Source organism: Rathayibacter sp. AY1B7, from assembly GCF_002932735.1.
In the GTDB taxonomy this organism is placed as follows: domain Bacteria; phylum Actinomycetota; class Actinomycetes; order Actinomycetales; family Microbacteriaceae; genus Rathayibacter.
The window spans coordinates 1-94,262 of sequence record NZ_PSWK01000015.1; the positions used below are offsets into that span (position 1 = coordinate 1).

A 94,262-nucleotide genomic window follows, 5' to 3' on the forward strand; every position below is an offset into this window, starting at 1 on the left:
CGACTCCGAGGCGCCGACCGGCCCCGAGGGCGGGGGGCGGCGGGACCGGCCGGGAGAGGACGATCGAACCCGGCCGCTCGACGTTGCCGCGCTCGCCCGCACTGCCGACGTTGGCCAGCACGACGGCGAAGTAGGGCAGGACCACGGCGCCGATGGCGAAGAACAGCAGCCACCAGCCGTGGGCGAAGAGCAGGCAGATGACGCAGAGCATCCTGATGCCCATGGCGATCGAGTACTTGATCGCGCGGGAGCGCCGCTCGGCGCTCGGCGACGGCGGTAGGGAGGTGAGTGTCTCGCGTGGTTTCACAGCTCTGCAAGCCTACGTCGCGGCGGGCGGGTGCAGGCCGGGAGGGCCTCATCCCGGAATCTGTTGCGCGACGCGCCTCTAGGATGTACGGGTCGCCCGGCGCCGCACGAGCGCCGGCAGGAGGGACACCATGACCACGCCGCGCACCGTCCTCGTCACCGGGGGCAACCGGGGGATCGGCTTCGCCATCGCCCAGGAGTTCGTGGCCGCCGGTCACCGGGTCGCCGTGACCGCGCGCTCGGGCTCCGGCCCGGAGGGCTCCCTCACCGTCGTCGCGGACGTGACCGACGCCGCCTCCATCGACGCCGCGTTCACGCAGGTCGAGGCCGAGCTGGGCCCGGTCGAGATCCTGGTGGCGAACGCGGGCATCACCCGCGACACCCTGCTGCTGCGCATGACGGAGGAGGACTTCACGTCCGTCGTCGACACGAACCTCACCGGGGCGTTCCGCGTCGTCAAGCGCGCATCGAAGGGGATGCTCAAGCAGCGCTTCGGCCGCGTCGTCCTCATCTCCAGCGTGGTCGGCCTCTACGGGTCGCCGGGCCAGATCAACTACTCCTCGTCTAAGGCCGCCCTCGTGGGCTTCGCCCGCTCGCTGACCCGCGAGCTCGGCGCCCGCAACATCACCGCCAATGTCGTCGCTCCCGGCTTCATCGAGACCGACATGACCGCGGAGCTCTCGCCGGAGCAGCAGGCGGAGTACCGGAAGAGCATCCCGCTCGCCCGCTACGGCACCGCTGCCGAGGTCGCGAAGGTCACGCGCTGGCTGGCCGGCGACGAGGCGGCGTACATCTCGGGTGCCGTGATCCCGGTCGACGGCGGCCTCGGGATGGGCCACTGACCGATAAGCCCTGGGCTTATATCCGACGGATATAAGCTCTAGGCTTATGCGATGACCTCCTCCGATGTCGTCGCCGTGCTCCTGGACCTGGTGACCTCCCGCTCCCTCGTCGACCGCGCGGGTGCTCAGCGCGAGATCGAGCGGGGCTTCGCCGAGGTGGAGGCCGCGGTCCCGGCGATCCAGCCCCTGCACCCGACGGTCGGCGACGAGTTCCAGGCGATCTACCCCTCCGTCCACGCCGCGCTCCGGGCGACGCTGCAGGCGCGCCTCTCGCTCCCGGCCGGCGTCGACTGCCGCGCGGGCATCGGCCTGGGCGAGGTGCGGGTGGTCGGGTCGGGGATCGCCGGGGACCTCGAGGACGGGTCCGGCTGGTGGCGCGCGCGCGAGGCCATCGATCGCGCCCACGCGCTCGAGGACGGTGCCGTGCCCACGGCCCGCGGATGGTTCGTCGCCGGGGACGCCGACGGGGACTCCGGCGAGGCGGCCGTCAACGCCTACCTCCTCTCCCGCGACGCCCTGGTCGGAGCGCTCAGCGCGCGCGATCGCCGGCTCGTGCTGGGGAGCCTGCGCGGAGCGTCGCAGAAGGAGCTGGGCGAGCAGGAGTCGATCTCGCAGCCCGCCGTCTCGCAGGCGCTGCGGCGCGCGGGAGCGGGCGCCCTCCTCGCCGGCGCGCGCCTGCTGGAGGAGACGTGCTGACGGCGCTGCTGCTCGCCGTGATCGGCCTCGGCGACCTCGCGCGCACGCACCTCCGCCGCCGTGCGGCCCTCCTCGCGATCCCCGTGCTCGCCGCCGCAGCCGTGACCGCAGCGCTCCTCGTCGGAGCCCCGCCGCTCGGTGCGGCGATCGTCGTCGTCCTGGCCGGAGCCTGGCTGCTGACGACCACGACCGTCGAGAACGCGCGGCCGCCCGGGGGTCTGCGTCCGGCCGTCGCCCTCGTCGCGGCGGTCCTGGTGCTGACCGCTGTCGACCGCGCCGTCGGCATCCCGACGGGGCCGCTCGCGCCGACCACCGTCGCGAGCACGCTCCCTCCGATCGAGCAGCTCGCTCTGGCGGTCGGAGCCGGGCTCTTCCTGCTGGAGAGCGGCAACGTGATCGTGCGGGCGGCACTGTTCCGCGAGCTCCCGCAGGCCGAGCCCGCGCCGCGCCCGCGCTGGAGCGAGCGGTTCGCGCGTCGGGAGCCGACCGACGCCCGCCTGCCGGACCTCCAGGGCGGGCGCACGATCGGACCGCTGGAGCGGCTGCTGATCGCCGGCCTCACGCTCGCCGGAGCGATCGGCCTCGCCGGTGCCGTGCTCGCGGCCAAGGGAATCGTGCGCTTCCCCGAGATCTCCCGCGACGGCGGCAGCGGCGAGAAGGCGGAGTACTTCCTGGTGGGCTCGCTCGTCAGCTGGGCGCTGGCGCTCGGCTGCGCCGGACTCGTCGCGATCGCGGGCCGCTGACCTCCCTGAGGCCGGGGGGAGGCGGGCCTCAGCCGCGGAGGCCGAGGACAGGCAGCAGCTGCGACAGGTCGAGGCCGCCGACGACGAGGTCGGCGCGCTCGCGCACCAGGGGCTTGGCGTTGAAGGCGACCGCGAGGGAGGCGACCGCCATCATCTCCAGGTCGTTCGCACCGTCGCCGACGGCGATCGTGCGCTGCGGCGGGACGCCCGAGACCGCCGCCCACTCGCGGAGCGCCTCCGCCTTGGCCGCGGCGTCGATGACCGCCCCGTCGACCGCTCCGGTCAGCAGGCCGTCCCCGCAGCAGAGGCGGTTGGCCCGGACGAAGTCGAGGCCGAGCGCACCGGCGACCGGGTCGAGGACCTCGTGGAACCCTCCGGACACCACACCGACGCGGCCGCCGGCGGCGTGGACGCCGGCCACGAGCTCGGCGGCGCCGGGCGTGACGCGGACGCCCGAGCTCACACCGGGGAGCACCGACTCCGGGACCCCGGCGAGAGTGGCGACCCGCTCGCGGAGGCTCTCGCCGAAGTCGAGCTCGCCGCGCATCGCCCGCTCCGTGACGGCGGCGACGCGTTCCTCGGAGCCGGCGTGCACCGCGAGGAGCTCGATCACCTCGTCCTGGAGGAGGGTGGAGTCCGCGTCGAGGACGACGAGGAAGCGGGCAGGCGTCGCAGGACGCTCACTCATGGGCCGGTCCGATCGGTCGGGTGGGCGCGCCGGGGCGCAGAGCTCGACCCGCGGGGGTGCTACGGGTGGACGACGACGCCCTTGCCGACGACGGTGATGCCCGACTCGGTGACGGTGAACCCGCGCTCGCGATCGCGGTCGTGGTCCACGCCGACTCGAGCACCGGGCTCGACGACGACGTCCTTGTCGAGGATAGCGCGGACGACCAGCGCGTCCGGGCCGATGCGGACCTTGTCGAAGACCACCGAGTCGGTGACCGTCGCGTTCGACTCGATGACCGTCCAGGGCCCGACGACGCTGCGCTCGATGTGCGCGCCCGAGATCACGGTGCCGAGCGAGACGACCGAGTCGACCGTCGATCCCATGTTGCCCTTGCCGTCGCGGACGATCTTGGCCGGAGGGGAGTTCAGCTGCGACGAGAAGATCGGCCACTGCTGGTTGTAGAGGTTGAAGACCGGTAGCGCCGAGATGAGGTCCTGGTGGGCCTCGAAGAAGGAGTCGATGGTGCCGACGTCCCGCCAGTAGTAGCGGTCGCGGTCGGTCGAGCCGGGGACGTCGTTGAGCTTGAGGTCGTAGACGCCGGCCTCGCCGCGCGCGACGAAGTCGGGGATGATGTCGCCGCCCATGTCGTGGTCCGACGTGGAGGACTCGCCGTCGCGGATGACCGCGTCGATCAGGGCGTCCGCGTCGAAGACGTAGTTGCCCATGGAGGCGAGGACCTCGTGCGGGGAGTCGGCCAGGCCGACGGCGTCCTTGGGCTTCTCGAGGAACTCGGAGATCATCGTCGGGACGATGCCGTCGCCCGCCTCGTCACCGGCGAGCTGGATGACGCCGAACTGGTCCGCGAGCTCGATCGGCTGGCGGATGGCCGCGACGGTCGCCTTCGCACCGGACGTGATGTGCGCGTCGATCATCTGCGAGAAGTCCATGCGGTAGACGTGGTCGGCGCCGACCACGACGACGATGTCGGGCTTCTCGTCGCGGATCAGGTTGAGGCTCTGCAGGATCGCGTCGGCCGAGCCGCTGAACCAGCGCTTGCCCAGGCGCTGCTGCGCGGGGACCGAGGCGACGTAGGAGTTCAGGAGCCCGGAAAGGCGCCAGGTCTGCGAGACGTGGCGGTCGAGCGAGTGCGACTTGTACTGCGTCAGCACGACGATCTGAGTGAGACCGGAGTTGATCAGGTTGGACAGCGCGAAGTCGATCAGCCGGTACTGCCCGCCGAACGGCACCGCGGGCTTGGCCCGGTCCGCCGTGAGGGGCATGAGGCGCTTTCCCTCGCCGCCGGCGAGGACGATGCCGAAGATCTTCTTTGACTGCATGGCACCACAGTAGGGGCTCGGGCTTCCCCGTGGACCCCGGCTGTCGCCGGGGGAGCGCCCTGTACTACGGTTCGGGGGTGCGAGTCGATCTGCTGACCAAGGAATACCCGCCCGAGGTGTACGGGGGAGCCGGTGTCCACGTGGCCGAGCTCACCAAGGCGCTGCGCAGCGACCTGGAGGTCGTGGTGCGCTGCTTCGGCGCGCCGCGCGAGGAGGAGGGCACGTTCGCGTACTCCGTCCCCGCGGAGCTCGCCGAGGCGAACGGCGCGCTGCAGACCCTCGGGGTCGACCTGCAGATCGCGCAGGACGCGGCGGGGGCCGACCTGGTCCACTCCCACACCTGGTACGCCAACGCCGCGGGGCGTCTCGCCCAGCTCCTGCACGGCATCCCGCACGTGGTCTCGGCGCACAGCCTCGAGCCGCTGCGTCCGTGGAAGGCCGAGCAGCTCGGCGGCGGCTACCGCGTCTCGAGCTGGATCGAGCGGGAGGCGTACGAGAACGCCGACGCCGTGATCGCGGTGTCCGGCGGCATGCGCGAGGACATCCTCCGCTCCTACCCGGCCCTGGACCCGGCGAAGGTCCACGTGGTCTACAACGGCATCGACCTCGACGCCTGGCACCCGGTCGAGGACGAGGCCGTCCTCGCCGAGCTGGGCATCGACCCCTCGCGCCCCTCCGTGGTCTTCGTCGGCCGCATCACCCGGCAGAAGGGCCTGCCCTACCTGCTCCGCGCCGCGGCGACCCTGCCTCCCGAGGTGCAGCTCGTGCTCTGCGCGGGCGCCCCCGACACCCCCGAGATCATGGCCGAGGTCACCTCCCTCGTCCGCAGCCTCCAGGAGGAGCGCACCGGCGTCGTCTGGATCGACCGGCACCTGCCGCGCCACCAGCTCTCCGCGGTCCTGACGAACGCGACCACGTTCGTCTGCCCCTCGATCTACGAGCCCCTCGGCATCGTCAACCTCGAGGCGATGGCCTGCGGTGCGGCGGTCGTCGGGACGGCGACCGGCGGCATCCCGGAGGTCGTCGACGACGGCGTGACCGGCCGTCTCGTCCCGATCGAGCAGGTCACCGACGGCACCGGTACCCCCGTGGACCCGGAGCGCTACGTCGCCGACCTGGCCGCCGCCCTCGCCGAGGTCGTCGCCGACCCGGAGACGGCGAAGCGGATGGGCGCCGCGGGCCGCGAGCGCGCGCAGAGCCACTTCAGCTGGACGCAGATCGCGCGGGACACCCGGGCGATCTACGACTCGCTCGTCTGAGCCTCCCGGCCGCCTCCTTTAGAATGGCTCCCATGCCCAGCGTTGTCTCGTTCGTCGATGTGTCCTTCGTCCGGAACGGCAAGCGGATCCTCGACCACGTGTCGTGGGACGTGGCCGAGGACGAGCGCTGGGTGATCCTCGGCCCCAACGGGGCGGGCAAGACCTCGATCCTGCAGATCGCCGCCGCGCAGAACTACCCCTCGACCGGTGCCGCGCACCTGCTCGAGGAGACCCTCGGCCGGGTCGACGTGTTCGAGCTGCGCCCGCGCATCGGCTACGCCTCGACCGCGATGGCGCGCCGCCTCCCGGCCGGCGAGAGCGTGCTCGACGTCGTGATGACCGCCGCCTACGCCGTCACCGGCCGCTGGAACGAGGGCTACGACGCGATCGACGAGCGCCGCGCCCGCCGCGTGCTGTCCGAGTGGAAGCTCGAGCACCTCGCCGAGCGCACCTTCGGGACGCTCTCGGACGGCGAGCAGAAGCGCGTCCAGATCGCCCGCGCGATCATGACCGACCCCGAGCTGCTCCTGCTCGACGAGCCGGCCGCGAGCCTCGACCTCGGCGCCCGCGAGGAGCTCGTCCAGCTGCTGGGCGGCTTCGCGAAGGACCCGGCGTCGCCCGCGATCGTGATGGTGACCCACCACGTCGAGGAGATCCCCGACGGCTTCACCCACGCCCTGCTCCTCCGCGACGGAGCGGTGGTGGCGGCGGGCCCGCTGGCCGAGTCCCTGACCGAGGCGACGCTCGCCGAGACCTTCGGGCTCGACATCGCTCTCACCCGCGAGAACGGGCGCTTCTCGGCCCGCGCCCGCGGCTGACCCCGGCTCCGGGGTCCGGGCGCGGCGCGACTTCTGCGCGCGCTGCCGGTCTGGTATTCTCGGTAGCTGGTTCGGGCCCGTTCGCGGTGCGCCCGCCCTCATCCACCCGTTCCCGTCGACGACAGGTGCGGTTCAGGACCATCGACGACAGGACACGACCATGAAGACCGACATCCACCCCGAGTACTCCGCGATCGTCTTCCGCGACCTCGCGTCCGGTGAGACCTTCCTCACCCGCTCGACCGCGAAGAGCAGCAAGACGATCGAGCTCGACGGCGTGACCTACCCCGTCATCGACGTCGAGATCTCCTCCGCCTCGCACCCGTTCTACACGGGCAAGCAGCGCATCATGGACTCGGCCGGCCGCGTCGAGAAGTTCAACAGCCGCTACAAGAACTTCGGCAAGTAGCACTCCTCGAAGGGCCCTCGACCGCACGGTCGGGGGCCCTTCGTCGTTCCCGCGTCGCGGTCCTCAGTAGCGGTAGAAGCCCTCTCCGGTGGCCGTTCCGAGGCGGCCGCGATCGAGGTACTCCGTCTTCAGGTGGGCGGCGAACGCCTGGGAGGCCTCGTCCGGGGCCGCGGCGGCGATGCTGTAGGCGGTCCGCAGACCGACGACGTCGAAGATCTGGAAGGGTCCGAGAGGGGCGCCGGTGCCGATCCTCCAGGTCTTGTCGATGGTCTCGTGGTCGGCGTAGCCGCCCATGAGCAGACCCGACGCGGCGTTGAGGAGCGGCACCAGCAGCGAGTTCAGGACGTAGCCGGCCTTCTCCTTCTGCAGCCTGATGGGCTCGAGGCCGCTGGAGACGGCGAACTCCACGACGGCGTCGACCACGGCGGGGTCCGTGTCCGCCGTTCCCATGATCTCGGCCGTGTTCTGCGCCCAGACGTGGTTGGCGTAGTGCAGCGCGAGGAACCGGTCGGGTCGGCCGGTCGAGGCCTTCAGGTCGCTGGGGAGCAGCGTGGACGAGTTGGTCGCGAAGACCGTGCGCTCGGGAGCGAGCGCACCCAGGCGGCCGTACAGCTCCTGCTTCAGGCCCAGGTCCTCGGGGACGGCCTCGATCACGAGGTCGGCGTCGGCGACCGCCTCCGCGAGGTCGGAGGTGAGGCGGAGGGAGTCGAGCGCCTCCTGCGGTCCGCCGGCGACGCCGCCGGGCACCGACTCGTAGACGCCCGCGAGACCGCGGAGCCGCTCGCGCGCCGACTCGAGGACGTCGTCGGAGAGGTCATAGACGGTGACGGCGAAGCCGTGGAAGGCCGACTGGAAGGCGATCTGGGAGCCGAGCACTCCGCTGCCGAGGACGGTGACCGTGCGGATGGTGGGCATGACTTCTCCTTGCGAGAGGGGGAGGGGGAACACGTGCTCACCCGATCCCACAGCGCCGCGGTCCGCGGAGCGAGGGCTTGCGCCGACGGGCGGGCCGTGGCCGTCGGGGAGCCGGCGCGGTAGCGTCCCGGCATGGTGTCCTTCGCCGACAAGCCGATCCTGCCGTTCACGACTCCTGAAGAGTGGGACGCCTACCTCCGCGGCGAGCCCGACCCGGACGGAGTCCGGCTGAAGCTGCGGAAGAAGGCCGCCGTCGATCCGGGGATCACCTACGCCGAGGCGCTCGACATCGCGCTCTGCCACGGCTGGATCGACGGTCAGGCGGGAGCCTTCGACGAGCAGTTCAAGCTCCAGGCCTTCACCCCGCGGCGTCGCGCGAGCCCGTGGTCCAAGGTCAACCGCGATCATGTCGCACGGCTGCTGGCGGAGGGTCGGATGCTGCCGGGCGGGCTGGCCGAGGTCGAGCGGGCACGTGCCGACGGGCGCTGGGACGCGGCCTACCGGCAGCGCGATGCGGAGGTGCCGGACGACTTCCAGCGGGCGCTCGACGCGGATCCGCAGGCGCTGGCCTTCTTCGCGACCGTCGGCGGGCAGAGGCGCTTCGCGTTCCTCTTCCGCCTCTCGCAGCTGAAGCGGGCGGCGACGCGGGAGCGGCGGATCGCGGAGTACGTGGCGCTCCTGCGCGAGGGGCGCACGCTGACTTGAGGGGTCAGTGGCGGACCGGCCAGCCCCCGTCGGCGACGAAGGACTCGTCGCGGACGCGGCGCATGTACTCCTGGAAGGACTCGGCCTGGGTGCGGCACCAGTCGACCTGGAGCGCGTGCAGGGCCTCCGCGCCGACTCCGAGCTCGTCGGCGAAGGCGCGGCCCAGCGCCTGGGCGACCCGACCCGCCGCGATCGCGTCCGCGCCCGCGTCGTGCGCCTCGGTGAGGGCGACGCCGTAGTGCTCGGCGGCGAGGGTCAGGGTGCGCTTGCCCTTGCGGTAGCGGTCCACCGCCTTGTCGATCACGAGCGGATCGACGACGGGGCTCGGGTCGAGCAGCACGGGCACGCCCCAGCGGCGCGCCTCGTGGGCGAGGAGCGAGAGGTCGTAGGGGGCGTTGTAGACGACGACCGGGATGCCGCGGGCGAGGAGCGAGCGCAGCGCCTCGGAGATCTCGGCCACGACCTCGCCGGCGGGGCGGCCGTGCGCGCGGGCGTGCCCGGTGCTGATCCCGTGGACGGCGGAGGCGCCCGCCGGGATCTCGACCCCGGGATCGGCGAGCCAGGTCGTGCCCTCGATCGGCTCGCCCGCCGCGTCGATCACGCCGACGTGCGCGGTGACGATGCGGCTCGTGCGGACGTCGATGCCGGTGGTCTCGAGGTCGAACACGGCCAGCAGGTCGAACCACCGCGCCCCCTCGGAGGGGACGAGCGCCCGCTCGGCGTCGTCGAACAGCATCGGCTCGGTCTGCGTCTCGGTCGTTCCGGTGGTGCTCACGCCGACAGCCTAAAGGGGGCCTCCGACATCGGCCGGAGGCCCCTCGGCGTGCTGCCGGGTCAGCGGGCCTCGTGCGCCTTGGCGACGTGGAGCCAGAAGAAGCCCTGCGTGCCGAGCGTCATCGTCAGCGTGCCGTCGTCCGAGAATCCGGGGAAGCGGCCGCCGCCGAACAGGTCGCTCAGCGTCGATCCGGGATTCTCCGGGTCGGTGATCGTGACCGAGACCGGGTTGTGGTTGAAGCTGAAGACGCAGAGCACCTCCTCGGGCTGGTCGCCCATCTCGGAGCCCGAGCCGGCGTAGTCCCGCACGAAGGCGAGCACCGACTCGTGGTCCGTCTCGAGGACGCGCATCGACCCCAGGCCGAACGCCGGGTGGCCGCGGCGCACGTGCAGGACGTTCCGCATCCAGTGCAGCAGGGAGCGGGACTGCGCCAGCTGCGCCTCCACGTTGACCTGGTTGTAGTGGTAGACGAGCGACTGGACGATCGGCTGCACGAGCTTGCCGGGGTCGGCGGCCGAGAAGCCGGCGTTGCGGTCGGGCGTCCACTGCATCGGCGTGCGCGACGCGTCGCGGTCGTTGAGCCAGATGTTGTCGCCCATGCCGATCTCGTCGCCGTAGTACAGGAACGGGCTGCCGGCGAGGGAGAAGAGCAGGGCGTTGATCAGCTCGAGCTCGGCGCGCGAGTTGTCCAGCAGCGGCGCGAGCCTGCGGCGGATGCCGATGTTCGAGCGCATCCGCGGGTCGTAGGCGTACCAGCCGTACATGGCCTGGCGGTACTCCTCGGACACCATCTCGAGCGTGAGCTCGTCGTGGTTGCGGAGGAACACGCCCCAGGCGGCGCCGCTGGGGATGTCGAACGTCTCGGAGAGCACCTTCTTCAGCTCGTTCGCCGTCTGCGCGCGGAGGGAGTAGAAGATGCGCGGCATGACCGGGAAGTCGAACGCCATGTGGCACTCGGGCTCCTCCTCCGTGCCGAAGAACGCGGCGACCTCTCGCGGCCACTGGTTCGCCTCGGCGATCAGGATGCGGCCGGGGTAGTCGCGGTCGACCATGGTGCGGAGGTTCTTGATGAACTCGTGGGTGGGCGGCTCGCCCTCTCCGTTGCCCTCGTCGGACTCGTAGAGGTAGGGGATCGCGTCGAGCCGGATGCCGTCGACGCCGAGGTCGAGCCAGAACTTGACCACGTCGTGGATCGCCTCGTGCACGGCGGGGTTCTCGAAGTTGAGGTCCGGCTGGTGCGAGAAGAAGCGGTGGAAGTAGAACTGGCGGCGCTCGGCGTCGAAGGCCCAGTTCGAGTCCTCGGTGTCGACGAAGATGATGCGGATGTCCGGCCACTTGTCGTCGGTGTCGTTCCAGACGTAGAAGTCGCCGTAGGGGCCCTCGGGGTCGGACCGGGACTGCTGGAACCACTCGTGCTGGTCGCTGGTGTGGTTGAGCGGGAAGTCCATCACGATGCGCATGTTGCGCTCGTGGGCCTTCCGGACGAGGTCGCGGAAGTCCTCCATCGTGCCGAACTCGGGGAGGATCGCCTTGAAGTCGGAGACGTCGTAGCCGCCGTCGCGCAGAGGCGACATGTAGAACGGCGGGAGCCAGAGGGCGTCGATCCCGAGCCACTGCAGGTAGTCGAGCTTGGAGGCGAGCCCGTTGATGTCGCCGGCGCCGTCGCCGTTGGAGTCGTAGTACGACCGGATCATCACCTCGTAGAACACCGCCCGGCGGTACCACTGGGGGTCGAGGGCGAGTCCGGGGAGTTGGATCGGCGACGTGAAGCTCACGGTGCTCCTTCTGCTGCTGCCTGAGCGGATGACCGTCTCGCGAGACGGGTGGGCGGTGCGCCGTGTTGCGAGCGCGTGATCATGCTCCCGGCTCGGATCGAGGCCACGCAAGGCGTTGCGGCCAGATCTTCGACGGGCTTTCCCTACGATAAGGAACGCGATGACCACTCCCTCCCCCTACGCCTCCGATCTCGGCCGTGTCCCCGTCCGCGAGGCCGCGGTGGACGTCGCCGGATCCCGCACCGCCTACTGGACCTACGGCGCTCCGGACGCCTCGACCGTCCTCGTGCTGGTGCACGGGTTCCGCGGCGAGCACCACGGCCTCGAGCCCGTCATCGCCCGTCTGCTCGCCGGGGGAGCGGACGTGCGGGTCGTCGCTCCCGACCTGCCCGGCTTCGGCGCCTCGACCCCGATGACGCGCCTTCCGCACGACGTGGACGGCTACGCCTCCTGGCTCGGCTCCTTCCTCGACACGCTGGGGCTCCGCGGCGAGGCGGCCGTCCTCGGCCACTCCTTCGGCTCGATCGTCGCGGCCGCGGCCGTCGCCGACGGACTGCCCGCTCCGCTCCTGGTGCTGGTCAACCCGATCGGCGCGCCCGCCCTGCAGGGTCCCCGCGGAGTCCTGACCAGGCTCGCCGTCCTCTACTACCGGCTCGGCGCGCTCCTGCCGGGGCCCCTCGGACGCCGCCTGCTCAGCGACCCGCTGATCGTGCGGGTGATGAGCCTGGCGATGGTGAAGACGAAGGAGCCGGCGCTGCGACGCTTCGTGCACGACCAGCACGACCGCTACTTCAGCGCCTTCGCCTCCCGCGACACGGTCCTCGAGGCGTTCCGCGCCTCCGTCTCGCACGACGTCGGCGAGTACGCCTCCCGGATCCGGGTGCCGACGCAGCTGATCGCCGCGGCGCAGGACGACATCACTCCGCTCCCGGCGCAGTACCGCCTGCTCGAGAGGCTGCCGCACGCCCGCCTGCACGTCATCGACGGAGTCGGCCACCTGATCCACTACGAGACGCCGGACGAGGCCGCCGCCGTGCTGCGGACGGCCCTCGAGGAGGGGATCGACCGATGAGGATCGTCGTCGACTGCCGGTACACCCGGCTCGAGCGGCACGACGGGATCAGCCGCTACACCGCGGAGCTCGTCCGCGAGCTCGCGAAGCTGCACGACGTGACCATGCTGATCAGCGACCGCCGCCAGCTCGCGATGCTCCCGTCGCTCCCGTGGGAGCGCGTGACCGGGCCGACCAGCCCGTTCGAGCCGTTCGTCGCGCTGCTGGTGAACCGGCTGCGGCCCGACGTGGTCTTCTCGCCGATGCAGACCATGGGCTCGCTCGGCCGCCGCTACCGGCTCGTCCTGACCGTGCACGACCTCATCTACTACCGCCACCGCACCCCGCCGCGCGACCTGGCCGCTCCCGTGCGCGCGCTCTGGCGGCTCTACCACCTCGCCTGGTGGCCGCAGCGGAGGCTCCTCCAGCGCGCCGATGCGGTCGTCACCGTCTCGGAGACGACCCGCCACCTGATCCGCTCCCACCGCCTCACCACCCGGCCGGTGGTCGTCGTCCCGAACGCGGCGACCGAGCCCGACGAGGCGAGCGCGGCTCTGGCGGGATCGCTGCCCGACCGGTCTGCCGCGCGCTCGCTCGTCTACATGGGCTCGTTCATGCCCTACAAGAACGTCGAGACGCTCGCGCGCGCGATGCGGCTGCTGCCCGACTACGAGCTGCACCTGATGAGCCGGGCGAGCGACGAGACCGTCGAGACGCTCCGGGCCCTGGCGCCGACCGCGGAGCTGGTGTTCCACCAGGGGGCGCCGGACGCGGAGTACCGCGCGGTGCTCGCGCGGGCGACCGCTCTCGTGACGGCGAGCAGGGACGAGGGCTTCGGGATCCCGCTGGTCGAGGCGATGGCGCTCGGGACGCCGGTCGTGGTGAGCGACATCCCGATCTTCCGCGAGATCGCCCAGGACGCCGCCGTGTACGTCGACCCGTCGAGCGCGAAGGGCATCGCGGACGGTGTGCGGTCGCTCGAGGACGGCGCCGTGTGGCGGACGCACTCGGCACGGGCGACGGAGCGGGCCGCGGCCTTCTCCTGGCGCGACTCCGCCCGGGTGCTCTTCGGGCTCCTGCAGGACCTCGGCCGGCGCTGACGCGGTCCGGCGATCGGACCGCCTCCGGGAGGCGGGCCGTCAGGCTCCCGGGGCCGGGCTGAGCACGTCGTCGAGGTCGACGTCCGCCACGACCACGTCGCCGGAGTCGTCGACGCCGACGATGCGCAGTGCCCCGTCGACGATCGCGAAGTCGTGCCGGGAGCCGTTGCCGACCGAGACGCCGTGCACAGGGAGGTCCTCGCTGCTGAGCGCGCGGATCAGGCTGCCGATGACCGCACCGTGCGTGGCGACGACGACGGACGCGTCGGGGAAGCGCTCGGCCACCTCGAGCAGCGCGGCGGTCGCCCGCTCGACGACCTCGGCGCGGGTCTCGCAGCCGGGGATCGGCGCGCGCTCGATGCCTCCGGGGAAGCGCTCGGCGAGCTCGGGACCGGTCATCCCCTCCGCCTCGCCGTAGGCGCGCTCGGCCAGGCCCGGCACCGCCAGCGGCTCGACGAGTCCGAGACCGCGCGCGATGATCGCTCCGGTGTCGAAGGCGCGCTGCAGCGGACTGGCGACCACCGCGTCGAAGCGCCGGTCGGCGAGCAGCCGCGCCGCCGCCCGCGCCTGGGCGCGCCCGGTCGCGTTGAGCGGGATGTCGCTCCTGCCCTGGATGCGCCGGGCGGCGTTCCAGTCGGTCTGGCCGTGGCGGACGAGGGTGAGCTGGGTCACAGGGGCCTCTCGGGAGGTCGGGTGCGGAGCGGGCGGGAGCTCAGAGGGCGGCGGTGCGGCGCGCGGGCAGGCGCTCGGCGAGCTCGCGGAGCACCTCGCTGGTGCCTCCGTCGATCTTGATGCTTGCCCGCGAGTCGCCCTTGGTGGTGCCGCGGTTGACGATCACGATCGGCATCCGGGCGCGCCGGGCGATCTCGAGGAAGCGGATGCCGGAGTTGACCACGAGCGACGAGCCGGCGACGAGCAGGGCGTCGGCGCCCGCGACGATGGCGCGCGCCTCCTCGAACCGCTCGGTCGGGATGAACTCGCCGAAGAAGACGATGTCCGGCTTCAGGATCCCGCCGCAGACCGTGCACTCGGGGACGGTCATCGCCGAGACGTCGTGGACCTCGGCGTCGCCGTCGGGGTTGAGGGAGGAGACGTCGGGGTCGTCGAGCCAGGGGTTGAGCGCCTCGATCCGCTCGGCCACCGCGTCGCGGGCGAAGTACTGGCCGCAGGTCATGCAGCGCACACGGTCCGCCGAGCCGTGCAGATCCACGACGCGGCGCGAGCCGGCCCGGACGTGCAGGCCGTCGACGTTCTGGGTGACGACGCCCGTGAGCAGGCCGCGCTCCTCGAGCCGGGCCAGGGCCCGGTGGCCGTCGTTGGGGAGCGTGCTGGTGAAGCGGCGCCAGCCGAGCTGGCTGCCGGCCCAGTACCGGCGGCGGTAGTCGGGATCGGCGACGAACTGGGAGTAGGTCATCGGGCTGCGCACCGGTGCCCCGGCTCCGCGGTAGTCGGGGATGCCCGAGTCGGTGCTCATGCCCGCGCCGGTGACGGCGGCGATGCGGCGCCCGCTGAGGAGTTCGACGGCCTGCTCGACCGCGAGCGCCTCGGGGCCCTCGGCGACCGGTGTCGGACTCGACTCCATCCGCGCCTCCTTCGAGGGCCGTTCGAGCGGCCCCCGACGAGTTTAGTCCGCGCCGTGCCCTAGATTGCCGGGATGCCGATCGTGCACATCACCGACCTCGACCACCCGCTCCTCGCCGACTACCACCGCCTCACCGACGTGGCGCTGCGGCGGGTGCTGGAGCCGGAGGGCGGTCTGTACATCGCTGAGTCCGCCAAGGTGATCGAGCGGGCGCTCGACGCCGGGCACCGTCCCCGCTCGGTCCTGGTGCAGGAGAAGCGGCTGCCGGACGCGGCCGGGGTGCTCGAGCGTCATCCCGAGGTGCCGGTCTTCGTGGCGCCGGATCCGCTGATCGAGGAGCTGACCGGGTTCCACCTCCACCGCGGAGCGCTCGCCTCGATGCACCGTCCGCCGCTGCGGCCGATGGCCGAGCTGCTGGAGGGCGCGCGCCTCGTCGTGATCCTGGAGGACCTGGTCGACCACACGAACGTCGGCGCCGTCTTCCGCGCCGCGGCCGGCATGGGCGCGGACGCGGTGCTCGTGACGCCGCGCTGCGCGGACCCCCTGTACCGGCGCAGCGTCCGGGTGAGCATGGGCACGGTCCTGCAGGTGCCGTGGACGCGCACCCCCGAGTGGGCACCGGCTCGCCGCGCTCTGGAGGAGGCCGGGTTCTCGGTCGCCGCGCTGGCGCTCGCTCCGGACGCGGTGCCGCTCGACGAGTACGCGGCGGCTCGCCCCGAGCGCGTCGCGATCGTCCTGGGCGCCGAGGGGGACGGGCTCAGCCGCGCGGCGCTGGACGCCTCGGACACCGTCGTCACCATCCCGATGCTGCACGGCGTCGACTCGCTCAACGTGGCCTCGGCGAGCGCCGTCGCACTGTGGGCGCTGACCCGCGGGCGCTGACCGCCCGGCTCCGGCGCTCGGCGGCCCCGCGGTGACCTGCTGCTGACGCTCCCGCCGCTGGATCGGGGTCGGTGCCGCGCGTCACCCGCCGCGCCCGACGACGGGGCGGCGTCCGGGACGGGGGAGAGGCCCGCCCGTACGATGACGGGGTGACCTCCCCGACCCGATCCGACGACGCCCTCGACCTGTTCGGGGAGCCCGCCGCGCCGGAGCCGCGACCGCGTCGACGGCGCGGGGCGGTCGTCGCCGGTCTCGTCGCTGCGACCGTGCTGGTCGGTGGAGGCGGTGCCTACGCGACCAACGCGGCGACCGCGGAGCTGCCGACGGCGAGCGCCGTCGCGGTGGACCCCGTCTCGAGCACCGTCGACGCGCCCGCTCCGGCCTGGCCGGCCTACGGCTCCGGCGCCGTGGCGGCCGTGGGCATCGACGGGACGGAGGAGGACGGGCTGCTCGCCCGCTACGGCTCCACCGGAACCGTGCCGACGGGGAGCATCGCCAAGGTCGTCACCGCTCTCGTCGTCCTCGCGGCGAAGCCGATCGCAGAGGGGACGGACGGGGAGACCATCACCTTCACGAGCGCGGACGTGCAGTACTACAACGACACCCTGGCCGAGAACGGCTCGAACGCTCCGGTCACCGCGGGTCTGCAGCTGACCGAGCGGGAGGCGCTGACCGCCATGATGCTCCCGTCCGCGAACAACTACGCGAAGTCCCTCGCGATCTGGGCGTACGGCTCGGAGGACGCCTTCCTCGCCGCGGCGCGCGGCTGGCTGGACGGGCAGGGGCTCGAGCGGACCTCCCTCGCCGACACCAGCGGGCTCTCGCCGGCGACGGTCAGCACGACGGCCGAGATGGTGCGCCTGGGCGAGCTGCTGATCGCGGACCCGGTGCTCGCTCCGATCGTCGCGACGCCGACCGCGGTCATCCCGGGGGTCGGCGAGGTCGACAACACCAACTCGCTCCTCGGCCGCTCGGGAGTGGACGGTATCAAGACGGGGACGACCGACGAGGCGGGCTCGTGCCTGCTGTTCTCGCTCGACGCGACCGTCGAGGGCCGGCCGGTCACCCTCGTCGGCGTGGTGGTGGGCGCGCGCACGCACCCGCAGCTCGCCGCGGACGTGCTGACCCTCGTCCCGACCGTCGAGGCGGGCTTCCGGACCGTCCCGCTGACCGTCGAGGGCCAGGACTACGGCACCCTCACGAGCGCCTGGGGGGAGACGGCGACGGCCGAGACCGCGGAGGCGCGGTCCGTGCTGGTGTGGGGTGCGGTCTCGACGTCGACCACGGTCGCCCTCGATCCGCTCGAGACCGTCGCCGACGGCGAGCGCGTGGGGACCGCGACCGTCGACGTCAACGGCACCCCGTACGAGCTTCCCCTCGTCGCCGACGGGTCGATCGAGGACCCGGGCTTCGCCTGGCGCCTCGGCCACCCGGCCGAGCTGTTCGGCTGAGCGCGGGGCGAGCCGCCGCCTCCCGGGAGCGGATCAGGCCAGGGGATCCGCGGCCCGGTCGCCGACGATCCGCACGCCGGCGGTCGCGATGTCCTCGGCGACCTCCTCCGGCGTCGCGTTGCCCGGCACGACCGATCCCGGCTCCGAGGCCGTGGCATCGGTGCTCCAGCGCTCGGCGGAGGGCCGCTTGGCGGTGATGAAGTCGCCGGAGGACTGGTGGCGGACGCGGCGCAGCACCCACGGCACGAGGTACTCCCGCGCCCACTGGATGTCCTCCGTGCGGGCGGCACGCCACGTGCGGGCGTGCAGCGGCTCCGGGGCGAGGGGGCGCAGGTCGTTCTCGACGTTCAGCGACTCGAGGACCATGCGCGCGACCTCGTGGTGGCCGTGCGGGTTGAGGTGCAGGCGGTCCGGCGCCCACATCCGCACGTCCTGGATCTCCTGGAGGGACCACTGGTCGGCGACGATGCAGTCGTACCGCTTGGCCAGCGCCCGCAGGTTCTCGTTGTAGATCGCGACCTTCCCGCGGATCCGCCCGAACACGGGGGAGAAGCCCACGTCCACTCCGGTGAAGAGGACGACGGTCGCCCCGTCGGAGCGGAGCCGGGCGAGGCCCGACTCGAAGCGGGACGCGATGTCGTCGGGGTCGGTCCCCGGGCGGATGACGTCGTTCCCGCCCGCGGAGATGGTGATGAGGTCGGGGCGCAGCTCCAGGGCGGGCTCGACCTGCTCGTCGACGATCTGCTGCAGGAGGCGGCCGCGGACCGCCAGGTTGGCGTAGGCGAAGTCCTCGTTCTGGCTGCCCAGGACCTCCGCCACGCGGTCCGCCCAGCCGCGGTGCCCGCCGGGGCTGCCGGGCTCGGGATCGCCGATCCCCTCGGTGAAGGAGTCGCCCAGGGCGACGTAGCGGGACCACGGATGACGCTGCTCGACCATCCCTCCATCATGCTCCGCACCCGGCCGCCGGTGGCACGGCGCGACACGCCGTGCGCCTCCCGGCGGGCCGCGGAGACCGAGCCGCTGTCGGAGGCGTCGGCTAGATTCGGTCCACGTGAACAGTCCCTCGAGCTTCGGTCATCAGGTCGGCACCTCCGCCGCTGAGCACCTGTCCCCGTCGTTCCCGGGCAGGGCGCCGTGGGGTACCGCGAACAAGCTCCGCGCCTGGCAGGCGGAGGCGCTCGAGGCCTACTTCCAGCACGAGCCGCGCGACTTCCTGGCCGCCGCGACCCCGGGTGCGGGCAAGACCACCTTCGCGCTGCGGCTGGCCGCCGAGCTGCTGCACAACCGCACGGTCGACCGGATCACCGTGGTCGCGCCGACGGAGCACCTCAAGCGCCAGTGGGCCGAGGCCGCGCACCGCGTCGGCATCCGCCTGGACCCGACCTTCACCAACCGCATGGGCCGCCACGCCCGCCACTACCACGGCGTCGCCGTCACCTACGCGCAGGTCGCCGTCCGCGCCGAGCTCCACCGCGAGCTTACCCTGTCCGGGCGCACCCTCGTCATCCTCGACGAGGTGCACCACGCCGGCGACGCGCTCAGCTGGGGCGACGCGGTGCGCGAGGCCTTCGAGCCCGCGGTCCGCCGGCTCTCGCTGACCGGGACGCCGTTCCGCTCGGACACGGCGGCGATCCCGTTCGTCAGCTACCTGCCGGACGAGGAGGGCATCCGCACCTCGCTCACCGACTACGCCTACGGCTACGGCCGCGCGCTCGCGGACGGCGTCGTCCGGCCGGTGCTGTTCATGGTCTACGCCGGGCAGATGCGCTGGAAGTCGAAGGCCGGCGACGAGATGGAGGCGCGGCTCGGCGAGGGCAACACCAAGGACATCACCTCGCAGGCCTGGCGGACCGCGCTGGACCCGAAGGGCGACTGGATCCCCTCGGTCCTCCGCGCCGCCAACACCCGCCTCACCGAGGTGCGGCGCGCCGTGCCCGACGCCGGCGGCCTGGTCATCGCGACCGACCACTACACCGCGCGCGCCTACGCCGCGATGCTCCGCGAGATCAGCGGCGAGACCGTCACCGTCGTGCTCTCCGACGAGAAGGAGGCGAGCGACCGGATCGAGGAGTTCGCGAAGGACACCAGTCGCTGGATGGTCGCGGTCCGCATGGTCTCCGAGGGCGTCGACGTGCCGAGGCTCGCCGTCGGCGTCTACGCGACATCGGCGTCGACTCCGCTGTTCTTCGCCCAGGCGATCGGCCGCTTCGTGCGCGCGCGGCGCCGCGGCGAGACCGCCTCGGTGTTCCTCCCGAACGTGCCCGGCCTGCTCGCGCTGGCGGGCTCGATGGAGCTGCAGCGCGATCACGCCCTCGACCGCAGGACCTCCGACGACGAGGAGTACCCCGAGGCCGATCTGATGGCCGACGCCGAGCGCAGCGACAAGGCGTCCTCGGATCTCCTGGAGGAGGGCCGCTTCGAGTCGATCGGCTCGGCCGCCACCTTCGACCGCGTCGTCTACGAGGGCGCCGAGTTCGGGATGGAGGTCGAGGTCGAGAGCGAGGAGGAGCTCGACTTCATCGGCCTGCCGGGGCTCCTCGAGCCCGACCAGGTGCGGGAGCTGCTCCAGCACCGGCAGCAGCGGCAGGCCAAGCGCGCCGGCAGCCGCGCGGGGGCGGCGGCCCCGGCCGAGCCGGCGAGCGAGATCCCGGCGCCGCTCTACCGCACGCTCAAGGAGCAGCGCAGCCTGCTCAACTCCCTGGTCGGCCTGTGGGCGCGGGGGACGGGGGAGTCGCACGGCCAGGTGCACACCGAGCTGCGCCGGCTCTGCGGCGGACCCGCGGTGGCGCAGGCGAGCGTGACCCAGCTGCAGGCGCGGATCGACCTCCTGCGGCGCAGGCTCGGCTCGCACTGATCGCGGTGCGGCGCCCCGGTGAGTGGCGCCGCGCTCTCGACGACGGAGCCGATCGCTGCTCCCGCCCAGCCCGGCCGGCCCCTCCGCGTGGGCCGGACAGCCCCTCCGGCGCGTTCTAGCCGATGCACCCGGCGCGGCGCCAGCCCTCCCCGGCGGACCGGGCGCGACCGTACTGTTCGAGCGTGACCCACCGGAACGACCTGCCCGCTCACGCGCCCGCAGGACGAACCGGACGGCGGTTCCGGCCGCCGGTCGTGACCACCGGAGGAGGACCGCGCGATGAGCGCTGACCGTCAGGGGAATGCTCGAGACACGCTCGCTAAGCTGAGCAGTCGGTCCGTCGCGGAAGTGACGGACCATCACCCCCGACGTCGGGCATCCGCAGACCGCACATCGGCGTCTCCCGGACTGCCCGAGAACAATCCCCTGAGGAGTCTCGTGGAGACCTGGCCCGGAACCGCCTACCCGTTGGGCGCGACGTTCGACGGAAGCGGCACGAACTTCGCCCTGTTCAGCGAGATCGCCGAGCGCGTCGAGCTGTGCCTCTTCGAGGAGGACGGCACAGAGACGCGCGTCGAGATCCAGGAGTCGGACGCCTACGTCTGGCACTGCTACCTCCCGCAGGTCCAGCCGGGCCAGCGCTACGGCTTCCGCATCCACGGACCGTACGACCCCGATGCCGGCCACCGCTGCAACCCGAACAAGCTGCTGCTGGACCCCTACGCGAAGGCGATCTCGGGGGAGATCGACTGGGACCAGTCCCTCTTCTCGTACACCTTCGGCGACCCGGACTCGACGAACGACGAGGACTCGGCGCCGCACATGATGATGGGCGTCGTCATCAACCCCTTCTTCGACTGGGCCGGTGACCGCCGCCCGCGCACCTCCTACGACAGCACCGTGATCTACGAGGCGCACGTGAAGGGGCTCACCAAGACGCACCCCGACGTGCCGGAGGAGCTCCGCGGCACCTACGCCGGAGTCGCCCACCCCGCGGTGATCGACCACCTCAAGCACCTGGGCGTCTCGGCGATCGAGCTCATGCCCGTGCACCAGTTCGTGAACGACTCCACGCTGATGGACAAGGGCCTCTCGAACTACTGGGGCTACAACACGATCGGCTTCTTCGCACCGCAGAACACCTACTCCTCCACGGGCGACCAGGGCCAGCAGGTCCAGGAGTTCAAGAGCATGGTGAAGGCGCTCCACGCGGCCGGCATCGAAGTCATCCTCGACGTGGTCTACAACCACACGGCGGAGGGCAACCACCTCGGCCCCACCCTGTCGTTCCGCGGCATCGACAACGAGGCCTACTACCGCCTCGTCGACGACGACAAGCGCTACTACATGGACTACACCGGCACCGGGAACACCCTGAACGTGCGCCACCCGCACTCGCTCCAGCTCATCATGGACTCGCTGCGCTACTGGGTGACGGAGATGCGCGTCGACGGCTTCCGCTTCGACCTCGCCTCGGCGCTGGCACGCGAGTTCTACGACGTCGACCGGCTCTCCACCTTCTTCGAGCTCGTCCAGCAGGACCCGGTGGTCTCTCAGGTGAAGCTGATCGCCGAGCCGTGGGACGTCGGGCCCGGCGGCTACCAGGTGGGAAACTTCCCGCCCCAGTGGACGGAGTGGAACGGCAAGTACCGCGACACGGTCCGCGACTTCTGGCGCGGCGAGCCGTCGACGCTGGGGGAGTTCGCCTCGCGCCTCACCGGCTCGGCCGACCTGTACGCGCACTCGGGCCGCTACCCGGTCGCCTCGATCAACTTCGTCACGGCGCACGACGGCTTCACCCTCCGGGACCTGGTCTCGTACAACGAGAAGCACAACGACGCCAACGGCGAGGACGGCAACGACGGGGAGTCGCACAACCGCTCCTGGAACCACGGCGTGGAGGGGCCCACGGACGACCCGCGGGTGCTCGCGCTCCGAGCGCGCCAGCAGCGGAACTTCCTCGCGACGATGCTGATCTCCCAGGGCGTCCCGATGATCCTCCACGGCGACGAGCTGGGTCGGACCCAGAACGGCAACAACAACACCTACGCCCAGGACAGCGAGCTGACCTGGATCGACTGGGCCCACGCCGACCGGCCGCTGCTCGAGTTCACCGCGGCGCTCATCCGCCTGCGCGCCGAGCACCCGACCTTCCGCCGCATGCGCTTCTTCGACGGCCGCCCCGTCCTGCGCGGCGACGGCGAGCCCCTGCCCGACATCGTCTGGTTCACCGCTGCCGGCACCGAGATGTCCCCGTCCGACTGGGACTCCGGTCTCGGCCGATCGGTGGGCATCTACCTCAACGGCAACGGGATCCGCGAGCGCGACCAGCGCGGACGCCCCGTCACCGACGACAGCTTCCTCCTGTACTTCAACGCCGACGACGTCGACGTCGAGTTCGCGATCCCGAGCGACGAGTACGCGCTCGAGTGGAGCGTCCTCGTCGACACCGCCGGCGCCGAGGCGGACTCGATCCCGCGTCCGGCGGGGGCGATGCTCACCGTCCAGGCGAAGTCGCTCGTCATCCTCCAGGAGCACAGCACCCCCGAGCCCGAGGTCGACCACTCGGTCGCCGCCTCGCTCGCGTCCCTGGCCGCCACCTCGGCCATCCCGATCGTCTCCTCGACGGGACCCACCAGCCCCCACGCCGAGTCGACCGACTCCGCGACCGCACCCTCGACAGGAGCCTGACGTGCGTCTGCCCGCCTCCACCTACCGCCTCCAGATCCGGTCGGCGTTCGACCTCGACGACGCCGCCCGCGTCGCCGACTACGTGCGCGCGCTCGGAGCGGACTGGCTGTACTTCTCGCCGCTGCTGAAGGCCGAGCCCGGCTCGGACCACGGCTACGACGTGGTGGACCACACCGAGGTCGATCCCGACCGCGGTGGCGCGGCCGGCCTGGCGACCGCCTCGGCCGCGGCGCGGGCGGAGGGCCTCGGCGTCCTCATCGACATCGTCCCCAACCACATGGGCGTGGCGACCCCGAGCGAGAACTCGTGGTGGTGGGACCTGCTGAGGAACGGGAAGTCCTCCCGCTACGCCACCGCCTTCGACATCGACTGGGAGGCGGGGGGCGGGAAGCTGCGCGTGCCGATCCTCGGCGACGGTGCGAGCGAGGGAGACAGCGACAGCGAGCTCGACGCGCTCGAGGTCGTCGGCGACGAGCTGCACTACTACGAGAACCGCCTGCCGATCGCGCCCGGCACCGCTGAGCCCGGCGACTCCGGCCGCACGGTGCACGAGCGCCAGAGCTACGAGCTCGTGAACTGGCGCCGCGCCGACGCCGAGCTGAACTACCGCCGCTTCTTCGCGGTGAACACCCTCGCCGCCATCACGGTCGAGCGGCCCGAGGTGTTCGACGCCTCGCACGCCGAGATCGTCCGCTGGTTCACCGAGGGGCTCGCTGACGGCCTGCGCGTCGACCACCCGGACGGCCTGGCCGACCCGGGCGGATACCTCGACGACCTGGCCCGCGCGATCGGCGGCGCCCCGGTCTGGGTCGAGAAGATCCTCGAGGGCGACGAGGAGCTCCCGCCGCACTGGGCGACCGTCGGCACCACGGGCTACGACGCCCTGGCCGACGTCGACCGCATCCTGGTCGACCCCGACGCCCGCCCCGTGCTGGAGGGCCTCGACGCCGAGCTCACGGGGAAGGGCGCCCCGCTGCAGTGGGCCGACCTCATCCACGACACCAAGCGCGGCATCGCCGACGGCATCCTCCGCTCCGAGGTCCTGCGGCTGGCCCGCCTGATCCCCGGCATCGAGGGAGCGGACGACGCGCTGGCGGAGCTCCTGGCGACCTACCCGGTCTACCGCAGCTACCTCCCCTACGGAGCGGAGCACCTCGAGCACGCCCGCGTCGACGCCGTGCGCCGCCGTCCCGAGATCCGCGCGACCATCGACGAGGTCGCCGCGGCGCTCGGCGAGACCGGCACGCCGGTGTCCGTGCGCTTCCAGCAGACCTCCGGCATGGTGATGGCGAAGGGCGTCGAGGACACGGCGTTCTACCGCTTCAGCCGCCTCACCTCGCTGAACGAGGTCGGAGCGGACCCGGACGAGTTCGCGATCGACCTGGTCGAGTTCCACCGCCGCCAGGCCGTGCGCCAGGCCTCGTTCCCCGCCTCGCTCACCACGCTCTCGACCCACGACACGAAGCGCGGCGAGGACACCCGTGCCCGCATCACCGCACTGGCCGAGGACCCGGAGGCGTGGGCGGCGACGCTCCGCGAGCTCCACGCCCTCGTCGGCTTCGGCGACGGCCCGATCGAGCACCTGCTCTGGGAGGCCGTCGTGGGGACCTGGCCCGCGAGCCGCGAGCGCCTGCACGCCTACGCCGAGAAGGCGTCGCGCGAGGCCGACGACTCGACGCACTGGACCGCTCCTGACGAGCAGTTCGAGAAGCGGATGCACGCGGCGATCGACGCGGCGTTCGACGAGCCCGCCGTCCGCCGGCTGGTCGAGCAGACCGTCGAGCGGGTGTCGGCCGCCGGCTGGTCGAACGGCCTCGCCGCGAAGCTCGTGCAGATCACCGCCCCGGGCATCCCGGACGTCTACCAGGGCAGCGAGCTCTGGGAGACCTCCCTCGTCGACCCGGACAACCGCCGCGAGGTCGACTTCGGGCAGCGTCGAGCGCTGCTGGAGCGGATCGACGGCGGCTGGAAGCCCGCGATCGACGCCGAGGGAGCCGCGAAGCTCCTCGTCACCTCGCGCGCCCTCCGGCTCCGCCGCGACCGCCCCGAGCTGTTCACCCGCTACGCCGCCGTCCCCGCGATCGGGCCCGCCGCCGAGCACGCGATCGCCTTCGACCGCGGCGGCGCGCTGACCGTCGCGACCCGGCTCCCCGAGGGCCTCGCCGCTTCGGGCGGGTGGAACGGCACGGTCGTGGTCCTGCCCGGGCACCCGATGGAGGACGTCCTCACCGGCCGCACCTTCGCGGGAGGAGTGACTCCGGTCGCCGAGATCCTCGCCGACTACCCCGTGGCACTGCTCGCCCCGGTCTCCTGACCGGTTCCGCACCGCACCGCAGACCGATCCGACCCCTCCTGGAGACAGCAGTGATCAGCACGACTCCCTACCGCTACGCACTCCCGACGACCGGGCCCGAGCGGTTCGACGTCTGGGCCCCCGAGGCCTCGACGGTCGAGCTCCTCCTCGGCGACGACTCGTCGCTGACGATGACCCGCCACGGAGACGACGGATGGTGGCGGGCGCCCGCGTCGGCCCCGGCCACCGGCGAGGTCGACTACGGGTACCGGGTGGACGGCAGTGGTCCGCTGCCGGACCCCCGCTCGCGCCGCCAGCCGAAGGGCGTGCACGAGCTCTCGCGCACGTTCGACCCCTCGGCGCACGAGTGGGGCGACTCCGCCTGGACCGGGCGCGAGCTCGCCGGCGCCGTCATCTACGAGCTGCACCTCGGCACGTTCACACCCGAGGGCACCCTGGACGCGGCGGCGGAGCGCTTCGAGCACCTGCGCTCGATCGGCGTGGACTTCATCGAGTTGCTGCCGGTCAACGCGGTGAACGGAACGCACAACTGGGGCTACGACGGCGTCCTCTGGTACGCCGTGCACGAGCCGTACGGCGGACCCGAGGCGTACCAGCGCTTCGTGGACGCCGCCCACCGTGCCGGCCTCGGCGTGGTCCAGGACGTCGTCTACAACCACCTCGGCCCGAGCGGCAACTACCTGCCGGAGTTCGGCCCCTACCTCAAGAACGAGAAGGCCAACACCTGGGGCAGCTCGATCAACCTCGACGGCGAGGGTTCGGACACCGTCCGCGGGTACATCATCGACAACGCTCTGATGTGGCTGCGCGACTACCACGTCGACGCCCTGCGCCTGGACGCGGTGCACGCCCTCTCGGACGAGCGGGCCGTGCACGTGCTCGAGGAGATGGCGAGCGAGGTGGCCGTGCTGTCGGCCCACGTCGGGCGCCCTCTGACGCTGATCGCCGAGTCCGACCTCAACGACCCGACGCTGATCACTCCGCGGGAGGCGCACGGCTACGGGCTCGACGCGCAGTGGAGCGACGACTTCCACCACGCGGTCCACGTCGCGCTGACCGGGGAGACCACGGGCTACTACGAGGACTTCGCGCCGCTCGGCGCCCTCGCGAAGGTGCTGACGCGGGGCTTCTTCCACGACGGCACCCTCTCGACCTTCCGCGGCCGCCACCACGGCCGTCCGGTGGACACCGAGCACATGCCGACCTGGCGCCTGGTGGTCTGCAGCCAGAACCACGACCAGATCGGCAACCGGGCGGTCGGCGACCGTCTGACGGCGACCCTCGACGAGGGGCGCCTCGCGATCGCCGCGGCTCTGACGCTGCTGGGCCCTTTCACTCCCATGCTGTTCATGGGCGAGGAGTGGGCGGCGTCGACACCGTGGCAGTTCTTCACCTCGCACCCGGAGAAGGATCTGGGCGAGGCGACGGCGAAGGGCCGCATCGAGGAGTTCGCGAAGATGGGCTGGGACCCGGAGGTCGTGCCCGACCCGCAGGACCCGGAGACGTTCCTGCGCTCGCGGCTCGACTGGTCCGAGGTCGGGGAGGGGCGTCACGCCCGCACCCTCGAGGTGTACCGCGAGCTGGCGGCGATCCGCCGCCGCTACCCCGAGCTGACGGACCCGCGCTTCGGGTCGCTCCGCGTGGAGTTCGACGAGGAGGCCCGCTGGCTGACTCTCGGCCGCGGTCGGGTGACCGTCGCGATCAACGTCGGCGAGTCCGCCGCCCGCCTCGCCCTGCCGGAGGTGGCGGAGACGCTGCTCGGCGTCGGGGAGTACGCGGTGCAGCCCGGGGACACCGAGGTGGATCTCGGCAATTCCTCGCTGCTGGTGACGCTGAGCGCCTGAGCTCCGTGGCGGCCGGCTGTTCAGGTGGCCGGCCGCCGCTGTCCTGAACGGCCGCCTCGGGCCCGAGCGCTCAGAGCGTGACCGCGGCGTACTCCGTCGCGGTCACGACCCGCACTCCCTCGTCGTGGACGAGCAGGAGCGCGCGGAGGGGGATGGCCCGCTTGTGGCACGCCGCCGCCAGGTGACGGGCGAGGACCCGGTCGGTCTCGCCGAGGAAGGCGCGCCCGGGACGTTCCAGGGCGAAGGCGAGCGAGCCCACGTCCTGGTGCGCGACGGCCTTGGCGAGGGTGGCGACGATCCGCTCGGTCTTCTCCTCGTCGGGGTGCACGGGGAGCCCGTCCACCGGGTAGATGATCGGCAGCTGCACGCCGTCGCGGTCGAGGAAGATCGGCCACAGGGCCCGGCGGTAGGCCGGTCCGATCAGCGAGGAGACGCGCTCGCGCAGCTCGCGGTCGTTCAGGAGCGGCGCATCGAGGTGCGGAGCGGGAGCGGCGTGGTCGAGAGTGGTCATGGTGTCGCTTTCTCGTGGGCGAGCGGGCGGTGCCGCTGAGGGGTCATCGGAAGTTGCGGGAGGTGGTGCGAGCGCCGACCGTGAGGGTCTCGAACCTGTCGGCGAGGAGGTTCGTCACCCCCTCGTCGGAGCGCTCGAGGATCCCCCTGACCAGCAGGGCGGGTGCCTCGCGGGCCACGCGGCGGTAGCGGTTCCATACTCCGACGGAGCAGATCACGTTGAGGATCCCGTGCTCGTCCTCGAGGTTGAGGAAGGTCACTCCACCGGCTGTGGAGGGACGTTGGCGGTGGATCACGACCCCACCGACCTCGATCCGGGTCCCCGAGGGGATGCCGGGAAGATCGGCCGAGGAGCGGGCGCCGCGGCGAGCGAGCCCCTCGCGGAGGTGGCGCAGCGGATGGTCGTCGGGCGAGATGCCGGTGGCCCAGAAGTCGAAGACCACGCGCTCCTGAGGGGAGAGCATCGGCAGGAGCGGGGGCTGCACGACGACCGTGGAGCCGGCGAGGAACTCCTCGCGGTCGCCTGCGGCGGTGCCGGCCTCCCAGAGCGCCTGCCGACGCTGCAGACCGAGCGAGTCGAAGGCGCCCGCGGCGCCGAGGGCCTCCAGCTGAGCCGCGGTCGTGCCGACCCGACGCGAGAGGTCGGCCATGCTCGCGTAGGGTCCGCCGCGTTCGCGCTCGGCGACGATGTGCTCGGCGAGCGCGGTGCCGATGCCCTTCACCCCTGCCAGCCCGAGCCGGATCACGAAGCCGCTGTCGCGCCTGTGGTCGTCCGTGTGGAAGTGCTCGGTGCGGTCGAACAGTCCCGTGGGCGGCTGATCGGCGCGGAGGCAGTCGTCGCTCCCGTAGGCGGCGCCGCTCCTCCGGCGTGCGGGGGCGTCCTCCTTCGCCTCGAGCCCGGGAGGCGCCAGGGAGCGGTTGACGTCGGGCGAGACGACCTCCACTCCGTGACGCCGGGCATCGGCGACCAGGGTGTGCGGGGCGTAGAAGCCCATGGGCTGCGCCCTCAGCAGCGCGGCGGTGAACGCGGCGGGGTAGTGCAGGCGGAGCCAGGCGCTCGCGTAGACCAGCAGGGCGAAGCTGATCGCATGGCTCTCGGCGAAGCCGAAGTTCGCGAAGGCCTGGATCCGGAGGTAGATGTCGTCCGCGACCTCGCCCGTGATGCCGTTGCGGGCCATCCCCTGGTAGAGCCGCTCGCGGAGGGTCTCGATCTTCTCGGTCCCGCGCTTGGACCCCATCGCCCGGCGCAGCAGGTCGGCGTCCTCCGCGTTGCAGTCGCCGACGGCCACGGCCACCTGCATGAGCTGCTCCTGGAAGAGCGGCACGCCGAGGGTGCGCTTGAGCGGCGTCACGAGGAGGGGGTGCTGGTACGTCACCGGCTCCTCGCCGAGCTTGCGACGGATGTAGGGGTGGACCGCACCGCCCTGGATGGGGCCGGGGCGGATGAGCGCTACCTCGATCACCAGATCGTAGAAGCGGCGCGGCTGCAGCCGGGGGAGGGTGCCCATCTGCGCCCGGCTCTCGACCTGGAACACCCCGATCGAATCGGCGCGGCAGAGCTGGTCGTAGACGCCTTTCTCCTCCCGGGGAAGGGTGGAGAGGTCCCACTTCTCGCCGACGTGCTCGGCGACGAGGTCGAACGTGTACTGCAGGGCGGCGAGCATCCCGAGCCCGAGGAGGTCGAACTTGACCAGGCCCATCCAGGCGCAGTCGTCCTTGTCCCACTGCAGGACGGTGCGGTCCTCCATCCGGGCGGGCTCGATCGGGCAGACCTCGCCCACGGGCCGGTCTGTCAGCACCATGCCGCCGGAGTGGATGCCCAGGTGCCGGGGCGTGCCCAGCACCCGGGTGGTCAGGGCGACCACGTCCTCGGGGATGTCGTGGTCGGTGCTCTCGGTGACGGACCCCCACCGCTCGACCTGCTTCGACCAGCCGTCCTGCTGCCCGGCGCTGTATCCGAGGGCCTTGGCCATGTCGCGCACGGCGAACTTGGGCCGGTAGGTGATGACGTTGGCGACCTGGGCCGCGTTCAGACGTCCGTACTTCCGGTAGACGTACTGGATCACCTCCTCGCGTCGCTCCGAGTCGAAGTCGACGTCGATGTCGGGCTCCTCGTCGCGGATGCTGGAGAGGAACCGCTCGAACGGCAGGTCGTAGAAGATCGAGTCGACCGCCGTGATGCCCAGGACGTAGCAGACCGCCGAGTTGGCGGCCGAGCCGCGTCCCTGGCAGAGGATGCCGTTCCGCTTGGCGTAGTGGACGATGTCGTGGACGATCAGGAAGTAGCCCGGGAAGTCCTTCTGCTCGATCACCGCGAGCTCCTTCTCGAGGCGCGCGAGGACGTCGGCGTCGGCGCGGGGGTACTTGGCCGGCACGGCCTCGCGCACGAGCTCGCGCAGCCAGCTCATCGAGGTGTGCCCCTCGGGGACCTCCTGGCGCGGCAGCCGGGGCCGGACTCGGCCGAGCTCGAAGGCGATCTCGTCGGCGACGCGCACCGTGTTCTCCACGGAGCCGGGGTAGCGGCCGAAGCGCTCGGCCATCTCGGCGCCGGAGCGCAGGTGGGCGCCGCCCGCTGCGGGGAGCCAGCCGTCCATCTCGTCGAGGCTCCGGCGTGCTCTGACCGCGGCGAGGGCCGTCTGGAGGGGGCGCTCCTCCGGCCGGGCGTAGTGCACGTTCCCGGTGGCGACCGTCCGCAGCCGGAGCTTCTCGGCGATCGCCGCCAGCTGGTCGTTGGCGCGCGAGGCGAGGGGATCCCCATGGTCGTACAGCTCCACGAGGACGTTGGCGGGACCGAAGAGCCGGACGAGCTCGCAGACCTCCTGCTCGGCCGCGGCCACTCCTGCGGCGGCGAGCGCTTGACGGACCGCTCCCTTGCGGCAGCCCGTCAGCACGATCCAGTGGCCGTCGGCGGCGCGCGCGAGCTCCTCGAGGTCGTAGCTCGGCTTGCCCTTCTCGGCTCCGGCGAGCTGGGCGGTGGTGATCGCACGGGCGAGGCGGTGGTAGCCCTCCTCGCGGCGCGCGAGGACGAGCAGGTGGGTCCCCTCCGGATCGGCGACCCCGTTCTGAGGCGAGGTGAGCCCGATCGAGAGCTCGGCTCCGAAGGCCGTGCGGACGGCGTGCCCCTGCGCGGCCTCGGCCATCCTCACGATGCCGTAGAGGCCGTCGTGGTCGGTGAGCGCGAGAGTGTCGATGCCAAGCCGGACCGCCTCCTCGACCAGCTGCTCCGGCTTGCTCGCCCCGTCGAGGAAGCTGAAGTGGGAGTGGGCGTGCAGCTCAGCGTAGGGCACCGGATGAGCCGGCGGCCGGACGTCGTCCCCTGCCACGTAGGCGGGGCGCTTGTGCGACCAGGCCGGACTGTCGCCGCCGTCGCCCCGGACGACCGTGCCGTCGGCGCGCTTGCCGCTGGAGAGGCGGCGCTCGAACTCCGACCAGGGGATCGGCGGGTTGTTCCAGCCCATCGGGGCTCCTTCGGTGCTCGTTCGCGGTGGTGGAGGGATGCTCCGGTTCAGTCGTAGCGGGCCTCTGCTGCCCAGACCCCGTCGAGGCAGAGCAGCAGCCAGGCGACACCGGCGGCGTCGACCACCTGGAAGCGGTCGTAGCGGACGGCGGTGCTCGGATCCCACCAGCGCTCGTCGATCGGCCAGGGACCCGCCCATCCGGCGAGGGGCTCCAGGCGTGCCTGAGAGGTCCCGGGGGTGAAGTAGGCGGGCACGGAGCTGAGGGCGCCGCGCTCGTCGACGGCGACGGGTTCGCCCCTCGGTCCGCGGACCAGCACGGCCGCGGGCTCCGCGAAGACCGTCGGCGGGAGGGGCGGCGGCAGGGAGCCGGGCCAAGGCAGGGTCCTCGGCCGTGCGTCGCCCGGCTCCCGGTCGCCCCAGGGGATCAGGTGCTGGCGGTCGCGGAGGGATCGACCCCCTCCGATCGACGCGGTCATCACGGCCTCGTGCCCGAGCATGCTCTGCACCCGGCTCAGCCCGTGGTGGACGCGCTCCTCCGGAGCGGTGCCCCAGAGACCCTGCTCGTGGTTGCCGATCGCGTCGACCGCCTCGGGCTCGACGCACAGCCGCGAGATCGGAGCTCCGAGACCGCTGTCGATCTCCCCGTTGCCCTGCAGCTGCCAGCGGACCCGGTCGAGCACGTCGCCCGGGGTGAACCATCTCGGGTGCAGCCAGCTCCGGGAGGAGACCTCACCGCGCTCGCTGACGACCTCGATGCGGATGGCGGTCGCGACCAGCTGTGCGCGGGTGAGCCCGGCGACGAACTCCTCCGCGGGGACGCGGAAGGCGAAGGCGGCCTGGTCGATGCGGTCCAGAGGGGGCTCGAACTCCATCGCCCGGTCGAGACGCTCCGGCGGGAGCCGGGGCACCACCGTCTCCGACTCCGCACCGGCGGCGAGGAGGTGCGCGTGGGCGCCCTCCGGTCCGAACCGGGCGGCGACGTCCTCGCGAGGGAGGGCGGCGAAGGCGCCGAGGGTGCGGACGCCGAGTCTGCGCAGGAGCGCCACCAGGTCGTCCCCCCGGCGGGGAACACGGGCAGGGGCTGCGACGGACTCGGTCTCGAGGGCGTCGAGCGGGAGAGGAGCGAGGAAGCCTGCCGCTGCTCCTGGGGGCACGACGGCGACGGGGCGGCCGGAGTGCTTCGCGGCGAGCTCGGAGGCGAAGAGCCCGTCGGCGATCCCGATGCGGGCGTCGGGGAGACCCAGCTCGGCCAGCCGCTGCAGGATCGCCTCGGCCGCGCTCTGCTCGCTCCCGTAGTAGCGGCGCGGACCGCGGGCGCGGATCGCGCACAGACCGGGCCTGATCAGCTGGACGCCCGGGGTGATCTCCTCGAGCGCCTGGATGAGCGGCTCGAACGCCCGGTGGTCGAGCACCGGGTCGTACGGGAGGACGGCGAGACCCGTGCAACGGGACTGCGCCTCGCGCACGCGCATGCCCCGCCGGACCCCCTCCGCCCGGGCAGCGGGGGAGGAGGCGAAGACCAGGCTCTCCTCCGTGAGGGCCAGGGGGTGCTCGTCGCCGAGGCCGGCGTCGGCGGCGGCCGCGAGGAGGGGCCAGTCGGGGCACCAGACGAGGATCGTCCGCCGCAGCTCGGGTGCGCTCGCCATCTCAGACCGCCCGCTCGTGCAGGCGGCCGTGCTCGACCCGGGAGCCGAAGGCGCTCTCGACGCCGGGCATGCTCATCCGCACCGTGCGCACCCGGGTGCCGGCCCGGCCGACCACATCGACCATCGCCTCCCGGGAGCGCAGGTAGCCGTGGCCGTCGCCGAGCCCCTCCCAGCGGCTGCTGCGGATGCTGAGCCGCGCCTCGGCCTGGGGCCACTCGCCGAGGACCACGAGCGCGGCACCCCGCTGGCGCAGTCGTGCTCCCAGACGCGAGACGTCGGCCGAGGAGACGGAGGCGGGCGGACGCGTGAGCACGACGGTCAGCACATCGACCAGAGCGGCGGTGACGGTGAGCCAGTGCTCGGCCGGTGCGGGCACGAGCACCAGGCGCTCGAGGTCGATCCCCATGCCGGCCGCGGCCTCGGCTCCGAACTCCGGGACGCCCACCACGCCGCACCACGAGCCCTCGGCGGACGGGCCGGCGAGCAGCCCCATCGCCAGACTCATCGAGCCCTCCACCGAGTAGGCGGCACCCTGCTTGAGCGAGCCGCCCGGGAGCACGGAGGAGAAGGCCGGCAGGGTGGCGAGGCTCCTGGTCTCGAGGGTGGTCGCCTGCATGTCCCGGATGCGGGACTGCAGCTCCTTCACCGACGCGAGCTGCCGCAGAAGGGGCTCTGCGGCCTCGGCCGTCTCCGCGGAGACGAGGGATGAAAGGGGGCTCATCTGCCCATGTTCGAACATGTGTTCGAGTATGTCAATCGCCACCGACATCCACCGGCGAGCCGCTCGGACCCCTCCGTGACCGCCCGGCAAGGGGCACCGTGAAGGAGGTTCCAGACGTCCCGGGCAGTCTCGCATCCGCCTACGACATCCCCGTCCGGGGGCGTTCTCCACCGGGTCTCGGCGAGGAAGGGCCTCCTGCCGCGCCTCTACCATGGGAGCCATGTCCGACGCCCTGCCCGACCCCGCCGACTCCGACGCCACCGCCCCGGCCGCGCCGCGCAGAAGGACCCTCGTGGTCAAGATGGGGTCCAGCTCGGTCACCAAGCAGTCGGGTCCGGATCCCGTTCTCCTGGCCAGCGCGCTCGAGAGCGCCTTCGCCGCCCGCGCGCTGGGCTGGGACGTCGTGCTGGTCTCCTCCGGCGCCGTCTCCTCGGGCCGGGCGCTCTTCGCCCGCTCGCAGGAGGAGCCGATCAGCGCCCGCCTGGCGGCAGCGGTGGGCCAGACCGTCCTGATGGGCTTCTACCGCTCGGTGGCCGAGCTCTCGGGCGCCCTGGTCGCGCAGATCCTCATCGGCGAGTCCGACCTCGCCTCTCCCCGGCAGATGGCACACGTCGCCGAGGCGATCCGCCACGCCCTCGACGCCGGAGTCGTGCCCGTGGTCAACGGCAACGACACGATCGACTCCGCCGGCTCGGACAACGACGGCGTCGCCGGCGGATTGGCGATGCTCCTCGGCGCGGACCTGCTGCTGCTGCTCACCGACGTCCCCGGCGTCTTCGCCGGCAGCATCGCCGAGGGCGTGCACCTCGAGGAGCTGGGCATCTCGGAGCTGCGCCGCATCGGCGTGCAGAAGGGCGGCACCGGCCGAGGGGGCATCCGCTCCAAGCTGCGGGCCGCCGAGCTCGCCGCGCACAACGGCGTCTCGACCAGGATCGCCGGGGCGCGCACCCCCGAGGTCATCCTGGGCGCCCTGGGAGGGCCGGGCCCGGGCACCCTCGTCCGCGCCGTGCACGCGCATCCGCCCGTGGAGCAGCGCTGGATCTCCGGAGTGGCCACCGGCCGCGGCCGCGTCGAGATCAACCTCGAGGCCGAGCGGAGCATCGGAGCCGGCTCGAGCCTGTTCGCCTCGGGCATCAAGCGCGTCTCCGGCGAGTTCGGCGGCGGCGACGTGATCGAGGTGCGCGCCCTCAGCGGAGAGCTCCTCGCGCGCGGCGTCTCCCGCGTCTCCTCGCGTCTGCTGACCCTGGTCCGCGCACTCCGGGTCGACGAGATCGCTCGCGTCTTCGTGGCGGTCCTCGGGCATGCCGCCACGACGGCACCGTCGGCGAGTCCGGAGGGGGAGGAGAGGCCGCAGTTGACCCGCGCTCTGGAGTACGCGCGCACTCTCTCCTCCGAGCACGCGCGGGCCGTCGCGATGGAGATCGTCTCCCTCTTCCCCGCCGAGAGCATCTCGGCCCTGCTGGGACAGGGCGCGGGGGAGGGCGAGCTCGTCGAGCGCTACACCCGCCTCGTCCGCACCCTCGCCATCGTGGAGAACGAGAACCTGGCCGTCTTCCGCTCCTGACCGCCGGTGGCGCGCCACTTCTCAGTGCATTTCGCGCCTTCGCGTCATGATCGCCGTTCTCCGGTGTCTTCCTGGTGATGGCGCCGCTCCTGGGCGCCCCGACGGAACGGATCATCGATGAGCGTCCCCACTTCCACAGCCGGCCACTTCCGCGAGTCCGACATCACGCCCGAGAGCTTCGAGACCGAGAGGCTCGAGCGGCGGCTCGCCCTGCTCGAGGCCTCGATCGCCCAGGGGGAGCGGGCACTGCTGAGCCGGGTCGACCCGAGCAGCGGAGCTCCCCTCCCAGGCGCCTGCGGGGGGCACCGAGCCCAGCTGGTCAGCAACCTGACGACGGAGCGGGCCCTCGCCGACCGCATCCGGGAGATGCTCGCCGCTCGGAGCTGACGGGGTGCGTACGGCACCATGGGGCCATGGTCACCATCACCGTCGCCGGTCTCGCCCAGCACTTCCACCCCGCCGAGCGGGGCACCGTCCGCCTCGAGATCCGGCGCGAGTCGCGATCCCGGCCCCAGGCGCTCGCCGAGGTCACCGCCCTGCACGCGCGGGTCCGTGAGGAGGCGGCCGCCGAGCAGGCCTCCGGCGCCGCCACCTGGTGGTCCTCCGATCAGATCTCGGTCTCCTCGATCCGCCGGTACATCAAGGACTCGGACGTCACGCAGCTGTTCCATGTCGCGGCCGCCGGGGTCCGGGTGAAGTACCGGGACTTCGCGGCTCTCGGGCGCTGGGTCGGCTCGATCTCGGAGGTGCCGGGGATCCAGATCTCGGGGGTCGACTGGGACGTGACGGCGGCACGACGTGCGGGCATCGAGCGCGAGGTCCGCACCGCTGCCGTCCGCGACGCGCGCGAGCGGGCCGAGGCCTATGCGGCGGCCCTCGGCCTGACCGAGGTGCGGGTGCTGACCCTCTTCGAGCCGGGACTGCGGCCGCACACGCGCATCGAGGGCGGCTCGGCGATGATGAGCCGCGCCAAGGCGTTCTCCTCTCCTGAGGAGCCGTTGGCCCTCAAGCCGGAGGACATCGAGGTCACCGCCTCGGTCTCCGCCGACTTCGAGGCGCACTGACGCGAAGACGCGACCGGGCGACCGGTTCCGCTGCGGACGGAGAGCGCCTGCCTGCACCTGCGACCCGCTGATCGTCTGCATGGCGACCCCGAGAGTCGCCCCGAGGCGACCGACCATCGGCTCCACGACGACCCCTCTCCGCCCCGATCAGCGGGCACGCGACCACCATACGTGTATTGAGGACTCCACGGGAGCGCTGTCGCGGTTCGGCGACCGCCGTGCACACCCTCCGGGAATAGCGGGGGACCCCCGTGCGCTGAGGCAGGCATGGTCTCGCGCATCGGCTTCCTCTCCTTCGGCCACTACCAGTCCGTCCCCGGGTCTCAGACCCGCTCTGCTCGCGACGTCCTCCTCCAGACGATCGAGCTCGCGGAGGCGGCGGAGGAGATCGGCATCGACGGCGCCTACGTCCGCGTGCACCACTTCGCGCCGCAGCTCGCCTCGCCGTTCCCGCTGCTGGCGGCGATCGCCGCGCGCACCCGCCGCATCGAGATCGGCACCGGGGTCATCGACATGCGCTACGAGAACCCGCTCTACATGGCGGAGGAGGCGGCCGCCACCGACCTGATCTCCGACGGCCGGCTCGAGCTCGGGGTCAGCCGGGGATCGCCCGAGACCGCCCTGCGCGGGTCCGAGGCGTTCGGCTTCGTCCCCCCGGAGGGGATGACCGACGCCGACCTCGCCCGGCAGAAGGTGCGCATCCTCCGGGAGGCGCTCGCCGGAGCGCCGGTCGCGCAGTCGGATCCGGCGATGACGCGCCAGTCGCTCCCGCTCTCGATCGAGCCGCGCTCGCCCGGCCTCGAGGACCGGATCTGGTGGGGTGCCGGCAGCTTCGCGACCGCGCGCTGGGCGGCCGAGCAGGGCATGAACCTGCAGTCGTCGACCCTGCTCCTGGAGGAGGAGGGCGTGCCCTTCGACGAGCTGCAGGCCCGCCAGATCCGCGAGTACCGCGCCGCGTGGAGCGAGGCGGGCTGGGAGCGCACCCCGCGCGTCTCCGTCTCGCGCAGCGTCCTCCCGATCACGAGCGATCTCGACCGCCTGTACTTCGGCGGCCGCGGTGAGCAGGACCAGGTCGCCACCCTCGAGGGCGTCCGCGCCCGCTTCGGCCGCAGCTACACGAGCGAGCCGGACGCCGTCGCCGCCGAGCTCGCTGCGGACGCCGCCGTGCAGGAGGCGGACACGCTGCTGCTCACCGTTCCCAACCAGCTCGGGGTCGAGTACAACGCGCGGCTCCTGCGCACTGTCGTGGAATCGATCGCTCCGGCTCTCGGCTGGTCGCCGGCAGCAGTGGGCGTCTGACACCGAGGCTCGGTCCGTGCGGGAGGGCCCTGCGGTGCAGGAGCGCCCGTCCGCTGCAGAAGCGCCCGTCCGATGCAGCAGACGCCCCGCCTCTTCGGGAAAGAGCGGGGCGTCTGCTCTCTCCGCCCGCCGCATCCCTCCCACCGGCACGAGGAGGGAGGTGCCGGAAACGACGGAACCCCCCGCCTCTCCGAGGAGAGACGAGGGGTTCCGATCAGTGTGTCCGAGGGGGGACTTGAACCCCCACGCCCTATACGGGCACTAGCACCTCAAGCTAGCGCGTCTGCCATTTCCGCCACCCGGACGAGTGTTTCCTTCGACCTGCGTTTCCGCGGCCGAAGAAGACATTAGCACGGTTCCGGGGCCTCTCACGCCACCTCCCGGCCCACCGTCCTCCGCGCGCCGTCGAGCCCGCGCCGGTACCGTTGCCCGCATGTCCGACAGCATCGACAGCGCGCCCGTGACCGACAGCACCCTCGACGAGACGGCGCTCATCGCGCGCGATCTCATCCGATTCGACACCAGCAACTACGGCGACGGGAAGGCGGAGCCGGAGCGCCCGGCCGCGGAGTACGTCGCGGCGAAGCTGCGCGACCTCGGCCTCGAGCCCGAGCTGATCGACTCCGACCCGGGACGCACGAGCGTCGTGGCGCGGGTCGCCGGGGAGGACCGCGAGCGCGGCGCCCTCGTCGTCCACGGGCACCTCGACGTGGTGCCCGCCATCGCCGACAACTGGAGCGTCGACCCGTTCGGCGGCGAGATCAAGGACGGCATGCTCTGGGGCCGCGGCGCGGTCGACATGAAGAACATGGACGCGATGATCCTCGCCTCGCTCGGCGACATCCTCCGCGAGGGGAGGCGCCCCTCCCGCGACCTCGTCATCGCCTTCTTCGCCGACGAGGAGGCGGGCGGCGTGCGGGGATCGGGATTCCTGGCCCGTGAGCGGCCCGAGCTGTTCGCCGGAGCGACCGAGGCGATCAGCGAGGTCGGCGGCTACTCGATCGAGCTGGCCGGCAAGCGCGCCTACCTGGTGCAGACGGGCGAGAAGGCGCTGATGTGGCTGACCCTCCGCGCGCACGGCACGGCGGGGCACGGCTCGCAGATCAACTCCGAGAACGCCGTCACCCGGCTGGCGCAGGCGATCGCCCGCATCGGCAGCGAGGAGTGGCCCACGCGCCTCACCGACACCACGCGCGAGCTGCTCGACGAGGTCGCCCGCCTGCTCGGCCACGACCCCCAGCGCAGCACTCCGGAGGAGCTGGCACTCGCCACCGGCACCGCCTCGCGCTTCATCGCCGCGACGCTGCGCACCACCGCCAATCCGTCGATGCTGTCGGCAGGCTACAAGGCCAACGTCATCCCGGACACCGCGGACGCCACCATCGACGTGCGCGTCCTCCCCGGCGAGGAGGACGCGGTGCTCGAGCGCCTGAAGGTCCTCGCGGGCGAGCACGTCGAGATCCTCGTCCAGCACCGCGACATCGGACTCGAGGTGCCCTTCGCCGGCCCCCTCGTCGAGAGCATGGCCGCCTCGATCCGCCGGTTCGATCCGGGCGCCGAGGTCCTCCCGTACCTGCTCTCCGGAGGCACCGACAACAAGGCGCTCTCGACGCTCGGCATCACCGGATACGGGTTCGCGCCGCTCCAGCTGCCGTCGTCCCTGGACTTCCCGGCGCTGTTCCACGGGGTCGACGAGCGCGTTCCACTGGACGCACTAGTGTTTGGCAGGAAGGTCCTGACCGATCTCCTGCTGAGCTCCTGACGGCGCCGCGGACCGGGTCAGCACCGACCGATCCCGACCGACTGCTGGCCGACGACGCCCCAGCCCTCCTCGAAAGTGACGCATGGGCCTGCTCGACGCGCTGATCCTGGGACTCGTCCAGGGTCTGACCGAATTCCTCCCCATCTCCTCCAGCGCCCACCTCCGGATCGTCAGCGAGCTGCTGCCCGGTCTCGGCGGCCGCGACACCGGAGCCGCTTTCACCGCCATCACGCAGCTGGGCACCGAGACCGCCGTCATCATCTACTTCTGGCGCGACATCGTGCGGATCGTGTCGCACTGGGCGCGCTCCCTCGTCGGCCGGATCCCGCGCTCGGACCCGGACGCCCGCATGGGCTGGCTCATCATCCTGGGCAGCCTTCCGATCATCGTCCTCGGCCTCGTCTTCCAGGACGCGATCGAGACGACCCTCCGCTCCCTGTGGGTGGTGGCCACCACCCTCATCCTCTTCGGAATCCTGCTCGGCATCGCCGACGCGGTCGGCGCGAAGAAGCGCCGCCTGCGCGACCTGGGCGTCCGCGACGGCCTGATCTTCGGAGGTGCGCAGGCGCTCGCCCTGATCCCCGGCGTCTCGCGCTCGGGAGGCACCATCACCGCCGGCCTCTTCCTCGGCTACGAGCGCAAGGCTGCGGCGCGCTACTCCTTCCTCCTCGCGATCCCCGCGGTGTTCGGCAGCGGTCTCTACCAGCTGTACAAGAGCATCAGCGACCCGGTCGTGCTCCCGAACCAGGTCCAGGTCGGCGGGCTCGAGACCCTCGTGGCGACCATCGTCGCGTTCGTGGTCGGCTTCGTCGTGATCGCGTTCTTCATGAGCTACATCTCCCGCCGCAGCTTCCTCCCGTTCGTCGTGTACCGCATCGTCCTCGGCGTCGTCCTGATGGTCGCGCTCGCCACCGGCCTGATCGCCGCCTAGATGCGCGCCTGGACCGCCGCCGACGTCCCCGCCCTGCCCGGCCGGGGGAGCGCACCGCGCCTGCACGACACCGCGACCGCCGGCCCCGTCGAGCTCGACGCGCCCAGCGGAGTCGCGAGCCTCTACGTCTGCGGCATCACGCCCTACGACGCCACCCACCTCGGGCACGCGTCGACCTACCTCGCCTTCGACACGGTCCAGCGCGTCTGGCTCGACGCGGGCTACACGGTCGAGTACGCCCAGAACGTGACCGACGTCGACGACCCTCTGCTCGAGCGTGCGACGGCCACCGGCGTCGACTGGCGCGACCTCGCCGAGGAGCAGGTCGAGCTGTTCCGCGGCGACATGGCCGCCCTGCGCGTCCTGCCTCCGCAGCACTACGTCGGAGTCACCGAGACCGTGGATCCCATCGCGGAAGCGGTCGCCCGCCTGGAGCGCGACGGCGTCGCCTACCGCGTCGCTGCTCCGGACGCGGCGGAGGAGGGCGCGAGCGACCTCTACTACGACATCGCCGCGGCCGAGAGCGCCGTCTGGCACCTGGGCAGCGAGAGCCGGCTCGACGCGGAGTCGATGGCCCGCTTCTCGGCGCTGCGCGGGGGCGACCCGGAGCGCGCCGGCAAGCGCGACCCCCTCGATCCGCTGCTCTGGCGGGCCGAGCGCGCCGGCGAGCCCGCCTGGGACGCCGAGGTCGGCCGCGGCCGTCCGGGCTGGCACATCGAGTGCTCGGTGATCGCCCTCGACCGGCTCGGACCCGAGTTCACCCTGCAGGGCGGCGGGAGCGACCTGGTCTTCCCGCACCACGAGTTCAGCGCCGGCCACGCCGCTTCGCTGTCCGGCCGTCCTCTGGCCCGCGCCTACGCGCACGCCGGGATGGTCGCCTACCAGGGCGAGAAGATGAGCAAGTCGCTCGGGAACCTGGTGCTGGTCTCCCGTCTGCGGAGCGAGGGCACGGACCCGCGGGCGATCCGCCTCGCGCTCCTCGCGCACCACTACCGCTCCGACTGGGAGTGGCTGCCCGAGGACCTGCCGTCGGCCGAGGCGCGCCTGGCGCGCTGGGAGTCGGCCCTCGCCGCCGTCGGACCGCGCTCGGCGCTCGAGGTGCTGGCGCAGCTACGCGAGGCGCTGGCCGACGACCTCGGCACTCCGGCCGCCCTCGCCGTCGTCGACGCCGCACTGACCGAGGGCGTGGACGACCCGTCGCTCCTGCGCGACGCGGTCGACGCCCTGCTGGGGGTGCGCCCGGCCTGAACCCCGTCAGGCTCGAGTCCCGTAAGCCTCGAGTACCGGACGGCTCGAGTCCCGTCAGGGGCGAGTCCCGTCAGGGCGGCCGGGAGGGTCATCGGCCGGAGCGGTCCCGTGATCGACGACCGTCTCGGACGAGCGGGCGCCGGCGGAGGCTACGGCCGCCAGGGCTCCTCGCCGGAGCGGCCGTCGCCGCGGCGGCGCAGGTAGCGCTCGAACTCCTGGGCGATCGCCTCGCCGCTCGCCTCGGGCGAGTCGACGGTGTCGCGCGCCTGCTCGAGCTGGGCGATGTACGACGCCATCTCCTCGTCCTCGGCGGCGAGGGCGTCGATGCCGCGCTCCCACTCCTCCGCCTCCTCGACGAGGTCGCCGCGGGGGATCGCCAGGCCGACGACCTCCTCGAGCTTCTCGAGCAGCGCCAGCATCGCCTTGGGCGAGGGCGCGTTGTGCACGTAGTGCGGGACGGAGGCCCAGATCGAGACGGCGGGGATGCCGACCTTCTGCGCGGCCTCGCCGATCACGCTGAGGATGCCGACCGGCCCCTCGTAGCTGGAGCGCTCGAGCTCGAACGAGCTCCGCAGCTCCGCGTTCTCGCTCGAGGCGAAGATGGAGATCGGCCGGGTGTGCGGGACGTCGGCGAGCATCGCGCCGAGGAAGACGACGGCGGAGATGTCTATCGCGAGCATGGCGTCGACGACCTCGGCGGCGAAGCTCTTCCAGCTGCGCGAGGGCTCGGTTCCGATCATGAGGTACAGCGCGCTCTCGGCGTCGACCGAGGTGTCGGCCGGGCCGAAGATCTGGGTGCCGGGCCAGGCGAGGCTGCGGCGGCCGTCCTCGCCGATCGAGAGCATGGGGCGGGTGTACTGGAAGTCGTAGTACTGCTCGGCGTCGACGGCGAAGAGGGGCACGTACTCCCCGGCGTCCTTGACCAGCCGCAGCGCGCCGCTGGCGGCGTCCCCGGCGTCGTTCCAGCCCTCGAAGGCCACGACCAGGACGTTCCCCGTGATCACGTTCATAGGCAGGATCTCCGCGTTCGGCTCGATGTGCGGGGAGCGCACACCGCGCCTGTCCCTCCGTCCAGGATAGGACCGCCCCCGGCCGCGCCCGTCCCGTCCGGCGGGATCGGCCGCGCTGTTCGCTCTCGGCCCGCGGCCGGGGAGGGGCGCGGCCCTGCCGGTACCATGGTCGCTCGTGACTCCCGAGACCTCCGCCCGGCCGCTGTCCTCCGAGCCGCTCGGAGGAGCGTCCGCCCCCGCCGCCGTCCTCTGGGACATGGACGGGACGCTCGTCGACACCGAGCCGTACTGGATGGCGTCGGAGCACGCGCTCGTCTCCTCCTTCGGCGGAGTGTGGACCCACGAGGACGCGATGGGACTCGTCGGCTCGGGCCTGCCCGCCGCCGCCCGCATCCTGCAGGGCAAGGGCGTCGACCTCTCCGTCGACGCGATCATCGACCGGATGACCGACGAGGTCGTCGACCAGCTGGCCGTGAGCATCCCGTGGCGACCGGGCGCGCTCGAGCTGCTGCACGCGGTGTCCGAGGCGGGTGTGCCGCAGGCGCTGGTCACGATGTCGATCTCGCGGATGGCCGCGGCCGTCGTGGACCGGATCCCGTTCCCCGCCTTCGCCGCCGTCGTCAGCGGCGACATGGTCGAGCGCAGCAAGCCCCACCCCGAGGCGTACCTCCTCGCCGCGAGCACCCTCGGTGTCGACATCACCGCATGCGTCGCGATCGAGGACTCCCTCACGGGCCTCGGCGCGGCCGTCGCCTCCGGAGCCGCGGCGATCGGCGTCCCGCACCAGCTGGAGCTGGATCCCGCCGCCCCCTACGCCCTCTGGCCCACTCTCGCGGGCCGCACCGTCGCGGACCTCGCGACGGTGTCCTCCGAGCACCGCGGCTCCGGCCCGGCCACGACCGAGACGGAGGCCCGCCGATGACCGGTGAGGCACTGCAGCATTCCGGACCCTTCCGCGCGGGGGACCGCGTCCAGCTGACGGGACCCAAGGGGCGGATGAACACCATCACGCTCGTTCCCGGCAAGGTGTTCCACACGCACCGGGGCGGCATCGAACACGACACGGTGATCGGGCTGCCCGACGGCTCGGTGGTGACCAACACCGTCGGCGTCGAGCACCTCGCGCTGCGCCCTCTCCTCGCCGACTTCGTGATGTCGATGCCCCGCGGCGCGGCGATCGTGTACCCGAAGGACGCGGCCCAGATCCTCGCCCTCGCCGACGTCTTCCCCGGCGCCCGCGTGGTCGAGGCCGGTGTCGGCTCCGGCGCGCTCTCGCTCTGGCTGCTGCGGGCGGTGGGTCCGACCGGCCGGCTGTCGTCGTTCGAGCGGCGCGAGGAGTTCGCGGATGTCGCACGGGCGAACATCGAGACCTTCCTCGGCTACACGCCCGACAACTGGAGCGTCACCGTCGGCGACCTCGTCGAGGCGCTGCCCGGCACGGTCCCGTCCGGCGAGGCCGACCGCGTCGTGCTCGACATGCTCGCGCCCTGGGAGTGCCTCGACGTCGCCGCCGAGGCTCTCACGCCCGGGGGAGTGCTCCTCTGCTACGTGGCCACCGTCACGCAGCTCTCGCGGACGGCGGAGGCGATCCGCGCCTCGGGCCTGTTCACGAACCCGTCGTCGAACGAGACCATGGTCCGCAGCTGGCACGTCGAGGGCCTCGCGGTCCGGCCGGACCACCGGATGATCGGCCACACCGGCTTCCTCATCACCGCTCGCCGGCTCGCTCCGGACACCGTGCTCCCCGAGCTCAAGCGTCGCCCGTCGAAGACGGACTTTAGCGACGAGGACGTGGAGGCCTGGACCCCCGGCGCGCTCGGCGAGCGCGCCGTGAGCCCCAAGAGCCTGCGCAAGCGGGTCCGCGAGTCCGCCACCAGCGCCGAGCTCTCCCGGGCCCGCGGGTTCGGCGAGGAGACCGCGGAGCCCGACGACGAGGGCATCCTCTAAGCTGTTCCCGGCCTCCGGGCCGTCTCCACCCCGGGCGTCACCGCTCCCCTTCACTCGAATCGAGGACCCGTGCGCAGGACCACCGCGCTCATCGCCGGCATCGGCATCGTCGCCGCTCTCACCGGATGCACCGCGTCCTCCTCGCAGGCGGACTGCGACGCTCCGTTCTCCTCCGGCGACTCCTCGGCGGCGGTCAGCGCCACGGGCGACTTCGGAGCGAAGCCGGACGTCAGCGTCCCGACGCCGCTGAAGGCGGACGGCACGCAGGTCAGCACCCTCATCGAGGGCTCGGGCGCACCGCTCGAGAAGGGCCAGCTCGTCACCATCGACTACACCCTGGTCAACGGAGCGGACGGCACGGTCCTCGAGACCTCGCCCTACGACGGGTCGAGCACCGCCCGCTTCGGCGTCGGCGGAGCCGGGCTCGTCGGCCTGAACGAGGGCCTCCTCTGCACGCAGGTCGGCTCGCGCGTCGCCATCGCGATCGCCCCCGAGGACGGCTTCGGCCAGTCCTCGTCGCAGCTCGGCATCTCGGAGGACGACACGCTCGTGCTCGTCGCGGACGTCCGTGAGGCCTCGCTGGCCCGCGCGAACGGCGCCGCCCAGCCCGCGCCCGACGGCTTCCCGACGGTGACGCTCGGCGACGACGGACGCCCGGGGCTCGCGAAGCCCTCCGGTGACGCGCCGACCGACCTCCGCATCGCCCAGCTCAAGAAGGGCGACGGCGACGTCGTCGCCGAGGGCGACCAGGTCGTCGTGGCCTACACAGGCTGGCAGTGGAGCGACGGGAAGGTGTTCGACTCCAGCTGGGAGAAGGGCGCTCCCGCCGTCTTCACGGCCGCCGACGGCTCGACCACCCAGGGCGGAGTCATCGCCGGATTCGCCGACGCCCTCATCGGCCAGCCCGTCGGATCCCAGGTCATCGCGGTCATCCCGCCGGACCAGGGCTACGGCGACCAGGGCTCCCCTCAGGGCGGGATCCCCGGCGGCGCGACGCTGATCTTCGTCGCCGACATCCTCGGAAAGGTCTGACCGGGCCCGGCCCTAGACTGGAGGGCGTGCCTTCCGACGCCCCGTCCTCGAGCCGCGTCCCGGCCGAGGAGCGTCTGTTCAACCTCGTGCTCGCGCTCGTCGCCGCCGAGAACGGACTGACGAAGGCCGACGTCCTCTCCACGGTGCAGGGCTACCGGCAGCGGGTGGGCCGGGGCGACCGGACCTCGCTCGAGCGCCAGTTCGAGCGCGACAAGGACGACCTGCGCGAGCTGGGCATCCCGATCGAGACGGTCGACGCCCCGGGCGACCCGGGCAACACCCAGACCGTCCGGTACCGCATCGCGAAGCGCAGCTACGACCTCCCGGCCGACCTGACCTTCGACCCGGAGGAGCTCGCGCTGCTCCGCCTGGCCGGGGCGGTCTGGCGCGAGGGGACGCTCTCGGCGGAGTCGCGGCGCGCGCTGATCAAGCTGCGCTCGATCGGGGTCGAGTCCGTCGACCCCGTCATCGGCATCAGCCCCTCGATCCGGGTCCGCGAGGCCTCGTTCGAGCCGCTCAACGCTGCGCTCGACCGCGGCCAGGTCGTCCGCTTCCCCTATCTGAAGCCCGGCGGCGAGGAGCCGCGCGTGCGCACCGTGCAGCCCCGCGCCCTGGTGAACCACCAGGGGCGCTGGCACCTCCACGGCTGGGACGAGGGCGCCGAGGGCACGCGGACCTTCCTCCTGTCGCGGATCGTCGGGCCGGTCGCGTCCACCGGCCGCACCGCGCCTCTCGTGGAGGGGGACCACGCGGCGACCGCTCTCGCCCAGCTCGACGAGATCCTGCAGCGCAACAGCGCGCTCCTGCGCGTCGCCCCCGACTCCGACGCCGCCCTCCGTCTCGGCGGGCGTGCCGAGGCCGAGGGCGAGGGCCAGGGCCTGCTGCGCCTGCACTACACCGACCCGGACGTGCTCGCGGACGAGCTCGCCGGTCACGGTCCCGAGGTGCGGGTGCTCGAGCCGGAGGAGCTCCGCCGCCGCGTCCTCGACCGCCTCCGCCGCACCCTGGACGACCATGGAGGGGATCCCCGTGGCTAGACCCCGCTCCCTGCAGGCGCGCGACCGCCTGGCCGTCCTCCTCTCCCTCGTTCCCTACCTGCTCGACCGGGGCCGCGTCTCCGTCGCCGAGGTCGCCGCGCACTTCGAGATCCCGGAGGAGGAGGTGCGCCGCGCGGTGCGCCTCATCGCCGTCTCGGGCATCCCCGGCGAGACCGCGCAGTACCAGGCGAACGACCTCTTCGACATCGGCTGGGACGACTTCGAGGAGAACGACCACGTCGTCCTCACCCACCAGGTCGCGATCGACGACTCGCCGAGGTTCTCGGCGCGGGAGGCCGCCGCCCTCATCGCCGGCATGCAGTACCTCGCAGCGCTGCCCGAGAACCAGGGCAACGACCGGATCGCCTCGCTGATGGGGAAGCTCGCACGCGGCGCCTCCTCGGCCCCGAGCGCGGTCGCGGTCTCGCGCGGCACGGGCGCGGACAGCGCTGTGGCGCTCCTGCGGACAGCGATGGGCTCGGCGACGCAGGTCGCTTTCGACTACCGCAGCGCCCGCGGCGAGACCGAGTCACGGCTCGTCGACCCCTTCGTGCTCGAATCGGTCGATCGGGACTGGTACCTGCGCGGATGGGACCACCTCCGCGAGGGCGTCAGGACGTTCCGGGTCGACAGGATGCGCTCCCTCCGCGACACGGGGACGCCGATCGTCCGGCGCCGCAACGAGGTGACCCTCTCGGAACGGCTCTTCGAGGCCTCCGCCTCCGATTTCGTCGTGGACCTGCGCGTCGCCCCCAGCGCCGTCGTGCTGCTGGGCGACTACGCGGCCGACGCCGAGTTCCCCGATCCCGTGCCGGGGGAGGAGGACCACGGTGTCCTCGTCCGTCTCCGCGTCGCCCATCTGGAGGGATTGACGCGCCTGGTGGCGTCGTTGGCGGGTCTCGTCACCGTGGTGGCACCCCCCGAGGCGCGCACCGCGGTCGCGCTCTGGGCGGCCTCCGCGCTCGCCGCGAACGAGGGGGAGCCGTCGTGACCTGGTGGTCGTGGATCCTGATCTGGCTCGGCCTCGCGCTGGGCGCTCTGGCGATGCTGGTCCTCTTCGCCCTCTCCTACTGGCGCAAGGGGAAGGTGCTCCTCGGACAGCTGTCCGAGGTCACCGCGAAACTCGAGACACTGAGTCCTGGAATGACGGACGACCTGCCGCCCCGGCCGTCCTCGTCGCTGTTCGCCGATCGCGACGACGTGAGGCGTGCGCACGAGGGCCGGCGTGACGCACGTCGCGACAGGATCGATCTCCGCCGGTCAGAACGGGTCGAACAGGGTAAGCTCCTCGTACACCGCAACCGACAAGTGAAGTGAGTCTGCAATGTTCGCTGGCCTCCAGGGGTGGCACCTCCTCATCATCCTCGCCGTGATCCTCCTCCTGTTCGGTGCGCCCAAGCTCCCGCAGCTGGCCCGCAGTGTCGGGCAGTCGATGCGGATCTTCAAGAGCGAGGTCAAGACCATGAAGGACGAGGACGGCACCGAGCGCCGTGAGTCGACCGAGGGGACCACCGGCACCGTCGCCGGATCCACCGGCACGACCACCGGCACCGGCACCACCACGCCGCCCGAGTCCCCGCTCAAGTAATGACGTCCGTGGCACCGAAGAAGCCACGGACGAAGCGGACGAAGAACCCCGACGGGCGCATGTCGCTCGGGGCGCACCTCGTCGAGCTTCGCAACAGGCTCTTCAAGTCGGCGATCGCGATCGTCATCGCGTGCGTCGCGGGGTGGTTCGTCTCGGAGTGGGTCTTCGAGGCCCTCAAGGCTCCGATCTCCGAGGTGGCCTCCACCCAGGGCAAGGAGGCGATCCTCAACTTCCCGACGATCGCCGGTGCCTTCGACCTGCGGCTGCAGATCGCCATCACGGTGGGCATCGTCCTGGCAAGCCCGGTCTGGCTGTACCAGATCTGGGCGTTCCTCGTCCCGGGCCTGACCCGCAAGGAGATGCGGTACGGCCTCGGCTTCATCCTCACCGCCATCCCGCTGTTCTTCGCGGGCTGCGCGGCCGGCTGGTTCGTGTTCCCGCACATCGTGGAGCTCCTGACGAGCTTCACCGGCAGCAACGCGGCGAGCTTCCTCGACGCCAAGATCTACTACGAGTTCGTTCTCAAGCTCGTGCTGGTCGTCGGCATCGCCTTCGTGCTGCCCGTCTTCCTGGTGCTCCTCAACTTCCTCGGCATCCTCCCCGGCATGCTGATCCTCAAGTCGTGGCGCATCGCGATCATGGCGATCGTGCTCTTCACGGCGATCGCGACCCCCGCGGCCGACCCGATCTCGATGTTCCTCCTGGCCATCCCGATCATCTTCCTGTTCTTCCTCGCCTGCGGGATCGCGATCCTGCACGACCGGCGCGCCGCCAAGCGCCAGCTGGTGTTCGACGGCAGCCCCTCCGACCTGCCCGCGTGACCGGACCGTCTCCCGCCGAGCGGTTCGCCGCGTTCCGGACGCGCCAGGGCCACGCGAGGGTCGAGGCGTTCCGCTCGACCCTCGCGTTCGACCTCGACCCCTTCCAGTACGAGGCCTGCAGCGCGCTCGACGACGGCCACAGCGTCCTCGTCGCCGCGCCCACCGGCGCCGGCAAGACCGCGGTGGCCGAGTTCGCGATCCACCTGGCCATGCAGGACCCCACGGCCAAGGTCTTCTACACGACGCCGATGAAGGCGCTGAGCAACCAGAAGTTCCAGGAGTTCGTCGAGGACTACGGAGCCTCCGAGGTCGGCCTGCTGACCGGCGACTCGAACGTCAACGCGCGCGCCCGCATCGTCGTGATGACGACCGAGGTGCTGCGCAACATGCTGTACGCCGACTCGGACCTCCTGCGCGACCTCGCCTACGTCGTGATGGACGAGGTGCACTACCTCGCCGACCGCTTCCGCGGCGCCGTCTGGGAGGAGGTCATCATCCACCTCCCGCAGCGCGTGCGGCTGGTCTCGCTCAGCGCGACCGTGTCGAACGCCGAGGAGTTCGGCGACTGGCTCCAGACCGTCCGGGGCGAGACCGAGGTCATCGTCTCCGAGGAGCGGCCCGTCCCGCTCGACCAGCACGTCCTGGTGGGCGGCAAGCTGGTCGATCTCTTCGACTCCTCCGGTCGGGCGGCGACGAACCGGGTGAACCCCGAGCTCGCCCGCATGGCCCAGGGCGGCTCCCGGGTCGAGCGCGGCGGCAGGGGCGGCCGCAACGGCCGAGGCGGTCGCGGCCGCTACCCGGAGCAGCGCACCGAGGAGCTCGTGCTGCGCTCGGAGGTCGTCGAGATCCTCCGCGGCAAGAACCTCCTCCCCGCGATCTTCTTCGTCTTCAGCCGTGCGGGCTGCGACCAGGCCGTGCGCCAGGTGCTGCGGTCGGGCGTGCGCCTCACCGAGCGCCACGAGCGCGACGAGATCCGCGCGATCGTCGAGGAGCGGTGCCGGACGATCCGCGACGAGGACCTCGCGGTGCTCGGCTACTGGGAGTGGCTCGACGGACTCCAGCGGGGCGTCGCCGCGCACCACGCCGGGATGCTCCCCGCCTTCAAGGAGGTCGTCGAGGAGCTGTTCCTGCGCCGGCTCGTGCGCGTGGTCTTCGCGACCGAGACGCTCGCGCTCGGCATCAACATGCCGGCCCGCACGGTCGTCCTCGAGAAGCTCGAGAAGTTCAACGGCGAGGCGCGCGTCCCGATCACACCGGGGGAGTACACCCAGCTCACCGGCCGGGCGGGCCGACGCGGCATCGACGTCGAGGGCCACTCGGTGATCCAGTGGCGCGGCGGTATGGACCCTCAGGCGGTCGCGTCCCTCGCCTCCCGGCGGACCTACCCGCTCAACTCCAGCTTCCGCCCCAGCTACAACATGGCCGCGAACCTGATCGAGCAGTTCGGGCGGGTGCGCACGCGCGAGATCCTCGAGTCGTCGTTCGCGCAGTTCCAGGCCGACCGGTCCGTCGTCGATCTCGCCCGCCGGGTCCGCCAGCAGGAGGAGTCGATGGCGGGCTACGTCACGGCGATGCAGTGCCACCTGGGCGACTTCGAGCAGTACGCGGCGATCCGCCGTGAGATCGGCGACCTCGAGCGCCGGGGCGCGGTGCGCGGCGAGTCGGCCTCCCACGCCGAGCGCGAGAAGCGCCAGGGACAGCTCACGAGCCTGCGGCGTCGGATGAAGGCGCACCCCTGCCACGCCTGCTCCGACCGCGAGCAGCACGCGCGCTGGGCCGAGCGCTGGTGGAAGCTGCGCCGCGAGACCGACGAGATCGAGCGCCAGATCCGCTCGCGCACCGGCGCCGTCGCCCGCATCTTCGACCACATCACGGACGTGCTGCTCGAGCTCGGCTACTTCCGCCGGGACGAGGTCGGCGAGCTCTCGCTGACGCCCAACGGTCGCACGCTCCGCCGGATCTACGGGGAGCGGGACCTGCTCGTCGCCGAGTGCCTCCGGAAGCAGGCGTGGACGGAGCTCGATCCGGCCGGCCTCGCGGCGATGGCGTGCTGCCTGGTCTTCGAGCCGCGACGCGAGGAGGGGACGCTCGGCGAGCAGTTCCTGCCCCGCGGCGCGTTCCCCGAGGCGCTGGAGAGGACCCAGCTTCTGTGGGCCCGGCTCGACGACGTCGAGCGGGAGCACCGCCTGCCGGGCAGCAACCCGATCTCGACGAGCCTGGCGCTGTCGATGAACATGTGGGCCAAGGGCATGCCGCTCGACATGGTGCTCCACGAGTCCGACATGGCCGCCGGCGACTTCGTGCGCTGGGCGAAGCAGACCATCGACCTCCTCGACCAGCTCTCCGTCGTGGCCGAGGGCAAGGTCGGCCGCGCGGCCCGGACCGCCCTCGACCTGGTCCGCCGCGGCATCGTCGCGTACTCGACGGTCGCATGACGCCGATCGCTCCTCCGCCCGACGGGCGGACCATTCCGCTGTGGGTGGCGCTGCCCCTCGCCGCCCTCGGCGGCGCCGTGCTCGACCGCGGCTTCCCCGACTCCGACGTCTGGCCGCTGGCGATCGTGGGCGCCGCGGCGATCCTGTTCGCGCTGGCGGGGCGCGGCTTCTGGAGCGGGAGCCTCGTCGGCCTCGTCGGCGGAGCGGTCTTCTGGGGCGTCCACATCGAGTGGCTGACCCTCTACCTCGGCCCGGTCCCGTGGGCGGCCCTCGCCGGCCTGCAGGCGATCTTCTTCGCGCTCTCCGCGGGGCTGATGGCGGTCGTCTCCACGCGCGGCCACCGCGTCTGGACGGGACCGCTCGGCCGGATGGTCGGCCTCCCCGCCCACCTGGGGGCGCTCTGGATCGGGCGCGAGTCGATCACCAGCGTCTGGCCCTACGGCGGCTTCGCCTGGGGCCGCCTCGCGATCTCGCAGTCCCTCGGCCCGCTCTCCGGTCTCGCGGCGTGGATCGGCTTCGCCGGCCTCGGCTTCGTGGTGGCGTTCCTCGCGGCCGTGCTCGCGCAGGCCGTCCGCGAGATGTCCGTCCCGGCCTCCTCTCGCGTCAGCGCTCTCGCGGGCTTCGCCGTCGTGGCGCTGGTGTTCCCCGCCTGGCCGGCACCGACGGAGGGCACGACCCGGATCGCCGCCGTCCAGGGCGACTCCGATGCGGGCCTGTTCTCGCAGAGCTACCGCGGGCAGATCCTCGAGGACCACACCTCGGCGACGCTGCCGATCCTCGACCAGGACGTCGACATGGTGGTGTGGCCCGAGAACGGCGTCGACATCGATCCGACCCGGAACGCCCAGTCGGCCGCCGTCCTCGACTACCTCAGCCGGACGATGGACGCGCCGTTCGTCGTGGGCACGATCACGAACCCCTCGGACGACGTCTTCTACAACAGCTCGCTGCTCTGGAAGGCGGGGGAGGGGGCGACGCAGGTCTACGACAAGGTGCATCCCGTCCCGTTCGCCGAATACATGCCGGACCGGGCGTTCTGGCGGATGTTCGCTCCGGACCTGGTCGACCTGGTGAGCCGCGACTACTCGATCGGCACCCGTCCCAACGTCTTCGACGTGAACGGCGTGCTCGCAGGCATCGCGATCTGCTTCGACATCTCGGACGACGCGCTGACGAACGCGATGGTCGACGGGGGTGCCCAGGTCATCCTCGGGCAGACCAACAACGCCGACTTCGGCCGGACCGACGAGAGCGTCCAGCAGCTCGCGATCGCTCGCCTGCGGGCCATCGAGACCGGGCGCAGCGTGGTCAACATCTCGACCGTCGGGACGAGTGCGATCATCGGGCCGGACGGCGCGACGATCGACTCCCTGACATGGTTCGAGCCGGGTGCCATGGTGGACGAGGTCCCCCTCAGCTCCACCACGACCCCGGCTCTGGTGTGGGCGCGAGACCTCGGCTGGTACTTCCTGGCCGCCGGTCTCATCGGCATGGTCTCGTTCGTCCTCAGGACGCGCGAGCCGCGACGCCGTTCCCGCTGACCGGCGCTACGCGCCGATCTTGTGCTCGCCGCGCCTGGCGCGCAGATAGGCGAGCCGCTCCTCGAGCAGCTCCTCCAGCTCCGCGCGGGTCCGGCGCTCGAGCAGCATGTCCCAGTGGGTGCGCGGAGCCTTCTGCTCGCCCTTGTCCACGACGACCGGCTTCGAGTCCACCATCAGAGTGGCCTCGTGACCGCAGGAGCGGCACTCCCAGGTCTCCGGCGCTTCCGCATCGGCCGAGAACACCATGTCGGTGTCGTGGCCGCAGTTCGCGCAGTGGTACTCGTACGTCGATCGCGGGGAGAAGACGACGCCTTCTTCGCTCTGCAGGCTCTGGGATCCGAGCCGCATTCCTCGCAAGCTTCGATCTGCCATTGTGTGGTCTCCTCTCGCTGTGCTTCCCCAGTGTCAACGTCGTACCTGGAGCTGGTCTTCCCGTCCCTGCCATTGCCAGAGAATCCTCAGGTCGGAGGCGTATTCCGCGGTTCCTGAGGGCGTGGCCGACGGGCGCTGAGGACGGCGTCGACGGCCGCTCGGGCGAGGTCGGTGCGGTCGGTCACGAGCCCGTCGATCCCGAGCGCGAGGAGCTGCTCCATCCGCTCCGGATCGTCAATGGTCCAGAGGTGGATCTCGCAGCCGGTCACCCGCAGCCGGGCGAGGATCCGCGGCTCGGCGACGCGGAGGCCGAGCGCGCGCTCGGGCACCTGGAGCGCGTCGATGCCGTGGAGAGCGAGACGCACGGGGAGGGCGGCGCCGAGGTGGGCGGCGACCAGGGCGACGACGAAGCGGACCGCCGACGCCGAGGTCGCGGCGCCGGGAAGACGGCGGAGGGCCGCTGCTCGACGGATCTCGGAGAACGAGGTGATCAGGACGCGCTCCGCGGCGGCGGCGCCGGACACCGCCGCGACGACCGGACCGATCGCGTCCCGCGACTTCACATCGATGTTGAAGCGCGCGCGGGGGAGTGCGGCGAGGGCCTGCTCGAGAGAGGCGAGCCGGGCGCCGCCCGCCAGTCGGAGGTCGGCGAGCTCCTCCCACCGGGTGGCGGCGACGACGTGGCGGCGGCCGGAGCGGTCGATCACCTCGGCGTCGTGGACGAGCACGGCGACCCCGTCGAGGGAGGCGCGCGCGTCCGTCTCGAGGAGGTCCGCACCCGCGGCGAGGGCGCGCTCGAAGGCGGCGAGCGTGTTGCCCTCGGCCTGCGGGCCGAACCCGCGATGCGCGATCACCCGGGGGGTCGGCCCGCTCAGGGCGAGGGGTCGCTCAGGGGTGCGCATCGCGGACCGGGTCCGTGGCTAGACGGCCGGCGGCGGGGGAGTGGGCGCCGAGCCGGGGGCTCCGTCGGCCGTCGCGGGCGCCACGGGGGCGGACGTGTCGGATCCGGGCTCGACAGGAGTGGAGCCGACGGACCCGGATGCGGCAGGCGCGGACGCCGCAGGCGCCGACGGGGGTGCCGCGTCCTGCGGGCGGACCGCCGGGGCGGACTGGCCGCGCTGGCCGAGCGCGCCTCCGATGCCCTTCAGCGCCTCGGTGAGCTCGCTCGGGATGACCCAGAGCTTGTTCGCGCTGCCCTCGGCGATCTTGGGGAGTGTCTGGAGGTACTGGTACGCGAGGAGCTCGCTGTCGGGGCGGCCCTCGTGGATGGCGTGGAAGACGGTGGTGATCGCCTTGGCCTCACCCTCGGCCCGCAGGACCGCCGCCTTCGCCTGGCCCTCCGCAGCGAGGATCGCGGCCTGGCGCTGACCCTCGGCGTTCAGGATCTGGGACTGCTTGGTGCCCTCGGCGGTGAGGATCACGGCTCGACGGTCGCGCTCGGCGCGCATCTGCTTCTCCATCGAGTCCTGGATGGAGAGGGGCGGGTCGATGGCCTTGAGCTCCACGCGTCCGACGCGGATGCCCCACTTGCCGGTGGCCTCGTCGAGGACGATGCGCAGCTGGCCGTTGATGTTGTCGCGGGAGGTCAGCGCCTCCTCGAGGTTCAGGCCGCCGACGACGTTGCGGAGCGTGGTGGTGGTCAGCTGCTCGACCGCGCCGAGGTAGTTGGCGATCTCGTAGGTCGCCGCCCGGGCGTCCGTCACCTGGAAGTAGACGACCGTGTCGATGGAGACGACGAGGTTGTCCTCCGTGATCACGGGCTGGGGCGGGAACGAGACGACCTGCTCGCGCAGGTCGATCAGCGGGCGGACCCGGTCGATGAACGGCACGACGAGATTGAGGCCCGGCAGCAGGGTCTTGTGGTACTTGCCGAGGCGCTCCACGACCCCGGCGGTGGCCTGCGGGATGATGCGGACCGCTCGGAAGAGGACGACCAGGGCGAAGAGGACGACGGCGGCGACGACGACGATGGTCACGACGGAAGACGGTGTCACGGTGTGCTCCTTTCGGCGGGGACGACGACCGCGGTCGCGCCCTCGATGGCGGTGACGACGACTCTCTCGCCGACTCCGAGTGTGCGGTCCTCGACGAGCGGGGACAGGCGGACGGTCCAGGTCTCGCCGTTGGCGAGCTTGACCTGGCCGGCTCCGGGGCCGGCGAGGACGACGCTGCCGGAGAGCCCGAGGAGAGCGTCCGCTCCGCTGGGGGTGGGATCGCCGCCCCGTTTCAGCAGCCGCAGCAGCGGCGGCCGGACGGTGAACAGCAGGAGGGCGGCGAGGACGGCCGCGACGGGGACCTGGACCCAGAAGGGAGCCCCGACCAGCCCGGTCAGCAGTCCGCCGATGCTGCCGACGGCGAGCATCAGGAACGTGAACTCGAGAGTGATCATCTCGACGATCACGAAGATGAGGATCAGCGCGAGCCAGAGGATCCACGCGTACTGGGTGACAGCGTCCATGCTGTGTGCTCCTTCCCCTCGACGAGCATTCCCAGGCTATCAACGCCCCCCGGACGAGGGCTGGGAGAGGGGGTGCGCCGACGGTCTCGAGGCCCTTGGTAGACTCCTCCGTCGGGCCGTGGCCCGTCATCGTGCCCGATCCGGTCTCCGAGCCGGCGTTCTGGAGGAATACCCGTGTCCAATCCCCTCGCCCCCGGCTCCTTCGACGGCAAGCGCGCTCTCGTCACCGGGTCGTCCCGCGGCATCGGCGCCGACACGGTCCGCTACCTGGCCGAGGCCGGAGCCCGCGTCGTCGTCAACTACCGCTCGAAGGCGCCGCGCGCCGACAAGCTCGTCGCGCAGATCGTCGAGGCCGGCGGCACCGCCATCGCCGTCGGCGCCGATCTCACCGACGCCGACTCGCGCGCCGAGCTCTTCTCCCGCATCGAGAAGGAGTACGGAGGACTGGACGTGCTCGTCCTGAACGCCTCCGGCGGCATGGAGAGCAACATGGGGGAGGACTACGCGATGGTCCTCAACCGCGACTCGCAGGTCGCCGTGCTCGACGCGGCGCTGCCGCTGCTCTCCGAGGGATCTCGTGTCGTGTTCGTCACGAGCCACCAGGCGCACTTCATCCGGACCACGCCCACGATGCCCGAGTACGAGCCCGTCGCGCTCTCCAAGCGCGCCGGCGAGGACGCCCTGCGCGAGCGGATCGGTGAGCTCGCCGAGCGCGGGATCGAGTTCGTCGTCGTCTCGGGCGACATGATCGAGGGCACCATCACCGCGACCCTGCTGGAGCGCGCGAACCCGGGCGCGATCAGCTCGCGTCGCGAGTCGGCCGGCAAGCTCTACAACGTGCAGGAGTTCGCGGCCGAGGTCGCTCTGGCGGCCGTCGAGCCGATCCCCGCGGACAACACCCGCCTCGTCGGCGACATCTCCGACTTCGCCTGATCGCCTTCGCGGAATGACCCCGGCGCGCGGGTCTGCGATCCTCGACGGATGACTCCGATGGACGGCAGCGGACCGGCATCGGGGGAGTCCGTCCGCGCCGACGGGTTCCGCACATCGGCAGCCTCCGGGCGGCGTGGCGACTTCGACAGGGACGGCGAGACGAGCATCCTCCTCGACGCCGTCGCGGTGATGGCGAACTGGAGGAGGCGCTCGCCCTTCCGGTGCCGCGCCTTCCGGCGGACGCCCGAGAGGACCGAGACCTACCGACTGGAGGTGCGGCCCGTCGAGGCGTCGTTCTCCTGCGTCGACGAGCGCACCGGGACGGTCGACGCGTACGACGCCCCGACCGGCCGGTACGTCTCCGGGGGCGAGGAGCGTCCGCTGGACCGATGGCAGCTGCTGCCGGAGCCGCTGGCGGCCCGCCTGGCCTTCCCGCTGAACCTGCCGGTCTGGGGACGGCCGAGCGACGGGTATCGGATGACCGGCGCGTCGATCGACGGCGCGCTCACCGTGATCCGTCTTCGGAACCAGGCCGACGACGGTGTCCGCGGCACGATGACCGTCGATCCGCAGCTGCGGCTGGTCAGGCACATCGACACTCCGACCGAGACGTGCTGGTACGAGAACGTCGAGCCGTGGGTGGAGCATTCGCCGATCCGCTGATGACGTGCCGGACCGTCGGGCGGCCTCGGTCCCGGTCCGTCTGGTCCGTCCACCGTTATCCGATAATGCACATTATGTCAGTTCAGTCGATGTTCCGATCAGCAGGGATGGCGATCGACTGCCCGTTGACACAGACATGTCATTTCTGCCATCGAACATGTCAATCTCCGGACTTGAGCTCCGCGCGCCGGTCTGCGACACGAGACATGTCAGCCGCCCACACGAGCAATGCCGTGCCTCGTAGCGTCGATAAGATCGCGTGGCCGGGTCGATTTTCCGGCATGAGCCTGGGGGTAGCAAGTGATGACGACGGACGCCGACGTCGAGTACGAGACGAAGACAGTCCGCGCTGTTCGCGGAATGGAGTCTCGCACCATCAAGAAATGGGAAGGCGGCGGTTGGAACCTCGTCACCCAGACTCCCGGCAAGCTACAGACTGAGCTCACCTTCCGACGACCGAAGCCGAAGTCACGCCTCTTGCTCTGGATCATCGGTGGCGGGGCGCTCGCGCTCATCTTTGCAACGGTCATCACAATTGGTGTCATCAGCGAGCGGAACGCTGGCACGGCTGAGACTGCCGGGCCCTTACCGAGAGAAACGATAAGCGAGCCCAGCAGCGACCCCTTTCCGGTCCCGGCCGAGGCTGCCACTTCGCCCGAGCCCGAGCCTGAAGAAGTGGTGCTCACAACCGCGACCAGTTCCGAACTCGCTGCGCTCCTGGTACTGAGCGACTACTGCTCCCCCGACATCGCCGCTTTCGCAGCCGCTCATCGTGGCGACACGATCGCCTTTCCTGGATACGTCGGTGCGATGGCGCCGCATAATGGGGCGACTACTAGGTACGACTTCCTGATCGGCGCCGGCGACTTCAGCGAGACCTCTGCGCCTGGTCCCTCGTTCCAGTTCCGTGACGTGAACGCAACTAACGACCTTCGCTGGGTAGGCGCCGCACCGGACTCTATCGGTGTCGGGACGAACCTCAGCATTACAGCGTCGGTCGGTGAGTACGAGCAGAACTCATGCCTCTTCCTCCTCAACCCCGTCGCCACCGCAGCACGTTAAATCTCTGTCTATCCACGCTCGTGGCCGCACGTAAACTTCCTGATTAGATAGCAAAACACCCCGATTCGCAGACAATCGCCGCAAATCTACGGCCACCCCTTGCCCGCCTCGTCAGCGTTCGCGATGCTTCTACCATTGAACATATCGCGAATCGAGGTGAATGGCGTGTACTCTCTCAGGAATCTTTTCCCCGAAGCGCCTTTCGTATGCCGACTTGACGACAGCAAACACGTGCGGAACCTCGACGTGGACCAGTTCACGAAACTTGAGGTGTCTTCGATACGTCTTATCTCGAGATGTCGTTCGCGTCGCGTTGATGGATTGTCTCCACCGATAGCTCCGGGAGTTGCGTGACATCGTTGACGACATTGTCGGCGAGGGCGCGACGGTTGAGTTCGTCAAAGAGGGTCAGATCTACTCCCCCGACACGAACGACGCGCGAACGCTCGCTTATCCGCGAACGTCAGGCAGAGGGCATCCGTGTCGCAAAGGATGCGGATGTGTACCGGGGTCGCGCCAAGAAGCTCAGTGAGCAACAGTTAATTGATGCCCGACGCCTCATAGGCGACGGTGTTCCCAAGTCTCAGGTGGCTCGCCAGCTACGGGTCAATCCGTCGACTCTGTACCGTGCCCTGGCCCGTCCAGATGTCGCGTAGGCGCTCCCGCCCGAACTAGGGACGACGACGCACACCGCTGAGGGATCCGCCGACAACCGAGTGGCGCGAGCTAAGCTCGCTGACCGAGTCTCATCGCGTGTACTGCTTGATCCGAGCGTGCCATGCCTTGAGCCAGGCGACTTCGCCGCGCACCTCGTCAACTGTCGGCGCCACGTAGTTCTCCTCGGGGGCGTTGTCGTGTCGTGCCGCCCAGCTCGAAGTCTTCGCGTACGCGGCTTGGAATTCGTCGTGATCGCCCTGCGTGAACTTCGGCAAGATCTTGAGCATGGTCGGGCGTACTTCGTTCGTTCCTCGATCGACGAGCTCGTTCACGATGTGCAGATTCACGGCACGCTCAAGGCTCTCGGACAGTCGACCCGCGATCTGGGCGGTCCGCTCTGCGTAATCGTCTTCCGACAGACTCTCACGCTCCTTCTTCAACTGCGCGAGATCTGCCTCAAGCTTGCTGATGCGCTCCGGAATATCCTTCGCGGCCCAAGGGAGCTGGTTAACGATGAGACCAGGCTGAGCGCCACCGAAACGTTGAATCGACCGTGTCGTCGTGGCGACGGATTTACTCTTTGCAGCCTTGACCAGTGCGTGCACGAACGTGATCTCGTGCGTGAAGACAATCACCTGTCGCTGACTTGCCAGCTCTGCCAGCCGCTGAGCGACCTTTGACCGCCGCCCCGCGTCGAGCGACGAGACCGGATCGTCAAAAACAACGCCTGATAGCGACTTGTCGAGTTCTACTTCCGTGAGAAATCCCGCCAGACCAAGTGCCGTCTGCTCTCCTTCACTAAGCACCTGATCGACGCCGGCGTTGCGTCGCGATCCCAGCAGACTCGGCTGATGTTCGAGCGCGGCGTTGCGGCCACGTCCGGTTCGAGTGAGGGTGACTCGGCGCAGTTCGAGGCGCTCGGTCTCGCGCGTGAAGTGATCCCGAACTTCCGCTGTGACATATGTCTCGGTCAGCTCCCCACGCTTCGTTGTGATCGCGTTCGTCGCGGTGAGCCGGCGAACGTCTTCAATCATCTTGCGTTCGGCGAGTCGCTTCACCTCGGTCTCGATGGCTGGCTTTGCTTCGCTGAGCGTCTTGGCGTCCTGCAATTCGAGGACCTTCTTGCTCGCCATGCTCAGCGTTTGAGCGAATGTCGACGCGTCGATCTCTCTCGCCTCCGTCGTCAGTGCTTGTGCTCGCGTGCCGGCCTGGTCGCCGATCAAGTCAGTGAGTGCAAGGAGATCAGCGCCTTCCTTCCCATCGAGCCATGCAACCGCCGCCGCAGCTGCGCGTGTCCCTGTTTCAAACCAGCCGAGCACTGAGTGGACGTCTTCGCCAGAGTCCTGCAGTCGGTTGATCGCGGCAGCAACCGCGACTGGCAGAGTCTGAAGTTCGACGAAGAGGTCTCTAAACATCGCAAGTGCCCTGTTGACCGCGTCCGCGTCACGTGACGCTGTGTCCGTGACGAACGCCTCGAATCGAGTGAGCCGGTCGGCGGCCTGCTCGTTCAAGGGCTGCTGGCAGAGCACGCAAACCGCGTCCTGGTTTGTGACTGGAAAGTCATGATCGTGGTACGCGTCGGTAAGAGAGAACTTGCGCGCCGCTTCCCACAGCGCCCGCCAAGTCTCTGAGCCGACGCTAGAAAGGGGCTCGGAGTCGAAGGTTCGAGCGGATGCGATGCGGGCGGCTTCCTGAAGCTGAATGGCCCTCTGCTGCAGCTCTCTTAGTTCGCGCTCCTTACTGTCGCCCAGGGCGGCTTCCACCGCTTTGGCGTGTGCTTCGACCGTCGACCAGTCGCGCCCGAGCGACGTGAGCCGATCCTTCTCCTTGTTGGGGTCGCTTCCCTTGAGCCGAGCCTCCTCCGCGAGCTGCTTCGAAAGCTGCGCGTCGTGATCCTTGGTCAGGTTTGTAGCTTCCGCGATCGACTCCTTGGAGGTCGTTGCTAAGATGCCTGACAGGAACGTCGACGCCCGGGTTCCTGGATGGAGCAACGGTATTTGAGGTCGCTCAGTCTGGTTTGCCCCAAGACGGCGACTGAGTTCAGCAGCGACCGCTTCGCAAGCATCGGATAGTTGGTCCAGAATTGTGAGCGCTGAGGGTCGGTAGTTGGCCTCCGAGGCGGTCGTGACGTATGCGTCACCGCAGTCCTCGTCGTAGAAGCGAATTCGGGACAATTCGGTGCTCTGGTGCTCACCGAGATTCCACGTTTCGGCATTGACTCCAACCTGGTAGTCGAGCTTCGCCGCCTGCGCAGTGTCGACGTCCGAGAAGACGTCACCGAGGAGCTGCGCATCCTTCACGCGTGCTGTGACCGCTTCACGTATAAGCCGAGCGTAGCCCGACTTGCCGCTGGCGTTATTGCCGAAGGCGATCGTAAGCCCCGCGGCACCAAATGAGAGCGTTTGGCCTCCTGTGAGGGCGTTGACGCCCCTGAGATCCGATACCTGAACAAGGCTGACGGGATCGCCTGCCGCCGTCGAGCCAGGAATGTCAGCGGCTTCGACGTTCACGGCAACCGGGTACGTCCCCGCAATCAGTTGATCCGCAATGTTGGATACGTCCTCGGCCGACAATGTCTCGCTTCGGCAGAATCGTGCGACAACGTCCTTTTGCCAGTGGGGACGCGCCGCCAGGAAACTCGCAAGATCCTCATTGAGAGTCATTACTCCCCTCCTGAACTCAGTCTGAGGAAGCGCTCGAAGAACGCCCCGAGCTTCGCCAAATCGTCTTGTGTAGCTCTGCACGTTGGGCTTCGCTCGTCGTCGGCGTCATGGACGCGTACTCCTCTCGCGCCAAAGACGGCGCATGTCTAGCCGCAACCCCGGTGGTTGGCGATGCCTCCCCACGGCCTCAGCTTCGCTGGGCCACCCCGTCTCCGTCGCCATGCGAGGCTGAGCTAGGGGGACTAGTGACTCACTCTATCTATCTGGACAGACGTTGCTGCAGGAGGTGCCGACGGAAATGAGATCTCTGATGACAACGGCTGCGGTTGATGCGGCGTCATCGGACATGACAAACCCCTGATCAGGAGAGCTCGCGACTGACATGCCTAGTGATACCGGGCACCGGCTCCCCTCAACGCTCCTGCGACAGGACGTCATCGATCGCCGCCGCGCTCCGATGGCAGACCGGGCGCTTCGACGGTGAGGCCTCGGATCACCGCGGCGACGACCATGCGCTGCGTGAGTTCGGCGCTGGTGTCCACGGGCCACTGGCTCACCGACCCGACGTGCGCCGCGACGACCGCCTTCGCCAGGACGGCGGACTCGACGGCGGGGACGCGGCCGTGCACGGCGGCGAGGGCGGCGAAGCGCTCGCCCAGCTCGCGCGAGACGCGGTCGTCGTCGATCATCATCCGCTCGGCGAACTCCGGGTCCGCGGCAGCGCGTGCCAGGAGCACCGACCGCAGGGAGAACCACTCGCGGCTGGACGGGAGCGCGTCGAGGAGGGAGCGTACGGCGCCGTCGAGGGTCGCCGCGCGGTGCTCCTCCTGCAGCTGGACGTCGAGGGCCTCCTGCAGGCTCCCCCACACTCTCGCGGCCTGCTCCTCGTGGAGTGCGAGGAAGAGCTGGTCGACGCCGGTGAAGTTCGAGTAGAACGCGCCGCGGGTGAAGCCCGCCTGCGCGCAGATGTCCTCGACGCGCTGGCCGATGGTGCCCGTGCTCTCGAAGAGCTCGGCGGCCGCGGCGAGGAGACGTCGTCGCGTCTCGCTCCTCCGCCGGACCGGAGCCTGCTCGCCTGTGACCACGCCCCCAGCCTATTCGGATCCTTGCGCTGAATGGGCCTTTTCAGTACGTTTCGTTTCCAATGCATACCGTATCGAAAACTGGATTGCCCGAACCTCGACGGCGACGGTCCCGGTGGCTGCCGACCGCGACCGTCGTGCTCATCGGGGCGGTCCTCGCCTGGCTGAACCGGGTGGAGTGGTGGGGGTGGCTCGTCGTCGCGGCGGCCGCGGTCCTGATCGCGGCCGTCTCGAGGAGCTGGCGGCACCGGCACTGGATGCTGCGTACGGCGGCCTGGGTCGCGTCCGCAGGGCTCGTCGGAGCCGTCGCCCTCGCCGCGGGTCCTCTCCCGGCGACGCGGACGCTCGCCGGTCCGCACACCGCCCCGGTCACGACCCGGCAGGGCGACGTCGTCGGTGTGCACGACGCCGCGGCCGGGGTCGACGCCTTCGCGGGGATCCCCTACGCCGCTCCCCCGGTCGGCCCGCTGCGTTGGGAGGCGCCCCGCCCGGCCCCGCAGCGGTCGGCGACCCTCGTGGCCGACGACTTCGGCCCCTCCGCCGTTCAGCCGGAGCCGACGTTCCTCTCCCGAGCGGCGACCCGCGTGCTCGACCTGCCGCTGGAGGAGACGCTCCTCGGCGGGTACGCGACGGACGAGGACAGCCTCCGCCTGAACATCTGGACGCCGGCCGGCGGGGCGGGCGACTCCAGCCCGGTCCTCGTCTACCTCCACGGCGGCGCGTTCGTCTCGGGGTCCGGCGCCCTCCCCGCCTACGACGGCGCGGCGCTCGCCTCCCGGGGCGCCGTGGTCGTCACCGTCGCCTACCGTCTGGGCGTCCTCGGATTCCTCGCCGGTGATGTGCTCGGCGGCGGCACCCCGGGTAACCAGGGACTGCTCGACCAGGTCGCCGCTCTGCAGTGGGTGCAGGACAACATCGCCGCTTTCGGCGGGGACCCAGGGCGGGTGACGGTCGCCGGCCAGTCCGCCGGCTCCGGCAGCGCCTGCATCCTCGGGGCCTCGCCGCTCGCCGCCGGCCTCCTCCACGGGATCATCGGGGAGAGCGGAGGATGCCTGGGGTCGGCGGGAGACCGCGAGGACGGCGACCTCTACGACGACGCCGCCACCGCTCGGGAGGCGGCTGCGCGCCTGAGCGAGGCCCTCGGCGGGGCGAGCCTCGCCGAGATGAGATCCCTGCCGGCCGAGCGCATCGTCGCGGCCGCCGCGGGCCTCTCGCAGCACTGGTGGCCCTCGATCGACAGCGTCGTCCTCCCCGACACGCCGCTCGCCGTCTACGAGGCCGGTCGGCAGAACGACGTCCCCCTCCTGCTCGGCAGCAACTCCGACGAGACCTCACTCGATCTGCTGGGAGGCGTCGACTCGGATCCGGACGCCTATGAGCAGGAGGTGCGCCGGGAGCACGGAGACGACGCGGACCGCTTCCTCGCGCTGTACCCGGGTGCCGTCGAGGACCAGGTCGTCGACTCCCGGCTGCGCGCCGGCAGCGACCGGACGATGACCGCCCCGATGCGGCTCTGGGCGCTGACGGCCGCCCGGACCGGGCGGGCGGGCGTCCACGCCTACATCTTCACGCGCACTCCCCCGGAGAGCGGACTCGAGCGGTTCGGCGCGTACCACGGCGCCGAGGTGATGTACGCGTACGGGAACCTCGGGGCGGACGGCGACGCCGACTACACGGACGTCGACCGCCGGCTCGAGCAGGAGATGACCGCGCGCTGGCTCGCGTTCGTCTTCCACGGCGATCCGGACGCCGCCGGCCGCGAGCGGTGGCCGGCCGTCCAGGAGGATCCGGACAGCGTGCTCGAGTTCGGCGACGTCGTCCGGGTCGCCGGGCGCCCGTCCCCCGACGCGGTCGACTTCTGGCTCGCGGGGACGGGCTGACGCGGGGGCGCTCCTCGCGGCGGAATCCTCCGGTCAGCGGGGAGCCTCCGCTCAGAGCTGCCCGACGAGGTGCGCCTGCCGGCCGTCGCGCGCGAAGACCGGGATGACGGCCAGCGGCGCGTCGGCGACGATCCACTGCCCGCCCTCGCGCTCGGCGCCCGTCGAGAGCTCCGTCCAGCGCGCCCCGGCGGGCAGGTAGACCCGTCGGGAGACGGCTCCGGCGTGCGTGACCGGAGCCACCAGCAGGTCCGAGCCGAAGAGGTACTGGTCGGCCAGATCCCAGGCCTCCGGGTCCCCCGGGAACTCGTGGAACACCGCGCGCAGCACCGGCTGGCCCAGCTCGTGCGCCTCCCGCATCGCCTCCCGCGTGTACGGGCGCAGGGTCTCGCGCAGATGCAGCAGGCGGGTGAGGATCGGCGTGGCCTCCTCGCCGAAGCTCCACACCTCGTTCGCGGCTCCGGTCGCGGCGCGGCGGCTCCCGTCGGCGGCCGTGACCGGGGCCGACGGCGCGCGGTCGCCGTGGAGGCGCATCACCGGGCTGAACGCGCCGAACTGGAACCAGCGCACGACGAGCTCTCGGAAGGCCGGATCGGACGGGTCTCCCCCGGCGAATCCTCCGATGTCGGTCGTGAACCACGGGATCCCCGCGACGCCCATGTGGATGCCGGCCGTGATCTGGTGGCGCAGGTCCGCGAAGGTCGAGTGGATGTCGCCCGACCACACGAGCGCGCCGTAGCGCTGGCTGCCCGCCCACGCGGTGCGGACGAGGTTGACGATCGCGGTCTCCCCGCCCTCGCTCTGCCCCTCGAAGAAGCCGCGGGAGAACGCCTGCGGGTAGAGGTTGCCGACCTGGACGGCGGGGCCGGCGGCGTAGCGGTAGTTGTCGAAGTCGTAGACGCCGTACTCGGGCTCGGCCTCGTCGAGCCAGAAGAGCCGGATCCCGTGCTCGCCGTAGTTGCGCCGGCACGCCTCCCAGACGAACCTCCGGGCGGCGGGGCTCGTCGCGTCGTAGAACGCGCTCGGACCCTCGAACTGCATGTGCAGGTCCAGGCCCCGCTCGGCCTTGACGAGGAGGTTCCCCTTCTTCATCGCGATGTAGTTCTCGGACTCGACCGACACCTGCGGCCAGACCGACACCATCAGCTCGATCCCGAGCTCGCGCAGCTCGGCGACCATGGCCGACGGATCCGGCCAGAACTCCTCCTCGAAGCGGAAGTCGCCCATGTGCGGCCAGTGGAAGAAGTCGGCCACGATCACGTCCATCGGCAGGCCGCGGCGCCGGTGCTCGCGGGCGACCTCGAGCAGCTGCTCCTGGTTCCAGTAGCGCAGCTTGCACTGCCAGAAGCCGAGGCCGTGCTCGGGCATCATCGGGACGTGCCCGGTCGCGTCGGCGTAGGCCCGGGTGATGTCGGCCGGGGTCTCCCCCGCGGTCACCCAGTAGTCGAGCTGCTGGGAGGACTCGGCGGACCACTCCGTGCGATTGGCCGCGAAGGTCGCGCGGCCGATCGCGGGGTTGTGCCAGAGGAACCCGTAGCCGCGGCTCGACAGCACGAACGGGACGCTCGACTGGGAGTTGCGGTGCGCGAGCTCGAGCGTGCAGCCCTTCAGATCGAGGATGTCCTGCTGGTACTGCCCCATCCCGTACAGCTTCTCGTCGGGGGACGTCTCGAACAGCGCGGTCAGCCGGAAGTCGCCGCCCAGGTGCGGACGCTGCTCGCGGGCGCGCAGCTTGAGCGCTCCCCCGCTCCCGAGCTCCCGGAAGAGCAGCTCCCCCCGACGGTCGTAGAAGGAGAGGGAGCAGGAGAGCTCGTGGTAGCCGGTCTGGTACCCGTAGCCCTCCTGCTGCTCGAGGACGACGGTGATGCCGCCGGCGCGCAGCGTCGCCCGCGGTCCCTCGATCGAGACCTCCGGCGCGTGGCGCTCGGGGGCGATCAGCGCCCAGTCGGTGTCGAGGACCTCCCCGGACCGGCGGGCGCGGACCCGGACGCTGTCCCTCCCCCACGGCTCGACGACGACGGTCTCGCCGTCGCCGCGCCAGACGAGGCGGTCCCCCTCGAGCGCGAACGCGTCGGTGTCCATGTGCTCCTGCTTCCTCGAGTCGGGCACGGCGCTCAGTCCTTGACCGCGCCGGCGGTGACCCCGGCGGCGACGTAGCGCTGGGCCACGATCAGCAGCACGGCGGCCGGGATGGAGGCGATCACGGCGGTCGCCATGATCCCGTTCCAGTTGGTGGTGGTCGATCCGATGTAGCGGTAGAGGCCGAGGGTGAACGGCACGATGCTGTTGCCCGAGGTGAGCGAGTTCGCGTTGAGGAAGTCGGCCCAGGCGAACAGGAACGAGAACAGGCCCGCGGTCACGATCGAGTTCCGGCTCAGCGGGATGACGATCGAGACGAAGGAGCGCCAGTTGCTCGCACCGTCGATCCGCGCGGCCTCGATCAGCTCGTCGGGGATGCCGAGCATGAAGGCCCGGAGGATGATCACCGCGAACGGCACGGAGGCGGTCGCGTCGGCGAGGATCAGGCCCGGATAGGTGTTGAGCAGCCCCAGCGCGTTGTAGATCGCGAACAGCGCGGTGACCAGGACGATCCCGGGGATCATCTGGGCGAGGAGGAACACGAACATCACGACGCCGGTCCCCCGCACCCGGAACTTCGCCATCGCGAAAGCGGCGGGCAGAGCGATCGCCAGCGTCAGGATCACGCAGCCGATCGAGATCACGAGGCTCGTGATGAGGTTCGGCAGCTGCGTCGAGAACGCCTGCACGTACCCGTCGAGGGTCGGGTCGCCGGGGAACAGGCTCGGCGGGGTCTGGATCAGGTTCTGCGGCTTGGTCAGCGAGACGTTGACCATCCAGTAGAGCGGGAAGAGGAGGAAGCCGCAGAGCACGATCGCGATGACCACGTCGATCCCGCGGCGCAGCCCTGTGGTGTGCCGGTTCATCCGAGGTCCTCCTTGCGCTGGGCGCGGATGTAGATCACGCCGAAGACGAGGGCGACGATCACGAGGATCTGGCCGGCCGCCGCTCCGACTCCGAACTGCAGGTCGGTGAAGGACTGCTCGTAGGCCCACGTCGCCAGGGTGTGCGAGCTGTTGGCCGGGCCTCCCTTGGTGAGGATCCAGATGACGTCGAACACCTTGATCGTGTAGACGAGGCCGAGGAGGAGCGTGACGGAGGTCACCGGTCGCAGCAGCGGCCAGGTGATGCTCCAGAAGGACCGCCAGCGCGAGGCGCCGTCCAGTGCCGCGGCCTCGTAGAGGCTCTCGGGGATGCCCTGCAGGCCTCCGTGCAGCAGCACCATGTTGAACGGGATGCCCAGCCAGATGTTGGCGATGATGACCGCCCACAGCGAGACGGACGGATCGGTCAGCCAGCCGACCGGCGTGCCGATCGCGGCGTTCAGGATGCCGAACTGCTGGTCGAAGATCCAGCGCCAGGCCGTCGCCGAGACGATCAGCGGCAGGAGCCACGGCAGCAGGATGAGGGAGCGGAACGTCGCCGAGAGGGGGAAGCGGCGGCTGAAGAACAGCGCCAGGGCCATGCCGATCGTGAACTGGCCCACCAGCGAGACCACGGTGAAGACCACGGTGTGCCAGGCGATGCTCGCGAAGATCGGGTCGGTGACGACCGTGACGTAGTTGTCGAAGCCGACGAAGGGGGCGATCCCGGTCACGAAGGACGACGGTCCGAAGTCCTGGAGGCTGAGGACGACGCCGCGGATGATCGGGTAGACGAAGAAGACGGCGAGGAAGATCACCACGGGCGCCATGAAGGCGGCGGCGGCGAGGCGGAGGTGGGAGCGGGGTCGGCGGCGGGCGGGCGGCCTGGTGGCCGCCCCGCCCGCGACCGGCGCCGTGAGCACGGCGGGGTCGGTCATGCGGCCGCTACTTCAGGCTCGCCGCGGCGTCGTCGAGGGCCGCCTGCGGCGTCTTCGAGCCGGTCAGCGACTCCTGGATCGCGGTCCAGAGCGCCTTCGAGGTGTCGGGGTAGGCGACGCCGAGGTCGCTGGTGCGTCCCTGCGCGACCGAGATGGCCTCCACCCACGGCTGGAGCGCGGGGTCCTCGGTCGCCTGCTCGGCGGCCGCGTCGGCGTACGGCATGATGTACGACTGGCCGGCCGCCCAGGCCTTCAGGCTGTCGGGCTGGATGACGCACTGCGCGAACTCCGTGGCGAGCGTCTGCTTCGCGGCGTCGGAGGCGACCACCTCGACGAACTCGCCGCCGAGCGGGCTCGGTGCCGCTCCCCCGTCCTTCGCCGGGATCGGCACGACGCCGTAGTCGATGCCCGCCTCGTCGAGGGCGGAGAGCTGCCAGGTGCCGTTGACCATCATCCCGAGCTTGCCCGCGAGGAACTGGTCGCGGACGTCCTGCTGGTTGGCGTTGACGTTCGCCTGCGAGGCCGAGCCGCTCTTCACAAGGTCGGTCCAGAGTGCGAGCGCCGAGACGGCGTCGTCGGAGGAGATGTCCTCGAGGGTCGCACCGGAGCCCCAGAAGAAGGGCAGGAACTGGAAGGTGCCCTCCTCGGTGCCGATCGCGGAGAAGCCGAGCCCGGTGACGTCGCCCGCGGTGAGGGCCTTCGCGGCGGTGGTCAGCTCGTCCCAGGTCGTCGGCGGAGTGACGCCGGCGGCCTCGAAGAGCGCCTTGTTGTAGAAGAGCGCGAGGGTGTTCGAGCCGATCGACGAGCCGTAGGTCTTCCCGTCCAGCTGGCCGGCGGCGAGCACGTTCGGGAGGACGTCGCTGGTGTCGAGCCCGGAGGCGGCGTTGTCGACGAGCAGGCCGGTGTCGGCGAACTTCGCGACGTTGGGGTTGTCGAGGACGACCAGGTTCGGCGTGGTCTTCGACGCGGCCGACTGCAGGAGCTTGGTGGTGAGGTCGGGGTCGGAGGTGCGCTCGAGGGTGATCCCGGTCGAGGCCTCGCAGCCGGCCAGAAGCTGGCCGTAGGGGGAGGACGCGTCGTACTGGGTGAAGCTGTCCCAGAGAGTGAGCGACTTCGACGAGTCGTCGCCCGCTCCCTGTGCGCTGCACGCGCTGAGGGCGACTCCGGCGATGAGGACGAGGGAGGCGGCGCCTGCGGCCCGTCGGATGCTGTTCTTCACGGTATTCCTCTCTGAATACGGTCGGGACGAGCGGAGCGCTCGCGCCGGGAAGACCCTCCGGGGGCGCCCGCTGAGGCGGTCCGTCCGGAAGTCGTGGCGAGCCTAACCGAGTCGGAGAACCGGTTCAATAGATTTCGGAGAACCGGTTCACCGATCGCCCGGGGAACGCCCCCGGCGACCCGGTCGACGTCAGCCGCGCGCCCGCCGCCACGAGGGGACGACGCCCCGGCTGGTGCCCGGCGAGAAGGGCGCGGTGGTGCCGAGGTCCACGACCACCGCGGGCAGCAGCTCCGTCACTCCCGGAGTCGCGGTGCCGGCGAGCTCGTCGAGCACCAGGTCGACCGCCCGCGAGACCATCTCGTCGCCGGGCAGGTCCACCACGGTGACCGGCTGGTCGGCGTGCCGCATCACCGCCTCCGGGGCGATGGTCATGATCGAGCAGTCCTCCGGGACGCGCAGGCCCAGGCCGCTGAGGCGCTGCAGGAACGGCTCGAGCACGCCCGGCCCGTGCGTGACCACGGCGCTCAGGCCGGGGAGCTGCTCCTGCGCCTGCTCGAACCAGTCGTCGACGTCGTCGGTGCTGGGGATGACGGCGCCCCGCACGCCGCGCAGGCGGCACTGGTCGAGGAAGCCCTCGCGGAACCGCAGGGCGAAGGCGTAGCCGCTCTCGTAGGCGTCGGGGCCCATCCCGAGGACCGCGATCTCGACGTGCCCGAGGTCGGCGAGGTGGTCGACGGCGACCCGCGCCGCGCCGTCGAAGTCGAGGTCGATCGCGCTGAACGGGCTGCCCTCGCCCGGGTAGCCGACCAGCGCGGTCGGCAGGCCGATGCTCGCGAGGACCGGCAGCCGGGGGTCGTCCCGGCGGATGTCCATCACGACGAGCGCATCGGCGAGGACGTCGCGCGCGAGCTCCCCCTCGCCCGTGCCCATCATCAGCAGGTCGAAGCCGCGGGCGCGGGCCGCGTACATCGCCGCCCGCACGAAGCGCATGAAGACGTCGACATCGGTCTGCCGCGACTCCGGATCGACGGAGGCGAAGAAGCCGAGGATGTTCGTGCGCCGCAGCGCCAGGGCCCGCGCCATCGGGTCGGGCCGGTAGCCGAGCCGCTCCACGCTCGCGAGCACGCGCAGGCGGGTCGCCTCCGGGAGCTTCTTGTTGCCGGAGAGCACGTAGGACACCGTGCTGCGGGCCACCCCCGCATCGGCCGCGACGTCGCGAATGGTCACCATGGGCTCAGCGTAGTGAGGGCGCGGCGACGTGAGGGCCCGCCGGCGACCCCCTCGACCGGTGGGCAGCAGCGTGCATACCAGGGCGGTCCGGCCGTCCCGCCGTGGGTGGAGAGCCGTCCGCCGCGAGCCGCGCGACGGCGCCGACGGACGCAGGCCGCGGACGAGCAGTCGGTCACGGTTGCGCGCGGGTCCGACGGGCACGTACGGTCGACCCGTACCTCGTCGCGAGCCGCGACGTCGGTGCGGCCGCCATACCGGCCGATCCAGCGGCTCGCGGTCACGGGGGCTCCCCGCACGGAAGACGGACTCCTGCGCTCCAGCACCGGTACTGCGTCCACGACGCAGCAGCTGCTCTCGCACTGACGTCCCCCGTGCCCGCCCCTCAGGGGCGAGCCGTTGCTCCTTCGGAGTCCGGTGGTCGTCGTGCGCCGACACCGACCCCTGGAGCACCGTGCCCTCCACTTCCCGCACCACCCCGCCCGCCGTCGTCCTCCACGACTGCACGTTCGCCTGGCCCGACGGCTCCGTCGTCCTCGACCGCGTCACCGCTGCGTTCGGACGCGGGCGCACCGGTCTCGTCGGCGCGAACGGCGCCGGCAAGTCGACCCTCGTCCGCCTCGTCACCGGCGGCCTCTCCCCCACCGCCGGGAGCGTCTCGACGACGGGACCCGTCGACCTGCTGCCCCAGCGCCTCCGGCGAGGGCCCGACGACACCGTCGCCGATCTCCTCGGGATCCGGCAGCGCCTGGACGCTCTGCACGCGATCCTCCGCGGCGACGCGGATCCGAGGCACTTCGAGGTGCTCGCGGACGACTGGGACCTCGAGGCCCGGGCGCTCGCCGCACTCGGCGACGCCGGTCTCGACCTGGAGGAGGCGGACCTGCTGCGGCCGGTCGCGACCCTCTCCGGAGGGCAGGCCGTCCTCACGGCCGTGACCGGCGTCCGGCTGCGCGGCCGGCCGATCGCCGTGCTCGACGAGCCGACGAACGACCTCGACCGGCGCTCCCGAGGGCTTCTGCTCGACCTGGTCGACCGGTGGCGCGGGACGCTCGTGCTCGTCAGCCACGACCGGGAGCTGCTCGAGCACGTCGACGAGATCGCGGAGCTGCGCGACGGGGCGGTCCGCACCTCGGGCGGGACGTTCTCGGCGTTCGAGGAGCGGCTCGCCCTCGAGCAGGCGGCCGCGGAGCGCGATCTGCGCGACGCCGACCGGCTTCTCCGCGCCGAGCGGCGGCAGCGCATCGAGGCCGAGACGACCATCGCCCGCCGGGCGCGGGCGGGGGCGCGATCGGCGGAGTCGATGCCCGCGATCCTCGCGAACGCGCGGAGAGGACGAGCCGAGGCGACCGCGGGACGGCTGCGCTCCGGGCACGGGGCCGCGGAGGCGCGGGCGCGCGAGCAGGTCGACGCAGCGTCGCGGGCAGTCCGGGACGACGACCGGGTCCGCCTCGACCTGCCGGACCCCGAGGTCGCGGCCGGGCGCCGTCTGGCGGAGGTGACGGTGCGCGGCCGGACGACGGTGCTCCAGGGGCCGGAGCGGATCGCCGTGGTCGGCGCGAACGGGACGGGGAAGACGACCCTGCTCGAGCACCTCGTCGGGGCGCCGGGTGCGCGGGAGCATCCGCTCGCCGGCACCACGGCCCGAGCGCTGACGGAGCGGGTCGGCTGGCTCCCCCAGCGCCGCGAGGGACTCCTCGACGAGGAGGCCACCGTCCGGGAGCACGTCTCCCGGGCCGCGCCGGATCGTCCTGCGGTCGAGCTGCGGTACGCCCTCGCGCGGCTCCTGGTGCGCGGCGACGTGGTCGATCGGAGGATCGCGTCGCTCTCGGGCGGCGAGCGGTTCCGCGTCGCGCTCGCCGGGCTCGTGCTGGCGCAGCCGGCTCCGCAGCTGCTCGTGCTCGACGAGCCGACGAACGACCTCGATCTCGCCACGACCGACCACCTCGTCGACGTTCTCGCCGCCTGGCGGGGCGGCCTGGTCGTCGTCAGCCACGACGAGGCGTTCCTCGACCGGCTCGGACTCCACTCCCGAGTGGTGCTCGACGCGGAGTGACGGCTGGTCCCCCGGCCCCCGGCGGTTCTGGCCTCGACCGGGCCCCTGCCGCCGGGGAGACTGTCCGGGCCCCTCCCGCCCTCAGCGAACGGACCGACGTGCTCACCGGACTCAGCGCCTTCCCCCTCACACCGCTCCGCGACGACAGCATCGACGAGCGGTCGTTCGCCGCTCTCGTCGAGCGGCTCGCGCGGGCGGGAGTCGACTCGATCGGCGCCCTGGGCTCGACCGGCTCGGCTCCGTACCTGGACCGCGGCGAGCGCCGGCGCGCAGCAGAGATCGCCGTCCGCGGCGCCGGTCCGGTGCCGGTCGTGGTCGGGATCGGGGCGCTGCGCACCTCGCAGGTGCTGGCGCTCGCCGAGGACGCGCAGAGCGCCGGAGCGAGCGCGGTGCTCCTGGCGCCGCTCGGCTACCAGCCGCTGACGGACGAGGACGTGCTGGGGCTCTACGAGGACCTGACGGCTCAGCTCTCGGTGCCGCTCGTCGTGTACGACAACCCCGGGACGACGCGCTTCTCCTTCTCCGACGACCTCTACGGGGCCGTCGCCCGGCTGCCGCAGGTCGCCTCCCTCAAGATCCCCGGCGTGCCGGAGGGACCGGGCGCCGCGGCGGCGCGCGTCAGCGAGATCCGGGAGCGGGTGCCGGAGGGGGTCACCGTCGGGGTCTCGGGGGACGCCGCGGGTGCGCGCGGGCTGCTCGGCGGCTGCGACGCCTGGTACTCGGTGATCGGCGGCCTCTTCCCGCGGACGGCGCTGTCGATCGCCCGGGCGGCGCAGTCGGGCGATGAGGCGGCCGCGATCGCGGGATCGGCACGCCTGCAGCCCGTCTGGGACCTCTTCGCGGAGCACGGCGGCAGCTACCGCGTGGTCGCGGCGATGGCGGAGCAGCTCGGTCTCGCCGAGGCGCGCTGCCTCCCGCGTCCGGTCCGCGGGCTCGGTGCACGGGCGCGGGCCCGGGTCGCGGAGGTCCTGGCGGAGCTGGGGCCTGTGCTGGAGTGATCCGCGGGCGGGTCGGCGGGAGGACGGCTCGGACGGCGTGGTCGTTCCGGACAGCCGGAGGGGCGGGCCGGGGATGTCCCCGACCCGCCCCTCCGGCGGAGCACGCGACCTCAGCAGGCCTTGGACGCGCGGTAGGTGTTGCGTCCCGCCGCCACGAACAGCGCGTCGAGGACTCGGGCCTTGCCCGGCGCCACGGAGTAGCAGCTGCCGTCGAAGTCGGCGATGATGTCGGCCTTGCGCTCGACCGTGCTCGACCCGCAGTTGCGGAAGACGAGAGCGCGCTGGCGCAGGACGCCCTCGGGTCCGAGGGTGGCGCCGGTGGCCACCTCCTGGGCTCCGCACGCGTAGTTCCCGGCGCTCACGTACTGTCCGTTCGCGACCTCGGCCGCGGAGGCGGGCGTCGCGACAGCGACGACGCCGACGGAGGCGATGGCGCCCGTGAGGGCGAGGGTGGCAAGAGTTCGTCGAAGAGTCATGGTCGTTTCTCCTTCTGCTTCTCGGTCCTTTCACGCTGGCACCGGTCCGCCGACGAGCGCGAGGAACCTGGGAGCCTTCACACCGGGGGGCCAGACCGGTGCGGGGAAGTGCTCCCGAACGGGGCGAAAGGGTCGGAACCGGCGGGGCGGACGATCAGGAACGGGCCTCTCCTTCGCCTCGTGAGCGCCTCGATCCGCCGCCGATGCGGTCGCCGAGCCGCCGACCGTTCCGTCCGTGCGGCGTCGTCCCTCCGCCGTCCCGCGACTGGCGCGCATCGGCGGGTCGTCCGGCCGGTCCTCCGGCTAGCGTTGCAGGCATACCCCCGCCGACCCGGACCGCTCCGCCGACCTCGTCGGTTCGCGGTCCCTGCACGAGGAGCTTCCGTGTCCCCCGACGATTCCGCAGGACCCCCCTCTCGAACTCCCGGCCTCCGGCGGCGCACCGTCGTCGGCGGCGCCCTCACGGGTGCTCTCGCTCTGGGCGTGGCGACGCTCCCGGCCGCCTCAGCCTCAGCCTCCCCCGTGCCCGGCCTGCCCGGGGAGAAGACCCGCACGATCAACGTGAGGACGAAGAACCGCGGCGTGCTCTACGACGTCCTCACGGTCTCGATCGCGGGCGACCTCGCGCGGATCTTCGTGCCGCAGACGGTGAAGCCGCGGCAGGCCGCGGCGGTACCGGTGATCTGGTTCATCCACTCCGCGCAAGCCGACCACACCTCGCTGTCCAGCGTCTTCGCGTACCCGGCCGAGCTCGCCGTCGAGCGGGGCGCCATCGCGATCTGCCAGACGCTCGGCGGCACGATCTGGACCAACGACACCGCGCAGAAGCACCAGCGGAACGGCTACGCCTACCTCTCCGGCCAGTTCCCGATCGCCGCGAGCTACCTCTGGGCGATGTCGGCCGGCGGTGCGCTCGCCTGCGAGGACTACGGCGCGCGGGTCTTCCCCGGCATCAACGGCGTCTACCTGGTCAACGGCGTCTACGACCTCCGCGACACCCACGACCGCACGACGCGGGGCCGCTTCTCGATCGGCGGTGCCTTCGGCGGCAGCACCGCTCAGATCGACTCCCACAACCCGAAGCGGCTGCCCGCCTCCGCCTGGGCCGGCGCGAACATCCGCGCAGTGGTGTCCGACACGGCCCACCCGGACCCGAGCGTGCCGCCGGCACTGCACGGGCTCGCCCTCGTGAAGAAGGCGACGGCCACGGCCAGGGAGGCGACCGTCCGGACGCACGCGCTCGGCCACAACGCACCGTCGTGGGTGAACCAGGACGGCATCGATGCGATCTTCCGCTGGCACGCCGGGCTGGCCGCCGCGCCGGCGCCGTCGGCGACGCCGACCCCGACGAAGACCCCCGTCGTCCGCCCGTCCACCGCGGGCCGCTGGGACTTCGACCAGGCGGACGCTCCGTACGCGGGAGGGTCGGGGTCCCCGTTCCGACCCCGCTGAGCGGTCAGGACGCGACGGCGTCCCTCGGGTTGCGCTGACCGTCACGGGCCCGCGGCGGGAGCGCTCGGCCGCAGTGAGACCGGGCCTACGTCCCCTCCGCGGAGCTCCGCGGCGCCCTCTTCCGGACAGGGCCGCTAGAGGACATTGTCAGCGGCGGGACGGCCGTGCCACGGTTCGAGGACGGCCGATGAGGGCCGTCCCGATCGAAGGCAGCACATGCGCTCCAGCACCGTCCCTCGTCCGCCCGCCGTCCAGGACGGCACGTCGCAGCCGCGGGATCCAGGAGCGGCGCGGCGGCTCCGGCGGGGTCTGCTCGGGCTGATCGCGGCCGTCGCGCTCCTCGTCGGCACCGCCGTTCCTCTCGCGGCGGTCGCCGCTCCGTCCGCCCCGGTCCTCGGGGTGGCGGCCTGGGGAAGCAGCACCGACGGGAAGACCACGGTCCCGGCCGGGGTCGAGGGCGTCCTCTCCCTCGCCGCGGGCCGGACCCACAGCCTCGCCGCGAACGGCGACGGCGGGGTCGTCGCCTGGGGCCGCGGGTCGTACGGGCAGACCAGCGTCCCCGACGGTCTCACGGGGGTCGTCGCGGTCTCCGCCGGCGACTACAGCAGCCATGCGCTGAAGAGCGACGGGACCGTCGTCTCCTGGGGCTACGACGGCGACGGGCAGGTCTCGAGGAGTGCCGCGCTGACCGGGATCGTCGCGATCTCGTCCTCCCGCGACAACAGCCTCGCGCTCGGCAACGACGGCACCGTCACGTCGTGGGGCAGCAACGGGCTAGGCGAGGGCCTGGTCCCGGCCGGCCTCGGAGGCGTCACGGCCATCGCCGCGGGCCAGCGCCACAGCCTCGCCGTGTCCGGCGGGAGGGTGATCGCCTGGGGCTGGGACCTCTACGGGCAGACCGACGTCCCCGCGGGGCTCGAGGGCGTGGTGGCCGTCGCGGCGGGAGAGACCCACAGCCTCGCGCTGAAGGAGGACGGCACCGTCGTAGCCTGGGGCGCGAGCTCCGACTCGGTCGTCGTCGACTACGGCCAGACCACGGTGCCGGAAGGCCTGTCCGGGGTCGTGGCGATCGCCGCCGCGTCCGACTACAGCCTCGCGCTGAAGGGCGACGGCACGATCGTCGGCTGGGGCCGGAGCTCGGCCGGGCAGTTGCAGTTCCCCGCCGGCCTCGCCGGCACGACGGCTCTCGCAGCCGGACCCGATCACGTGCTCGCCCGGGGCCCGCGTCCGGTCCTGACGGCGGATGCTCCTCCCGCATCCGGGCCGCTCGGAGCGGCCGCCTCGTACACCTTCGCGGCCGACCGCCCCGCCTCGTTCGCGGTCGCCTCCGGCTCCCTCCCCGACGGCCTGTCCCTCAGCGCGTCCGGGGTCCTCTCCGGCACGCCGACGACCGCGGGCACGTCCACCTTCGCCGTCTCCGCGCGGAACCCCTTCGGCACCACCGTCGGGGCCCCGCACACGTTCGCCGTGGCGGAGACGACGGTCGGGCCGACCCTGGCCGGCGACCCGCCCGCCGCGACGGTGGGCACCCCGTACGACTTCGACTACAGCGTGACGGGCACACCGGCGCCGACGGTCTCGCTCGTCTCCGGAACGCTCCCCGCCGGCCTGAGCCTCGATGATCGTGGCGGCCTGACCGGGACGCCGACGACCGCCGGACGCTCCACCTTCACCCTGCGGGCCTCGAGCGCTGCGGGGAGCGCGGAGACCACCAGCACCGTCGTCGTCTCCCCCGCCGCCGCTGCACCGGGGATCTCCGGTACCCCCGGGCCGGGCGTCGTCGGCACCCCCTACGACTTCGGCTACACCGTTTCGGGCTTCCCCGCGCCGTCGGTGGCCGTCTCCTCCGGTGCGCTCCCGTCCGGCCTCACCCTGACTCCGGCCGGGCGCCTGACCGGGACTCCGTCCGCGCCGGGCACCTTCACGTTCACGCTGGCGGCCCGCGCCGGCACCGCCTCCGCGGAGACCACCAGCACCGTCACCGTGTCGTCGCCGACGGTCGCGCCGACCCTCTCCGGGACGGTCGCGGCCGGCGTCGTCGGCTCGGCCTACGACTTCCGCTACGCGGTGAGCGGCACGCCCGCTCCGTCGGTCTCCCTGGTCTCCGGCGCACTGCCCGCCGGACTCACCCTCGACGCGACCGGGCGCCTCTCCGGGACGCCGACCACGGCCGGGACCACCACCTTCAGCATCCAGGCCGCGAACTCGGCGGGCACGGCTCGGGCGACGAGCACGCTGACGGTCTCGCCGAAGCAGGTCGCGACGAAGGCCGATCTGCGCGTCGACCTCTCCGGGCCGGCCTCGGCGGTGAAGGGGAGGACGCTCACCTACACCCTCATCACGACGAACGCCGGTCCGGCTGCGTCTGGGTCGGTCTTCTCGCAGGTCGTCCTGCCCGCGGGTGTGCAGTTCGTCTCGGCGACAGGCTCGTACACCAGGGTCGGGAACGTCGTGGTGTTCCAGCGGGCCGGCCTGGCGGACGGGCGGACCGTGTCGGAGAAGATCACGGTGAGGGCGGCCGTCTCGGGCACGGCGACCGCGCTGGCGGCGGCGTTCTCGACGAAGACGCCCGACCCGTCCATCCGCAGCAACGCGGACACGGCGAGCACGACGATCCGCTGACCGCGGGAGCGTGACGGCGGGCGGTCCCTCGCGGGCCGCCCGCCGTTCTCGATGCGGGAGCGTCGAGGTCCGCCGCGTCCGCGCCTCGTCTTCGACCGCTAGCCGGCCCGAGGGCGGTAGAAGCGCACGACCGGGAGGGCAGCCGTCGGAGCCTCGGGCACGACGATCTCGAGGCGCTGGATCAGGGCCGGGACGGTCGGCGTGGTCTCGAGCCGGCACTCGAGCTCTCCGTCGCGGCCCGGCAGGAGGAAGGCCGCCTGCGCCGCGGAGGCGCTCCAGAGCAGCCGCTCCACCAGCGGCCTCGCGGTCGGGTCCTCGGCGAGCCCGCCGATCTCCGCGATCGCCGTGGCGAGGCGGCGGGCGCGCACGTCGGCCGGCACATCGCTCAGCAGGTTGGGGCTGAACAGGGCGCCGCTGCCCGGCTCCCCCGCCCGGGTGAGGTCTCCCGCGACGATCGCGGCCTCGACGGCGGCGGCCGCGGCGAGCGTCGACGGGAGGAGGGTGATGGTCCGCGCCGGAGGAGCGGTGTCCTCGAGGGCGGCGCGGAGGAGTCCCGTCGCGGCGGCGGCGAGCTTCGCCCCGTTCGCGGTCGCGAAGACCACGGCCCCCAGGCCCGACTCCAGATGCCACCGCATGTTCGACGACCAGCCCGGCAGGCCGCCGGAGTGGTGGGCGATCCCGCCGAAGCGGACGTCGTGCTCGACGACGAGGCCGAACCCGTAGGCGGAGCCGTCGAGCATGCTCTCGACGGCGCGAGGGCTCAGCGCGGGGACCGGCGTCCAGCCGCGCTGCATCTCGCGGCGGGAGGCGCGGCTCAGCACCGGGTCGTCGTCCGCGCCGTCCTCGCCCTCGAACGCGGAGGAGAGCCAGCCGCTCCAGCGGGCGATGTCGCCGACCGTGCTGAACATGCTCGCGGCGCAGGCGCCCGCTCCGGTGCCGGTCACGGGGCGGGGCACCCAGGTCGCTCCGTCGTCGAAGGTGCTGAAGCCGGCCGCCAGGTCGGTGCCGTCGGGGTAGTCGCCGCTGTCGTAGCGGGTGTCGTGGAGGCCGAGCGGCTCGAGGATCGTCCGCGTCGCGAAGGACGGGAAGTCCTCCCCGGTCACGTTCTCGACGAGCACGCCGAGCAGCCAGAAGCCGATGTTGGAGTACTGGTAGACCTCACCCGGCCGCTCCGTGAAGGTCAGCCCGCGGCCGACGACCTCGAGGAACTCCTCCCGCGTCAGAGCCATGACGTCGTCGGCCCAGCCGTTGTCCTCCGGGAGACCCGAGCAGTTGCTGAGGAGCATCCTGACCGTCACGGGCAGCGGTCGGCCCGCGGAGTCGAGCGGGTCGGTGAACTCCGGCACGTGGTCGGCGACGCGGTCGTCGAGGCGGAGCAGCCCGCGGTCGCGCAGGATCAGCACCGCCGCCGCCTCGAAGCTCTTCGACATGGAGGCGATGCGGTGCACGGTCCCGGGCCCGGGAACGGCCCCGTCGAGGCGGTGCTCGCCGCGGCCGTGGTGGACGAGGAGCCCGCTGCGGTCGAACAGGGCCCAGCTCACCGAGGGGGCCGGCGGCGCCTCCTCGTCGAACCACCGGGCCAGCCGGTCCTGGAGCGGCGGGGAGAGGAGCGTCGGCGGAGGGAGCGTCATGCCCTCATCCTCCCGCACGCGGCACAGGCCGCCGCGGTCCTGCGGGTCACCGCGGGAGGACGCCGTCCGGGCTCAGCCAGTCCGGGCGGCTCCCCTCGACCGCGTCCAGGACGTCCTCCTGCGGGCCGGTCGCCGGTCTCCGCGGCGACGATGATCCGGTCGTCGACGGGAGCGGAGGGACCCGCCGTGCGTCCGGCGAGCATCCCGATCAGCAGCACTCCCCCGGCGACGCGCGCCCGTCCGCTCACCGTCGAGCGTCGCGGCGACGGCCGCTCCGGCGGGCTGACGGGTCCCGGCGAGAGCCCGGAGCGACCGCCGTCACCTGCGAGCCGGACGAGGAACTTCTCAGGTCCTCTTGCGTGTCGCAGGCGCGGAACCTAGTTTTGTCGAACCGGTTCGAAGCACTGTTGCTCCGACCCCGGACCGACGCCCGCCGTCGTCCGGCCGGCTGTCCCCACAGAAAGTGACCAGCGTGACAACGATGTCCTCCCCGAGGCGCGGCACCCGCTCCCTCGCCCTCGCGCTGAGTGCCGCGACACTCGCCGCCCTCGCCGTCGCTCTCCCGAGCGCCGAGTCCGCCTCCGCGGCCGACACCTCCGTCCCCGCCGACGCGCTCATCCTCCAGTACGACTTCGAGCAGGGGCAGGTGTCCGGATCCACGGTCGCCGACCTCTCGTCGAAGAAGCTCGACGGCACCGTCGTCAACAGCGCGAGAGCGACGTACGTCGCGGGTCGGAAGGCCGGTACGACCGCGATCGACCTTCCCGGGGGCGCGGCGGACTCGACCTCCGCGCCGTACCTGACCGTGCCGAACGGGCTCTTCCAGGGCGTGACGCAGACCACCGTCTCCGCCTGGACGAAGTGGTCCGGCACCGGAGGCTTCCAGTGGCTGTGGTGCCTGGGCATCAGCCCCGACGCCGCGTCGGCCTTCGCTCCGTCGTTCGACGGCGGCAGCGCCCGCGCGATCATCAAGCAGCTGAAGGACGGCGGTGAGACCGGGGTCTCCAGCTCCTCGCCGCTGCAGAAGGACCAGTGGGTCAACGTCACCGCGACGATGGACGGCACGACCGTGACCCTGTACCTCAACGGTCTGCAGGTCGCGACGGCTCCCGCCTCCGTCGATCTCGCGAAGCAGCTCTACTCCGCCTCCGCCTCCAAGAGCGGCAACATCGGCCGGGCGCTCTGGAACGTGCACCCCTACTTCGACGGAGCGATCGACGACTTCCGCGTCTACAACCGGGCTCTGACCGCCGCTCAGGTCCGGGGTCTGGCGGGCGACGCCGCGCCGGCCGTCACCGGCGTTCTCTCGACGAGCGTCGCGGTCACCACCGGCATCGGCGTCGCGCCGGCCCTGCCGGGGGTCCCCGCCACCTACTCCGACGGCGTGAACCGTGACGCCCCGGTCACCTGGGAGAGCGTCCCCGCCTCCGCGTACGCGAAGCGCGGCACCTTCACCGTGAAGGGCACCGTCACCGGCCTCGGCACCGCGGTCACGGCGACCGTCACGGTGCGCGCACTCGACGAGATGACCATCGACCTCGGCACGAGCACCGGGGAGTTCATGGGCGGCGCGTCCGGCACCCTCTACGGGGTCTACGGCGAGGGCCTCCCCTCCGACAACCTCCTCGAGGGGATCGACCTGCGCACGGTCTCGACCAAGGCGCAGGACGGGCCGCAGCATCCGGGCGCGGACGCGTTGAGCGTCGCGAAGGCCGTCGCCGACACCTCGGACGGCGACACCTACATCTACATGACGGACATCTACCGCGGCTTCCCCTACGAGTGGCCGGGCAGTACTCCCCAGGAGAAGCTGGCCGACTACCAGGCGAAGATCGCCACGCAGGTCGACCAGGTGCTCGCGCTCCCCGAGGAGTACCAGGACAACATCGTGTTCGTGCCGTTCAACGAGCCCGAGGGCAACATGTTCGGCAACGGGAAGTGGAGCTACGACGGGAAGAGCTGGCTGGAGGACCCGACCGCGTTCTTCGCGGCCTGGGACAGCACCTACGCGCTGATCCGCGACAGGATGCCCGACGCCCGCATCGCCGGACCGAACACCAGCGTCCTCTACGACCAGGTCCGCGGGTTCATGACCCACACGCTCGAGCAGGACACCGTCCCCGACGTGATGACCTGGCACGAGCTGAGCGCCCCGGGTGAGATCCGCACCAACGTCGACCGCTTCCGGGCCTGGGAGGACGAGCTGTACGCGGGCACGTCCTACGCCGGGAAGCACCTGCCGGTGAACCTCAACGAGTACGCCTTCAATTACCACACCTCCGTGCCCGGCCAGATGGTCCAGTGGATCAGCGCGCTCGAGGACAAGAAGGTCGACGGCGACATCGCCTACTGGAACATCGACGGCAACCTCTCCGACTCCGCGGTGCAGGCCAACCGCGCCAACGGCCAGTGGTGGCTCCTCAACGCCTACGCCTCGATGACCGGCGACACCGTCGCGGTCACGCCGCCCAAGCCCGGCCAGAGCTACACCCTCCAGGGCGTCGCGACCCTCGACACCGCGGCCAAGCAGGCGAGAGCCCTCTTCGGAGGCGTCGGCGGCTCGCAGAAGGTCGCGTTCGAGCGCATCCCGGCCGCCACCTTCGGCTCGAAGGTCCACGTGGAGGTCAGCGAGATCCGCTGGACCGGCCAGGTCGGCGACTCGGGAGCCCCGCAGACGGTCAAGGAGTTCGACGCGTCCGTCGTGGACGGCGCCCTCTCGCTCGACTTCGGCGGATCCCTCCCCGCGCTCGACGTCGACTCCGCCTACGAGGTCGTCCTGACCCCGGGCGCCAACGCGTCGTCGCCGTCCGCCTCACCCGTCGACTTCCGCCAGAAGTACGAGGCCGAGGACGCCCGCTACACCGGATCGCGGAACCTCAACGGACCCGAGGGCTCGCCGACCAACGTCGGCGGCTTCTACACCTCGGGCGGACGTAACGTCGGCGGGATCCGCACCGGCGGCGACCTGAAGCTCGACTTCGCGGTCACCGTCCCGAAGGACGGCGAGTACGACCTCAGCGTCTTCGCCAACTCCCTCAACACCTACGCCGCCAACGCCCAGCAGGGTCCGATCAACGCGTTCCTGAGCGTCGACGGCGCTGCGGAGCAGGAGATCCTCCTTCCGCTGGCTTACAAGTTCGTGGTCTGGGACCACGCGGACACGAAGGTGAAGCTGACCGCCGGCACCCACACGATCTCGCTCGCCGCGAAGAACCTCGCCGGCACGAAGTCGACCGTGGGCGACGCGATCGTCGACAAGATCGAGCTCTCCCTCCCCAGCGCGGCCGCCGCGACCTCGATCCACGAGGCCGAGACCGGCACGCTCGACAACGGAGCGACGGCCGACTACTCCCGCGCCGGCGTCTCCGGCTCGGGCACGGCGACGCTCACCAGCGGCGCCTCCACCACCGTCTGGGGCTACTCCGCGAAGGACGCGCCGTCCTCCGTGACCGTGGACACCCTGGGCGGCGGCACCGGCGACCTCTACGTGAACGATGTGAAGGTCGGGCCGGTGGGCGCGAGCTCGACCCGTCAGGTCTTCCTCTCGGGCGGCGTGAACAAGATCGAGGTCGTCGGCACGAGCGGCACGCTCCTCGTCGATCGGATCGTCATCGGAGCGAGCGCGAACCCGCCCGCGACGACGAGCTATGAGGCGGAGGCGGCCACGATCACCGGCCCCGCCACGGTCCGCGACCTGTCCTTCGCGTCGGGCGGCAAGGCCGTCGGGAACATCGGGGGCGGACGCGACGGCGACTCGACCCTGACCTTCGGCGACGTGAAGGCCGAGCAGGACGGGACGTACGCGCTCACGCTGCGCTACTCCAACGAGGAGCAGTCCCCCGCGACGCACTACAACCCCGACCCGCTCGCCCGCCACGCGGACATCACGGTCAACGGAGTGACGCAGCGCGTGCTCTTCCCGCACACGTTCCACCAGAACCAGCTGTGGGACCTGAGCGTGCCGGTCACGCTCAGGAAGGGCTCGAACACCATCGCGATCACCTCGAAGGAGCTCCCGGGCTTCGACGGGACGACCTACCTCTCCGACACCTTCCCCGGCGTCCTGCTCACCTCGCAGTACGCGCCCAACATCGACAGGATCTCGGTCACGCCCTTCGTCGGGCGGACCACGGGCCTGACGGTGAGCGGCACGGCGGCCTCGCGCTGCACCGCGGGGAAGGTCACGATCACGGGGACGGCGACCAACACCAGCGCGGTCGCCGCTGACATCACGATCGGCTCGGCCTGGGGCACGAAGACCTTCACCGGAGTCGCTCCCGGCAAGACGGTCTCAGCCGCCTTCAGCACCCGCGCTGCGAGTGTCGGAGCCGGCGCTCTCGACGTGCGGATCGCGGGGACGGTCGACGGCGCTGCGGCGAGCGGATCCACGGCACCGGCCTACGGTGCGGCGCGCTGCGGCTGATCCGTCCAGAACGCCCTGACGCGGCCGGGCACCTCGTGCGCCCGGCCGCGTCGGCGTGTCGTCGGGACCGGAGGTTCCCCGACGGGGACGAGCGCGCCGTGGACGAGCAGAGCGCCGGAGCCGCAGCGTCCGGTCCTCGCTCCGGGGACGCGGCGCCCGAGTTGCGTGCGCCGCGCCGCACTGCCACTCTCGACACGGTTCGAGCGGGGGTGGAGATGGCCACGATCGGAGACGTCGCGAAAGCGGCAGGGGTCTCTCGCAGCACGGTGTCGTACGTCCTCTCCGGCAAGCGCAGCATCTCCCCCGAGACGCGCAAGCGCATCGAGGACGCGATCGCCGAGCTCGACTTCACGGTCAACGCCGGAGCACGGGCGCTCGCGACGCGCCGCACCATGGCGCTGGGCCTGCTCGTCCACTTCGACCCGGACGAGTTCGCGCCCGCGATGGTCGAGTACGTCCTCCCCATCACGGCCCGCGCCCGCGAGCTCGGCTACGACGTGCTGCTGGCCACCGAGGCCGACGGGGCGGCTGCCGTCCGCCGGCTCACGCGCTCCGGCCAGGTCGACGGACTGATCCTCCTGAGCGTCGCGGACGACGACGACCGGCTGCCCGTCCTGCGCGCCTCGCGGCGGCCCGGTGCCGCCCTCGGCGTGCCCGCGGACGCCTCCGGGGTGGACGTCTTCGACCTCGACTTCGGCGACGCGGCCCGCCTGCTGATCGAGCACCTGGGCGCCCTCGGGCATCGGAGCATCGGTCTCGTCACCCCGCCTGAGCGCGTCTTCGACCGCGGAGGGACCTACGGGCTCCGGTTCCGCGAGTCGGCTCTCGAGACCGCCGGTCGGCTCGGGATCGAGCTGGTGCTGCGCCCGGCCGCCACCGCCGCCGACGCCGTCGAGCCGATGATCGCGGCGTTCCTCGACGACAACCCCGGACTCACGGCGCTGGTCGTCCACAGCGACCGGACCATCGCGATGCTTCCCGCGATCCTGGGCCGACGCGCTGTCGCCGTGCCCGGGCAGCTGTCCGTCGTGAGCCTGTACTCGGCCGAGTTCGCCCGCGACTTCTCGCTCCCCTACAGCTACGTCGAGACGGGTGCCGCCGAGCTCGGCGCGCACTTGGTCGACACGCTCGTCGAGCGGATCGAGCAGCCGTCCCGCGGCGAGGAGCCGTCGATCCGACTCCTGCCCGCGCGTCTCGTCGACCGCGGGAGCGCCCGCGCGGTCTGAGGACCGCTCCAGAGCCCCCGAGGCCCGGTCAGAAGCGCGAGGCGACCTCGTAGAGGACCTCGTCGTCGCCCGCGTAGACGCCGTCGCGCCGCGGCCAGTGCGCGATCACGTCCGTGAAGCCGAGCTCCTCCGCCCGGCCGGCCATGTCCTCGAACCGGGCGACGCTCTCGAGGGAGTAGTCGCTCCCGGAGTCGAGCGAGAGGTGGCGCTCAACGGTGCGCGGGTCGCGCCCGGCCGCCTCGAGCGCCGCGTCGAGCCGCCGGGAGAGGGACGCGACCGCCCGCCACCACTCCTGGCTCGACACTCCCTCCGGGCCGGTGGTGACCCAGCCCTGCCCGCGCTCGGCGACGAGCGCGAGGCCCTTCGGCCCGTTCGCGGCGAGGACGAACGGGACGCGGGGGCGCTGCACGGGCTCGCCCACCATGCGCGCGGAGCGGGCGGTGAACCACTCCCCCTCGAGGTCCACGCCGCCCGAGCCGGGCTCCTCGAAGCGCAGCAGCGCGTCGAGTGCGGTGACGAACTCGGTGAAGCGCTCGTGCCGCTGCCGGGGCGAGTACTCGGGCTGCCCGAGCACGCGGGCGTCGAAGCCCGTGCCGCCCGAGCCGACCCCGAGGATCGTCCGACCGCCCGAGATCTCGTCCAGGGTCGCGATCTCCTTCGCGAACGGCACCGGGTGGCGGAAGTTCGGGGAGGTCACGAACGTGCCCAGGCGGAGCGTCTCGGTCACCGTCGCGGCAGCGGTGAGGGTGGGGACGGTCGCGTGCCACGGCTCGTCGGCGAGGGAGCGCCAGGAGAGGTGGTCGTAGGTCCACGCGTGGTCGAAGCCCAGGCCCTCGGCCGACTGCCACTTCCGGCGGGCCTCGGCCCACGGGTCCTGCGGGAGGATGACGATGCCGTGTCGCATCGTCCGAGTGTACGAGCGCCGTCGGGTCAGAGCGCGGCGGGCGGCACCGGGGGCGGATCGGGCACCTCGTCCACGACCGAGCGCGGGACCATCAGGGTCGGCATCCGCACGCGCAGGCGCAGCGGTTCCCGCTCCGACGCGCCGAGCAGCTCGCGGGCGGCGCTCCGCACCTGCCGCGCTAGCGCCGGGTGCACGGCCCCCGGATCCTCGAACGCGGCGACCAGCTCGCGCAGCACTCGGGTGGTGCTCCGCGGGTCGCCGTCCTGCCTGGGCATCGGATCGGCCCCTCACTCTCGGCACGGCCGTCAGGGTCCCGGCGGTGCAGCGGATGTCTCGCGCCGACGGTAGGGCCGGGGACGGCGCCGTGGCACTGAGGTTGACAACGGGAGGACCCGGCGGATCGCGGTGCGCGGGGTGCGATCCGGGCGAGGGCGGTCCTGCTGGGGATCGACGGCCACCGCCGGGAGAACCCGCTTCCCACGATCGCGCCCGTCCGGTCGCGGCTACTCTCGGGGCGTGATCACGACGACGGAGCGGGTGGACGACTGGGTCGAGGGCTGGTGCCGGGCACGCGGCGTGCAGCGCGTCCGCGAGGACGGGGCCTGGCTGGTCGATGTCGGAGCGGAGTCGCGCACGCGTGAGCGGATCCTGGTCGATCCGTCGCCCTCCGCGCTGCAGGCGGGCGCCGAGCGGGTGGCCGGGCCCCAGGAGTGGCTGACGGTCATCGGCCTGGGCGACGACGCCCGCCTCGCGCCCGCCGCCGGGCTGGAGCTCGTCGCGAGCGACGAGAGCCTGATGGCGGCGCTCCTCGGCCCGGGCCGCACCGCCGAGGGTGCCCTGCTCGCGGGAGCCGTGCTCGAGGCCGCCGACGGAGTGGCGAGCGTCCGGCTGCTGGTCGACGGAGTCGTCGCCGCTCAGGGCACCGCCGCCGTGCACGGGACGGTCGCGGTCCTGGACCGGATCGAGACCGATGCGCGGTTCCGCCGACGCGGGCTGGGACGGCGGGTCGTCGACGCCCTCACCGCCTGGGCCCGGTCCGAGGGTGCACGGAGCGGTCTCCTCGTCGCCAGCACGGACGGCCGCGCCCTCTACCTCACCCTCGGCTGGGAGGTGGTCGCGCCGGTGCGCATCTGGCGCGGGGCCGCACTCCGAGATCCGGGACAGGGCTGCGCGGCCGCCGGGCGATGATCCCCCGCCGTACGGCCCTCCGGGAGCGCACGTCCGCCTGAGTACGGAATCCCGCGCAGCGCATACAGGCGGCGGAGAACGGCGGAGCAGCCGTGAAGCGGCCGCCCGCCGATCTGTATTCAGCCGATAACACCACCCTCGAAAGAGGGACGCCCGCTATCGCTCACACGGCCTTGTCCGAGAAGCGGATCATCCCCTTCTCGGACTCGTGTCACCGCCCTCGGGTCGTCAGCCGAGAGCGCCCTTCTCGGCCGAGTAGAGCTGCTTCACCTGCTCCGCGGTCAGCGCCCGGTCCCACACCCGCAGTCGGGCGAGGGAGCCGGCGAAGCGGTTGATCATCGTGCCGTCCCGGCCGACCGCTCCGACCACGAAGTCGCCCGGAGCCGCGTTGAGGCCGTCGGGGTAGACGTAGGGGTTCTTGGCGTAGGTCGCGCCGAGCTTGTCGGTGTACACCGGGTACGCGGTGGCGGCGCCGTCGAGGTACGAGACCGCGACTGCGCCGTCGTACGTCCCGACGTGCAGCTGCCACACGCCGCGCGTGATCCGGCGGGGCTCCACCGAGTAGTCGCGCGAGTACGGGTAGCCGGGCGTCGGCCCGCCGAGCTTCGAGACGTGCATGCACACGCGCTCCCAGCCGCCGTACTCGGGGAGGTTGTTGAACAGCGCATAGGAGCGCAGCGGCCCGACCGTCGACTCCTCCCAGACGCCCGCGATGCAGGCGCCGTCCGCGTCGGAGTTGAGCACCCACACCGCGATCGTCACCTGGCCGGTCGAGGCGCCCAGGTTGAGCGGGCCGACCTCGTCCTTGGGGACGACCAGGTGGTCCGTCGTCCCGTTGAGGGCGACTCCGGTGCCGAACGGCGTGGCGACGGCGCGGGCGGAGGAGCCCGCGCCCTGCCGGAGCGCCGGAGCGCCCGCGACGGCCGAGGCGAAGGGGGCGGCGCTCTCGGCGAAGGACCACTCCGCGATCGGCGTGGGCACGGTGACCGTGGGGACCGGAGCGGCGTCGCCGACCACGAACGCGTCGAGGATCAGGTTGGTGCCGCTCGAGGCCGGGTTGCGGCCGCTCCCGCGGCGGATGGTCACCGTGTGCGGCCCGGCCGCGAGCTGTCCGCTGCTCCAGACCGTCTGCTTCGACCGCGTCGCGGCGCTGTAGCGGTCGACGGACGCGACCTTGACTCCGTCGAGCTCGACCTCGTTGATGCCGGACGAGCCGGTGAGGCGGCTGATCCAGCTCACGCTGGTACCCGTGAAGGCGAGGGTGGCGGAGGCGCCCGCGGTGGTCGAGTAGGCGATGCTGCCGCCGCTGTCGGTGCTCGCCTTCAACGTCGACCAGGTGCCGGTCGTGACGATCGGGGCGGCGCCGTTCTCGTAGGTGCCCGCTCCGGGCAGCGTCGTCGCCGGCGGAGGCGTCGCGTCGCCGACCACGAAGGAGTCGAGCAGCAGGTTGGTCCCGGTCGAGGCCGGATTGCGGCCGCTCCCCCGGCGGATCGTCAGCGTGTGCGGCCCGGCGGCGAGCTGTCCGCTGCTCCACACCGTCTGCTTCGAGCGGGTGGACGCGCTGTAGCGGTCGACGGAGGCGACCTTCACACCGTCGAGCTCGACGTCGTTGATCCCGGAGGACGACGTGAGTCGGCTGATCCAGGCGATGCTCGTGCCGGTGAAGGCGAGCGTCGCGGAGGCGCCGGAGCTGGTCGAGTAGGCGATGCTCCCGCCGCTGTCCGCGGTGGCCTTCAGCGTCGTCCAGGTGCCGGTGGTGACGATCTGCGCGGCGCCGTTCTCGTAGGTGCCCGCGCCGGGCAGCGTGGACACGGGTGGCGTCTCGGGCTCGGGCTCCGTCTGCGGCACGGGGCCCTCGGTGATCCAGCGCTGGAAGGTGTCGAGCATCTCCTTGTTGGTGAAGCTCGGGACCTTGTGCCCGTCGGTGCCCTCCCCCGGGTGGGTGCGGACCGTCGCCTCCTTCGCCAGGGGCAGGGCCGCGGCGTGGAGGGCGGCGCCGTGCAGGGCGAACGGCACGACCTTGTCGTCGGGCGATCCGGTGATCCTCAGCCGCGCACCGCGCCACACCGACGCGGGCAGCCGCGCCGGGTTGGTGGCGGCGATGGCCGCGGCGTCGGCGTACTCGGGGCCGATCCGGTCCGGTTCGCTCGCCGCCCGCTCCTCCATGTCGTAGGAGCTGTTGCAGAGGTACGCGCCCCGGATGTTCGGCACCATCCGCTTCCCGTAGGCCCAGGTCAGAAGCGGCCCGCCCCCGGAGTCGGAGCGGAGGAGGCTCGCGTCGATCCGCCATACCGACGAGGCCCAGGCGGCGACAGCGGCCTGGATCTCGATCGCCCGCGGGCTCGACCAGATGCTGCCGCCGTAGGTCGGGCAGATGCTGACGATGCCGCGGTCCACGGCGAGGTCGGCCGAGTACGCGAAGGCGCTCGAGAGCGCCGTGTGGGTACCGTTGCGGGCGTGGTAGTACCAGAGCATCGATGCGCCCCTGGTCTGCGACGGAGGCGTCGCGTGCGGCACGAACAGGCGCGCCCGGTCCCCCGCGACGACGACGTCGATGATCTCGTAGCGCTTCCCGCCCGTCTTCGACGTGGCGGTGGACAGGCGCGAGACCTCGCCGGGCAGTCGGGGCACCGCGGTGAGGTCGCCGGCCGCGAGGGCCGGCGTCGCGAAGGCGATCGCGCCCGCGCCGGCGACGGATCCGGCGAGGATCGTGCGGCGGGAGAGAGCGGAGAGGGCCTTGACGCCCGATCGGGAGCCGGTGCGGGAGGAGTCGGCGGAGTCGCCGACGGCAGTGTCCTGAGGAGTCACGGAAGAGAGAGCCTTTCCGATCGTCACCGTTCCGGGTACACCGATCGAAAGAGGAGGAGAAGGCGTTCAGTGAACGAGCGGCAGCGCTCGCGTTACTGATGCGGATCACCTTCTCCTCGAGAAGGAAAGGGAAGCCGGATCAGGATAACAGAGGGGATGAGAAGGGGTTCAGTATTTCTACCCACCGTTTCATCGACCGGAGGAGAATGGGCGAGGAATCGCTTATCCGGCCGCTTATCGTCCCTTTTCCGGTGACACGACGCGTGCTGGACACCGCCGTCTGGCAGGATGCCCCCGTGTCGGAGACGGGTCGGCTGCAGCGGGGCGGCGCCCTCCCCGTGCTCCTCGTGTTCCTCCGCCTCGGGCTGACCTCGTTCGGCGGGCCGATCGCGCACCTCGGCTACTTCCGCGAGGAGTTCGTGGTGCGCCGCGGCTGGCTGACCGATCGCGCGTACGCCGACCTCGTCGCGCTGTGCCAGTTCCTCCCCGGACCCGCGTCCAGCCAGGTCGGGATGGCGGTCGGCCTGCAGCGCGCGGGACTCGCCGGACTGGTCGCCGCGTGGTGCGGATTCACGCTCCCCTCGGCGATCGCCCTGGTCCTCGTCGCCGGGCTCGTCGCCGGTGCGGGCGACGTCGCCTCCGCCGGCTGGCTCCTGGGCCTCCAGGCGGCGGCGGCCGCGGTCGTCGCGCAGGCCGTGCTCGGGATGGCGCGCTCGCTCGCACCGGACCGCCGCCGCGCGACGATCGCCGGCGCAGCGGCTGTCGCCGTCCTCCTCGCCCCGGAGCCCGCGCTGCAGGTGGCGGTGATCGCGGCTGCGGGCCTGGCCGGCGTTCTCTGGCTCCGCCGCGAGGAGGGGGCTCCGGACGACGGCCCGGGGTTCGCGGTCCGGATCCCGACGGCGCTCGCGGTCTCGGCCCTCGCCCTCTGGGGGCTCCTCCTGGTCGGCCTCCCCCTGCTCGCCGCGCTCACCGGCGAGGGAGCGGCGGGTCTCGCCTCCGTCTTCTACCGGTCGGGCGCTCTGGTGTTCGGGGGCGGCCACGTCGTGCTGCCTCTGCTGGAGGCGCAGACGGTCGGCGCCGGCACGGTCGGGCAGAGCGAGTTCCTGGCCGGATACGGGGCGGCGCAGGCAGTGCCCGGCCCGCTCTTCACCTTCTCCGCGTTCCTCGGCGCGGTGGGCGCGGGGACGCCGGACGGTGTCGCGGGGGCGGCGATCGCGCTGGTCGCGATCTTCCTGCCGGGCGCTCTGCTCGTGGTCGGCGTGCTCCCGTTCTGGCAGCGGCTGCGGCACCTGCCGGTCGCGCAGCGGGCGCTGGCCGGCGTGAACGCCGGCGTGGTGGGACTGCTCGGCGCCGCCCTCTACGACCCGGTGCTGACCGAGGGCATCGGCTCGACCGGCGCTCTGACGCTCGCGATCGGCGCCTTCGTGGCGCTGACGCGCTGGACCGTGCCCCCGTGGATCGTCGTCCTCGCCGCCGCGGGCCTCGGCGCCCTGCTCCTCTGACTCCCTCCGGGGACGACGATCCGGACCAGCCCTGGCAGTCTGGACGCATGAGGGCTCGGGGGACGACAGCGGCAGTGGCGACGACGGCAGCGGCGGGGCTCCTGCTGCTGGGCGGGTGCACCGCCGGCGGCGGGGCCGAGGCGGGCGCCACGGCGTCCGCGCCCGCCTCGCGGACGCCGAGACCCGCCATCACCGACCTGATCACTCCGAGCCCGACCCCCTCCGCTCCGGCGACCGCCGAGCCGGTCGGAACCGTCGTCGACGCCGGGCCGGTCGGCGAGGGAGTCCCCGCCACCGTCTCGGGCACCGGCCCGGCCGACGTGTCGTTCCAGCGGCAGGGCGAGTTCGCGGTCGTCCTGAGCCTGGACTGCTCGGCCTGCACCGGCACGGCGATCGTCACCGCCGCGGGCCGGATGACGCCCTTCGGCGAGGCCGCCGCCCCGATGACGGGGTCGTTCCTGACCGGGATCTTCCGCGACGACCCCGTCGAGCAGCAGGTGATCGTCCGAGCCGACGGGCCGTGGACGCTCGGCCTGCAGAGCTGGAACGACCTCGCGACGGTGAGCGGTGCGCAGTCCGGCACCGGCCCGGCCGTCCTGTTCTTCTCCGACGACGTCCCGCGCGTGACGGTCGACTACACGCCCGCGGGTCCGGACGACTCGTTCTCCGGCCGCGTGTTCACGACCTCCGATCAGCCGCAGCTGTTCGGCGACTCCGTCGCCTTCTCCGAGGTGTTCGAGGCCGACCTGCCCGGCGTCATGGCCGTCCAGACCGAGGGGACCTGGACCGTGACGCCGACGCCCTGACCCGGGGTCGCGACGCGCCGTCCGCGGAGTCGGGGAACGGGCGCCCCTCGGCCCAGACCCGCTGCACGCGGAGCGACGCGTCGAGCAGGACGACGTCGGCGCGGTACCCGGGCGCCAGCAGGCCGAGGTCGCCACGGCCGAGCACGCGGGCGGGAACGGCGGTGAGGGCGGCGACGGACGCCTGCAGCCCGAGCCGGCCGGGCCCGACGGCCCGCCGCAGGGCCTCCTCCTGCGTGACCGTGGATCCGGCGAGCACAGCGGTGCCCGCGAGCCGGGCGACTCCGCCGAGCACCTCGACGTCGAGCGGGCCGAGGCGGTGCACTCCGTCACCCGCCCCGGCCGCCGCCATCGCGTCGGTGACGAGCGCGATCCGCCCGGGAGCCGCCGCGAACGCGAGCCGCACCACCTCGACGTCCACGTGCCGGCCGTCGAGGATCAGCTCGAGCGCGACCCGCTCGTCCCCCAGGGCCACCGGGATCGGGCCCGGGGAGCGGTGGCCGATCCCGCGCATGGCGTTGAACGCGTGCGTGACCAGCCGGGCTCCGCGGTCGAACGCGGCCCGCGCCTGGTCGGCGTCCGCCTCGGTGTGGCCCACCGCGACCACCGTGCCGGCGCCGGCGAGCCGCTCCACCGCGGCGAGGGCTCCCGGCAGTTCGGGCGCGAGCGTGATCTGCGCGAGGCGTCCGCGGGCGGCGTCCAGCAGCCGGCTGACCGCGCCGGAGGAGGGGTGCACGAGAGCCGCGGGGTCGTGCGCTCCCCTGCGCGAGGGCGCGAGGAACGGGCCCTCCAGGTGCGCGCCGAGCACGAGCGGGTCGGCGGCCGCGAGAGCCGAGACCGCGTCCAGAGAGGCCTCCAGCTGCTCCAGCGGTGCCGACACCAGGCTGACCAGCGAGCGCGTGGTGCCGCGGGAGCGGTGCAGCGCGAGGCCCGCGCGGATCGCCTCCGCTCCTCCGTCGAAGGCGTGACCGCCCCCTCCGTGCACGTGGAGGTCGAGGAAGCCCGGGACAGCGGTGAGGCCCCGCGCGTCGTGCAGCTGCGCCCCCTCCGCCTGCGCCTGCCAGCCGGTGCCGGTGCCGGTCGCCGTGATCGCGCCGTCCCGCGCGCGGAGCCAGTGGTCCTCCACCGTCCCGGCCGCGTCGACCTTCCGTGCGCTGTGGATGATCAGCGCGGCGTGCGCCATGCGGTCCCCTCCTGGGTGTCGTTCCGGATCGTCGGGGACTCCGCCCCCTCCCGACGATGGCACAGCCCCTGCCGGTCGAGCCGGTCTGACACCGATCACTGCGCCACCCGAACGCATTCCGCGCCTCCGCGTCACGAACAGGGACCTCGCGCGTCTCCTGTGCATGCCTCCCCTGGACACCCAGGAGGGGACCGCATGGCGCACGCCGCGCTGATCATCCACAGCGCACGGAAGGTCGACGCGGCCGGGACGGTGGAGGACCAC

General features: G+C 71.9%; 77 protein-coding genes and 1 tRNA gene. 46 read left to right on the forward strand and 32 right to left on the reverse strand.

Annotated elements, in window-relative coordinates; translation table 11 throughout:
* Positions 1-307: DUF3099 domain-containing protein (locus tag C5C95_RS09660; RefSeq protein ID WP_104324356.1), on the reverse strand; the 307-nt coding region annotated here is incomplete at its 3' end.
* A gap of 130 nt (positions 308-437) precedes the next feature.
* Here C5C95_RS09660 and C5C95_RS09665 point away from each other — a divergent pair.
* From C5C95_RS09665 to C5C95_RS09675, 3 genes are read left to right on the forward strand one after another with little or no spacing between them, the layout of a single operon-like run.
* Positions 438-1,148: a beta-ketoacyl-ACP reductase gene (locus C5C95_RS09665; RefSeq protein ID WP_104225284.1), complete on the forward strand. Its 711-nt coding sequence runs from the start codon at positions 438-440 to the stop codon at positions 1,146-1,148.
* Positions 1,149-1,199: 51 nt separating this feature from the next.
* On the forward strand, positions 1,200-1,844 hold the full coding sequence (locus C5C95_RS09670; RefSeq protein ID WP_104221954.1) for a SatD family protein: 645 nt from the start codon (positions 1,200-1,202) through the stop codon (positions 1,842-1,844).
* Positions 1,838-2,587: a hypothetical protein gene (locus C5C95_RS09675; RefSeq protein ID WP_104324320.1), complete on the forward strand. Its 750-nt coding sequence runs from the start codon at positions 1,838-1,840 to the stop codon at positions 2,585-2,587. The genes C5C95_RS09670 and C5C95_RS09675 overlap by 7 nt, the downstream gene beginning before the upstream one ends.
* 28 nt (positions 2,588-2,615) lie before the next feature.
* On the opposite strand, the gene serB is transcribed toward C5C95_RS09675, so the two are convergent.
* A complete protein-coding gene (gene serB / locus C5C95_RS09680) occupies positions 2,616-3,275 on the reverse strand; it encodes a phosphoserine phosphatase SerB (RefSeq protein WP_104262940.1) in 660 nt (219 codons plus the stop codon).
* A gap of 59 nt (positions 3,276-3,334) precedes the next feature.
* On the reverse strand, positions 3,335-4,594 hold the full coding sequence (locus C5C95_RS09685; RefSeq protein WP_104221960.1) for a glucose-1-phosphate adenylyltransferase: 1,260 nt from the start codon (positions 4,592-4,594) through the stop codon (positions 3,335-3,337).
* Between the two features lie 77 nt (positions 4,595-4,671).
* Between C5C95_RS09685 and glgA the strand changes: the two genes are divergently transcribed.
* The 3 genes from glgA (at position 4,672) to C5C95_RS09700 (ending at position 7,080) form a co-directional block, all read left to right on the forward strand.
* Positions 4,672-5,853 (forward strand): glycogen synthase, encoded by a 1,182-nt coding sequence (gene glgA, locus C5C95_RS09690; RefSeq protein ID WP_104225282.1) that lies wholly within the window; start codon positions 4,672-4,674, stop codon positions 5,851-5,853.
* Between the two features lie 32 nt (positions 5,854-5,885).
* A complete protein-coding gene (locus C5C95_RS09695) occupies positions 5,886-6,671 on the forward strand; it encodes an ABC transporter ATP-binding protein (RefSeq protein WP_104221964.1) in 786 nt (261 codons plus the stop codon).
* Positions 6,672-6,831: 160 nt separating this feature from the next.
* A complete protein-coding gene (locus tag C5C95_RS09700; protein ID WP_068253003.1) occupies positions 6,832-7,080 on the forward strand; it encodes a type B 50S ribosomal protein L31 in 249 nt (82 codons plus the stop codon).
* Positions 7,081-7,143: 63 nt separating this feature from the next.
* Here the strand turns inward: C5C95_RS09700 and C5C95_RS09705 are convergent, their stop codons facing one another.
* Positions 7,144-7,995, reverse strand: coding sequence for a 3-hydroxyacyl-CoA dehydrogenase (locus tag C5C95_RS09705; RefSeq protein WP_104324321.1), 852 nt, complete (start codon positions 7,993-7,995; stop codon positions 7,144-7,146).
* 132 nt (positions 7,996-8,127) lie between these two features.
* Here C5C95_RS09705 and C5C95_RS09710 point away from each other — a divergent pair, with 132 nt between their 5' ends.
* Positions 8,128-8,700: a YdeI family protein gene (locus C5C95_RS09710; protein ID WP_104221968.1), complete on the forward strand. Its 573-nt coding sequence runs from the start codon at positions 8,128-8,130 to the stop codon at positions 8,698-8,700.
* Between the two features lie 4 nt (positions 8,701-8,704).
* Here the strand turns inward: C5C95_RS09710 and C5C95_RS09715 are convergent, their stop codons facing one another.
* Together C5C95_RS09715 and treS are read right to left on the reverse strand one after the other, a co-directional pair.
* A complete protein-coding gene (locus C5C95_RS09715; protein WP_104324357.1) occupies positions 8,705-9,436 on the reverse strand; it encodes a 3'-5' exonuclease in 732 nt (243 codons plus the stop codon).
* 98 nt (positions 9,437-9,534) lie between these two features.
* Positions 9,535-11,250 carry a maltose alpha-D-glucosyltransferase gene (treS, locus tag C5C95_RS09720; RefSeq protein ID WP_104221970.1) on the reverse strand — a complete coding sequence of 572 codons (1,716 nt, stop codon included), beginning with the start codon at positions 11,248-11,250 and terminating at the stop codon, positions 9,535-9,537.
* Between the two features lie 160 nt (positions 11,251-11,410).
* Here treS and C5C95_RS09725 point away from each other — a divergent pair, with 160 nt between their 5' ends.
* Together C5C95_RS09725 and C5C95_RS09730 are read left to right on the forward strand one after the other, a co-directional pair.
* Positions 11,411-12,322 carry an alpha/beta fold hydrolase gene (locus C5C95_RS09725; protein WP_104324322.1) on the forward strand — a complete coding sequence of 304 codons (912 nt, stop codon included), beginning with the start codon at positions 11,411-11,413 and terminating at the stop codon, positions 12,320-12,322.
* Entirely contained in the window at positions 12,319-13,401 is a 1,083-nt protein-coding gene (locus C5C95_RS09730) for a glycosyltransferase family 1 protein (protein WP_104324323.1), read from the forward strand. The genes C5C95_RS09725 and C5C95_RS09730 overlap by 4 nt, the downstream gene beginning before the upstream one ends.
* Before the next feature lie 39 nt (positions 13,402-13,440).
* Here C5C95_RS09730 and C5C95_RS09735 read toward each other — a convergent pair whose 3' ends face one another.
* Together C5C95_RS09735 and C5C95_RS09740 are read right to left on the reverse strand one after the other, a co-directional pair.
* Entirely contained in the window at positions 13,441-14,073 is a 633-nt protein-coding gene (locus C5C95_RS09735) for a histidine phosphatase family protein (RefSeq protein WP_104324324.1), read from the reverse strand.
* A gap of 40 nt (positions 14,074-14,113) precedes the next feature.
* Positions 14,114-14,983 carry a Sir2 family NAD-dependent protein deacetylase gene (locus C5C95_RS09740; protein WP_104250355.1) on the reverse strand — a complete coding sequence of 290 codons (870 nt, stop codon included), beginning with the start codon at positions 14,981-14,983 and terminating at the stop codon, positions 14,114-14,116.
* 72 nt (positions 14,984-15,055) lie between these two features.
* Here C5C95_RS09740 and C5C95_RS09745 point away from each other — a divergent pair, with 72 nt between their 5' ends.
* Together C5C95_RS09745 and C5C95_RS09750 are read left to right on the forward strand one after the other, a co-directional pair.
* The gene (locus tag C5C95_RS09745; RefSeq protein WP_104232619.1) at positions 15,056-15,865 is read left to right on the forward strand and encodes an RNA methyltransferase; all 810 of its coding nucleotides are present in this window, start codon (positions 15,056-15,058) and stop codon (positions 15,863-15,865) included.
* 149 nt (positions 15,866-16,014) lie between these two features.
* Positions 16,015-17,316, forward strand: coding sequence for a D-alanyl-D-alanine carboxypeptidase family protein (locus C5C95_RS09750; protein ID WP_104287901.1), 1,302 nt, complete (start codon positions 16,015-16,017; stop codon positions 17,314-17,316).
* Between the two features lie 33 nt (positions 17,317-17,349).
* Here the strand turns inward: C5C95_RS09750 and C5C95_RS09755 are convergent, their stop codons facing one another.
* The gene (locus C5C95_RS09755) at positions 17,350-18,252 is read right to left on the reverse strand and encodes an SGNH/GDSL hydrolase family protein (RefSeq protein ID WP_104324326.1); all 903 of its coding nucleotides are present in this window, start codon (positions 18,250-18,252) and stop codon (positions 17,350-17,352) included.
* 115 nt (positions 18,253-18,367) lie between these two features.
* Between C5C95_RS09755 and C5C95_RS09760 the strand changes: the two genes are divergently transcribed.
* The 4 genes from C5C95_RS09760 (at position 18,368) to treZ (ending at position 27,019) form a co-directional block, all read left to right on the forward strand.
* Positions 18,368-20,170 (forward strand): DEAD/DEAH box helicase, encoded by a 1,803-nt coding sequence (locus C5C95_RS09760; RefSeq protein ID WP_104237466.1) that lies wholly within the window; start codon positions 18,368-18,370, stop codon positions 20,168-20,170.
* Positions 20,171-20,608: 438 nt separating this feature from the next.
* Positions 20,609-22,861 (forward strand): glycogen debranching protein GlgX, encoded by a 2,253-nt coding sequence (glgX, locus tag C5C95_RS09765; protein WP_104237465.1) that lies wholly within the window; start codon positions 20,609-20,611, stop codon positions 22,859-22,861.
* Position 22,862: 1 nt separating this feature from the next.
* Entirely contained in the window at positions 22,863-25,175 is a 2,313-nt protein-coding gene (gene treY, locus C5C95_RS09770) for a malto-oligosyltrehalose synthase (protein WP_104324327.1), read from the forward strand.
* 50 nt (positions 25,176-25,225) lie between these two features.
* A complete protein-coding gene (gene treZ, locus C5C95_RS09775) occupies positions 25,226-27,019 on the forward strand; it encodes a malto-oligosyltrehalose trehalohydrolase (protein WP_258072651.1) in 1,794 nt (597 codons plus the stop codon).
* Positions 27,020-27,089: 70 nt separating this feature from the next.
* Here treZ and C5C95_RS09780 read toward each other — a convergent pair whose 3' ends face one another.
* From C5C95_RS09780 to C5C95_RS09795, 4 genes are read right to left on the reverse strand one after another with little or no spacing between them, the layout of a single operon-like run.
* Entirely contained in the window at positions 27,090-27,530 is a 441-nt protein-coding gene (locus tag C5C95_RS09780) for a hypothetical protein (protein WP_104324328.1), read from the reverse strand.
* A gap of 43 nt (positions 27,531-27,573) precedes the next feature.
* Positions 27,574-30,987: an error-prone DNA polymerase gene (locus C5C95_RS09785; protein ID WP_104324329.1), complete on the reverse strand. Its 3,414-nt coding sequence runs from the start codon at positions 30,985-30,987 to the stop codon at positions 27,574-27,576.
* A 47-nt stretch (positions 30,988-31,034) separates the two neighbouring features.
* Entirely contained in the window at positions 31,035-32,633 is a 1,599-nt protein-coding gene (locus C5C95_RS09790) for a DNA polymerase Y family protein (RefSeq protein ID WP_104324330.1), read from the reverse strand.
* A gap of 1 nt (position 32,634) precedes the next feature.
* On the reverse strand, positions 32,635-33,354 hold the full coding sequence (locus tag C5C95_RS09795; protein WP_104324331.1) for a hypothetical protein: 720 nt from the start codon (positions 33,352-33,354) through the stop codon (positions 32,635-32,637).
* A 220-nt stretch (positions 33,355-33,574) separates the two neighbouring features.
* On the opposite strand from C5C95_RS09795, the gene proB reads away from it, so the two are divergent.
* The 4 genes from proB (at position 33,575) to C5C95_RS09810 (ending at position 37,281) form a co-directional block, all read left to right on the forward strand.
* Positions 33,575-34,918, forward strand: coding sequence for a glutamate 5-kinase (gene proB, locus C5C95_RS09800; protein ID WP_160034332.1), 1,344 nt, complete (start codon positions 33,575-33,577; stop codon positions 34,916-34,918).
* 117 nt (positions 34,919-35,035) lie between these two features.
* Positions 35,036-35,305 (forward strand): hypothetical protein, encoded by a 270-nt coding sequence (locus C5C95_RS17455; protein WP_104250347.1) that lies wholly within the window; start codon positions 35,036-35,038, stop codon positions 35,303-35,305.
* A gap of 26 nt (positions 35,306-35,331) precedes the next feature.
* The gene (locus C5C95_RS09805; protein WP_104225267.1) at positions 35,332-35,982 is read left to right on the forward strand and encodes an SIMPL domain-containing protein; all 651 of its coding nucleotides are present in this window, start codon (positions 35,332-35,334) and stop codon (positions 35,980-35,982) included.
* A gap of 267 nt (positions 35,983-36,249) precedes the next feature.
* Positions 36,250-37,281: an LLM class flavin-dependent oxidoreductase gene (locus tag C5C95_RS09810; RefSeq protein ID WP_104324333.1), complete on the forward strand. Its 1,032-nt coding sequence runs from the start codon at positions 36,250-36,252 to the stop codon at positions 37,279-37,281.
* A 220-nt stretch (positions 37,282-37,501) separates the two neighbouring features.
* Here C5C95_RS09810 and C5C95_RS09815 read toward each other — a convergent pair.
* Positions 37,502-37,586: transfer RNA gene (locus C5C95_RS09815), tRNA-Leu, on the reverse strand.
* A gap of 128 nt (positions 37,587-37,714) precedes the next feature.
* Between C5C95_RS09815 and C5C95_RS09820 the strand changes: the two genes are divergently transcribed.
* From C5C95_RS09820 to mshC, 3 genes are all read left to right on the forward strand, one after another.
* The gene (locus C5C95_RS09820; RefSeq protein WP_181068004.1) at positions 37,715-39,043 is read left to right on the forward strand and encodes a M20/M25/M40 family metallo-hydrolase; all 1,329 of its coding nucleotides are present in this window, start codon (positions 37,715-37,717) and stop codon (positions 39,041-39,043) included.
* Positions 39,044-39,125: 82 nt separating this feature from the next.
* The gene (locus tag C5C95_RS09825) at positions 39,126-39,974 is read left to right on the forward strand and encodes an undecaprenyl-diphosphate phosphatase (RefSeq protein ID WP_104222008.1); all 849 of its coding nucleotides are present in this window, start codon (positions 39,126-39,128) and stop codon (positions 39,972-39,974) included.
* Positions 39,975-41,222 (forward strand): cysteine--1-D-myo-inosityl 2-amino-2-deoxy-alpha-D-glucopyranoside ligase, encoded by a 1,248-nt coding sequence (gene mshC, locus C5C95_RS09830; RefSeq protein ID WP_104324334.1) that lies wholly within the window; start codon positions 39,975-39,977, stop codon positions 41,220-41,222.
* Between the two features lie 149 nt (positions 41,223-41,371).
* Here the strand turns inward: mshC and C5C95_RS09835 are convergent, their stop codons facing one another.
* Positions 41,372-42,232, reverse strand: coding sequence for a proteasome assembly chaperone family protein (locus C5C95_RS09835; RefSeq protein ID WP_104222142.1), 861 nt, complete (start codon positions 42,230-42,232; stop codon positions 41,372-41,374).
* 175 nt (positions 42,233-42,407) lie between these two features.
* Between C5C95_RS09835 and C5C95_RS09840 the strand changes: the two genes are divergently transcribed.
* The 10 genes from C5C95_RS09840 to lnt all read left to right on the forward strand — a co-directional run bounded on the left by C5C95_RS09840 (position 42,408) and on the right by lnt (position 52,633).
* Complete coding sequence (locus C5C95_RS09840; protein WP_258066905.1) at positions 42,408-43,154, forward strand: HAD family phosphatase; 747 nt, start codon at positions 42,408-42,410, stop codon at positions 43,152-43,154.
* Positions 43,151-44,179: a tRNA (adenine-N1)-methyltransferase gene (locus tag C5C95_RS09845; RefSeq protein ID WP_104324335.1), complete on the forward strand. Its 1,029-nt coding sequence runs from the start codon at positions 43,151-43,153 to the stop codon at positions 44,177-44,179. Before C5C95_RS09840 ends, C5C95_RS09845 begins: the two co-directional genes overlap by 4 nt.
* Before the next feature lie 69 nt (positions 44,180-44,248).
* Positions 44,249-45,211 (forward strand): FKBP-type peptidyl-prolyl cis-trans isomerase, encoded by a 963-nt coding sequence (locus C5C95_RS09850; protein ID WP_104222014.1) that lies wholly within the window; start codon positions 44,249-44,251, stop codon positions 45,209-45,211.
* Positions 45,212-45,237: 26 nt separating this feature from the next.
* Positions 45,238-46,248 (forward strand): YafY family protein, encoded by a 1,011-nt coding sequence (locus C5C95_RS09855; RefSeq protein ID WP_104222016.1) that lies wholly within the window; start codon positions 45,238-45,240, stop codon positions 46,246-46,248.
* Complete coding sequence (locus C5C95_RS09860; protein ID WP_258072652.1) at positions 46,241-47,239, forward strand: YafY family protein; 999 nt, start codon at positions 46,241-46,243, stop codon at positions 47,237-47,239. The genes C5C95_RS09855 and C5C95_RS09860 overlap by 8 nt, the downstream gene beginning before the upstream one ends.
* Positions 47,236-47,565 (forward strand): hypothetical protein, encoded by a 330-nt coding sequence (locus C5C95_RS09865; protein WP_104222020.1) that lies wholly within the window; start codon positions 47,236-47,238, stop codon positions 47,563-47,565. Before C5C95_RS09860 ends, C5C95_RS09865 begins: the two co-directional genes overlap by 4 nt.
* A gap of 7 nt (positions 47,566-47,572) precedes the next feature.
* On the forward strand, positions 47,573-47,836 hold the full coding sequence (tatA, locus tag C5C95_RS09870; protein WP_104222022.1) for a Sec-independent protein translocase subunit TatA: 264 nt from the start codon (positions 47,573-47,575) through the stop codon (positions 47,834-47,836).
* Positions 47,836-48,657: a twin-arginine translocase subunit TatC gene (gene tatC / locus C5C95_RS09875; RefSeq protein WP_374952911.1), complete on the forward strand. Its 822-nt coding sequence runs from the start codon at positions 47,836-47,838 to the stop codon at positions 48,655-48,657. Before tatA ends, tatC begins: the two co-directional genes overlap by 1 nt.
* Positions 48,654-51,092, forward strand: a complete 2,439-nt coding sequence (locus tag C5C95_RS09880; RefSeq protein ID WP_104324337.1) for an RNA helicase — start codon at positions 48,654-48,656, stop codon at positions 51,090-51,092. The genes tatC and C5C95_RS09880 overlap by 4 nt, the downstream gene beginning before the upstream one ends.
* Complete coding sequence (gene lnt, locus C5C95_RS09885; RefSeq protein WP_104324338.1) at positions 51,089-52,633, forward strand: apolipoprotein N-acyltransferase; 1,545 nt, start codon at positions 51,089-51,091, stop codon at positions 52,631-52,633. The genes C5C95_RS09880 and lnt overlap by 4 nt, the downstream gene beginning before the upstream one ends.
* A gap of 6 nt (positions 52,634-52,639) precedes the next feature.
* Here lnt and C5C95_RS09890 read toward each other — a convergent pair whose 3' ends face one another.
* The 4 genes from C5C95_RS09890 to C5C95_RS09905 form a co-directional block, all read right to left on the reverse strand.
* Positions 52,640-53,005 carry an RNA polymerase-binding protein RbpA gene (locus tag C5C95_RS09890; RefSeq protein WP_068207052.1) on the reverse strand — a complete coding sequence of 122 codons (366 nt, stop codon included), beginning with the start codon at positions 53,003-53,005 and terminating at the stop codon, positions 52,640-52,642.
* A gap of 86 nt (positions 53,006-53,091) precedes the next feature.
* Entirely contained in the window at positions 53,092-53,907 is an 816-nt protein-coding gene (locus tag C5C95_RS09895) for a glycerophosphodiester phosphodiesterase family protein (protein ID WP_104324339.1), read from the reverse strand.
* An 18-nt stretch (positions 53,908-53,925) separates the two neighbouring features.
* The gene (locus C5C95_RS09900) at positions 53,926-54,981 is read right to left on the reverse strand and encodes an SPFH domain-containing protein (protein WP_374954314.1); all 1,056 of its coding nucleotides are present in this window, start codon (positions 54,979-54,981) and stop codon (positions 53,926-53,928) included.
* Positions 54,982-54,995: 14 nt separating this feature from the next.
* Positions 54,996-55,463 carry an NfeD family protein gene (locus C5C95_RS09905; protein ID WP_104222034.1) on the reverse strand — a complete coding sequence of 156 codons (468 nt, stop codon included), beginning with the start codon at positions 55,461-55,463 and terminating at the stop codon, positions 54,996-54,998.
* 174 nt (positions 55,464-55,637) lie between these two features.
* Between C5C95_RS09905 and C5C95_RS09910 the strand changes: the two genes are divergently transcribed.
* From C5C95_RS09910 to C5C95_RS18005, 4 genes are all read left to right on the forward strand, one after another.
* On the forward strand, positions 55,638-56,396 hold the full coding sequence (locus C5C95_RS09910; RefSeq protein ID WP_104222036.1) for an SDR family oxidoreductase: 759 nt from the start codon (positions 55,638-55,640) through the stop codon (positions 56,394-56,396).
* A 48-nt stretch (positions 56,397-56,444) separates the two neighbouring features.
* Positions 56,445-57,059 (forward strand): hypothetical protein, encoded by a 615-nt coding sequence (locus C5C95_RS09915; RefSeq protein ID WP_146087069.1) that lies wholly within the window; start codon positions 56,445-56,447, stop codon positions 57,057-57,059.
* Positions 57,060-57,362: 303 nt separating this feature from the next.
* A complete protein-coding gene (locus C5C95_RS09920) occupies positions 57,363-58,121 on the forward strand; it encodes a DUF4839 domain-containing protein (RefSeq protein ID WP_146087070.1) in 759 nt (252 codons plus the stop codon).
* Positions 58,122-58,621: 500 nt separating this feature from the next.
* Positions 58,622-58,777, forward strand: coding sequence for a helix-turn-helix domain-containing protein (locus tag C5C95_RS18005; protein WP_219814750.1), 156 nt, complete (start codon positions 58,622-58,624; stop codon positions 58,775-58,777).
* 90 nt (positions 58,778-58,867) lie between these two features.
* On the opposite strand, the gene C5C95_RS09930 is transcribed toward C5C95_RS18005, so the two are convergent.
* Positions 58,868-61,441, reverse strand: coding sequence for an AAA family ATPase (locus tag C5C95_RS09930; protein ID WP_104324344.1), 2,574 nt, complete (start codon positions 61,439-61,441; stop codon positions 58,868-58,870).
* A 434-nt stretch (positions 61,442-61,875) separates the two neighbouring features.
* Complete coding sequence (locus C5C95_RS09935) at positions 61,876-62,526, reverse strand: TetR/AcrR family transcriptional regulator (RefSeq protein WP_104222038.1); 651 nt, start codon at positions 62,524-62,526, stop codon at positions 61,876-61,878.
* An 83-nt stretch (positions 62,527-62,609) separates the two neighbouring features.
* On the opposite strand from C5C95_RS09935, the gene C5C95_RS09940 reads away from it, so the two are divergent.
* Positions 62,610-64,403, forward strand: coding sequence for a carboxylesterase/lipase family protein (locus tag C5C95_RS09940; protein WP_219814751.1), 1,794 nt, complete (start codon positions 62,610-62,612; stop codon positions 64,401-64,403).
* Between the two features lie 51 nt (positions 64,404-64,454).
* Here the strand turns inward: C5C95_RS09940 and C5C95_RS09945 are convergent, their stop codons facing one another.
* The 5 genes from C5C95_RS09945 to C5C95_RS09965 form a co-directional block, all read right to left on the reverse strand.
* Positions 64,455-66,482 (reverse strand): TIM-barrel domain-containing protein, encoded by a 2,028-nt coding sequence (locus C5C95_RS09945; RefSeq protein ID WP_104324346.1) that lies wholly within the window; start codon positions 66,480-66,482, stop codon positions 64,455-64,457.
* 32 nt (positions 66,483-66,514) lie between these two features.
* Positions 66,515-67,345: a carbohydrate ABC transporter permease gene (locus C5C95_RS09950; protein ID WP_104222044.1), complete on the reverse strand. Its 831-nt coding sequence runs from the start codon at positions 67,343-67,345 to the stop codon at positions 66,515-66,517.
* Complete coding sequence (locus tag C5C95_RS09955; RefSeq protein ID WP_104225253.1) at positions 67,342-68,280, reverse strand: carbohydrate ABC transporter permease; 939 nt, start codon at positions 68,278-68,280, stop codon at positions 67,342-67,344. The genes C5C95_RS09950 and C5C95_RS09955 overlap by 4 nt, the downstream gene beginning before the upstream one ends.
* Positions 68,281-68,287: 7 nt before the next feature.
* The gene (locus C5C95_RS09960) at positions 68,288-69,499 is read right to left on the reverse strand and encodes an extracellular solute-binding protein (RefSeq protein WP_104222048.1); all 1,212 of its coding nucleotides are present in this window, start codon (positions 69,497-69,499) and stop codon (positions 68,288-68,290) included.
* Between the two features lie 189 nt (positions 69,500-69,688).
* The gene (locus C5C95_RS09965; protein WP_104222050.1) at positions 69,689-70,729 is read right to left on the reverse strand and encodes a LacI family DNA-binding transcriptional regulator; all 1,041 of its coding nucleotides are present in this window, start codon (positions 70,727-70,729) and stop codon (positions 69,689-69,691) included.
* A gap of 451 nt (positions 70,730-71,180) precedes the next feature.
* On the opposite strand from C5C95_RS09965, the gene C5C95_RS09970 reads away from it, so the two are divergent.
* Together C5C95_RS09970 and C5C95_RS09975 are read left to right on the forward strand one after the other, a co-directional pair.
* Entirely contained in the window at positions 71,181-72,782 is a 1,602-nt protein-coding gene (locus C5C95_RS09970) for an ABC-F family ATP-binding cassette domain-containing protein (protein WP_104324347.1), read from the forward strand.
* Between the two features lie 98 nt (positions 72,783-72,880).
* Entirely contained in the window at positions 72,881-73,780 is a 900-nt protein-coding gene (locus tag C5C95_RS09975; RefSeq protein WP_104324348.1) for a dihydrodipicolinate synthase family protein, read from the forward strand.
* A gap of 110 nt (positions 73,781-73,890) precedes the next feature.
* Here the strand turns inward: C5C95_RS09975 and C5C95_RS09980 are convergent, their stop codons facing one another.
* Entirely contained in the window at positions 73,891-74,256 is a 366-nt protein-coding gene (locus C5C95_RS09980) for a hypothetical protein (protein WP_104222056.1), read from the reverse strand.
* Positions 74,257-74,640: 384 nt separating this feature from the next.
* Here C5C95_RS09980 and C5C95_RS09985 point away from each other — a divergent pair, with 384 nt between their 5' ends.
* Together C5C95_RS09985 and C5C95_RS09990 are read left to right on the forward strand one after the other, a co-directional pair.
* Complete coding sequence (locus tag C5C95_RS09985) at positions 74,641-75,708, forward strand: hypothetical protein (RefSeq protein ID WP_104324349.1); 1,068 nt, start codon at positions 74,641-74,643, stop codon at positions 75,706-75,708.
* 216 nt (positions 75,709-75,924) lie between these two features.
* Positions 75,925-78,330, forward strand: a complete 2,406-nt coding sequence (locus tag C5C95_RS09990) for a putative Ig domain-containing protein (protein WP_104324350.1) — start codon at positions 75,925-75,927, stop codon at positions 78,328-78,330.
* Between the two features lie 98 nt (positions 78,331-78,428).
* Here C5C95_RS09990 and C5C95_RS09995 read toward each other — a convergent pair whose 3' ends face one another.
* Positions 78,429-79,961: a serine hydrolase gene (locus tag C5C95_RS09995; protein WP_104324351.1), complete on the reverse strand. Its 1,533-nt coding sequence runs from the start codon at positions 79,959-79,961 to the stop codon at positions 78,429-78,431.
* A gap of 481 nt (positions 79,962-80,442) precedes the next feature.
* Between C5C95_RS09995 and C5C95_RS10000 the strand changes: the two genes are divergently transcribed.
* Together C5C95_RS10000 and C5C95_RS10005 are read left to right on the forward strand one after the other, a co-directional pair.
* Positions 80,443-84,384, forward strand: a complete 3,942-nt coding sequence (locus C5C95_RS10000) for a LamG-like jellyroll fold domain-containing protein (protein ID WP_104324352.1) — start codon at positions 80,443-80,445, stop codon at positions 84,382-84,384.
* A 215-nt stretch (positions 84,385-84,599) separates the two neighbouring features.
* On the forward strand, positions 84,600-85,610 hold the full coding sequence (locus tag C5C95_RS10005; protein WP_104324359.1) for a LacI family DNA-binding transcriptional regulator: 1,011 nt from the start codon (positions 84,600-84,602) through the stop codon (positions 85,608-85,610).
* 28 nt (positions 85,611-85,638) lie between these two features.
* Here the strand turns inward: C5C95_RS10005 and C5C95_RS10010 are convergent, their stop codons facing one another.
* Complete coding sequence (locus tag C5C95_RS10010; protein WP_104324353.1) at positions 85,639-86,514, reverse strand: LLM class flavin-dependent oxidoreductase; 876 nt, start codon at positions 86,512-86,514, stop codon at positions 85,639-85,641.
* Between the two features lie 26 nt (positions 86,515-86,540).
* The gene (locus C5C95_RS10015; RefSeq protein WP_146078454.1) at positions 86,541-86,789 is read right to left on the reverse strand and encodes a hypothetical protein; all 249 of its coding nucleotides are present in this window, start codon (positions 86,787-86,789) and stop codon (positions 86,541-86,543) included.
* Between the two features lie 241 nt (positions 86,790-87,030).
* Here C5C95_RS10015 and C5C95_RS17675 point away from each other — a divergent pair, with 241 nt between their 5' ends.
* A complete protein-coding gene (locus C5C95_RS17675) occupies positions 87,031-87,702 on the forward strand; it encodes a GNAT family N-acetyltransferase (protein ID WP_219814752.1) in 672 nt (223 codons plus the stop codon).
* Between the two features lie 228 nt (positions 87,703-87,930).
* Here the strand turns inward: C5C95_RS17675 and C5C95_RS10025 are convergent, their stop codons facing one another.
* Positions 87,931-90,510, reverse strand: coding sequence for a LamG-like jellyroll fold domain-containing protein (locus C5C95_RS10025; protein ID WP_104260708.1), 2,580 nt, complete (start codon positions 90,508-90,510; stop codon positions 87,931-87,933).
* Positions 90,511-90,806: 296 nt separating this feature from the next.
* Here C5C95_RS10025 and chrA point away from each other — a divergent pair, with 296 nt between their 5' ends.
* Both chrA and C5C95_RS10035 read left to right on the forward strand, forming a co-directional pair.
* The gene (chrA, locus tag C5C95_RS10030) at positions 90,807-92,012 is read left to right on the forward strand and encodes a chromate efflux transporter (RefSeq protein ID WP_258072654.1); all 1,206 of its coding nucleotides are present in this window, start codon (positions 90,807-90,809) and stop codon (positions 92,010-92,012) included.
* A 74-nt stretch (positions 92,013-92,086) separates the two neighbouring features.
* Positions 92,087-92,818, forward strand: a complete 732-nt coding sequence (locus C5C95_RS10035; protein WP_104225243.1) for a hypothetical protein — start codon at positions 92,087-92,089, stop codon at positions 92,816-92,818.
* Here the strand turns inward: C5C95_RS10035 and C5C95_RS10040 are convergent.
* The gene (locus tag C5C95_RS10040; protein ID WP_104324355.1) at positions 92,769-93,998 is read right to left on the reverse strand and encodes an N-acetylglucosamine-6-phosphate deacetylase; all 1,230 of its coding nucleotides are present in this window, start codon (positions 93,996-93,998) and stop codon (positions 92,769-92,771) included. The two genes, C5C95_RS10035 and C5C95_RS10040, sit on opposite strands and share 50 nt — an antisense overlap.
* Between the last annotated feature and the right edge of the window lie 264 nt (positions 93,999-94,262).

Coding starts and splice junctions, on each gene's coding strand:
- C5C95_RS09845 (WP_104324335.1), top strand. CDS start 43,151: ATGACCGGTGAGGCACTGCAGCATTCCGGACCCTTCCGCGCGGGGGAC.
- C5C95_RS09805 (WP_104225267.1), top strand. CDS start 35,332: ATGGTCACCATCACCGTCGCCGGTCTCGCCCAGCACTTCCACCCCGCC.
- C5C95_RS09825 (WP_104222008.1), top strand. CDS start 39,126: ATGGGCCTGCTCGACGCGCTGATCCTGGGACTCGTCCAGGGTCTGACC.
- C5C95_RS09755 (WP_104324326.1), bottom strand. CDS start 18,252: ATGGTCGAGCAGCGTCATCCGTGGTCCCGCTACGTCGCCCTGGGCGAC.
- C5C95_RS09945 (WP_104324346.1), bottom strand. CDS start 66,482: ATGGACACCGACGCGTTCGCGCTCGAGGGGGACCGCCTCGTCTGGCGC.
- C5C95_RS09810 (WP_104324333.1), top strand. CDS start 36,250: ATGGTCTCGCGCATCGGCTTCCTCTCCTTCGGCCACTACCAGTCCGTC.
- C5C95_RS10005 (WP_104324359.1), top strand. CDS start 84,600: ATGGCCACGATCGGAGACGTCGCGAAAGCGGCAGGGGTCTCTCGCAGC.
- C5C95_RS09895 (WP_104324339.1), bottom strand. CDS start 53,907: ATGCGCACCCCTGAGCGACCCCTCGCCCTGAGCGGGCCGACCCCCCGG.
- C5C95_RS09930 (WP_104324344.1), bottom strand. CDS start 61,441: ATGACTCTCAATGAGGATCTTGCGAGTTTCCTGGCGGCGCGTCCCCAC.
- C5C95_RS10015 (WP_146078454.1), bottom strand. CDS start 86,789: ATGCCCAGGCAGGACGGCGACCCGCGGAGCACCACCCGAGTGCTGCGC.
- C5C95_RS09955 (WP_104225253.1), bottom strand. CDS start 68,280: ATGACCGACCCCGCCGTGCTCACGGCGCCGGTCGCGGGCGGGGCGGCC.
- C5C95_RS09785 (WP_104324329.1), bottom strand. CDS start 30,987: ATGGGCTGGAACAACCCGCCGATCCCCTGGTCGGAGTTCGAGCGCCGC.
- C5C95_RS09685 (WP_104221960.1), bottom strand. CDS start 4,594: ATGCAGTCAAAGAAGATCTTCGGCATCGTCCTCGCCGGCGGCGAGGGA.
- C5C95_RS09725 (WP_104324322.1), top strand. CDS start 11,411: ATGACCACTCCCTCCCCCTACGCCTCCGATCTCGGCCGTGTCCCCGTC.
- C5C95_RS09995 (WP_104324351.1), bottom strand. CDS start 79,961: ATGACGCTCCCTCCGCCGACGCTCCTCTCCCCGCCGCTCCAGGACCGG.
- tatA (WP_104222022.1), top strand. CDS start 47,573: ATGTTCGCTGGCCTCCAGGGGTGGCACCTCCTCATCATCCTCGCCGTG.
- C5C95_RS09730 (WP_104324323.1), top strand. CDS start 12,319: ATGAGGATCGTCGTCGACTGCCGGTACACCCGGCTCGAGCGGCACGAC.
- C5C95_RS09695 (WP_104221964.1), top strand. CDS start 5,886: ATGCCCAGCGTTGTCTCGTTCGTCGATGTGTCCTTCGTCCGGAACGGC.
- C5C95_RS17455 (WP_104250347.1), top strand. CDS start 35,036: ATGAGCGTCCCCACTTCCACAGCCGGCCACTTCCGCGAGTCCGACATC.
- C5C95_RS09835 (WP_104222142.1), bottom strand. CDS start 42,232: ATGAACGTGATCACGGGGAACGTCCTGGTCGTGGCCTTCGAGGGCTGG.
- C5C95_RS09780 (WP_104324328.1), bottom strand. CDS start 27,530: ATGACCACTCTCGACCACGCCGCTCCCGCTCCGCACCTCGATGCGCCG.
- lnt (WP_104324338.1), top strand. CDS start 51,089: ATGACGCCGATCGCTCCTCCGCCCGACGGGCGGACCATTCCGCTGTGG.
- C5C95_RS09745 (WP_104232619.1), top strand. CDS start 15,056: ATGCCGATCGTGCACATCACCGACCTCGACCACCCGCTCCTCGCCGAC.
- C5C95_RS09820 (WP_181068004.1), top strand. CDS start 37,715: ATGTCCGACAGCATCGACAGCGCGCCCGTGACCGACAGCACCCTCGAC.
- C5C95_RS09700 (WP_068253003.1), top strand. CDS start 6,832: ATGAAGACCGACATCCACCCCGAGTACTCCGCGATCGTCTTCCGCGAC.
- C5C95_RS09905 (WP_104222034.1), bottom strand. CDS start 55,463: ATGGACGCTGTCACCCAGTACGCGTGGATCCTCTGGCTCGCGCTGATC.
- serB (WP_104262940.1), bottom strand. CDS start 3,275: ATGAGTGAGCGTCCTGCGACGCCTGCCCGCTTCCTCGTCGTCCTCGAC.
- C5C95_RS09920 (WP_146087070.1), top strand. CDS start 57,363: ATGACGACGGACGCCGACGTCGAGTACGAGACGAAGACAGTCCGCGCT.
- proB (WP_160034332.1), top strand. CDS start 33,575: ATGTCCGACGCCCTGCCCGACCCCGCCGACTCCGACGCCACCGCCCCG.
- C5C95_RS09665 (WP_104225284.1), top strand. CDS start 438: ATGACCACGCCGCGCACCGTCCTCGTCACCGGGGGCAACCGGGGGATC.
- C5C95_RS09715 (WP_104324357.1), bottom strand. CDS start 9,436: ATGCTGTTCGACGACGCCGAGCGGGCGCTCGTCCCCTCCGAGGGGGCG.
- C5C95_RS10000 (WP_104324352.1), top strand. CDS start 80,443: ATGTCCTCCCCGAGGCGCGGCACCCGCTCCCTCGCCCTCGCGCTGAGT.
- C5C95_RS10010 (WP_104324353.1), bottom strand. CDS start 86,514: ATGCGACACGGCATCGTCATCCTCCCGCAGGACCCGTGGGCCGAGGCC.
- C5C95_RS09980 (WP_104222056.1), bottom strand. CDS start 74,256: ATGACTCTTCGACGAACTCTTGCCACCCTCGCCCTCACGGGCGCCATC.
- C5C95_RS09915 (WP_146087069.1), top strand. CDS start 56,445: ATGACTCCGATGGACGGCAGCGGACCGGCATCGGGGGAGTCCGTCCGC.
- C5C95_RS09795 (WP_104324331.1), bottom strand. CDS start 33,354: ATGAGCCCCCTTTCATCCCTCGTCTCCGCGGAGACGGCCGAGGCCGCA.
- C5C95_RS09890 (WP_068207052.1), bottom strand. CDS start 53,005: ATGGCAGATCGAAGCTTGCGAGGAATGCGGCTCGGATCCCAGAGCCTG.
- C5C95_RS09740 (WP_104250355.1), bottom strand. CDS start 14,983: ATGGAGTCGAGTCCGACACCGGTCGCCGAGGGCCCCGAGGCGCTCGCG.
- mshC (WP_104324334.1), top strand. CDS start 39,975: ATGCGCGCCTGGACCGCCGCCGACGTCCCCGCCCTGCCCGGCCGGGGG.
- C5C95_RS09670 (WP_104221954.1), top strand. CDS start 1,200: ATGACCTCCTCCGATGTCGTCGCCGTGCTCCTGGACCTGGTGACCTCC.
- tatC (WP_374952911.1), top strand. CDS start 47,836: ATGACGTCCGTGGCACCGAAGAAGCCACGGACGAAGCGGACGAAGAAC.
- C5C95_RS10040 (WP_104324355.1), bottom strand. CDS start 93,998: ATGGCGCACGCCGCGCTGATCATCCACAGCGCACGGAAGGTCGACGCG.
- C5C95_RS09965 (WP_104222050.1), bottom strand. CDS start 70,729: ATGGTGACCATTCGCGACGTCGCGGCCGATGCGGGGGTGGCCCGCAGC.
- C5C95_RS09950 (WP_104222044.1), bottom strand. CDS start 67,345: ATGAACCGGCACACCACAGGGCTGCGCCGCGGGATCGACGTGGTCATC.
- C5C95_RS09705 (WP_104324321.1), bottom strand. CDS start 7,995: ATGCCCACCATCCGCACGGTCACCGTCCTCGGCAGCGGAGTGCTCGGC.
- C5C95_RS09710 (WP_104221968.1), top strand. CDS start 8,128: ATGGTGTCCTTCGCCGACAAGCCGATCCTGCCGTTCACGACTCCTGAA.
- C5C95_RS09790 (WP_104324330.1), bottom strand. CDS start 32,633: ATGGCGAGCGCACCCGAGCTGCGGCGGACGATCCTCGTCTGGTGCCCC.
- C5C95_RS09990 (WP_104324350.1), top strand. CDS start 75,925: ATGCGCTCCAGCACCGTCCCTCGTCCGCCCGCCGTCCAGGACGGCACG.